This window comes from Oscillibacter sp. MSJ-31, from assembly GCF_018918025.1.
In the GTDB taxonomy this organism is placed as follows: domain Bacteria; phylum Bacillota; class Clostridia; order Oscillospirales; family Oscillospiraceae; genus Hominicoprocola.
Genome location: NZ_JAHLPT010000003.1, coordinates 1 through 112,915, shown reverse-complemented (window position 1 = coordinate 112,915; position 112,915 = coordinate 1). Strand labels below are relative to the sequence as shown.

Sequence of the window (112,915 nt, the reverse complement as noted above, 5' to 3'; positions counted from 1 at the left end):
TGCAATATCCTCCCGCAGTGCATTTTCGCGGTCTAAAACCGGGTGTGTTGGATGAATAAGCACATACTCTTCGACTTCGGCGTGATTCGCATAAATGCTCCTTCCGGTAAGTCCCTCGAAGTAACGCATTGCCTCAACTGGATCACACTCAGACAATACTTCCTGCCGATGATGACCGACAAACGATCCTTGAACAAAGCTTGCCGATCCCATTGAGCAGATGTGTGAAATACTCAGCATCAGTACGAAGACCGGCTATCGCATCCTGCGTGAAGGCAAAGTCTGTTGCCTCAAAGTCGGCAGAGCCTATCGTATTCCGAAGGCTCATCTTTTTACCTATCTCTGCATTGGCTGCGGGGAGACGGTCACAGCATAAAGCTTGGACTCAAATTGTTTACAAAAAATGTTCGGCAGAGGTCCTCCAATTCGAACCCGGTTCTGGTATAATAAGACCCCGGTATAAGGTAGGTGTCTCTGCTACGAAGAAGGAGGATAATTATGGTAGCAGGACATCTCCGCGAAAAAAGCGGATATTACTACGCCGTGTTGAACTACACTGACTCGCTTGGAAAGCGAAAGACCAAGTGGATTTCTACCGGACTTGCTGTCAAGGGAAACAAAAAACGCGCCGAGGCGATCCTGATGGACGCACGACGCAATTTCAATCCCGAAGAGCCGAAGGTCATGAACGGAGACATTCTGTTCGCGGACTATATGGAAAAGTGGCTCGACATCATCAAAAGCTCGGTTGCAGTCCCGACATTTGCCTCGTACTCGACCACGGTTAAGAAAATCGTATCGCCGTACTTCCGTGATAAAGAAGTGACACTCAAGAATCTGACCGCAAAGGATATTCAGGAGTTTTATCTGAGTGAGCTTGAGCGTGTCAGCGCTTCCTCGGTCATCCATTATCATGCCAACATTCATAAGGCACTCAAGTATGCCGTGAAGATTGACCTGATCGATGTAAACCCGGCTGATAAGGTTGAGCGTCCGAAGAAAGACCGCTATGTTGGCAGTTTTTATGATGCCGAAGAGGTCAATGCTCTTTTTGAAGCCGCAAAGGGAACCAAGCTCGAATTGCCGATCCTGTTTGGCGCATTCTACGGTCTGCGCCGGAGTGAGGCAATCGGTCTGAAATGGGATGCCATTGACTTTGAGCAGAACACCATCACGATCCGGCACACGGTTACTTCCTGTGATCTGGACGGCAAGCGCATTCTGGTCGCTTCGGACACCACCAAGACCAAATCGAGTATGAGAACACTGCCTCTTGTTCCGTTCATGAGAGAACGCCTTCTTGCTCTGAAAGAAGAGCAGCAGGAAAACCGCCGCCTGTGCGGACGCAGCTACATCAAGGACTACCTTGAGTATGTATGTGTCAACGAGATTGGCGATCTGATCAAGCCGCATTACGTCACAGAGAGCTTTCCGAAGCTTCTCAAGGCAAACGGCATGAGACAGATCAGGTATCACGATCTCCGGCATAGCTGTGCTTCGCTCCTTTTGGCAAACGGTGTGCCTATGAAGCAGATTCAGGAGTGGCTTGGTCATAGCGACTTTTCAACTACGGCAAACATCTACGCACATCTGGATTACAGCTCAAAGCTGACCTCTGCGGATGCAATGCTCAACGGCTTGGGCTTTGCGCAGAATTGAAAAAGAAAAGCCAGTAGCCGGAAAAACCGACTACTGGCGAGGTTTCTGGCGGAGCGGGTGGGATTCGAACCCACGGAACCTTGCGGTTCAACTGATTTCGAGTCAGTCCCGTTATGACCACTTCGATACCGCTCCGTATTTATCTCAACATCAGCACCTCGGAAAACGGGGAGAACTGATGGGGAGAACAAAGAAAAATATTAAGTTAAGGATACCCGAAAAACCCCGTAAAATCAAGGGATTCCGGTTGGGGAGCTACCGAGTAGCGACCACGATTTCGAGTCGTTCTCGTTATGACCTCTTCGATAGCCCTCCGTATATCTCAACTGTTTTCCGTGCGCTGAGAAAATGCAAGAAAAACACGCAAGAACAATATGAAATTTTGAAATTCGATCCGGCGAAAACCCTTATAAATCAAGGGTTTTCAGCGGAGAAAACGGCCAGAGCCAACGCGCATTTCGAGTCAGCCCCATTATGACCACTTCGATACCGCTGCATACTATGGTATGATACCATGACTTCCGCGCGGTTGCAAGCAATTTTTCATCGCGAATGCCGAAAAACGCATATTTTGCGATGCAAGTATAAAATTCCATCTTGACATTACGCCTCTTCCGTGCTATCATGCAAAAGCTGACAGGTTGCGGAGGGCTCTTGCAGGTGTAGCACAATGGCCAGGGCACCAGCCTTCCAAGCTGGGGATGCGGGTTCGATTCCCGTCACCTGCTCCATCCATTTGCGCCAGTAGCTCAGCAGGATAGAGCAACTGCCTTCTAAGCAGTAGGCCGGGGGTTCGAATCCCTTCTGGCGTACCATTTTCCCCAAAGTGGCCTGCGGCGAGGCTTCCCTTGTGATACCAGATATGTGGTGGGTGTAGCTCAGTTGGTTAGAGCACCGGATTGTGGTTCCGGGTGTCGAGGGTTCGAGTCCCTTTACCCACCCCACAAAAAGAGCGGGATCGGGAATAGAGTCCCGATCCCCTTTCTTTTCCCTTATAGGGGTGTAGCCAAGCGGTAAGGCAAGGGACTTTGACTCCCTCATTCGCTGGTTCAAATCCAGCCATCCCTGCCAGAGAATAACAGCGTTTTCCGCTGCCTTCATACCTTCGCTTCGTTAGCTCAGTCGGCAGAGCACCTGCCTTTTAAGCAGGGTGTCCGGGGTTCGAATCCCCGACGAGGCACCAAAAAGAAAAGCATCGCCTTGCGATGCTTTTCTTTTTGGGTTTCGCCGTCGCCGGCGGCGGCTCCACCCTCCGGTATTAAAACGCCCGGGGCAAATGAATTGCCCCTCTGCCAAGCTTTTGCTCCGCAGAACACTTGCGCGGCGCAGCTGCGCCGTCCGTCCTGCCGCCGCTAAGGCAGATCGCTCGCCGCGCAGCGCCTGCTCCGGACAAAAAAAGAGACACGCACCGCGTGTCTCTTTTTCGTTTGCAGTTATTCGGTGACGAAGGGCAGCAGAGCGATCTGACGGGCGCGCTTGATCGCCTCAGTCAGCTGACGCTGATGCATGGCACAGGTGCCGGTGGTCCTGCGGGGCAGGATCTTGGAGCGCTCGGAAATGAAGCGGCGCAGCTTGGCGGCATCCTTGTAGTCGATATATTCGCACTTGTCAACGCAGAACTGGCAGACCTTGCGGCGCTTGCGGTTCGCAGGAGCACCGGCGCGAGGGGCCTTGTTTTCGCGTTCCATAGCCATGGAAGTATCCTCCTTTATAGATTTTGTCAGAACGGGAGCTCCCCGTCCTCTTCGATCTCGGCGAAGCCGCCGCCCGCGGGGGCGGAGTAGGTGGAAGCGGGAGAGCCGTAGGCCGGGGGCGCATAATCGCCGCCGGAGGCTCCGTCGCGCTTGCTGTCGCCGAAATATACGTTGTCGGCAACCACTTCCGCGCTGCGGCGGTTGTTGCCGTCCTTATCTTTCCAGTCGCGGATCTGCAGCCGGCCCTCGACCACGGCCATGCGGCCCTTGGCGAAGTACTGGCAGACAAACTCGGCGGTCTGGCGCCAGGCAACGACATCAATGAAATCCGTTGCCTTTTCGCCGCTCTCGCGGCTCTTGAAGTCGCGGTCCACGGCGAGGGAGAAGGACGTCACGGCCGTCCCGGTCTGCGTGCGGCGCAGCTCGGGGTCACGGGTCAGACGGCCCATGATAACGACACGATTGAGTGACATATTCTTTCCTCCTTATTCGTCCTTGCAGACGATCATGGAACGGATGACGCCGTCGGTAATGCGAAGGATACGGTCCAGCTCCTTGGGGAACTCGGGCGCGCTGGTGAAGGAGATCAACACATAGTAGCCTTCGGTAATGTAGTTGATCGCGTAAGCGAGCTTGCGCTTGCCCCACTCCTCCACTTCCATCGCGGAGCTGTTCTGCTCCACCAGGGTCTTGAACTTCTCGGTCAGCGCGGCAACGCCTTCCTCACCCTGTGCGGGGTCGATGATGAAAACGACCTCATAGTTAGCGGAAATCTTAGCCAATTTCTTGCACCTCCTTTTGGACTGATGGCCCACACGTCCTTCGTGTGAGCAAGGATATGCCTATGGTGAAACCATAAGCTCTACTATTATACAAAAAAAGAGCGCAAAGTCAAGCCCTTCCCGCGCTTTTCCGAAATATTTTTGCCCGGAATATCCGTCCCGCCGGTCGCATAGGTTTGTCCCGAGGTGACGATCATGCAGAAGATACCACGGAAACCCAGGCTGCGCGGCGTCCCGCGCATCGCGTTCGCCGCGGCGCTCACGGCGCTGACGCTCTGGACGGTCGGCGTGGCCGCCACGGCGCACAGCCTGTCCGATGCCGCCGAACGGCTGCGGCAGGAGACTGCGCTCCCGCTCGCCCTGCTGCGCTACGAGATGGGCGGCGAGGAAGCGGACGAGCTCTCCCTCGGCGCATCGCTCGCGCTGAGTCTGACGCCCATCCTTGCCGACGCGCGCAGCGAGGTGACGCAGGCGTGGTCGAGCGAGCTGCAGCTCCCGCCCGACGAAACGAAGCCCGACACCGAGGATCACGAGGGCACAACGCTCTCCGACGCACAGACGGGGGAGACCGTTCCGCGCGGCGCGGACAACGGCGTGCCGTCCCGCACGCTCCGGGTCGGCGACCCGAGCGGCTATACGGTGCTGGGGAACGTCTGCATCAACAACGGCTCAAAGTGTACGCTGGACGCTTCGCAGCTCACGGGAGCGCCCACCGCAGCGGAATGTCCCGCCGACGGCCCGCAGGTGCTCATCGTCCACACGCACGGCACGGAGGCCTACACCATGCCGGCAGGGGAGGAGTACGAGGCGAGCGACGACCACCGCACGCTCGAAAAAGAAAAGAACATGATCCGCGTCGGCGACGAGATCGCCCGCGTCCTGACGGACGCCGGTCTCGGCGTGCTCCACGACCGCGAGCTCTACGACTACCCCAACTATTCCGGCGCGTACAACCGCTCGCTCGCCGCCATTGAGAAATACCGCGCGGAGTATCCCTCGCTCCTCTACATTTTAGACGTTCACCGCGACGCCGTAGCCGACAGCGAGGGCAACAACTACAAGCTCCTGTGCGCCGAGGAGCCGGGGGCCGCTCAGCTGGAATTTGTCATCGGCTCGTCCGGCGGCGGGCTGGAGCACCCCGACTGGCGCGAGAACCTCAAGCTCGCCTGCGCCGTGCAGGAGACGCTGTACGCAAAATACCCCACGCTCATGCGTCCCGTCACGGTGCGCAACTCGCGCTACAACCAGCAGGTCACAGCCGGCTCTCTGCTCATCGAGGTCGGCACGGCGGGCAACTCGCTCGATGAGGCGCTTGCCGCCGCGCGGCTCTTCGCCGCGGGCTTTGCCGAAACCGTGCTGGCATAGGAAAGAAGAGGTCCCGTTTCCGGGACCTCTTCGGCTGTCTTACGCTTATTCGTAGATGGGGTACTTCTTGGTCAGGGCGACGACGGCCTCCTGCGCGGCGGTCTTATTGCCCTCGAAGTCACGGGCGACCATGCCCATGATGCGGGCGATCTCCTTCATGTCCTCTTCCTTCAGGCCGCGGGTGGTGGCGGCGGGGGTGCCGACGCGGATGCCGGAGGTGACGAACGGCTTCTCGGGGTCGTTGGGGATGGCGTTCTTGTTGACGGTGATGAAGCACTCGTCGAGGCGGCGCTCGATCTCCTTGCCGGTGATGTTGAAGTTGCGGACGTCAACGAGCATCAGGTGGTTGTCCGTGCCGCCGGAGACGAGACGGAAGCCTTCCTTCATCAGGCCGTCGGCGAGGACGGCGGCGTTCTTCACGACCTGCTCGCCGTAGGCCTTGAACTCGGGCTTGAGGGCCTCGCCGAAGCAGATGGCCTTGGCGGCGATGATGTGCTCGAGCGGGCCGCCCTGCGTGCCGGGGAACACGGCGGAGTCGATCTTCTTGGCGAGGTTGATGGTCTCCATCTCGCCGGTCTCGATGTTCTTCTTGGTGATCTCGTTCTTGCAGAGGATCAGGCCGCCGCGGGGGCCGCGGAGGGTCTTATGCGTGGTGGAGGTGACCACGTCGGCATAGGGCACGGGGCTCATGTGGACGCCCGCAGCGACGAGGCCGGCGATGTGCGCCATATCGACCATGAGGTACGCACCGACGGAATCGGCGATCTCACGGAACTTGGCAAAGTCGATCTTGCGGGGATAGGCGGAGGCGCCCGCGAGGATCATCTTGGGCTTGCACTCCTGCGCGATGCGATAGAGCTCATCGTAGTCGATCTGCTCGGTCTCATCGTTGAGGGAGTAGGGGACCTGATGGAAATACTGACCGGAGATGTTGACCGGGCTGCCGTGGGACAGATGACCGCCGTGGGCGAGGTTCATGCCCATGTAGGTGTCGCCGGGCTGGAGCATTGCCTTGAAGGCCGCGAGGTTCGCGCTCGCGCCGGAGTGGGGCTGGACGTTTGCGTGCTCGGCGCCGAAGAGCTTGCAGGCGCGCTGACGGGCGATCTCCTCGGTCTCGTCGACGCAGTAGCAGCCGCCGTAGTAACGCTTGCCGGGATAGCCCTCGGCGTACTTGTTGGTCAGGCAGGTGCCCATCGCCAGCATAACGGCGGGGGAGACGATGTTCTCCGAGGCGATCAGCTCGATGTTGCGCTGCTCGCGGTGGTACTCGTTCTCAATGGTCGCGCCGACCTCGGGATCGTACTGGGACAGGTAAGCCATGGTTTCCTTGATCATGATGAAAGTTCCTCCTCTTTAATGATGACCGGAAATGTTGTGCAGACGGGCGGCGCGCGGGCCGGCCCATTTGTCGTCCTATTTTGTAGGATAGCAAAAAAAGCGCCGCGATGTCAAGAAAAAAGCCGCGCCGCATCCGCGTGTTTTGTAAGAAATAAACGCGCCCTCGCCTTAAAAAAGAAAATTCGCGGAAAAACCGCGCTTTCCCGTGTGAAATTGCTTGACGATGGGCGGAGAGTTTGCTATTCTATATGTGTATTTTTACACAAAAATACGCTTTGGCAGAGTAGGAAGTCATGTGTTTGCGCCCAACGGGCGCGTAGTGCCGTCGGGACGGGAAGTTGCCCGGCGGACGAAAAACCCTGGTTTGCAGTATGGCTTTCGCATTCCGCTCGCCACTCCAGAAGAGACATGAGACCTCTTTTCTGCGTGGCTCCTGCCGTAAGGGGAGGGGGGTCATCTGTGCCCTCTCCAAGCTGCCACGCTCCGCGCGGGATAATGAATGCCCGCGGCGGAAGCTCAAACTGTTTGAGGAGGAATCGTCTCATGTCGCCCACATCCATCGTTCTCTGCATGGCCGCCTGCTTTGTCGGGCTGGTCGCCGCGCTCATCGTCGTCAACCGCTTCGGCTCCATGTCCACGCGCAAGCTGGTGGTCATCGCCATGATGGTCGCCGTCTACGTCGTGCTCAATACCGTCGGCACGATCCGCCTCGGCTGGATCAACATTTCCGTTTCCGCCCTGCCCATCATCGTCGGCGCTCTGCTCTACGGTCCGGGCGGCGGGCTGATGGTCGGTCTGGTCGGCGCTTTTCTCGGCCAGCTGATGACCTACGGCGTCACCGCGACCACCGTGCTGTGGATCATCCCGCCCGCGGTGCGCGGTCTGCTCATCGGTCTGTACGCCAAGCGCTGCGGCTATGAACTCTCGCGCAGGCAGCTCGTCGGCGTGCTGATCGTCACCTCGCTCGTCGTCACGCTTCTCAATACCGGCGCGATCTACCTCGACAGCGTGATCTACGGCTACTACACCTACGCCTATGTGTTCGGCAAGGTCGGCATCCGCATCGTCTCCGGCGCGGTCACCGCGGTCGCCATGGCTTTCGTCACCCCGCCGGTGCTCGATATGCTCAAGCGCTCCCTGCGCGCCGCGCAGAGGGCTTGACCCTTTTCCCGCGCAGCCCCCAAATTCAGTTCTGTAAGGAGGACCTGTTATGTACGGAAGCAAGATGAAGTCGGAGGAGACCGATCATCTGTTTGAAGCCATTCTCTCGCTCAAGGACCTTGAGGAGTGCTACCGCTTCTTCGACGATCTGTGCACCTTCAGCGAGATCCAGGCCATGACCCAGCGCCTGCAGGTCGCCGAAATGCTGGAGGCGGGCAACACCTTCTCCCAGATCTCCAAGGAGATCGGCGTGTCCTCCGCCACCATCACGCGCGTCAACAAGTGCATCAGCTACGGCGCGGACGGCTACAAGATCGTCCTCAAGCGCATGAAGGAGAAGCACGCACACGAATAAGTCTTTCCCGGTCGGATCTGCCCCTGCCAAACGGCAGGGGCTTTCTTCGGTTTTGCCGCTTTCGCTAATTAGCAGAGCAGTAAAGCGCCTTAGTATCGTCAAAAGTTACAGAAAAAAGCAAAAATAATCCGGAAATTTATTGATTTTTTGTGAACGCCTATGATATAATACAAAAGCTGGTTCCGCAGAGCACGGTGATTTTGTCAAACCGGACGATGATCCCCGCGCAGAACGCCTGAGCGGGCGTCTGTGGGACCGAACCGGAACGAAAGCGCAACGCGGCAGGTGAGAAGCGCCGTTTGCCCAACGGCGGCCGCCGGCGCGGTTTCGTTTCCAACTCCGCATACGGGGCTCCCTCCCGGATACGGAGCGTCCACAGCTTGTTGCACTGATCTGTTATGCAGAAAGGAGGGCAATCGGAAGAGACCTTGTGTGTGGGGATGATCTCCGCCGTGCGGCGGCGGTTGTCTCAGGTATCGTTCGAGCTTACGCAACAAACTAAAATCTTATTTTTAAAGAGAGAGGTATCATTCATGGCAAACGAAAAGAAAACCGTTCGGGAACCCAGTTTTATTCTGGCGTTAGTTCCCATCGTGGCGATGATCGGGTTCATGCTTTACTGCTTCCACGGTCATTCCGAAACCGGCTATCATGACGCGCACCTGCCCCTGGTCATGTCCATCATCGTCGCCTGCATCGTCGGCGCGATCTGCGGCCACAGCTTCAAGGAAATGCTCGCCGGTATGATCGAGCGTCTGGCGGCCTCCATGGAAGCCGTTCTGATCCTCGCCACCGTCGGCTTCCTGGTCACCAGCTTCATGCTCTCCGGCGCGATCCCCACCATGATCGTCTACGGCCTTGACCTGCTGACCCCGAAGCTGTTCCTGCCCGTTGGCTGCATCCTCTGCGCCATCGTCGGCATGGCCTGCGGCTCCTCCTGGACCACCACCGCCACCATCGGCCTTGCCTTCCTCGGCATCGGTGCCGGCCTCGGCATCCCCGCCCCCATTACCGCCGGTATGATCATCTCCGGCGCGTATGTCGGCGACAAGTTCTCCCCTCTGTCCGACACCACCAACCTCGCCGCCGCCGTCGCGGAGACCGGCCTGTTCGATCACGTCACCGCGATGGTCTCCACCACCGGCCCGACCCTGCTGCTCTCCCTCATTCTCTACACGATCCTTGGCCTGAACGTTGACACCAGCGCGTATGACGCTACAGTCGCCGAAGGCATCCAGGAAGCGTTCCGCAGCGCCTTCACCATCAGCCCCATCCTGCTCCTCCCCATCATCGTCGTTATCGTGATGTGCATCCTGCGCGTGCCCGGCCTGGTCGGCATTGCCATCTCCGTCGCCACCGCGGTCGTCTTCATGCTCATCTTCCAGTCCACCGACATTTTCTACAGCTACTCCCTCGGCGACATCTTCGATGTTCTGCACTACGGCAACGCGGTCGAGACCGGCAACGCGGTCGCTGACTCCATCCTCGGCAAGGCCAAGGGCATGGACGGCATGATGTGGACCATCAACCTCATCCTCGTCGCGCTCGCCTACGGCGGCGCCCTCGAGCGCTGCGGCTGCATCGAGAAGCTCTTCGGCGGCCTCAAGCACAAGATCCACTCCGTTGGCAGCCTGATCCTCGCCACCCTGCTGACCTCCATCTTCTGCGACGCCACCATGTGCGACCAGTTCCTCGGCATTGGCGTTCCCGCCCCCATCTATGCTGACAAGTATGATGAGCTCGGCCTCGGCCGCAACATGCTCTCCCGTACGCTGGAAGACGCCGGTACCCTCTGGGCCGTTATGTTCCCCTGGACCGGCTGCGGCGCTTATCAGCAGGGCGTGCTCGGCATGAGCTCCTTCGTCTTCTTCCCCTATGCCTTCGTCAACCTGCTCAACCCCATCTATGCCTATGTCACCGCCATGCTCGGCCGCAACATCTTCTGGGCTGACGGTTCCTACACCAACCTGTTCGGCAAGACCAAGGCCGGCAAGCCCGCCGGTGCTCCCGAAGAGGCTCACGCCAAGGCCGTTGCGAACCTCGAGGCTCGTCGCGCTGCCGGCAAGGCCCCCAAGATCAACGCGTAATTTACTTCTTACATAAGGCGTGCGTCCCGCACGCACGCCTTACCCCGTTTTAGAAAGGAACTGCCGCCGTGAGACAAACGCTTCCCTGGGAATCCGTTCCGCCCCCGATCTACGTTTCGCGCCCGCCCAAGCCGCGGAAAAAGTGGGTCACCGTCGGCGGCTGGATACTGGTCGTCCTCCTGCTGCTGTTCGGCCTGATGTCCAAGCGGAGCAACCTTCCGCTCTCGGTCATCTCTCTCGGATTTGCAGTTTTGTATACGCTGACGCTTCTGACGAAGAAGGACGCCGTGGTCACCACCCGCGGACTTGAGATCTTCTATCAGATGCAGATCACGACCCAGTACGACTTCTTCCCCTGGGAGCAGATCAATTCCATCGTCACCGAGGACCGTAAGCACCCGGATCTGATCCGTCTGCACATCGGCTACAGCTCGATGGAAAAGGCGCTGTTCTTCACCCGCTCCGATGCGGAGGCCATCATCAAGCTGGCGAAGGGGAAAAACCCCGCCATCCGCGTACTGGACTATGAAGCCGCCCCGAAGCAGGCCTCCAAAAAACGGAAAAAGAAATAACGCACAAAGGACCGCCGGAACACCGGCGGTCCTTTTCCATGCTCCGCCCGCGCCGCAGCCCTCTCTTTTCTCCGCCGATTTTCGTTCGGTCTGTGATAGCACAGCAGCACAGCGCCGTAATATAGTGATGCCGCACAATATTACAGAAAAATTAACAGCAATTCCTATTGATTTTGCACAAAATTTGTGCTATCCTAAAGCCATCAACCAAACCACACCACCTTTGGCTGAGTCAACTCACCGGCAGGTGCGCCGGACGTCATGGGCAGACGTCTATCGAAGCACAGCCTCCGGAAAAAACTTCTCACATCACAGCATCGAGATCGTGCCATTCGGCAACTATTAAGAAAAGAGGCAACTACCATGATCATGAATCCCACCGCGATCAAGCACGTTGTGGTCGACGGCCACAGCCTGACGCTTGAATCCTTTGTCGCCATCGCGCGCTACAACGCCACGGTCGAGCTGGCCCCTTCCGCTCTCGAAGCGATGCAGAAGTCCCGTGCGCTCGCCGAGAAGATCGCCGCCGAGGGCCGCGTGGCCTACGGCATCACCACCGGCTTCGGTGAGTTCCAGAAGGTCGCCGTCCCCAAGGAGATGAGCAACCAGCTCTCCACCAACCTGATCCTCAGCCACTGCACCGCCGCCGGCGAGCCTTATGCCGACGAGATCGTGCGCGGCATGATGCTCCTGCGCGCCAACGCCCTGTGCGGCGGCGTGAGCGGCGTGCGCCCCCTCCTCGTTGAGATGCTTCTCGAGATGCTCAACAAGGGCGTTACCCCCATCGTTCCCCAGAAGGGCTCCCTCGGCTCCTCCGGCGACCTCGCGCCTCTCGCCCACATGACGCTGCCCATGCTCGGCAAGGGTGAGGCCATGTATGAGGGCGTGAAGATGACCGGCGCGGAGGCGATGGCCAAGGCCGGCATTGCCACCCTCGACACGCTCGTGTCCAAGGAAGGCCTCGGCATGACCAACGGCACCTGTGCGATGACCTCCGTCGGCGCGCTGGCCCTGTACGATTCCATCTGCGCCGCCCAGCTCGGCGACGTGATCGCGTCCCTGTCCATGGAGGGTCTGACCGGCCTTCGCAACGCCTTCGATCCCCGCATCCATCAGGTGCGCGGCCAGAAGGGCCAGATGCTCGTCGCCGCGAATATGCGCAAGCTGCTCGCCGGCTCCGAGATCCTCGACAACTGCCAGTCCGACCGCGTGCAGGACGCTTATGCCCTGCGCTGCATCCCGCAGCTGCACGGCGCCTGCCGCGACGCGCTCGAGTACGTCCGTGAGAAGGTCGAGATCGAGCTCAACGCCGTCACCGACAACCCGCTGATGTTCCTCGACGACGAGGCCGTTATCTCCGGCGGCAACTTCCACGGCGAGCCCATGGCTCTCCCGTTCGACTTCCTCGGCATCGCCGCCAGCGAGATCGCCGACGCGTCCGAGCGCCGCACCGAGCGCATGGTCAACCCCGCGCTCAGCAACGGCCTGACCGCCTTCCTCACCACGCAGGCGGGCGTCAACTCCGGCTTCATGATCGTCCAGTACGCCGCGGCCTCCATGGTCAGCGAGAACAAGGTCTACGCGCATCCCGCCTCCGTGGACTCCATCCCCTCCTCCGCCAACCAGGAGGACATCGTCTCCATGGGCACCACCGCCGCCCGTAAGGCCAAGATGATCCTGCAGAACACGCAGGACGTCCTCGCCGACGAGCTGCTGACCGCCTGCCAGGCCATCGACATCCGCCGCCGCCTGAACACCCACGGTCAGGGCCTCACCCCGCTGCACGAAGCCATCTACCAGCACGTCCGCAAGGAAGTCGCGTTCTACGAAGTGGACCGCGAGATCTGGCCCGACATCCGCGCGGTGGAGAAGATGATCCGCTCCGGCGAGCTGCTCGACATCGTCAAGGAGTATATCCCCGACTTTGAGTAATTTTCCGAGTTGACACATTCCCCGAGAAGGTGTAAAGTCATTCCAAGACTTTACACCTTCTTTTTTTAAGCGGCATACGAAAAAAGCAAGGAGGCATCTCTATGAAGCTCAACGTCCTGCGCGCCGATCCCGCCGGAAACATCACGCTTTTTGTCCTCGACCCCATCGAAAGGGAGCGCCGCGCGGCGCTCGCCGCCGAGCTGATGCGCCGGCTGCCCGATATGAAGATCGATCAGGTCGGCTTTGCCTGCCCCGCGGACGCGGACACCGACGGCCGCATGGAGATGATGGGCGGCGAGTTCTGCGGCAACGCCACCCGCGCCTATGCGATGTACGTCGCGCGGCAGCGGGGCGGTCTCTCCGAAGTAAGTCTCCGCGTCAGCGGCTGCGATCACGTCGTCACCGCCGCGGTCGATCTTGCGCGGGGCGCCGCCCGCGCCGAAATGCCGCTCCCGCGCGCCGTGCGCGCGGCGGAGGTCGAGGGCCATGCGGGCACGCTGGTCGACCTCGCCGGCATCGCCCACCTCGTGATCGAGGGCGTCGCGCCGAGCGAGGACTTCTTCCGCGCCGCCGAGCCGCTGTTTTCCGCCATTGAGGGGCTGGACGCCTACGGCGTCATTTTCCTCGACCGCACGAGCCACCGCATGACGCCGCTCGTCAAGGTCGTGGACACCGGCACCCTCATCTGGGAGGGGAGCTGCGGCAGCGGCACCATCGCCTGCGCCGTCGCCGAGAGTACAGGGCTCGCGGACGGTCTCTTTGAGCAGGACTATTTCCAGCCCGCGGGCGTCGTCCGCGCGAGCATCGAGCGCCGCGGCGGCGCGGTCGTTTCCGCCGCCATCGGCGGCCCCGTCACCCTCGACGAGCCCATGTGCATCACGCTGTAAGCCCTCGCCGACCGAACGCTTAAAATTTTTAACCGATACCGAAAAAGTGGCTCGTGAAAGTTGTTTACCTTCCTCCTGCATTTTGGTACAATACTCACAAGTTATCCGACCGGGAAAACCGCACTTTTTAACATATTGTATCAGGAGGTACCTTCACATGACCGATATTGAGATCGCCCAGGCGCACGAAATGAAGCCCATCACTGAGATCGCCGCTGCCGCCGGCATCGACGAGCAGCACCTCGAGCTTTACGGCAAGTACAAGGCCAAGCTCGACCTTACCGAGATCCGCAAGCTGCCCCGCAAGGCGAAGCTGATCCTCGTCACCGCCATCAGCCCCACGCCCGCAGGTGAGGGCAAGACCACCACCTCCGTCGGCCTGGCCGACGCGCTCAACAAAATCGGCAAGAAGACCATGGTCTGCCTGCGTGAGCCCTCCCTCGGCCCCGTGTTCGGCGTCAAGGGCGGCGCGGCGGGCGGCGGCTACGCCCAGGTCGTCCCGATGGAGGACATCAACCTCCACTTCACCGGCGACTTCCACGCCATCGGCGCAGCGAACAACCTGCTCGCCGCCATGCTCGACAACCACATCCAGCAGGGCAACGCCCTGAACATCGACCCCCGCCGCATCGTCTGGAAGCGCGCGGTCGATATGAATGACCGTCAGCTCCGCCACATCATCGACGGTCTCGGCGGCAAGGCCAGCGGCGTGCCGCGCGAGGACGGCTTTGAGATCACCGTCGCCAGCGAGATCATGGCGGTGCTGTGCCTGTCCTCCGACCTCGCCGACCTCAAGGCGCGCCTTGCCAAGATGGTCGTCGCCTACACCTATGACGATCAGCCCGTCACCGCGCACGACCTCAAGGCCGAGGGCGCGATGGCCGCGCTCTTGAAGGACGCCATCAAGCCCAACCTTGTTCAGACCCTCGAGGGCACGCCCGCCTTCATCCACGGCGGCCCGTTCGCCAACATTGCCCACGGCTGCAACTCCCTGCAAGCCACGGAAACGGCCATGCGCCTGAGCGACTACACCGTCACCGAGGCAGGCTTCGCCGCCGACCTCGGCGCCGAGAAGTTCCTCGACATCAAGTGCCGCGCCGCCGGCTTCCATCCCAACGCCGTCGTCATCGTCGCCACCGTCCGCGCCCTGAAGTACCACGGCGGCGTGCCCAAGGCCGAGCTGAACAATGAGAACCTCGAAGCCCTTGAAAAGGGTCTGCCGAACCTCCTCCAGCACGTTGACAACGTCAAGAACGTCTATGGCCTGCCCTGCGTCGTCGCCGTCAACGCCTTCCCGACCGACACCGCCGCCGAGCTTGCGCTCGTCGAGAGCAAGTGCCGCGAGCTGGGCGTCAACGTCCGTTTGAGCGAGGTCTGGGCCAAGGGCGGCGAGGGCGGCAAGGCGCTCGCCGAGGAGGTCGTCCGCCTCTGCGAGGAGCCCGACCACTTCCAGTACGTCTACGACGTGAACGACAGCATCGAGGCCAAGCTCAACGCCATCGCCACCAAGGTCTATCACGCTGACGGCGTCATCATCTCCGCCCCCGCGAAGAAGCAGCTCAAGCAGCTCACCGACCTCGGCTTTGATAATCTGCCCATCTGCATGGCCAAGACCCAGTTCTCCTTCTCCGACGACGCGGGCAAGCTCGGCGCGCCCCGCGGCTTCAAGATCACCGTGCGCGACCTCAAGGTCAACGCCGGCGCGGGCTTCCTTGTCGCCAAGACCGGCGACATTATGACCATGCCGGGTCTGCCCAAGGTCCCGTCCGCCGAGAAGATCGACGTGGACGAAAACGGCAGGATCACGGGCCTGTTCTAAAATTTACACGCCCCTAAGGAGGGTCTTTCCATGAAAATTGCGGATATGAAGGTCACAGAGCTCATCAACGCGGTCGGCTCCGACGCGCCCGCCCCCGGCGGCGGCGCGGTCGCGGGTCTGGCGGGCGGCATCGGCGTCGCGCTGACCATGATGGTCAACGGCCTCACGCTCTCCAAAAAGGGCTTTGAGGACGACCGTGAGCGCATTCTCGACGCCATCGCCAAGGGCAACGAGTTGAAGGAGCGCTTTGTGGACGTGATGAACCGCGACAGCGAGGTGTTCGACGTGCTCATCGAATCCCTCGCCCTGCCCAAGGAGAATGACGCCCAGAAGGCCATTCGCCGCGGCGCGGTGCAGGCGAGCTTCCGCAACTGCACGGAGGTCCCCCTGACGATGATGGAGGTCTGTCTGGAATCCATCGACCTGCTCGCAACGCTCGTCGGCACGACCAATCCGAATGTCGTGAGCGACCTCGGCATTGCGGCGCTGACGCTCAAGACTGCCATGCAGAGCGCGTGGCTCAACGTCCTCATCAACCTCTCATCCCTCAAGGACAAGGAGTACGCGGACGAGTGCTGCCACAAGGGCGAGGCCATGCTGGCCCACGCCATCCCGCTCGCCGAGGAGTGCTACGAAAAGGTCCTCAAGGTCATCGAAAAGAAATAAGGCAGAAGGGCGCAGCCAAATGGCCGCGCCCTTCCTCCGTAAAAGGGAAAAGGGGCTTCGACCAGCCGGTCGAAGCCCCCTTTGCTCTCTGTTCAGTTGATCTGCTTGCGGCGGCTCAGGTTCATCGTGCCGTCCTTCATCTCGCCGACGCTTTCGAGACTCTTGCCCGTGCCCTCGGCAACGCACTGAATGGCATTCTCCGCCACGACCGTGTGGATGCCCGTGCGCGCCGTGACCAGCTTATCAAAGCCGCGGATCAGGCTGCCGCCGCCGGTCATCACGATACCGTTGCTGGAAATGTCAGCCACCAGCTCGGGCGGCGTGCGTTCGAGGACCTGATGCACCGCCTCCATGATGCGCTCGACCGGCTCCTCAAAGGCGTCCATCATCTCGGTGGAGGTCACGGTGATGAGCTTGGGCAGGCCCGTGAGCAGGCAGCGGCCCTTGATCTCCATCGTCATTTCCTCCTCGGGCGGGAAGACGCAGCCGATGCTCATCTTCATTTCCTCCGCCGTGCGCTCGCCGATGAGCAGGTTGTGCTTGCGGCGCATATACTTTACGACCGCCTCGTTGAACTGGTCGCCCGCGACCTTGATGGACGCGCTCTCGACCACGCCGGAGAGGGAGATGACCGCAATATCGCTCGTGCCGCCGCCGATGTCGATGATGAAGTGACCGTCGGGCTGGGTGATGTCGATGCCCGCGCCGATGGCCGCCGCGACCGGCTCCTCAATGAGGTACACGCGGCGCGCGCCCGCCTGAATGCCCGCGTCGATGACCGCGCGCTCCTCGACCTCGGTGATGCCGGAGGGCACGCAGATGATGATGCGCGGCTTGAAGAACTGGAAGCCCATGACCTTGTGGATGAACTCCTTGAGCATCCGCTCGGTCACCTCGTAGTCGGAGATAACGCCCTCGCGCAGGGGGCGGATCGCGACGATGTTGCCGGGCGTGCGGCCCAGCATGGCCTGCGCGTCCGCGCCGACCTTCAGCAGCTTGCCCGTATCCTTATCAATGGCCACCACGCTCGGCTCGTTGAGCACGATGCCCTTGTCCTTTACATAGATCAGAACCGACGCGGTACCGAGGTCGATACCGATGTCCTTTGCCAGTGAACACATAATGCTACCTCTCTCATTTTCCTTTGTATTCCGGCGGAAATATCCGCATTTTTTCTCGCTTGCTTTTCTATTATAGCGGCTGAAAAACGGTTTTGCAATAGCATTGTGTGTGATTTTGCCGCATCTATGTGCCGCAGGGCGTGTGCCAAATCACACCGGTGTCCCGCGCCTTGCGCCGTCCTTTTCCTTTTCCGTCACGGCGCGGGCGAGCGTCGCGCACACCACATCCGCCGCGCCGGCCTCCCTGAGCACGCGCACACATTCGCTCAGCGTCGCTCCGGTGGTCAGAATATCGTCGATGAGCAGAATTTTTGCGCCGCGGATCTTGTCAATATTTTCCGCCGTGTAAACGCCCAGCACATTGCCCCGCCGCTCGGCGGCAGAGGACAGCCCGGACTGCGCGGCGTTGTTTCTCGTTTTCCGCAGCAGCCGCACCGGCTCGATACCCCAATGCCTTGCCGTTTCCTTCGCCAGCAGGTACGCCTGATCGTAGCCGCGCTCGTGTTCGCGCTTTTTACTCACCGGCACCCACGTCACCGTGTCGAACTGGCCGCCCAGCTCCTCTGCCGCGCAGCGGGCGAGCAGCTCGCCGTAGCCCTCGGCGGCGCTCTGCGCGCCGTGGAACTTGAAGAGCAGCAGGCTCTCGCGCACCGCATCCTCATAGAGCAGGGGAGAGGCGCACCTCCCGAAGCCCGCGCCCTCGCACAGCTGCACCTTCGCGTAGGGGAGCGTCCTCTCGCAGTCCGCGCACACGCCATGCACGCCCGTCCGGCGGCAGAACGCGCACCGCGGCGGGAAAAACAGGTCGAGCAGCTTTTCTTTCAGGCTCATACCGTCCCTCCGTTCCCGAGCCGCCAGCGCAGACCGCTGTAGCGGCGCGTGCGGCGGTCGTTCGCCGCCATTTTCCCAAGGCTCACGTCGTCCCCGACGAGGATCAGCAGCTCCCGCGCTCGCGTGATGGCGGTGTAGAGCACCCCGCGCACCATCAGCCCCGGCGCCGCCGGCGCGCTGACGAAGATCACCGCGCGGTACTCGCTGCCCTGCGCCTTATGTACGGTCATGGCGTAGGCCATGTCCAGCTCCGCGAGCATATCCGCCGTGTAGGTCGCCACGCGGTCGTCAAAGGCGATGGAGATCAGCTCGCCGCTCGGGTCGATCTGCAAGATCTTTCCCACGTCGCCGTTGAAGATGCCCGCGCCCGCCGTGCCGTCCTCGCGCTCCCATAAAACATCATAGTCGTTGCGTGTCTGCATCACGCGGTCGCCCTCGCGGAACACAAGGTCGCCGAAGCGCTTTTCGCGCCGTCCCATACCCGCGGGATTCAGCGCCGCCTGCAGGGCGCGGTTGAGCGCCGCCGTGCCGGTGTCGCCCTTGCGCGTCGCCGTGAGCACCTGAATGCTCTCGGCGGGAATGTGCATCTTTTCGGGCAGCCTCGTTCTGCACAGCTCCACCACTGTGTCCACCAGACGCGCGCTGTCGCGGCGGGGGAGGAAGAAGAAATCGCTCGCGGCGGTATTCTGCAGCTCCGGCAGCCGCCCCTCGTTCACCAGATGCGCGCTGCGCACGATAGCGCTGCGCTCCGCCTGACGGAAAATATCCTTGAGCGCTACGGTCGCAACGCGCTCCGAGCGGATGAGATCGCCGAACACGTTCCCCGCGCCGACGCTCGGCAGCTGGTCGGGGTCGCCCACCAGCACCAGCCGGCAGCCGGGCCGCAGCGCCGCGAGCAGCGCGCGCATCAGCGCCAGATCGACCATCGAGGTCTCGTCCACGATCACCGCGTCCGCCTCCAAAGGCTCCTTTTCGTTTTTTGTAAAGGTCACATCGCCCGTCTGCTCGTTCCAGCTCATGCCAAGCAGGCGGTGGATGGTCTGCGCCTCCTTGCCGCACAGCTCGCCCATGCGCTTGGCGGCGCGCCCCGTCGGCGCGCAGAGCAGCACATCCAGCCCCATGCGCTCAAAGAGCGCCACGATGCCGCGCACGCTTGTCGTCTTGCCCGTGCCCGGCCCGCCGGTCAGGATCAGCAGCTCCTCCTGCGCAGCCAGCTCCACGGCCTGCCGCTGCAATGGCGCATACTCGATGCCCTGTCCGCGCTCGATCTCGTCGATGATCTTCTTCGCGCCGCGCAGCTTGTCCGGCTTGTCGGCAAGCATGGCGCGCACGCGCGTACACACATAGGTCTCCGCCTCGTGGCAGCGCCGCAGATAGCAGCCCTCTACGTTCGCGACCTGCTCCTGCACGACGCTTCCGCGTTCGAGCAGATCGTCGAGCGCCTTTTCCACCGTATCCGTATCCCCATCGAGCAGCTGCGCCGTCGCCGCGACCAGCTTTTCCCGCGGCAGAAACACGTGTCCGCCGCTCTGCTCGTTGTGGCTCAGCTCAAAGAGCACCCCCGCCTCCGTGCGGCAGGAGGAATCGCCCGAAAAGCCCATCGACAGCGCGATCTCGTCCGACACGGAAAAATCCACGCCGAACGCCTCGCCGCTGAGGAGATACGGGTTGCGCCGCAGCGCGTCCATCGCGTCCGCGCCGTAGCGCCGGAAAAGCTGCATCGCAAGCCCCACCGGCAGGTCGTACTTCGTCAGGAAGTCCAGCACGCGCCGCAGACCCGCAAGCTCGTGCCAGCTCTCCGCGATCTCCCGTGCGCGCTTGTCGGTGATGCCCTTGATGGTCTTGAGCTTCTCCGGCTCGCCGTCGAGCACGTCGAGCGTGTCCGCGCCGAAGCGATCCACCAGCTTCTGCGCCGTCGCCGGTCCGATGCCGCGCACCACGCCGGAGGCGAGATAGTTCAGGATCTCCGTCTCGCCCGTCGGCATATGCCGCTCCACCTCATCGGCGGCGAACTGCTCGCCGTGCTGCGGATGCGTCGTGTAGCGTCCGGTCAGGATCAGCTCCTCGCCGGGCGCGGCGCAGGGGATGCAGCCCACCACCGTCACCGGCTCGCCGTCGTCCGTGACGATGCGCGCGACCGTATAGCCGTTCTCCTCATTCTGGAAAACGACCGCGAGGATCGTACCGATGACCGTCGTGCGCTCTCCCATGTCCCTCTCTCCATTCTCTTTCGTTCAGTCGAATTGCCGCGCGAGATCGCCCTGTGGGCAGACCGTCACATCGAAGCTCTCGCGGCACAGTAGCTGCGCCACGCGCTGCGCGTCCTCGTCCATGCCGCAGTCCGCGATGATGATGCGCGAAAAGTCACCCGAGGCGTAGCGCTCGCTCTCGAGCGTCCGCACCGTGTGCTCCAGCGCCTCCGCCGCGCCCCGCGCGGGCACGATCACCGCCGTCTCGCTGCGCACCCGCTCGCGCGGATGCGTCAGCGCCGTAACGGTGAACCATACGATCGTCGCCAGCCCCACCGCGGCAAGCGCCGCGATCACGCCGTCCTGCAAAAGCTGCATTTCTCCACCCCTCTCGCGCCAGCTTATGAAAAACCGCCGAAAAGGGTGCGAAACTGCTTATAAGACCTTCTTTAAATACTGCCCCGTGTAGGACGCCTCACACGCCGCGACCTCCTCGGGCGTGCCGCAGGCGACAAGCGTGCCGCCGCCGCTGCCGCCCTCGGGGCCGAGGTCGATGAGATAGTCCGCCGATTTGATGACGTCCAGATTGTGCTCGATGACGAGCACCGTGTTGCCCGCGTCGGTCAGCTTCTGCAAGACCTCTAAGAGCTTTCGCACATCGTCCGTGTGCAGGCCGGTGGTCGGCTCGTCGAGGATATAGATGGTGCGTCCCGTCGCGCGCTTTGATAGCTCGGTCGCGAGCTTCACGCGCTGCGCCTCGCCGCCTGAGAGCGTGGTGGAGGACTGTCCGAGCTTGATATACCCCAGTCCCACGTCGCGCAGCGTCTCGAGCTTGTTCGCCAGCTTCGGCAGGTCGCGGAAAAACTCCAGCGCCTCCTCCACCGTCATCTCCAGCACATCCGCGATGCTCCTGCCCTTATAGTGGACCTCCAGCGTCTCGCGGTTGTAGCGTTTGCCCTTGCACACCTCGCAGGGCACATAGATGTCCGGCAGGAAGTGCATCTCGATCTTAAGCTGACCGTCGCCGCCGCAGGCCTCGCAGCGTCCGCCGCGCACGTTGAAGCTGAAGCGCCCCGCGTTGTAGCCCCTCGCCTTCGCGTCCGGCGTGGAGGCGAACAGGTCGCGGATATCGTTGAACAAATTCGTGTACGTCGCGGGGTTCGAGCGCGGCGTGCGCCCGATGGGACTCTGGTCGATGCAGATGACCTTGTCCAGATTCTCCTCGCCCTCGATGGCACGATGCTTTCCCGCGTGCGCCTTCATGCGGTTGAGGTCCGCGCCCAGCTTTTTGTAGATGATCTCGTTGACGAGCGAGCTTTTGCCGCTGCCGGAGACGCCTGTCACGCAGGTAAACGTCCCGAGCGGAACGCTCGCGTCGATGTTCTTGAGGTTATTTTCCTGCGCCCCGCGCACGGTGAGGAGCTTACCGTTCCCCGCGCGCCGCGTTTTCGGCGTTTCGATCTTCTTTTTCCCGCTCAGATACTGACCGGTCAGGCTCGCTTCGTTCGCCATGACCTCCGCCGGCGTGCCCGCCGCGACGACGCGCCCGCCATGGACGCCCGCCCCCGGGCCGATGTCCACGATATAGTCCGCCGCGCGCATCGTGTCCTCGTCGTGCTCGACCACGATCAGCGTATTGCCAAGGTCGCGCAGACGCTTGAGCGTCGCAAGCAGCTTGTCGTTGTCGCGCTGGTGCAGTCCGATGGACGGCTCGTCGAGGATATACAGCACCCCCATCAGGCTGCTGCCGATCTGTGTGGCAAGCCGGATGCGCTGGCTCTCGCCGCCGGAGAGCGTCGCGCTCGCGCGCGAAAGCGTCAGGTAGTCCAGACCGACCGACTGCAAAAAGCCGAGGCGGTTTTTGATCTCCTTCAAAATGCGCTCGCCGATGCGCAGCTGCTGCTCGGTAAGCGCGAGGGAATCGACAAACGCGATCTCCTCCGTCACGCTCATGCGCGTGAACGTGTCAATGTCCATGCCGCCGACCGTCACCGCCAGCGATTCGCGCCGCAGCCTGCGGCCCTGACACGCGGGGCAGGGGCACTCGCTCATGCACTCCTCCAGCTCCGCGCGCACACTCTCGCTCTGCGTCTCCTGATAGCGGCGTTCGAGGTTATTGACGATGCCCTCAAACGGCTGGTAGAGCACGCCCTTGCCGCGCGGCTGATCGTAGTGCAGCTCCAGCTTTTCGCCCTTCGTGCCGTAGAGGATCACGTCCATGACCTCCGGCGAGAGCTTTTCCACCGGCTCGCGCAGCGAGAAATGATACTTTTTCGACAGCGCGTCGAAGTACATCCTCGAGATGCCGTCGCCGCGCACATTGTTCCACCCCGACGCGCAGATAGCCCCATCGAGGATGGAGAGCGTCTTATTCGGAATGACCAGCTCCGGATCGACCTTGAGCTGGCTGCCGAGGCCCGTACAGGCCGGGCACGCGCCGAAGGGATTGTTGAACGAGAACATCCGCGGCGTCAGCTCCTCGATGGACACGCCGCAGTCCTCGCAGGCGTAGTTCTGCGAGAACAGAATATCCTGCTCGGGATTGAGCACGTTGATGAGCACCAGTCCGCCCGAGAGCGCCGCGGCAGTCTCCGCCGAGTCGCTCAGGCGATGCACCACATCGGGCTTTAGAATGAGGCGGTCCACCACGACCTCGATGCTGTGCTTGATGTTCTTTTCGAGCTTGATCTCCTCGCTCAGATCGTACATACTCCCGTCCACACGCACGCGGACGTAGCCGGACTTCCTTGCGTCCTCGAAAATTTTGGCGTACTCCCCCTTCTTTCCGCGGATGACCGGCGCCATCACCTGAATGCGCGTGCCCTCGCCCAGCGCCATCACCTGATCCACGATCTGGTCGATGGTCTGCTGCTTGATCTCTTTTCCGCAGTTCGGGCAGTGCGGCGTGCCGACCCGCGCCCAGAGAAGGCGCAGATAGTCGTAGATCTCCGTCACCGTGCCCACCGTCGAGCGCGGGTTCTGCGAGGTCGTTTTCTGATCGATGGAGATAGCGGGGGAGAGGCCGTCGATGTAGTCCACGTCGGGCTTTTCCTTCTGCCCGAGAAACATCCGCGCGTAGGACGACAGGCTTTCCACATACCGCCGCTGTCCCTCGGCATAAATGGTGTCAAACGCCAGCGAGCTTTTTCCGCTGCCGGACAGTCCCGTGATGACGGTCAGCTTGTCGCGCGGGATGCTCACATCAATGTTCTTGAGGTTGTTCTCCCGCGCGCCCTTGACAATGATATTTTCCTGCATAGTTTACCTTTTGCTCCTGTTTATTTGTGTCGAGGCCGGTTTTCGGTCATAGCATACACAAATCATTTTTTAATGTCAATCCTTGTATAAATCGGCAAAAATTTTGTTTTTCCCAAACTTTTTCGTTTCTTACTCCACAATGATGTCCGCCGTCTCCGCGCGCACCAGTCCCATCAGGTCGGCGGGCTTGACCTCCACCTGATAACCAATCTTCCCCGCGGACACGATGACCGTCGGCAGGTTTTCCACCGAGCTGTGGAAAACCGTCGGAAACAGCTTCTTCATGCCCACCGGCGAGCAGCCGCCGTGAACATAGCCCGTGAGCGGCAGCAGCTCCTTTTGATGCAGCATCTCGATGCTCTTTTCGCCCACGGCGCGCGCCGCCTTCTTGAGATCAAGGCTCTCCGCCACCGGCACATCAAATACATAGTATTGTCCGCTCGCGCCCCGCGCCACCAGCGTCTTAAAGACCTGCGCGGGATCAAAGCCCATGCTTTTCGCGACGGTCACGCCGTCCACCGCCACACCCTCCTCGTGCGGATAGCTGTGCGCGGTATAAGCGATCTTCTTCTGCTCGAGCGCGCGCATCACATTCGTCTTTTCTTCCTTATTCTTTGCCATCTTCGTTCACCTCAATACATACACGCAGGCGAGGATGCACCCCAGCCCTAAAAATACCATCAAGCTCACCGGCTCGCCGAAGGCGAGAATGCCCACGAACGACGCGACCACCGGCTCCAGACTCGCCAGAATGCTCGCCTTGCCGCTCTCGACTCTGGCAAGGCCGTTCGTATACAGCAGATACGGCAGCACCGTCGAAATGACGATCAGCCCCAGCGCGACGAGGACCATTCTCCCGTCCGCGAACACCGTGCGCATCTCGCCCGCGTCGAGCAGGAAGAGTGAGCCGAGCCCGCCGAACACGAACGTCCAGTACACCACGGTGAACGGCGTATAGTGCCGCAGGCCGAACGGCGCGAAGATGGAGTAGAGCGCGTAAAGGAAGCCCGCGCCCAGTCCGAACAGCACGCCCGCCGCCGTCACGCTCGCGTCCCCGCTCCATACGCCCGTCACAAACGAGCAGCCGAGCAGCGCCAGCGCGAGCGCCAGAATCTTCTTCCTTGTGATCCTTTCGCGGAACACCGCCGCGCTCATCAGCACGACCATCGCCGGCGCGGTGTAGAGCAGAATGGCGCTCACCGCCAGCGAGCACAGCTCCTGACACTTGAAGTAGCACAGCGTAAAAAAGACCATGCTCACCACACCCGTGCCGAAAAAGATGGGCAGGTGCTTCGCTTTCACATGGAATACGCTCCGCTCGCGCAGCGCGAAAATGAGCGTCAGCAGCACAAGTCCGCCGAAATTGCGGATGACGACGATGTTCGCCGCGCCCATGCCCGCGCGCATCAGAAAGCGGTTAAACAGCCCGATGCAGCCCCAACAGGCCGCCGCACCGAGGATATTCAGATAGGGAAGGTATTTTTTCATGGCTTTTTCTCTTTTTATTTTTGTTCCTTGCGCAGCTCGATGATGCGGTCGCGCAGCACGGCGGCATACTCGAACTCCAACATCCGGCTTGCCTCCTGCATCTGCTTTTCAAGCTTGCGGATCTCCTCGTCCCGCTCGCGCTCCGAGAGCTTGCGCTTGCCGCGCCGGCGCGCGCCGTCCTCGTCCTTCTTGGAGATCTCAAGGATCTCGCGCACGTCCTTGCGGATGGTCTGCGGCACGATACCGTGCTCCTTGTTGTATTTGTCCTGAATGGCGCGGCGGCGCTCCGTCTCGTCCATGGCGCGCTTCATCGACGGCGTGACCGTATCGGCGTAGAGAATGACCAGACCATCCGCGTTTCGCGCGGCGCGGCCGATGGTCTGCACAAGGCTCGTCTCGCTGCGCAGGAAGCCCTCCTTGTCCGCGTCGAGGATGGCGACGAGCGACACCTCCGGCAGGTCGAGGCCCTCGCGCAGCAGGTTGATGCCGACGAGCACATCGAACTCGCCCAGCCGCAGGTCGCGGATGAGCTCCATGCGCTCGATGGTCTCCACGTCCGCGTGCATATAGCGCACACGCACGCCCACCGTGCGCAGATATTCCGTCAGATCCTCCGCCATCTTCTTCGTCAGCGTCGTCACCAGCACGCGCTCATTGCGCGCGGCGCGGGCGTTGATCTCGCCCACAAGGTCGTCGATCTGTCCCGTGACGGGCCGCACCTCCACGCGCGGATCGAGCAGACCAGTCGGACGGATGACCTGCTCCACGATCTGCCCCGCGCGCTCGCGCTCATAGTCGCCCGGCGTCGCGGAAACATAGATGCGCTGATGTACACGCTGTTCAAATTCCTCAAACCTGAGCGGGCGGTTATCATAAGCGCAGGGCAGGCGGAAGCCGTACTGCACCAGCGCGTCCTTGCGCGCGCGGTCGCCGTTGTACATCGCCCGCACCTGCGGCAGCGTGACATGGCTCTCGTCCACAAAGAGCAGAAAGTCCTTGGGGAAGTAGTCGAGCAGCGTCATGGGCGCAGACCCCTCAGGCCGCGCGGAAATGACGCGCGAATAGTTCTCGATGCCCGTGCAGTAGCCCAGCTCGCGCATCATCTCGATGTCGTACTTCGTCCGCTGGTGGATGCGCTGCGCCTCCACCGCCTGTCCGTTGTCGGTGAAGAATTTCTCCCGCACCTCCAGCTCGCGCTCGATCTCCTCGATGGCGCGCTCCATCTTGTCCTTCGTCGTCACATAGTGCGACGCGGGATAGATGACCGTGTGCTGCAGGGTCTTCGTCACCACGCCGGTCACAGGCTGGAACTCGCGGATGGCGTCGATCTCGTCGCCGAAGAACTCCACGCGCACCGCGCGGTCGCGCCAGTAGGCAGGGTAAATGTCCACCGCGTCGCCGCGCACGCGGAAGCGGTTGCGCTCAAAGGCGACGTCGTTGCGCTCGTAGCGGTCCTCCACCAAACGGCGCAGCAGCTCGTCGCGCTCCATCGTCTGTCCCGGGCGCAGCGAGATCATCAGCTTGGCGAAGTCGTCCGGCTCGCCGAGGCCGTAGATGCAGCTCACGGACGAGACCACGATCACGTCCCGCCGTTCGAGCAGCGCGCAGGTCGCGCTCAGCCGCAGGCGGTCGATCTCCTCGTTCGTCGAGGCGTCCTTGGCGATGTAGGTGTCCGTATGCGGGATATACGCCTCGGGCTGATAGTAGTCGTAGTAGCTGACGAAGTATTCCACCGCGTTCTCGGGAAAAAACTCCTTGAACTCCGCGCACAGCTGCGCGGCGAGCGTCTTGTTGTGCGCCAGCACCAGCGTGGGGCGCTGGACCTTTTCGATCACGCTCGCCATCGTGAAGGTCTTGCCCGAGCCGGTCACGCCGAGCAGCACCTGCTCGTCCAGTCCCAATTCGACACCGCGCGCAAGCGCGGCAATGGCCTCCGGCTGGTCGCCGGTCGCCTGAAACGGCGCATGGAGCTTGAATTCCATGGTCTGCCTCCTCAATCCAAAAGTCCGTTGTCGCGCAGGCACACAAAGTCCCCGTCCGCGACGATCACATGATCCACCAGCTGCACGCCGATGTCCGCAAGCGCCCGCTTGATCTGTAAGGTCGTTTGGTTGTCCTCCTTGCTCGGCAGCGCCACGCCGCTCGGATGGTTGTGCGACAGCACCACCAGGCTCGCGTTGGCGTTGAGCGCGTTTTCCACCACACGGCGCATATTGATCGTCACCTGATCCGGGCTGCCCTCCGCCAATCGGTAGCAGGCGAGCAGCTTGCCCTTCGCGTCCAGACAGGCCTCGTAAAAGACCTCCCGCCGCTCGCCGAGGAACAGCTCGATGAAATACGCGCCGATGTTCTCGCGCGTGTTGAAAATGACCTCATGCCTTCCGCCGCTCGTGCGCACACGGCGGCAGAGCGGAAAAAGCAGCCGGATGAGCGTCGCGGCGTTCTCACCCACGCCCTCGACCTTCTGCAGCTCGCAGGCCGGCGCGGAAAACACGCCCTCGAGCGAGCCGAAGCGCTCGATCAGACGGTGCGCGATGGGGTTCGTGTCCTGCCGCGGAATGGCGTAATAGAGCAGCAGCTCCAACGCCTCATGGTCGGCAAAGGCGTCCAGCCCATGCTCGCGGAACTGCTCCTTTTTTCTCTGTCGGTGCCCCTCGTGTACGCTCATGCGCTCACCCTCTCCGCGTCGTTTTTTGAAGTATATTATTGTACCACATTCCGCCGCGTAGTACAAGCACTTTTTCAAACAGATGTTCGCTCTGCTTCAAAATTCGACAACGTCACAAAAGGCGAACGCCCATGGGCGTCCGCCTTTTCCGTTCATTCCAGCTCCAGCATCACGGGGCAGTGGTCGCTACCCATGATCTCGCTCCAGATCTCCGCCTTTTTGATGTGCCCGCGCAGCCGTTCGGACACGATGAAATAGTCGATCCTCCACCCCACGTTCCGCGCCCGCGACGCCGCGCGGTAGCTCCACCACGAATAGGCGTCGGCGCGGTCCGGCCAGAGCGCGCGGAACGAATCCACAAAGCCCGCCGCGAGCAGCTCAGTCATCTTCCCGCGCTCCTCGTCGGAAAAGCCGGGGTTGAAGCGGTTCGTCTTGGGGTTCTTCAGGTCGATCTCCTCGTGCGCCACATTCAGGTCGCCGCAGTACACCACGGGCTTCGTCTGATCCAGCCCGCAGAGGTATTCCCGCAGATCGTCCTCCCACCGCATCCGATAGGGGAGACGCCTCAGCTCGTCCTGCGAGTTCGGCGTATAGCAGCACACAAGGTAGAAATCCTCGTACTCCGCCGTGATGACGCGCCCCTCGTGCCGGTGCTCGTCGTCGCCGAAATCGTAGGTGACGTTCAGCGGCTCCTTTCTTGTGAGCACCGCCGTGCCGGAGTAGCCGGCCTTGTCCGCGCTGTTGAAATACATCCGGTAGCCCGGCAGCTCGAAGCTCACCTGATGCGGCTGCAGCTTCGTCTCCTGCAGGCAGATCACATCCGCGTCCGCGAGCGCCACAAAATCCAGAAAGCCTTTGTTCAGGCAGGCCCGCAGGCCGTTCACGTTCCACGATACCAGCTTCATGAGGGTCATCCTCCCGTTTCATTTCTCCGCTCCATCATAGCAGAGCTTCGCCCCTGAAAAAAAGAAAGATGCCGTATGGCATCTTTCTTTTTCGCTGCTTTTTACTGCTTTGTGCGGTCGTAGGAGACCACCACGCGGCGGTTCGGCTCCGTGCCGATGGAGAAGGTCGTGATGTACTGCGTGTCCTGCAGCGCCGTGTGGATCACATGGCGCTCGTAGGCGTTCATCGGCTCGAGCGTCACGTTGCGGCGGTACTTGACCACCTTGCCCGCGACCTTCTGCGCCAGACGCTCCAGACTCTCCTCGCGCTTTTCGCGGTAGTTCTCGGCGTCGATCTGCACGCGGGCGCGCTTGCTCTCGCCGCCGCGGTTGATGGAATAGTTCGTCAGCTGCTGAATGGCGTCGAGCGTTTCGCCGCGGCGGCCGATGAGCGCGCCGAGCTTTTCACCCTCTAAAATGACCTTGTAGCGGTTCTTCTCGACCTCATAGACCTTGACCTCGGCCTTGGCGTCCATGTGCTCGAGCAGACCGGAGAGGAACGTGCGGATCTGCTCGCTCTTCTCGTCACGGACCTCCTCGCCGAGCACGGCCGGCTCGCGCGGAGCCTTCTCGGCCTTCGGCTCGGCCCTGCGCTCGCCGCGCTTGGCCTCGCGTTCCTGCTTTTCCCTGGCGCGCACTTCCTTCTGCAGCACCTCGGCGCAGTAAACGGGCTTCTTCTCCGCCTTGGGCGCGGCGCTCTTGGGCTCGGTCTTGCCCGGCTCCGGCTCCGGCTTCGGCTCCGGCTGACCGTCGTCATAGCTGACGCGGACCGTTGCGGGCGAGCCGCCGATGCCGAGGAAGCCGGACTTCGCGCGCTCGAGGATCTCGACGGAAACATCGTCGCGCTCCAGACCGAGCTGCTCCAATGCGCGGCGGATGGCCTCGTCCTCGGTCTTGCCCGTCATATCAATAAACTTGATCATCTAAGACAAGCTCCTTTTCGTTATTCGCCGTAGTGGTCGGCGTTGAACGAACGGCCTCTCGCGTACGGACGGTCTCCGATGCGGCCGTTCTCGGTGGTGGCCTTCCTGGCCTTTTCGGCCTTGGCAGCCTTGGCGGCCTGCGCGGCCTTCTGCTTTTCCTTCAGGCTCTTCTTCTCGGCCTCGCGCTGCTGCTGGGCGACGCGGGCCTCCTCCATGCGGCGGAGACGGTCCTCCATGCGGGCCTTCTCACGCGCCTCGTCCTCCGCAGCCATGCTCTTCTTGAAATACTTGTTGAGCACCTTCTCCTGCACGAGCATCAGAACGCTGTTCGCGATCCAGTACACGCCGAGGGAGGCGGGCAGGGTAAAGCCGATCCAGAGGGACATGATGGGCATCATCCACATCATCATGCGGCTCGAGCGCGCGGTGGGGTCGTTGGGGTCCGCGGCCGAGGGATTGCCGGCCATGGAGACCTTGGACTGCCAGAAGCTCAGCGCGCCGGAAACGATGGGAATGAGCAGCACGCCGATAACAGCCCAGCCGCCGGTCCCGATCTGACCGATGACGTCACTGGGGATCATGGTGAGGTCCATGCCGAGGAAGCTGAAGTCCATGTGGATCCAGCCCTCGGGCAGGGCGACGCCCAGCTCCTGCGCGGCCTTCACGAGCGTGATCTGGCCGTAGGGCTGCAGCTGCGTCAGACCGTCCTTCACGGTCACGGCGCCGTCGTTCGCCGTCATGGCGATGGCGGCGAGGTCAAAGCCCGCCGCGCTCACCGCGTCGATCACGCCCTGCATGGCCGTGGTCGTGAGCATCATGAAGCGCGTGATGGGCTGACGGATGATGGAATACAGGGCAATGAGGATGGGGAAGGGCAGGAAACTCCACAGGCAGCCGCTCATGGGGTTGACGCCTTCCTCTGCGTAGAGCCTCTGCAGCTCCTCGTTCATCTTGACCTGATTGTTCTTATAGCGGGTCTGGATCTCTTTGATCATGGGCTGGAAGCGGCTCATGCGCATCATGCTCTTCTTCGATTTCATCTGGAAGGGCAGCATGATCAGCTTGATGACCACGGTAAAGAGCACCAGCGCCCAGCCGTAAGAGCTTGTCAGCTCATAGAGCGCGCGGAGCAGCCATGCGAAGGGGATACAGATATAGTATCCGATCGTTGCAAACATTTTTGTGTCCTCCGTGTTTTTTGGTGTTCCCCCTCAGGGAACGGGGTCATAGATCTTTCCGCCCCGATAGAACGGATGGCACCGCATAATTCGTTTGAACGCCAGCCAGCCCCCCTTGAGCGCGCCGTACTTCTCGATGGCCTCGAGCGCGTACTGCGAGCAGGTGGGAATGAAGCGGCAGCAGGGGGGACGCAGGGGAGAGATGCTTTTCCGGTAAAAGCGCACGAGCGCGAGAAGAAATCGCTTCACGGCTTCTTCTCCCGCAGTCCGAGCTTTCCGCACACGTTCAAAAACGCGCGCTCCAGCTCGCGGTATTCCGCCCCCACCGCGCGCGTGCGCGCGACGAGGATCATATCATACCCCTGCGCAAGCCCGACTTGATTGAGCCGGAAAATTTCCCGCAGACGGCGGCGGACGCGGTTGCGAACCACGGCGTGTCCGAGCTTTGTGCTCACCGTCACGCCGAGGCGGTTACGCCCCCGCCGGTTCGGGCGGACGTAGACCACAAGGTACGGCGAAACGCCGGACCGCCCCTTGGCGTAGATCCGGCGGAACTCATAATTCTCCTTAACGGTCATCGTTCGCTTCATTGCTTCTCTCCTGCATCCGTCCTTTTCCGCCGTTCCGGCGTTTTCGGACGATAGCCTCTAAGGGACGGCGATTTTTCCCATCGTCCGTCCCTCGGTCTATCTATATGCGATGCGCCTTTGGCTCCCTCAATGGGTCAGACGGGCGCGGCCTCTTGCGCGGCGGCGGGCCAGGACCTTGCGGCCGTTGGCGGTTGCCATTCTCTTGCGGAAGCCGTGTTCCTTGGAGCGCTGAAGCTTCTTGGGCTGATAGGTACGAGAAGTAGCCATTGCGTTACACCTCCTGAAAAAATTTGCCGGCGGCCATCGGCCGCTCTTACTCGACGGCGGCGGTCTCCCGCCCCCGCAGTAGCCTTTTTCCTGCGCCGCATTCAACGCAACGCAGAGGATATTATATAAGATGCGGCCCACCCTGTCAAGCCACAAAATCTTGTGGTCTCCCGCTTTTCCGACCGCAAATCGCTCGTTTCACGGCTCATCTTACCTTATCTAAATATAAAATACGGTTGCTTTTTTCCTCCGTCTCTGGTATAATAAAGAGGTGATATTATGCGCTGCTCCACAGCGGGCCGCGCCTTCATTTCCGCCCACGAAAGGAGCGTTTTCTTTGAACTCTGTAGCTGACGTCTGGCAGGTCGTGCTCGAACGCCTGCGCGCCGGCGGTTTGGCCGAAACGGCCATCTCCACCTGGTTCGACGAGGTGGAGGCGGTCGCCATCCGCGATATGACCTTTTACCTCTGCTGTCCCAACGATTTCAAGCGCGGGACGATCGAATCCCTCTTCCTGCCGAACCTCAAGGCGGCGTTGAAGGAGATCTTCTCCGCCGATTTCGACGTGAAGCTCCTCTCCGCCGCCGAGCGCAGCGCCCTCGGGCAGGAGAAGCCCAAAAAGCCGACTTCTCTTTTGGAGTCCGGCGAATTTACCTTCGATACCTTCGTTGTGGGCGACAGCAACAAGCTCGCCTACGCCGCAGCCCGCGCGGTCGCGGACGCGCCGGCAGAACACTACAATCCGCTTTTCATCTACGGCGACTCCGGCCTCGGCAAGACGCACCTGATCTACGCCATCGCGCACGAGATCCGCACCAAAACGCCCAACGCCAAGATCGTCTACATCAAGGGCGACGATTTCACCAACGAGCTGGTCGAGGCCATTCGCACCGGCAAGAACGTCGAGTTCCGCAGCAAGTACCGCGACGCGGACCTTCTGCTGATGGACGACGTACAGTTCATCGCCGGCCGCAAGCAGACGCAGGAGGAGTTTTTCCATACCTTCAACACCCTCTACGAGTCCAAGCGCCAGATCGTCCTCACCTCCGACCGCTCTCCCAAGGAGATGCAGCTGCTCGACGACCGTCTTCAGACCCGCTTCGAGTGGGGCCTGCTCGTCGACGTCCAGCCGCCCGATTTTGAAACGCGCCTTGCCATCGTCAAAAACAAGGCAGCCCAATGGGGCAGCGTCATCGACGACGACATTGCCAAGTACATCGCCGAGAACGTCTCCAGCAACGTCCGCCAGCTTGAGGGCGCGATGAATAAGATCCTCGCCTACCGCGACCTGATCGGCAAGGAAATGGACGAGGAGAGCGCCAACCGCGCCGTGCGCGATATGCTTCGCAAATCCAACGAGTACATTCCCACCGCCGCCTCCATCATCGACGAAGTCTCGCGCTTTTTCGGCATCGACGAGGCTGTGGTCAAGGGACCCTCCCGCAGCCGCGAGGCCGTCACCGCCCGCCAGGCCGCCATGTACCTCGTTCGCCGCATGACGAATCTCTCCACGCCCGACATCGGCCGCGAGTTCGGCGGACGCGATCACACCACCGTTCTCCACGCGCTCGAGCAGGTCGAAACGAAGCTCCAGAACGACCCGGGCTTCGCCCAGACCATCAAGGACATCACCATCAACATCAACTCCAAGAAGTGACGTTTTCCCCTGAATTAACACGTTTCCAACTGCGCCTTCTGTGGATAACCTCAGCTTTCCACAAAGACCGATTCTTTCCAAATTCTTTCCCCATCGTTTTTCACAGCCGAAAACCCTTATTTTTCTAAGCCTCCCTCCCCTTTTCCACAATTTCTCTCCTCTACTACGATAACGACGAAATAATCTATTCTTTTTTCAAGAAAGGGATCGCAATATGAAATTTTCCTGCGAAAAGCTCCTTCTTCAAAACGCCGTCAACACCACCTCCCGCGCGGTCGCCGCGAAAAGCTCCATTCCCGCGCTCGAGGGTCTCCTGCTCCAGTGCGGCGACGGCGTGCTGACCGTCTCCGGCTACAATATGCAGACCGGCATCCGCACCCGCTTTCCCGTTGAGGAGCAGGAGGGCGGTGAGCTGGTCCTCTCCGCGCGCCTGTTCGGCGACATCATCCGCCGTATGCCCGACGATATGATCACCTTCTCGTCCGATGAAAAGCTCATGGTCCATCTTTCCTGCGGCGATGCCGACTTCGACATTCTCGCCCTCTCCGCCGCCGACTTTCCGGAGCTGCCGGAGGTCGAGGAGAAGTATTCCGTCTCCCTGCCGGAAAAGACGCTGCGCTCCATGATCCAGCAGACCTCCTTCGCCGTCTCCACGAACGAGGCCCGTCCCGTTCACATGGGCGAGCTCTTCGAGATCGGCGACAACGGTCTGACCGTCGTCGCGGTCGACGGCTTCCGTCTGGCGCTTCGCCGTGAACCGCTCGAGCGGATCGAGGGCGGCGCGTTCTCCTTCGTCGCGCCCGGCGCTGCGCTCAACGAGGTCGAGAAGATCTGCGAGGACATCGACGCTTTCGCGACCATTACCCTCGGCCAGCGCCACATTCTCTTTGAAATGGGCGAGACCGAGCTGATCTGCCGCCGCCTCGAGGGCGAATTTCTCGACTACAAAAACGCCATTCCGCGCCGCAACCCCATCTCCGTCACCGTGGATACCAAGGCGATGCTCGAGAGTCTTGACCGCGTGAGCGTCGTCATCTCCGAAAAGCTCAAGAGCCCCGTGCGCTGTATCTTCGAGCAGGACCGCGTGCTCCTCTCCGCCAAGACCGCCAACGGCGACGCCAAGGACGTCTGCCGCATCGACGGCGACGGGCAGGGCCTCGAGATCGGCTTCAACAACCGCTACCTCATGGACGCGCTGCGCTTCGCGCCCGCCGATGAGCTCAAGCTCGAGCTGAACACCGGCATTTCTCCCGCCATCCTCGTCCCGACCGACGGCGAAGAAAGCTTCCTTTATATGGTCCTTCCCGTCCGTCTCAAGGCACAATAAAAGAAAAGAGGTCCCCTTATGACCGTTCTTCCCATCACCACCGAGTATATCAAGCTGCAGGACCTGATGAAGCTCGCCGATCTCGTCTCCACCGGCGGCGAGGCCAAGCTGCGCATTCTGAATGAAGAGGTCACCGTCAACGGCGAGGTCTGCACCAGGCGAGGCAAAAAGCTCCGCCCGGGCGACGTGGTTTCCTTCGCGGGCCGGGAGCTCACCGTCGAATATGCGACTTGACGCCATTACGCTGGAGCATTTCCGCAACTACGCGCACCAGAGCGTGACCTTCGATCCCTCGGTCAACGTCATCGTCGGCGAGAACGCGCAGGGCAAGACGAACCTGCTCGAGGCCGCCGTCTACCTCTCCTGCGCCAAGTCGCCCCGCGCCCGCACGGAGAAGGAGATGATCTCCTTTGACGCCGACACGGCAAGGCTCACCGGCAGCGTCTTTTCCCGCGGCCGCGACTTTACCGTGGAGATCGAGCTGTCCCGCGGCAAGCGCCGGAAAATGAGCGTCAATCAGGTCCCCTGCAAGCGCGCGGGCGATCTCTCGGGTGTGCTGAACACCGTCTATTTCTGCCCCGACGATCTCCTGCTCATCCGCGACGGCGCCGCGGCAAGGCGGCGCTTCATGGACCTCTCGCTCTCCCAGCTCCGCCCGCGCTACGACGCGGCGCTGAGCGAGTATAACCGCCTCTACGACCACAAGACGCGCATCCTGCGCGACGCGGAGGAGCACCCCTCGCTGCTCGACGCGCTCCCCGATTTCAACCTCCGCATGGCGCAGTGCGGCGCGGTGCTCATCTATTACCGCGCCCGCTTCTGTAAGCTCCTCGCGGACTATGCCGCGAGCGCCCACCGCGAATGCTCCGGCGGGCGGGAGGAGCTGACGCTCGCGTACAGGACCGTCAGCACCGTCGCCGATCCGATGGCGCCGCAGGAGACGGTCTTTGAGCAGCTCATGGCGCACCAGCGCGACCATTACCATGCCGAGCTTGCCTCGCGTCTTTGTCTCTCCGGACCCCATAAGGACGACATCGAGGTCTCCATCGGCGGCGCCGCCGCCCGCGCTTTTTCCTCGCAGGGCCAGACCCGCACCGCGGCGCTCTCCCTCAAACTCGCCGAGCGCGACATTTTCCGCGAGCTGACGGGCTTTTCGCCCGTCCTCCTGCTCGACGATGTGCTCTCCGAGCTGGACCCCCGCCGGCAGGAATTTGTCCTCAACCGCATCTCCGGCGGTCAGGTCTTCATCACCTGCTGCGAGGAGGACCGGCTGGAAACGCTTCTCGGCGGCAAGGTCCTCCACGTTGAAAACGGAAAGGTGGTCTGAAATGTACCTGCACATCGGCCGCAATCAGATGCTCGCCGAGCGGCGCATCATCGGCATCTTTGATCTTGAGATCACCTCGCAGTCCAAAACGACCCGCGCCTTTCTGGACCGCGCACAGCAGGAGGGCACGGTGCTCGAGGTCTGCGACGACCTCCCCAAATCCTTCCTCGTCTGCGATCACCCCTACCACCCCCAGATCGTCTATCTCTCCGAGCTGAGCACTGCCACGCTCAAAAGCCGCGCAGAAAGCCGAAAGCTCGTCGATTAAAAAGAACAAAGCAACCATCAAGCAAGGTGCGAAGAAACGCGTCGGAAGCCGTTCCGGCCCGGTTCTTCGTACCCTGTACCGAAAGGAGAACCCCATGGCAGACAACGAACTTCTGCAGTCCACGGCGGTCGACGCCAACAACGATTACAACGCCTCGGAAATTCAGGTCCTCGAGGGACTGGAAGCGGTGCGCAAGCGCCCGGGCATGTACATCGGCTCGACCTCCACGAGCGGTCTGCACCACCTCGTCTATGAGATCGTCGATAACTCCATCGACGAAGCCCTCGCAGGCTACTGCACGGACATCACCGTGCAGATCAATCCCGACAACACCATCACCGTCGTCGATAACGGCCGCGGCATCCCCGTGGACATTCAGGCGCAGACCGGACGTCCCGCGCTCGAGGTCGTCTTTACCGTCCTGCACGCGGGCGGCAAGTTCGGCGGCGGGGGCTATAAGGTCTCCGGCGGCCTGCACGGCGTCGGCGCGAGCGTCGTCAACGCGCTGTCCGAATGGCTGACCGTGCAGGTGCATAAGGACGGCAAGATCCACGAGATGAAATTCTCCCGCGGTCACATCACGCAGGAGATGACCATTGTCGGCACCACCGACCACACCGGCACCACCGTCACCTTCAAGCCTGACCCCGAAATGTTCGAGGATACGGTCTACTCCTACGATATCCTCCACACCCGTATGCGCGAGGAGGCGTTTTTGAACGCGGGCCTGCGCATCCGCACCATCGACCTGCGCGAGGGGCAGGAGCAGAGCGACGAGATGTGCTACGAGGGCGGCATCCGCGAGTTCGTCACCTTCCTCAATAAGTCCAAGGACGCGCTGCACTCCGGCGTCATTTACATGAGCGGCACCAAGGGCGACTCCTACGCCGAGGTCGCCCTGCAATATAACGACGGCTATCAGGAAAACATCCTCTCCTTTGCCAACAACGTCCACACGCCCGAGGGCGGTATGCACGAGACCGGCTTCAAGGCCGCGCTCACGCGCGTGCTCAACGCCTACGGCCTCAAGGTCGGCCTGATCAAAGAGGGCGACAAGGTCTCCGGCGAGGACTGCCGCGAGGGTCTTACCGCCGTCATCTCCGTCAAGCTCACCGACGCGCAGTTCGAGGGCCAGACCAAGGCGAAGCTCGGCAACGCCTCCATGCGTACCCTCGTGGACGCCATCGTCTCGGATAAGCTCATGCAGTTCCTTGACGAGAACCCCGTCGTCGCCCGCACCATTCTGGATAAGGCGATGATGGCCAACCGCGCGCGCGAGGCCGCGCGCAAGGCGCGCGAATCCATCCGCCGCAAGAGCGCCCTCGGCGGCGCGGCGATGCCGGATAAGCTGCGCGACTGCAACGAGAATAACCCCGAGCTGACCGAAATTTACATCGTCGAGGGCGACAGCGCGGGCGGCTCCGCCACGCAGGGCCGCGACTCCCGCTTCCAGGCGATCCTGCCGCTTTGGGGCAAGATGCTCAACGTCGAAAAGGTCCGCGCCGATAAGATCTACGGCAACGACAAGCTCCAGCCCGTCATCGTCGCGCTCGGCGCGGGACTGGGCGAGGATTTCGACGTCAACAAGCTCCGCTACCACAAGGTCATCATCATGGCGGATGCCGATGTGGACGGCTCCCACATCCGCACCCTTCTGCTGACCTTCTTCTTCCGCTATATGCGTCCCCTCATCGAAAACGGCTACGTCTACGCCGCCGTGCCGCCGCTGTTCAAGCTCGTGCGCGGCAAGACGACGCGTCTCGCCTTCTCGGAGGAGGAGCGCGACAAATACTCCGCCGAGCTGCGCGGCGACAATCCCAACGCCAAGGTCGATATCTCCCGCTTCAAGGGCCTCGGCGAGATGGACGCTCACGAGCTGTGGGAGACCACCATGGACCCCGAAAAGCGCACCCTGCGCCGCATCACGCTCGAGGACGCCATCCTCGCCGACGAGACCTTCACCGTCCTCATGGGCGAAAAGGTCGAGCCGCGCAAGGAGTTTATCGAGAAGAACGCGCAGTACGCCGTCAATCTTGACTTCTGAGAAAGGAGGACATCTTCAAAATGGCTCACAAAAACACAGATTACAAGCCCGAGGACATTCGCTTCCCCGAGCAGAAGATCGTCACGAGCGAGCTCGTGCATGAAATGACGTCCTCCTACATCGAGTACGCCATGTCCGTCATCGTCGGCCGCGCTCTGCCCGACGTGCGCGACGGTCTCAAGCCCGTCCACCGCCGCATCCTCTACGCCATGTATGAGGACGGTCTGACGAACGACAAGCCCTTCAAAAAATCCGCCACCTGCGTCGGCGACGTGCTCGGTCGCTACCATCCCCACGGCGACGCGTCGGTCTACGACGCCCTCGTCCGTCTCGCGCAGGACTTCTCCATGCGCTATATGCTCGTCGACGGCCACGGCAACTTCGGCTCGGTCGATGGCGACCCCCCGGCGGCCTACCGTTACACCGAGGCGCGTATGTCCAAGCTCGCCAACGAGATGCTGCGCGACATTGATAAGGACACCGTCGATTGGGACCCCAACTTCGACGAGTCCCGCAAGGAGCCGCGCGTGCTCCCCAGCCGCTTCCCGAACCTGCTCGTCAACGGCTCCTCGGGCATCGCCGTCGGCATGGCGACCAATATCCCGCCCCACAACCTCACCGAGGTCATCAACGCCTGCATCTGCGTGCTCGACGATCCTGAGGCTACGCTCTCGGACCTCATGCAGCACGTCACCGGCCCCGACTTCCCGACGAAGGGCATCATCATGGGCCGCGCGGGCATCCGCGCCGCCTACGCCACCGGACGCGGCAAGATCGTGCTCCGCGCCCGCACGGAGTTTGAGGACTTCGGCAAGGACCGTGTGCGCATCATCGTCACGGAGCTTCCCTATCAGGTCAACAAGCGTATGCTCATCAAGAGCATGGCCGATCAGGTCAACGAAAAGAAGCTGGAGGGCATCTCCGACATCCGCGACGAAACCGACCGCACCGGTATGCGCATCGTCATCGAGCTCAAGCGCGACGCGAACCCGCAGGTCGTTTTGAACCGCCTGTTCACGCAGACGCAGCTCCAGACCAGCTTCGCCATCAATATGCTCGCGCTGGTCAATAACCAGAAGCAGCCGAAGATCCTCTCCCTGCGCCACATTCTCGATGAATACCTCGCCTATCAGGAGCAGGTCATCACCCGCCGCACGCAGTACGACCTCAAGAAGGCGCGCGAGCGCGAGCACCTGCTGCAAGGACTCCTCATCGCGCAGGACAACATCGACGAGGTCATCCACATCATCCGCACCAGCTACGACGACGCCAAGGAAAAGCTCATGGCGCGCTTCGACCTGTCCGACATTCAGGCGCAGGCCATTCTTGAAATGCGCCTCAAGGCCCTGCAGGGCCTCGACCGCGAAAAGCTCCAGAACGAGTATGACGAGCTGGAAAAGAAGATCGCCTACTTCGTTGAGCTTCTTTCCAACGAAACGATGCTCAAGGGCGTCCTCAAGGACGAGCTGACCGAAATTCGCGACAAGTACGGCGACGAGCGTAAGACCGAGATTCAGGACGTTGAGGATGAGATCGACATTGAGGACCTCATTGAGGAGGAGCAGTGCGTCTTCACCCTCACGCAGAACGGCTACATCAAGCGCACCGGCGTGAGCGAGTATGCCGCGCAGGGCAAGGGCGGCATGGGCAAGAAGGGCATCACCACCCGCGAGGAGGACACCGTCGTGGACGTGTTCACCGCCTCCACGCACGACTATATCCTCTTCTTCACCGATACCGGCAAGGTCTACCGCAAGAAGGGCTATCAGATCCCCGAGAGCGGTAAGGCCGCCAAGGGCACGAACATCGTCAACATCATCCAGGTCGAGACCGGCGAGCGCGTGCAGGCCATGCTCCACTTCCGCGAAAAGGGCGACGAAAAGCTCTACCTCACCATGGTCACACGCAACGGCACGGTCAAGCGCCTGCCCGTTGAAACGCTCAAGAACCTGCGCAGCAACGGCATCCGCGCCCTGAGCCTTGACGAGGGCGACGAGCTGGTGGCGGTCCGCGAGACGGACGGCAGCCAGCGCATCCTCATCGCCACGCACGACGGCATGGCCTGCGTCTTTGACGAGACCGACGTCCGCGCCATGGGCCGCACCGCCGTCGGTGTGCGCGGCATCCGTCTGCGCGAGGGCGACTACGTCGTCGGCGCCGCCCGCGCACAGGCGGGCAAGCAGGTCCTTTCCATCACCGAGAACGGCTTCGGCAAGAAGACGCCGGTCGAGGAATACCGCATCACCAACCGCGGCGGCCTCGGCATCAAGAACTATATGGTCACCGAAAAGACCGGCGGCGTCGTGGGCGTCAAGGTCGTGGACGGCAGCGAGGACCTGCTCCTCGTCACCCGTGCCGGCATTTTGATCCGCACCCCCGTCGCGGACATCCGCTCCACGGGCCGCTCCACGCAGGGCGTCATCGTTATGCGCTTTAAGGAGGAGGGCGATCGGGTCATCTCCATGGCGCTCGCCGAGCACGAGGACGTTCCCGCGCCGGAGACGGCGGAGGCCCCCACCCCTGTGGAAAACGCAGACGAATAAGCCCCATGTAAAAGCAAAGTTGCGTCGGAATGCTCCGGCGCAACTTTATTGTTGTAGACTTTTTTCCGGTTTTATGCGATACTGTGGATAGAAAAGAACAAAACCCCGTCAGACGCAGAAAGGAGAAAACACCATGAAGTACCTTCTGATCGCCATCCTGCTTCTCGCCTTCGCCGCCTTCGGCAAGCTCATCGGCAGCGGCGTAGGCCCCGCGGAGGACGAGCGCCGCGCGAAGTGGCAGGGCAAGCGCAAGCCGGCGCTCGATGAAGACCCCGACATTCAGGGCAGTATGCACGCTGCGTCTGAGGAACCGACTGAGGAGGCATGAGATGAGAAGACGGCGCATCACCCGTAAACCCACAAAGGGCGAGAGCATTTTCGGCGGCATCGTCTGCTTTGCGATGGGCTGCTTCGGCCTGTTTGCCCTTCCGTCGGGCTTCGACCCGGTCTTTGCAGGCTTCAAGGCCATCTGGTGTCTGCTGGCCTTCGGCATGGGGGTTTATAATTTTCTGATCGCCGCGGGCAAGGTCAAAATGGGCGGCTACGAGATCTCGGACGACGAGCCGGACGACCGCCGCGCCGCTCCGCGCTCCGACGCGGAAGCGCGCCTGACCGAGCTGCGCAGCCTCTACGACCGCGGCCTCATCACCGAGGAGGAGTACGAGGCCAAGCGCCGCGACATTTTAAGCGACCTGTAAGGAGGAGAGCAGAATGGATTTTTTAATAATGATCGTTGCCGCTGTCATCTTCTTTGGCAAGCTCGCTGCAAAAAGTGAGGGGGATGGCAAGAAGAAGCGCACACAGAACGTCGGCCCCACCGCGGAGGAGTGGGCGGAAAAGCTCCGCCAGTCTGCCGCCGGCGGTGAGGTGTCCGACAAGCTCAACAGCGCCGTCAATGCCCTCAAAAAGAGTCCGCGTCGCCCGAGCGGCCGCGATATCGAAGCGGAGCAGGCGCGCCGCAACGCCGCCGAACGCCATCACAGCGAGAAGCGCTGGGCGGAGGCCCGCCGCCAGCAGGCGGACTCCCTGCGCGTCCACGCTGCCGGCGTCGACAGCTGCGAGGGCCGTCTCGAGAGCCTGAAGGTCCTCTACGACGCCGGCATCCTCGACCGCGACGAATACCTCCAGCGTGTCGCGCGCGTCAAGGCGCAGCACAGCCACAGGTGAAGAGAACATAATAAAGGGGGTATTCTCTACCGTAGAGAATACCCCCTTTGAAACCCCAAGAGAGCGCAAGGGGCAAGCCCCTTGACCTCCGAACTGCTCAGATTAAATTACACCTTCAGTAACCGTATGAGAGTGCGGCGGCGCGGCCACTGCCGCTCTGCGGTGGGGTTACGGGGATGGACTATGGTTCCGCAGCGGAGCCACAGGCATTATTCCTTAAACTCAAAGAGCTTGCAGAGTGGAATGTTCAAGGCCTTGGCGATGTCGATGAGCAGGTCTACGCTGCATCCCGCGGTCGCGTTCTCCACGCGCTGAATGTGGTTGCGGCTGACTCCCTCGCCGCACATTTCGGCAAGCTGCTCCTGCGTCAGCCGTTGTTCCTTGCGATAGTGCAATATATTCAGACCGATCTGTACCCAATCGTTATAGTGTCGAATATCCATCAGGGTTCACCTCACGAATATTCTACCCATGATTTTTACGCTTGTTGACAACTTACAATATGGTAAATACAACCTTTGAGATTGCATTTTAGCTTTTATCATGTCATAATACCACTTGAGAGGTGGTATTATGAAAATTTTGCTTGCGATTCTGACCGCTCCGATTTATCTTGATATTATATGTCACATGGTGCAGTTCAGCTTTCGATTATTCTGTTACGGACCATCCTCGGCGCGAAATTATCCGAATTATCGTTCGCTGTTTGAAATTTTTACCCGGCTTTGGCACAGATTAAATCGCTGTAGGGAGAGGCACAAACGGAGGAACAGCATGAAGAACGTCACCATTTATACCGACGGCGCGTGCAGCGGCAACCCCGGTCCCGGAGGCTGGGGCGCGGTGCTCAAATACGGGGCGCACGAGCGCGAACTCTCCGGCGGCGAGGCGCAGACCACCAACAACCGCATGGAGCTTACCGCCGTCATCGAGGCTCTGCGCCTTTTGAAGGAGCCGTGCGAGGTCGAGCTGTACTCGGATTCCAAGTACGTCATCGACGCGCTCAGCAAGGGCTGGGTGTACGGCTGGCAGAAAAAGGGCTGGGTCAAGAGCGACAAGAAGCCCGCGCTGAACGTGGACCTTTGGGAGCGGCTGCTGCCGCTCATCGCGACGCACGACGTCCGCTACCACTGGGTCAAGGGGCACGCGGAGAACGAATACAACAACCGCTGCGACGAGCTCGCCGTGGCCGAGAGCCGGAAATACAAATAAAGCCGCGCGGCAAAAAGAGGGTATTCTCTACGGCAGAGAATACCCCCCTTTGTTATGTGCGCCGCAAAGTGCGGCAGGATGATCTCAGAACGCGCACTTCTCGCGCAGATACGCCTTGACCTCGCTGATGGGCATACGCACCTGCTGCATCGTGTCGCGCTCGCGCACGGTCACGCAGTGGTCGGCGGGCGTGTTCTCGTCGCCGACGGTCTCGAAGTCAAAGGTGATGCAGAACGGCGTGCCGATCTCGTCCTCGCGGCGATAGCGCTTGCCGATGGAGCCGGTCTCGTCGTAATCGACCATGAACTCCTTGGAAAGCTCGGCGTACAGCTCCTGCGCGGGGCCGGTGAGGACCTCCTTCTTGCTCAGCGGCAGGATGGCGGCCTTGAAGGGCGCCAGCGCGGGATGGAAGTGCAGCACAACGCGCACATCGTCCTTGCCGTTCTTGTCCTGCCCCACGACCTCCTCGTCGTAGGCGTCGCACAGCACGGCCAGCACGCTGCGCTCCACGCCGAGGCTCGGCTCGATGACATAGGGGATATACTCCACCATGTCCTTGCCCTCGCCCTCGCGGTAGACCAGCTTCTCGCCGCTCGTGTTGGAATGCTGCGTCAGGTCGTAGTCCGTGCGGTCGGCGACGCCCCAAAGCTCGCCCCAGCCGAAGGGGAACAGGAACTCGAAGTCCGTCGTTGCCTTGGAGTAGAAGCACAGCTCCTCGGGATCGTGGTCACGCAGGCGCAGATTCTCGTCCTTCAGACCGATGGACAGCAGCCAGTTGTGGCAGAACGTGCGCCAATACTGGAACCACTCGAGGTCGGTGCCGGGCTTGCAGAAGAACTCCAGCTCCATCTGCTCGAACTCGCGCACGCGGAAGATGAAGTTGCCCGGGGTGATCTCGTTGCGGAAGCTCTTGCCGATCTGGCCGATGCCGAACGGCAGCTTTTTGCGCGTCGTGCGCTGGACGTTGTTGAAGTTGACGAAAATGCCCTGCGCCGTCTCGGGACGCAGATACACGGTGTTCTTCGCGTCCTCGGTCACGCCCTGGAACGTCTTGAACATCAGGTTGAACTGACGGATGTCGGTAAAGTTGTGCTTGCCGCAGGTGGGGCAGGGGATGTTATGCTCCTCAACAAAGTCCTTCATCTCGCTCTGGGAGAAGGCGTCGATGGGCTTACTCAGCTCGAAGCCGTTCTCCGCGCACCAGTCCTCGATGAGCTTATCCGCGCGGAAGCGCTCGTGGCACTCGCGGCAGTCCATCAGAGGATCGGAGAAGCCGCTCAGATGGCCGCTCGCCACCCAGGTCTGGGGATTCATCAGGATCGCCGCGTCGAGGCCGACGTTGTAGGGATTCTCCTGCACGAACTTCTTCCACCAGGCGTTCTTGATGTTCTTCTTCAGCTCTGCGCCGAGCGGGCCATAGTCCCAGGTGTTGGCAAGGCCGCCGTAGATCTCGCTGCCGGGGAACACAAAGCCGCGGTTTTTGCACAGGGCAACAATCTTGTCCATCGTCTTTTCGGTGTTTTTCATGGTGAATTTCTCCTTTCGATATTTGGCTCAGGAGATAAAAAACGCCCTGAGCCTATTTCAGTAGGCTCAGGGCGAACAAAGCATTGTCCGTGGTTCCACCTGAATTCCCCGTTGGAGGCGGGGCACTTCATTCCCGATAACGGCGGGGACCGGCGCGGCATTTCCGCCGCGCGGCTCAAAAGCGCCGCCCTTTCCCTGCCGCGAGGACTCGCACCGACCGTCCTCTCTCTGCTGCGCCGAAGGGAAAAGGCTTCTTTCTCACAGCCTTTTGTTGTGCGTAGCATAGCACGCCGCCGCGCGCTTGTCAAGTCACTTTTCCGCAAAGAAGGCCTCGATGGCGCCGCGCTCCGCGCCGACGCTGCCCTGCACGAACTCCGGCTTGCCGCCGCCGCGCCCCGAGAGCGCCGCGTTCAGCTCCTTTGTCAGCGCGCGCAGATCGCCGCCGCGCTGTCCGATGGCGTATTTCCACGCGCTGCCCGCGCCCGCGAACACCGCGCAGCGCCCGCCGCAGGTCTCCGCCACCGCGTCGCAGAGCCTGCGCACGCTGTCGCCGCTCATCTCGTCCTCGAAAAGCAGCACGTCGCCGCTGCCCGCATACCGCGCTGCGATGCCCGCAAACACGCTCTCCTCTAATTTCGCGCAGCGCTGCCTGAGCGCGCCGAGCTCGCCCAGCACCCGTTCGACCGCCGCAGCGGCAGCCGTCGGCTTGACGGAGAGCGCCTGCGCGGCCGCCACGTCCTGCGCCCAACAGGCGGAGAGATAGCGGTATGCCCGCCCGCCGCACAGCAGCTCGATGCGCACGCCCTCGCGGAACTTCTGCACGGAGAGAAACTTCACGATGCCGACCTGCCCGCTCCGCATGACGTGCGTGCCGCAGCACGCGCAGCAGTCCGCGCCGGGGAAGGTCACGATGCGCACGTCGCCCTCGAGCGGCTTTTTGCTGCGGTAGTCGATCGCGTCCAGCTCCGCACCGCGGTGGAGCTGGATGTCGATGGCGTGATCCTCATAGATATATCGGTTCGCCGCCGCCTCGAGCTCCAACAGCTCCTCCCACGGAATGTCGGCGTTGAAGTCGATGGTCACGCTCTCCGCGCCCATGTGGAAGCCCACATTGTCGCAGCCGTAGCGCGCGCAGATCAGCCCCGAGCAGATGTGCTCGCCGGAGTGCTGCTGCATATGGTCGAAGCGCCGCGCCCAGTCGATCTTCCCGTGTACGGCCGCGCCGACGGGCAGGGGAGAGGCGCATTTGTGCGTGATGACGCCCGCCTTTTCGTGCACGTCCAGCACCTCGGCGCCGCCGAGCACGCCGGTGTCATACGGCTGCCCGCCGCCCTCGGGATAGAACGCCGTGCGGTCGAGCACCACGGCGAAGCCGTCCTTGACCGCCTCGCACGCGAGCACCTTCGCGTCAAACTCCGTCAGAAAGGGGTCGGCATAGTATAGCTTTTCGGTCTCCATGCAAAAAATTCCTTTCGTTCCCGCGCCTGCGTTCGGCGCGCATAATCGCTTTTAAGAGATGCTCACGATGAACCGCCACAGCGGGTCGATGAGCAGCAGCCCCACCGTCGCGGAGCACACATTTGCGACGATGGCATAGCCCACCGCGCGCTCCCAGCTCCGCTCCGTCAGCAGCCGGCGGTAGAGCAGGCTCTCGACCACCGTGATGATCAGCTCAATGGGGAGATAGAAGAGCAGCGACCAGCCGCTCACGCCGTGGTTGAGCACCGTCACGGCAAGGTAGAGCGCGAAGCCGCCCTGCGTCACAAGATTGACGAGCAGAAATACCAGCCAGCTCCGACGGCTCCGATAGCCGAAGGCGAGCAGCAGCACGCCCTCGATGAGCAGGGTAGGGAGGAGAGTGCAGAAAAATTGCAGCAGATAGGCGGTCGCCGCGCTCGGCGCGCTCGCGGTCCTTTTCGCCCAGTCCACCCTCACGCTCGATTGCAGCGTATCGGACACCCAGCTTTCGCCGCTTTTTGTCACGAGAATGATCCGATACGTATCCGGTACGCCATGGTAGCGGAAGGAGTGGAGCCGCACCCCGCCTGCGTCGCTGCCGATCAGGTCGCCCCACATCGGCGCGCCGTTCGTCCCCTGTGCGGTGCAGGCGTGCCAGCCCTCCGGCACAGCGGCGCGCAGCGCGTCCAGCAAACCGTCATCCAGCGCGGCGCGCTCCTCGTCGGAGTAGCTCCATTGCAAGCCGTCGAAAGCGGAGTCCCCCTTGTGCTCAAATTCTCCCTCAGCCAGAAGGTCAAGGTAGTACGGCTCGCTCGGCGCGTTTTCGACCTTCACTGTCAGCTGGGCCTTCGGCCCCGAGTCGGCAAGGGCCGATACCGTCAGCAGCATCGCCGTCAGCAGCAAGAGAATACTGTTTCGCAGAGACTTTTTCATTTCTTTCGCTCCTTTCTGTTTCCGTCCTGCCTCTTCCAAAAGCAGGACCTTTGCATCTTTTGACGCAAAACCGCGTCGTTTTGTTCCGGAATTCCAAAAAATCCTATTCGATCCACCCCTGCGCCTGCTTATAGCGCAGAATGCGAAGCACGTGCGCGTCGATGTCGCTCTCCGCGATGCGCCCGTCCGCCACCGCCGCGAGGACGGCGGGAATGTCGTTTTGGTAGTCACTCGTGATGAGCATATCGTTTCCTGCGAGCACCGCCAGCACCGCGGCCTCACCGTTCGCGTACTGCTTCACCGCGTCCATCGCCAGATCGTCCGTGATCACGATGCCGTCGAAGCCCAGCGTCTCCCGCAGCACCTCATGCACGGCGGGGGAGAGCGACGCCGGCAGCGCAGCGTCCATGCACTCCACCACGTTGTGGCTCACGAGCACGAACGGCGCGCCCGCTCCCATGCCCGCCCGGAACGGCAGGAAGTCGCTCTGCTCAAACGTCTCATACGGCCGCTTGTCGATGGCGACGCCCGTGTGCGTGTCGGTGTTGTTCCCGTAGCCGGGGAAGTGCTTGAGGACCGCCGCCACCCCCGCGTCCCGGATCGCGCCGACCGCCGCCGTCACAAATTCGCTCGTCGCTGCGGCGTCTCTGCCGAACGAGCGCGCGTAGATGAAGTCGCCCGCGTCGGTGGATACGTCGCACACCGGCGCAAGATTCACGTTGATGCCGAGCGCCAGAAGCTGCTTGTTATAGTCCAGCGTCTTCGCGGCAAGACCGTCCATGCCGCGCGCGGCATACAGCTCCTGCGGCGAGGGCAGCGGCTGCGCGAAGAGCTTCGGGTCGCGGCTCGCTCGCGTCACCGTGCCGCCCTCCTCGTCGCTGCCGATGAAGAGCGGAATGTCCGCCGCGGCCTGATAGCTCTCGAGCTTCGCCGTCAGCTCCTCCGCACTCAGCCAGCCGCCGTCCGCGTCCTTGTAGTCCCGCCCGAAGAGCAGCAGCCCCCCGAGGTGGTAGGCAGCTACATCCTCCGTCGCGCCCATTTCGGGACAGCGGACAAAGAACATCTGCCCGACCTTTTCCTCGATCGACATCCCCGCGATGCGCTCGCGCAGCCGCGCCTCAGCCTGCTCGGCCTCGCTCGGCTCCGTCGGTGTGACCGGCGTCGGGTCGACCGTCGGCGGCGCGGGGTCAACGACCGGCGCGACCGGCTCCGTTTTGCCCGCGCAGCCCGCGAGCAGGCACAGCGCCGCAAGCAGCGCAAAAATTTTCTGTTTCATGCTGTTTTTCTCCTTTGTGCATTGCTGTCGTGTACTCCTGTTGCCGCACCCAGCGGCCTTTCCTGATTTTACCATGCCGCGCGCGCAAACGCAACCCGCGTTCCTGCTCTGCCGCGCGTCGGAGCTCCTGCCCCCGATAAGACACCAAAAGCCCCCGTCCTTCGACGGGGGCTTTTGGCTGTGTGTTGTGTGTATTTTTAGGAGGGAGAAAATCACATCGGGGATCACGTAACACCTTTGCAAGTATTAAGATACCAGCGATTTATGGCTAAAACTTGAAAACCGTGTGAACAAATTGTAAATAAGCGGCTCCAAAAGCAGTCTTTTGATCGGCAGACAAAAAAGAGACGTCCTCGCGGACGTCTCTCGCTGTTTGGTTCGATCAGCCAATGCTGTTGAGCTTGGTGGTCATAGCGCTCTTCTTGTGAGCAGCGTTGTTCTTGTGCAGCAGACCCTTCGCGGCAGACTTGTCCACGATCTTCACTGCGACCTTGTAAGCACCCTCGGCCTCGGTGCGATTGCCTTCAGCGGCAGCCGCCTCGAACTTCTTGAGTGCGGTCTTCAGTGCGGACTTGTCAGCCTTGTTGCGGGCGTTACGCACCTCAGCGAGCTGGACGCGCTTCTTGGCAGACTTAATATTCGGCAAACCAAACACCTCCTCCGGTTGGGATTTGACGGCGAACATAAAAAATCCACCGTGCAGAATGGTATTTTAACAAAGTTTTCGAGGAATTGCAAGCACTTTTTTCAGATTTTCTCCACTTTTTTGTATGCTTCAAAATTTAGGGGACATAATGAGAGCGATATACAAGATTTAGTGGAAGGCAGGCGGTTTTATGAACGCACGGCGGACGGACCTGGCGCTGGAGGCGCACGCGCTGTTCCGCGCGGCGCAAAAGGACGACGCCATCGACGGCCTCACGCTCACCGAGCGGACGCGCCGCGGCTGCGCCGTGACCACGGTGACGGTGGAGAGCAAGGCGGCCTCGCGCGCCCTCGGCAAGCCGCGCGGGACCTACGTCACGCTCGACCTGCGCGCGCTTTCTCCCGAGGACCCCGCGTACACGGAGCGCGCGGCGCTCGCGCTCCGCGACGAGCTGCGCGCTCTCCTCGAAGGAACGGTCGATACCGCCCTCGTGGTCGGACTCGGCAACCGCGCCATGACGCCCGACGTCATCGGTCCCCGCGCCGCCGATCATGTGCCCGCCACGCGCCACCTGAAGGGCTGCGCCGCCTTCGGTGCGCTCGCGGATGTCAGCGTGCTGACGCCCGGCGTCCTCGGCACAACGGGATTGGAGGCCGCCGAGCTCGTGCGCGGCGCGGTGGAGACCGTGCGCCCCGACCTTGTCGTTGCCGTCGACGCGCTGGCGTCGCAGAGCCTCGGGCGCGTCTGCACCACCGTCCAGCTCACGGATGCCGGCATCGTCCCCGGCTCGGGCGTCGGCAACCACCGCCGCGCCCTCACGCGCGAGACGCTCGGCGTTCCCGTTCTCGCCGTCGGCGTCCCCACCGTGGTGGACGCCGCCACGCTCGCGCTCGACCTTTTAGATGAGGCCGGGGCGGACCTCCCCGATCCCACCGCCCTGCGCGGACAGGGGAGCGTCATGGTCACGCCGCGCGACATCGACGCGCGCGCCGAGCAGCTTGCCCGCGTTGTCGGCTTTGGCGTCGGCCTTGCTCTCCAGCCTTCGCTCTCGCTCGACGAGCTGCGCGCCCTGATCGACTGATTTTGTCACATCCGTGCGCGGAAAAGACCGATGAAATGAGAATTTCTGCGCTCCTTCCATTGCAATCCGCGCTTTTTTGCGCTACAATGACAGCAAATTTCAAAAAAGGAGCGCAAGCTATGTACGATCTCAAGGATTTCAAGGCCGCGGACCACATTCCCGCCCTGCTCGACTGGATGCGCGCGCAGATGAAAGGCTGCGGCGGTAAAACCGCCGTCGTCGGGATCTCCGGCGGCAAGGACAGCTCGGTGATCGCCGCGCTGTGCGTCGAGGCGTATGGCCGCGAGAACGTGGTCGGCGTCCTCATGCCCGACGGCGTCCAGCCCGACATCGACTACTCCAACGGCATCGTGGACTTCCTCGGCATCAAGCACTACACCTTCAACATCCACGGCGGCACGAGCGGCATTCTGGGCGAGATGGCGCGTCTCGGTATCGAGGCCAGCCGCCAGACCACCGTCAACCTCCCCTCCCGCATCCGCATGGCGACGCTGTACGCCATCGCCCAGAGCGTAGATGCGGGCATCGTGGTCAACACCTCCAACCTCTCCGAGGACTGGGTCGGCTACTGCACCATCTACGGCGACAGCGCGGGCGCGTTCTCGCCCATCGGGATGTACACCACCGAGGAGGTCATCGCCATCGGCCGCGCGCTGGGTCTGCCCGAGCGCTTCCTCATCAAGCCCCCGTCCGACGGCCTGACCGGCAAGACCGACGAGGACAACCTCGGCTTTTCCTACCACGCGGTGAACGAATACGTCCGCAAGGGCGTCGCCGATCCCGCCATTAAAGAGCAGATCGACCATAAGCACCGCGTCAGCCGCTTCAAGTTCGAGACCATCCCCGTCTACCACAACGGCCTGCCCATCGTCATTGAGGACGGCACGGATTTCTACAAGTAAAAAGCCAAAAGGAAAGAGCGCCCGAACGGGCGCTCTTTCTTATGCCGCTGTATGGGTCTTACACCACCGCGAAGAACTTGATGACGAAGAGGATGGAGATGACATAGGTCAGAACGCTGACGTCCTTGGCCTTGCCGGAGAAGACCTTGACCACGGTGTAGGAGATCAGGCCCAGACCGATGGCGTGGCCGATGGAGCCGGACACGGGCATACCGATGAGCATGATGGACACCGGCAGCATCTGATCCATATCGTCGAAGTTGACGTTCTTGAGGCCCTGGAGCATCAGCACGCCGACGTAGATGAGCGCGGCGGAGGTCGCAGCGCCGGGGATGATGGCGGCGATGGGGGCGAGGAACATGCAGGCGAGGAAGAGAACGGCGGTGGTCAGCGCGGTCAGACCGGTGCGGCCGCCGGCCTCAACGCCGGAAGCGGACTCGATGAAGGTGGTGACGGTGGAGGTACCGGTGGCAGCGCCCGTGATGGTGCCGATGGCATCGGAGAGCAGGGCTTCCTTCATCTTGGGCATATTGCCGTCCTTGTCGACCATGCCGGCGCGGGAGGCCGTGCCGACGAGGGTGCCGATGGTGTCGAACATATCGATCATGCAGAAGGTGATGATCAGGGTGATGGCGGTGAACCAGCCGATGTTCACAAAGCCGGCGAAGTCAAACTTGAAGAGAGTGGTGGAGACCATGTCGGCGAAGGGGGGCACGAAGCTCGCGGTCTCAAGGCTGGCGAACGGATTCACGCCCAGGAACAGGAAGCTGCCGGCCCAGTAGAGCACGGAGGAGAAGAGCATACCGAGCAGAACGGAGGCCTTGATGCCCTTCTTGGCCAGAACGACCATCATGAACACGCCGAGGAAGGCGGTGATGGCGGTGAGGACCATGGTGTGATAGCCGATGTCGCCCATGCTGCCCTTGATGATGCTGGGGGTCAGGGCGCCGAAGAAGTCGCGCATGATGTAGAAGGGGCTGGTGAAGCCGTTGCCCTCGGCATAGATGCCGACGTTGGAGCCGAGACCGATGTTCATCAGCATCAGGCCGATGGCGGGGGCGATGCCGTAGCGCACACCGAGAGGAATGGCCTCGACGATCTTCTCACGGACCTTCAGGAGGGTGAGGACGAGGAACACGATGCCCTCGACGAGGATGATGACCAGACCAGCCTGGAACGCGGACTCATACTCGCAGTTGTTGATGACGGCGATGTTGGCCACGACCACGGCAAAGAAGCTGTTCAGACCCATGCCGGGAGCCATAACGAAGGGCTTGTTGGCCATGAAGGCCATGCAGATGGTGCCGATGGCGGAGGCAATGCAGGTTGCCAGGAACACACCGTTCCACAGCGGGGTGCCGACCGCGAAGTTGGTCAGCAGGTTGGGGTTCAGGGCGATGATGTAAGCCATCGTCATGAACGTCGTGAGACCGGCAAGCAGCTCGGTTTTTACCGTGGTGCCGTTCTCCTGGAGCTTAAAGAGCTTTTCCATGATATTCTCCCTTTCTTTTGTTTCGTCATAACACCTAAAATATTTTCAGGCCGCATGACGAAGATTTAGTATAATTATAAAGGCTTTGCCAGGAAAATGCAATACCCTCACCCCCGTTTCACCGTCCTTTTTTCTCACATTGAGCGGGATTTGGCGGAATGGTGGGAAATGGCGGTTGTTTTTGCCGAAAAATCTGTTATAATCCTGTTATTCTTTTTGAAGGGGAACCCGATTTGAAGCTTTCTCGCCTTGTTTTTCCGCCCGACGGCGCGAGCCGCGGGACGCTCCGCGCCCACCGCGCCTACCTCGCCGTGCTGCTCACGCTCCTCGGCGTCGGCATCGGCTTTCTCGGCCTGTGGCTCACGGCCTGCGCGGATGCCGCCCTCCCGCAGGCGGAGCTGTACCGGTCCTATCTCGATCATCCGCTGCTGCTGGCGCTGAACCTTTTCCCGCCGCTGCTGCTCGCATGGCTGGGCTATTTTCTGTCCGGACGCTGCTGGTGCGGCGTGCTGCTCAGCGGCCTTTTCGGTGTGGGCCTCCCGCTCATCAACTATTATAAGGTCATGCTGCGCGGCGATCCGATGCGCGCGAGCGATATCCTGCTCCTGCGCACGGCGGGCGGCATCATGAGTCAATACGAATTTGAACGGACCGCCGAGGTCAACACGGCGGTCGCGCTCCTCGGCGCGATGCTGGCCTTTGCCGTGCTCCTCATGCCGCGCGGCGATAAGCGCCGGCGCATCCGCGCGCTGGGCGCGGCGGCCTGCGTGCTGCTGGGCGTCGGCGCGTACCTCGGCGCTTACACCGACGAAGCCGTCTACGAAAGGACGGCGAACGACTCGCTCATCAATATCTGGTCGGACAACGAGGTCTATCTTTCCCGCGGCTTTGCGCTTTCCTTCCTGCACTCGGTGCCGGAGCTGTTCCCCGAAAAGCCGGAGGACTACGATGCCCGCGCGGCGCAGGCGCTGCTTGAGTCCTTCCCCGATGAAGACATTCCGGAGGGGGAGAAGGTCGCCGTCATGGGTGTGATGCTCGAGGCGTTCTGCGACCTGACCGACTTCGACGCCCTCGCTGGCTTCGACACGGTGCAGGAGGTCTATGCCCCCTGGCACGCGCTCGAGGAGCAGAGCCTCTCCGGCCGCCTGCTCACGAACATCTTCGCGGGCGGCACCGTGGATACCGAGTGGGGCTTCCTCACCGGCGCGAGCGAGCACGACGAATACCGCGGCGCGGTCGGCTCCTACGTCCGCTACTTCACGGCGCAGGGCTATGCGGCGCACTACGCGCACCCCGGCTACAGCTGGTTCTACGACCGCGAGCGCGTGAACGACTATCTCGGCTTTGACCGGAGCGTTTTCACGGAAAACGGCTTCGGCGAGCTGGTCGACCCCTACGTCGCCATGTGGCATTCCGACCAACAGCTTGCGGACTACCTGCTCGCCGACCTCGACGCGGCGGACGGCTCGCCCCTGTTCTCCTTCGCGGTGAGCTATCAGAATCACGGCCCCTACGCCGAAACGGAGAGCGCCGTTCCCTATGTTTCGCCCGAAGCAAGCGGCTGGTCGCAGGAGAGCTGTAATATTCTCAACAACTACCTCTTCGGCGTGAATGAAACGGTCCGCGAATATGTCCGCCTGACGCAGGAGCTGGACGCGCGCGATACCCCCGTGGTGCTCGTGCTCTTCGGCGACCACAAGCCGTGGATGGGCAACGGCGGCTCGGTCTATGAGGAGATGGGCATTGATTTTGACACGTCCACGCTTGCCGGCTTCCGGAACTATTACGCCACGCCCTATCTCATCTGGGCGAACCGCGCGGCGAAGGAGGTCCTCGGCGCGGACTTCACCGGCGACGGCGGCGACTTTTCGCCCTGCTTCCTGATGACGCGGCTGTTCGACGCGTGCGGTTGGGTCGGCCCCGGCTATATGCAGCTCTCCCGCGCCATGCGGGACATCTCGCCGCTGCTGCACACGAACGGGCTCTTCCTGCACGACGGTGTCCTGACCTCCGTCCTCAGCGACACCGACCGCAGCTTCTACCGCAGCTGGCTCGCTGTGCAGTATTACCGCGAGCACGTCGCGGCGTATTCATAGCGCTTGCATCAAAAAACCGCCGCGCATCGCGCGGCACACATATCAAAGGGGGTATTCTCTACCGTAGAGAATACCCCCTTTGGAACCCCCAGAGAGCGCAAGGACTGCGTCCTTGACCTGCCATTGGAGGTTTTTCTATAGAACAACTGCACGCGCTGCGCAAAGGAGCGCGTGCGGCTTCTTTATCGGCTTTCGATTTGGTCTGCGCCTATGTCCGCTCAGCCGCTGCTGCGGCGGGGTTACGGACAATTATTTTGCGGCGGCGTTCAAAGCCGTCAGGATTTCCTCGCGCATTTTTTTCCGTTCCCCCTGCTCCAGATAGGCGAGCGCGGCAGCCGCGCCCGCGGCCAGTGCCGCAATGGGAGCGCGATAGGGAGATCGCGCAAAGCTTTTGCCTGCCATCGCCTTGCGGGCCGCGTCCATCACATCAGACAACGCCTTTAGCAGTGTTTCCTTCTCCTTATCCTCCGTATGTCCGGCCAAAAACAGCATACCGCTGTGCATTTTCAAATAGCAAAGCTGATAGATCCCCATATCCTGTTACCTCCAATATCTGATGTAAACATTATCTAATGCATTAGTCTATATGTCAAGAGGAATGCTTCCTTAGAATAGCACTAATTCATTAGCTAATGGGAGCATGAGATATGGTAACATTAAATGCACTGGCACTTTTGGAACGCAAAGGGAAAACAAAGTATTGGTTATATCAGCAGCTCGGTATGAGCTACCAGAACTTCAGCAAAATGGTAAACAACCAGACAAAGTCGATTCGATACGAAAATATCGAGGTCCTTTGTCAGCTTCTTGATTGTACACCAAACGAGCTTTTTACCTTCACGGACGAGCAATAGTAGCCTCGTAACCCCGCCGCAGAGCGGCAGCGGCCGCAAGGAGCAGACCAAATCGAAAGCCGATAAAGAAGCCGCACGCACTCCTTTGCGCAGCGCGTGCAGTTGTTCTATAGAAAAACCTCCAATGGCAGGTCAAGGGCGTAGCCCTTGCGCTCTCCTGGGGTTCCAAAGGGGCCATTCTCTACGGTAGAGAATGGCCCCTTTGATATGTGCGCCGCGCATCGCGCGGCCGGTATTAAGATTACTCGTCCTCGTGCGCTGTCACGGCGATGTGCAGCTCGTCGAGCTGCTTCTGCGTGACCTCGCTCGGCGCGTACCTCCCAAAACGGACGCCGCCGTTTTGGGAGCCCTGACGCATCACAATGCTCGGCGGAAATAAATTCCGCCTCCGCCAAGGTTTTGCTGCGCAAAACGCTTGTACGCCGCTTTCGCGGCGGCTCGCTTGCGCTCGCTGGGCGCGCGTATTACTCGTCCTCGTGCGCTGTCACGGCGATGTGCAGCTCGTCGAGCTGCTTCTGCGTGACCTCGCTCGGCGCGCCCATCATGATGTCCTGCGCGTTCTTGTTCATCGGGAACGGAATGATCTCACGGATGGAATCCTCGCCCGCGAGCAGCATCACCATGCGGTCCACGCCCGGAGCGATGCCGGCGTGCGGGGGCGCGCCGTAGCAGAAGGCGTTGTACATCGCGGGGAACTTGGCCTTCACGTCGTCCTCGCCGAGCCGCACCAGCTCAAACGCCTTGATCATGATCTCGGGATCGTGGTTGCGCACCGCGCCGGAGCTGAGCTCCACGCCGTTGCAGACCAGGTCGTACTGGTCGGCGGTGATGCTCAGCGGGTCGAGCTCGCCGCGCTCGGCGGCCAGCATCGTCTCCATGCCGCCCTTGGGCATCGAGAACGGGTTGTGGCAGAACTCCAGCTCGCCGCTCTCCTCGCCGATCTCGTACATCGGGAAATCGACGATCCAGCAGAACTCGTAGCGCTCCTTGTCCATGTGCCCCTCGCAGGCGGGGCCGAAGGTCTTGATGGCGACGCCCACGGCCTTGGTCGCGAGCTTGCCCGCGCACACGATGACCAGCGTATCGGGCTTGAGCCCCAGCTTCTCGGTCAGCTCGGTCTTGATGGGGGCGACGAACTTGCCGATGCCGCCGGCGAGCTCGCCGTGCTCATCGACCTTGAACCAATAGCTCTTCGTGCCGCTCTGCACCTCGCAGTCGCCGAGCAGCTTGTCGATCTGCTTGCGCGTCAGCTTGCAGTCCGTGATGGGCACGGCCTTGACCGTCTGACCGCGCAGCGCCTCAAATTCGTTCTCGGCGAACAGCTCCGTCACGTCGGTCGCAGTCAGGTCGATGCGCAGATCGGGCTTGTCGCTGCCGTAGACCGCCAGCGCGTCGTTGTACGCGATGCGGCGGAACGGCGGCTGGGATGCAATATCATAGGTGCCGAACTTCGCGAAGATGGGGGGCAGCACGTCCTCGCAGATAGCGAACACGTCCTCCTGCGTCGCGAACGACATCTCCATATCCAACTGATAGAACTCGCCGGGGGAGCGGTCGCCGCGCGCGTCCTCATCACGGAAGCAGGGCGCGATCTGGAAGTAGCGGTCGAAGCCGCTCGTCATCAGCAGCTGCTTGAACTGCTGCGGCGCCTGCGGCAGCGCGTAGAACTTGCCCGGGTGCTTGCGCGCGGGCACGAGATAGTCGCGCGCGCCCTCGGGGGAGGAGGCGGTCAGAATCGGCGTCGTGATCTCCAGGAAGTCGTGCGCCATCATCGCCTGACGCAGCGCGGCGATCACCTGGCAGCGCAGGATGATGTTCTTCTTCACCGCGGGATTGCGCAGGTCGAGGTAGCGGTACTTCAGGCGCTGCGTTTCGTCGGCCTCGCGGCTGCGGTTGATCTCAAAGGGCAGGGAATTGTAGCGGCAGCGGCCGAGCACCTCGATCTTCTCGGGCACGACCTCGATCTCGCCGGTGGCCTGCTTGCTGTTCTTGCTCGCGCGCTCGCGCACGGTGCCCTCGACGGAGATGGTGCTCTCCTTGTTGATCCCCTTGATGACCTTCAGGTCGGCCTCGTCCTCGACGACGACCTGCGTCGTGCCGTAGAAATCGCGCAGCACGACGAACGCCAGATTGCCGCCGACCTCGCGGACGTTTTCCATCCAGCCGACGAGCTTGACCTTCTCGCCCACATTCTCGATGCGAAGCTGGTTACAGTTGTGTGTACGGGACTGCATCATAAGACAATAACAACTCCTATCTGTAATTTCAAGCTGAAATAATACGGTTTGTATTCAAAATAACGCCGTAAACGGCTTGGTTTTCGGGTTCACGATGTCGCGCCAGTCGAGGTCGCCGCGGCTGAGGCCGAGGACGAGCATTTCCGCCGTCGCCACATTGCTGGCAAAGGGAATGTTATTCTGGTCGCACAGGCGGGAAATATAGCTCACGCTCTCGCAGGACTTTTCATCGCGCGGGTCGTTGAAGAAGAGCACCATGTCGATCTCGTTGTAGGCGATGCGCGCGCCGATCTGCTCCGCGCCGCCGTGTACGCGCGCGAGGAAGAGGTGGATGGGCAGACCCGTCGCCTCGGCGACCATCTTGCCGGTAATGTTGGTCGCGCAGATGGTGTGCTTGGAGAGGATGCCTGCATAGGCTGTGCAGAACTGCACCATCAGGTCTTTTTTGTTGTCGTGTGCCATGAGAGCGATATTCATATAACCGCGCCCCTTTCTATCGTAAATTTATGATTTTCTGTTTTATCGCCGTGGCAGCTTCATCAGCGGCACGTGCTCGCCGGTGAGACGGCGCGCGATGTTGCGGCAGGCGATCTCGGCGCTGCTCTCGCGGGAGAATACGGTCAGGGCATTGCGCCCCAGCGCGATGGGGATGCCCTCGTCCTCGGGGATCACGCCCAGCAGCGGCAGGCCCGCCGCGTCGATGGCGTCGTCGATGTTGCTGCTCAGCGCCTTGAGCAGTTTGCGACGCACGCGGTTGACCACCAGGTGCAGCCTTCCGTTCGGGTAATCGCGCAGCTCCATCACGGTCCGCTGCGCGTCGCGCAGGCTCGTGGGATCGGTCGTCGCGACCACCACCGCGCGGTCCGCCGCGCAGGTCGCGAGCCGGAAGGCGTCGCCCAGCCCCGCGCCGGAGTCAATGAGACAATAGTCGAACTTGCTCCGCACCTCGTCGAGCAGCCTTTTCATCTCGCTCGTGCGGATATCCTCGTGCAGCCCGACCGGCGCGGTCAGCAGATACAGCCGGTCGCAGCGCGGGTGCCGCACCGCAGCCTGCTCGAGCGTCGCGCGCGCGAGAATGACGTCGGTGAAGTCCATCAGCGCGCTGTCACTCATGCCGAGCGCCAGGTCCAGATTCCGCAGACCCACATCGCAGTCGAGGCACAGCGTCCGGTGTCCCATCTCGGCGAGCGCCGACCCGACGAGCGCGGTGAATGAAGTTTTTCCCGTGCCGCCCTTTCCGGACACCACGGCGATGACCTGTCCCATAGAAAACTCCCGTCAGCCGCTCACAGCGGCTGCTTTTTGATCTTTGCGAACGCCCTCGGATACCTCGGCGGGGTAGGGGAGACCTTCTCGATCGCCACCACGCGGTGCGTGACCCCGCTCGTCGGGATGGTGTAATCCTCGACCTTGACGATTTTTCCGCCGAGCGTTTTGATCGCGCCCTTTGCCGCGGCGATCTCCTCCTCGGTGTCCACGCTCTTCATCGCGAGGAATTGCCCGCCGACCTTCACAAGCGGCAGCGCCAGCTCGCAGAGCACATTGAGCTGCGCGACGGCGCGCGACACCGCAAGGTCATAGCTTTCCCGATGTCCGGCGGCAAATTCCTCCGCCCGCGCGTGAACGCATTCCACGCGCTTCAGCCCCAGCGTACCGCAGACCTCGTCGAGCCATGCGATGCGCTTGCCGAGGCTGTCGAGCAGCGTCAGATCGAAGTCGTCCTTGAGAATACGCAGCGGCATCCCCGGGAAGCCCGCGCCCGTGCCGACGTCCACCACCGTTTTCCCCGAGAGGTCAACGAACCGTGTCAGCGCCGCGCTGTCGAGCAGATGCAGCTGCGCGACGGCCTCCGGCTCCGTGATGGCGGTGAGGTTCATCACCTCGTTCTTTTCTAGCAGCAGCGCGGCGAAGCGCTCAAGCGTCTCCGCCCGGCTCTCGTCCAGCCCCAGCTCCCGCAGTCCCTCGCGCAGCAGCGCGGTCATTTGCTCTGCTCCTTCAAAAGGTCGCGGATCTCGGCGAGCAGCAGCTCCTCCTTCGTCGGCTCCGGATCTTCCTCAGCCTCCGGTTCGGCCTCCGGCTCGGGCTTGGAGAGCTTGTCGTGCATCTTGTTGATGGCCTTGACCATGCAGAACACAGCGAATGCGATGATGATGAAGTCCAGAATGACGGAGATCAGATTGCCGAAGTTGACGGCGATCTCGGGGTCAACGACCTCGCTGCCCTCCATCACGGCCTCCTTGAGCACCCATTTCCACGCGGAGAAGTCCACGCCGCCGGTGAGAATGGAGACGAGCGGCATGATAATATCGTTCACCAGCGAGGTCGTGATCTTGCCGAACGCGCCGCCGATGACGACGCCGACGGCCATATCCAGCACGTTGCCGCGCATGGCAAACGCCTTGAATTCTTCCATAAACTTCTTCATAAGAAGTCTCCTTTGCCTGTTTTGAAAACGAATAGTATTTTATTATTGAAATACTACGAATTGTTATCAAAAATCAATGCTTCGGCACCAGCTTGTCCTTGCCGCCCATGTAGGGGCGCAGGACCTCGGGAATGAGCACGCTGCCGTCGGCCTGCAAATTGTTCTCCAGGAACGCGATGAGCATACGCGGCGGCGCGACCACGGTGTTGTTGAGCGTGTGGGGCAGATACATCCTGCCGTCCGCGCCCTTGACGCGGATCCTGAGCCGCCGCGCCTGCGCGTCGCCGAGGTTGGAGCAGGAGCACACCTCGAAATACTTCTGCTGGCGCGGGCTCCACGCCTCGATGTCGCAGCTCTTGACCTTCAGATCGGCGAGGTCGCCGGAGCAGCACTCGAGCTGGCGCACGGGAATGTCCATGCTGCGGAACAGCTCCACGCTCCACTTCCACATCTGCTCGTACCACTTCATGCTGTCCTCGGGCTTGCAGACCACGATCATTTCCTGCTTTTCAAACTGGTGGATGCGGTACACGCCGCGCTCCTCGATGCCGTGGGAGCCCTTCTCCTTGCGGAAACAGGGGGAGTAGGAGGTCAGCGTCTGCGGCAGGCTCTCCTCGGGCAGGATCTCGCCGATGAAGCGGCCGACCATCGAGTGCTCGCTCGTGCCGATCAGATAGAGGTCCTCGCCCTCGATCTTGTACATCATCGCGTCCATGTCGGTTTGGCTCATCACGCCCTCGACCACGTTGCCGTGGATCATGAACGGCGGGATGCAGAACGTAAAGCCCTTGTCGATCATAAAGTCGCGCGCGTAGGCGAGCACGCCCTCGTGCAGCCGCGCGATGTCGCCGAGCAGGTAGTAGAAGCCCGCGCCGGACACGCGGCCCGCGGCGTCCATGTCCACGCCGTCAAAGCGCTCCATGATCTCCGTGTGGTAGGGAATTTCAAAATCCGGCGTCTTCGGCTCGCCGAAGCGCTGCACCTCGACGTTATAGCTGTCGTCGGGGCCGATGGGCACGCTGGGGTCGATGATGTTCGGGATCTGCAGCATATCCTGGTGCAGCTTCTCCTCGTACTCGACCTCTAACTTTTCCAGCTCCGCCAAACGCTCCGCCTGCGCCTTGACCTTGGCCTTGATGGCCTCGGCCTCCTCGAGCTTGCTCGGGTCCTTCTTGGCCTGTCCCATCAGCATACCGACCTGCTTGCTCAGCGTGTTGCGCTGGGCGCGCAGCTCGCTCGCCTCGGTGATGGCGGCGCGCTTCTTCTCGTCCAGCTCCAGTACCTCGTCCACGAGGGGGAGCTTGGCGTCCTGAAACTTTTTCTTGATGTTTTCCCGCACAAGCTCGGGGTTTTCACGAATAAATCGAATATCCAGCATGATTTTCTACCTCGCTATCATAATATCGTATGAAAGGGCGCGTATACCGGTGAAGCGCGGCTTGCCGTCAGGGCGTTCCGCTTTCCTCGCCGGCAAGCTCCTCGTAGAGCGCACGGTACTTTTCCGTCTCTTCCTGCGCCGCGCTCAGCGCGTCTTCGGTTTCGGCGAGCGTCTGCTCCAGCTCCACGACCTGCGTTTCCAGCGCCTTGACCTCGGCCTCCAGCTTGGCGTTCTGTTCGAGCGTAGACTGCATCATGCTCGTGCTGCCCTTGAGCTGGTCGATGACCTGCTGGTTCGAGCGGTGGTTCGCTAAAAACGACCACAGGATAAGGATGAAGGCGACGGTGAACAGCACGGCAATGTAAGCGTAAACGCGCTTCTGCCGCTCCTTTTCACTGGTCGGCTTTTCGGGAGCCGCCGGCTTCGGGTTCTCCGGCGGCGGTGCTTCGTGAATGAAATCGGTCACTTTTTGGTTCCTCCGTTTTTGCGCTGCTGCAGGGTGCCGAGCGCGTCGAGCAGATCGTTCAGGTCGTCCATGTCGTAATAGTCCAGCTCGATGCGGCCCTTCTTGCGGCCTGCCACGATCTTCACGCCGCGGCCGAGCGACTGGGCCAGCTCCTCCTCCGCGATGTGGGCGTGCAGCTTGTGTGTGATCTCCTCGATGGACGGCTCGCGCTCCTTCTTTTCCGTCGTCAGGCGCTTGACGAGCGCCTCAGTCTGGCGGACGCTCAGTCCCTGCGCTGCAATGGTCTCCGCGGCCTCGCGCTGCCTGGCGGCAGGGAGGGGGAGCAGTGCGCGGGCGTGGCCCGCGGACAGCCTGCCGTCCTTCACCGCCTCGCGCACGCTTTCGTCCAGCGTGAGCAGGCGCATGGCGTTGGCGACGGCGGGGCGCGACTTGCCGACCGTCGCGGCGGCGTCCTCCTGCGTCATGTGATAGGTCTCAATGAGCGTTTTGTAGCCCTCAGCCTCTTCGATGGGGTTCAGATCCTCGCGCTGCAGGTTTTCAATGAGCGCCAGCTCCATCGCCTTGCGGTCGTCCGCCTCGATGACGATGGCGGGCACCTGCGTCAGACCGGCGAGCCTCGCAGCCCGCCAGCGGCGTTCGCCGGCAATGATCTGATAGTAGCCCGAGGCGAGCTTGCGCACGGTCAGGGGCTGAATGATGCCGTGTTCGCGGATGGAGTCCGCCAAATCGGCGAGCGCGGCGTCGTCAAAATGCTTGCGCGGCTGACCGGCGCAGCTCTCCACCTGCGAAATGGGGAGGTAGAGGCTGTCGGCGCTTTCGGTCTGCAAGGCGGCGTCGCCGAGCAGCGCGCCAAGCCCACGGCCGAGGCCGCGGTTTGCGTTTGCCATGAAAATTCTCCTTTCTGTCGGGGTGCGATGATCGGAACAGCCCGGGCGTCCCGCCCACGGCTGTCTTTTTAATAAGGTTGGGCTGCTGCGAAGCGGAGCCGTATCCGACTGCTTTTGCCCGTGCCGCCGCTCAGCCGTTCTTCTTCAGGAACTCGTCGGCGAAGGCGCCGTAGGCCTCCGCGCCGCGGGAGGTGCGGTCGTAGGCGTTGATGGGCTTACCGTGGCTCGGCGCCTCGGAAAGGCGCACGTTGCGCGGAATGACCGTCGCATACACCTTGCCGGGGAAGTAGCGCTTGACCTCCTCGGCGACCTGCATGGCGAGGTTGGTGCGCCCGTCGAACATCGTCAGCAGCACGCCCTCCAGCTCCAGCCGCGGGTTCATGCTGCGGCGCACGATGCGCACGGTGTTCATCAGATCGGAAAGGCCCTCGAGCGCGTAATACTCGCCCTGCACGGGCACGAGCAGGGAGTCCGCCGCGCACAGCGCGTTGAGCGTCAGCAGCTCGAGTGAGGGCGGGCAGTCGATGAGAATGTAGTCGTAGTCGGGGGCGAGAACGTCGAGCGCCTGCTTGAGCCGGAACTGGCGGTCCGGCAGGTCGATCATCTCAATGCCCGCGCCGGCCAGCGCCTTGGAGGAGGGCAGCACGTCGCCGTAGCGCGTGGCGACGACGGCGGACTTCACATCCGCGCCGTTGATGAGTACGTCGTAGACGCCCTGCGACACGGTCTTGTCCACGCCCATGCCGGAGGTGGAGTTCGCCTGCGGGTCAAAGTCGCACAGCAGCACGCGCTTGCCGCGCTCGCGCAGCACGGCGGTCAGATTGACGCAGGTGGTCGTCTTGCCGACACCGCCCTTTTGATTGACGATCGCTATGATTTTTGCCAAAAACGACACCCGCCTTCTGCCGGAACGGCTTGATCCCGGCCCTTCAAGTATAGTAGAAAACAGTATAGCACAAATCAGACTGATTTCAACCGGAAAGAGAAAAAATTTTGCACGAAATTTCTGCGCGATATGCAAAAACGGGGAGTGATGTTTCACGTGAAACATCACTCCTCGTAAAATGAGGGCAATGACCAAAGTGTAAAGCGAGGCAAAATGTTTCACGTGAAACATTTTGAGACTGCGCCGCGCAATTCAGCGGAAAAGAATCGGCAGAGCGCAAATAAGCGGCAGCACGGAGAACCGAACGGGAGAAGGCGAGCTACTCCGTCAGCAGCAGAGCGTCGTAGGGGGCGAGGGTGATATGCAGCCGACCGCCTTCGGCCAAAAACGACTGGCCGCTGAGCGCGTCGTGCGCAAGCGGCGCTGCCCACGGCAGGTCGACCGAGGCGCTTTCCGCGCCGGCGTTGACGGCGCAGAGGGAGACCTCATCGCCCGCGCGGCGGGCAAAGCAGAGCACGCGGCCCGCAGCAAGGGGATAGGTGATGTCGCCGCTTTGCAGCGACTCCCGTTCGGCGCGGAGCCTGCCGAGCGTGCGGAACCAATCGAGCAGCGTGGTATCCTCATGCCCCCATGGGTAGGTGCGGCGGTTGAACGGGTCCTCAAAGCCCTCCATGCCGGCCTCGTCGCCGTAGTAGACCGTGGGCGAGCCGGGGAAGGCGTAAAGCACCAGCGCGGCGAGCTTGAGCAGCGCCGTGCCGCGCTCGCGCTCGGCGGGGGAGAGGCGGTAGTGCGCGCGCGCATCGCGGTCCGCCGGCGTCTGCTCACAGCCGAGAAGCGTCAGCAGGCGCGGCGTGTCGTGCGTGGAGAGAAAGTTCATCGCGCCGTAGAAGGCGGGGGAGGGGTAGTTCTCACGGATGGCCTCCATCGCGTCGCGGAAGTCCTCCGCGCCGGACGTGCCGGCAAGATAGGACAGCAGCGCGGTGCGGAAGGGATAGTTCATCAGGCCGTGCAGTCCGCCGCCGAGCAGGTAGCGGCGACGCTTGGAGTAGGCGACCTTGGTGGTGCCGTCCTCCCACACCTCGCCGAGAAGGTAGGCGTCGGGGAAGTCCTGCTGCATGACGGCGCGGATGGCGAAGATAAATTCGTCGGGCAGCTCGTCGGCGACGTCGAGCCGCCACGCGCTCGCGCCCGCGCGGAGCCAGCGGCGGACGATGGAGTTCTCACCGGTGATGATGTAGTTGACATAACTTTCGTTCCGCTCGTTCACAGCGGGCAGATTCTTGATGCCCCACCAGGCATCGTAGTCCGTGGGGAAGGGGTGGAAGCTGTACCACGAATAGTAGGGGGAGACGGGGCCCTGCGCCGCGCCGGGCGCGGGGTAGAAGCCGTCGGCGTTGAAGTAGCGGCTTTTTGCGCCGGTGTGGTTGAATACGCCGTCGAGCATGACGCGGATGCCGCGCTTTTCTGCCTCCGTGCAGAGGGTGCGGAAGTCCTGCTCGTCGCCGAGGAGCGGGTCGACCGTTTCGTAGTCGGCGGTATCGTAGCGATGGTTGGAGGCGGCCTCGAAGATCGGGTTGAGGTAGAGCGTGGTGACGTGGAGCGAGGCGAGGTAGTCGAGCTTTTCCGTGATGCCGGCGAGGTCGCCGCCGAAGAAGTCCTCGCAGTAGTCGCCGCGCTCGTTGGGGCCGCAGAGCGGCGTTTCGTCCCAGCGCTCGTGAAGCGTGCGGCAGCCGATCAGACCGTCCACGCTGCGCGTCCTTGCGCGGTAAAAGCGGTCGGGAAAAATTTGATAGGTGACGCCGCGGCCGAACCAGCCGGGCGTTTTGGCGCGGCCATCGTAGACGGTCAGCTGCCAGGGTGTTACCTTATCCCAGCTTTGGAAGCCGTCCTTGCCATAGCAGCTCTCGCCGCCGTCCGCCCAGCGCAGGCGGAAGTGATACCAGATCAGCTCCGGCTGCGAGGGAGCGAAGAAGGTGCCGGAAAAGGCGGGGGCGCCATCCTCGTCCGTGGTGGGGAGGAGCTCGGTCTCCGTCCAGCGGTCGGAGAACTCGTGGTGGGCGAGCAGCGTGCAGCCGGTGACGGCGTACCCGCGCGGGTAGAAGGTGAAGTCCACCGCGGCGAAGGTCGTGACCGCGCCGAAGGGGGACTTGCAGCGCGCGTCGCGGGGATCAAAGAGAATGGACATGGTGTTGCTCCTTTTTTGCCGCCGAGGGCGGCGGAACTCGCCGCACTTTGTGCGGCACATTTCGCAAGGGCGATTCTCTTTCCGAAAGAGAACCGCCCCTGCGCGACCCCAAGAGAACGCAAGGGGCTGTCGCCCCTTGCCCCCCGAACTGCGGCGGTCAAATTACCGTTCAGCAGCCGTATGTGAGTGTATCGGCGCGGCACAGCCGCGCTTTCTGCCGCTTTCGATCTGGCGTGCGTCTATGTCCGCTCAGCCGCTGCTGCGGCGGGGGTTCGGTGGGATGTGCAGGGATCATTCCTCCGTGTTGATCTTGCCGTGCTGCTGCTCGTAGGCGTCAATGCACTCCTGCGTCAGATGCTCGAGCTGGGCGTTGAGGGAACGGTGGTTCTTTTTCGCGATGTAGGTGATCTTCTTGAGCATCTCTTCGTGAAAGCGTATGCCGGTCTGGATCTTGTCCGTTGCCATGATAACACTCCTTTAGCATGATGCAAACATTTTAACGAAAGAAAGGTTGACTTTCCACAAACGAAGTGTTATTGTAACGATAACACTTATGGAAAAACGGAGAAACGTGCATGGACTGTGGGGACTGCAAATTTTTTCGGCAGCACTATGTGATATCGTCGGGGCGGTATATGGCACTTGATTATGGGCATTGTGTTGCGCGGTGCAGAAAGAAAATGTATGCCGCGGATACGACAGCCTGTGAGCGGTATGAGCAGTCGACCGGCGAGACGCTGCCGCCGGAGAGCGAATTTTATATAACCGTGCAGGTTTACCCAAAAGCGACGGAATAAAACGTCTCCGTAACCCCGCCGCAGCAGCGGCTGAGCGGACATAGGCGCAGACCAGATCGAAAGCGGCAACAGGAAACCGCGGGCAGTTCTTTGCGCAGCGCGTGCAGTGATTCCTTGCAGGGACAGACAATGCGGGGTCGAGGGGTGTCCCCTCGTTGTCTCTGGGGGTTCCAAAGGGGGTATTCTCTTGGTTGAAGAGAATACCCCCTTTGACAAGCGCCGCGCTTCGTGCGGCAAGCCCCTGCCGCCCTCGGCGGCAAAAATTGTAAATTTTTAAAATCCCTCTTTTATCCCAATACACTTTGTGTTATATTAAAAACTGTATTATTACGTCTGCTCCCGGGGAAGAGAAAGGAGATCATAACGATGGAAAACCGCGTTACCGTCAGCATCTGCGGCGAGGAGTATACCTTTGTCGCCGAGGAGGCCCCCTCTTATATGCAGAAGGTCGGCGCTTACGTCGGCACGAAGATGGACGAAATGCTCACCGGCGCGAAGGTGGGACGCACCGACGCCGCCGTGCTCGCCGCGGCGAACATTGCCGACGAGCTCTTCAAGGAGCGCGAGGCCAGCGAGGCGCTGCGCCGCCAGCTCAAGCAGTACATCGACGACGCCGCGCAGGCGAAGAACGAGGTCAGCGAGCTCAAGCGCGAGCTGTTCAAATTGCAGAACAGGAAATAATGACGGAGCTGCTCTCTCCCGCGGGCGGACGCGAGGCGCTGGTCGCCGCCGTGCAGAACGGCGCGGACGCCGTGTATATGGGCTTTGGCAGCTTCAACGCGCGCCGCAGCGCCAGAAACTTCAGCGATGAGGAATTTCTGGCGGCGGTGCGTTATTGCCATTTGCGGGGCGTGAAGGTCTATCTGACACTCAACACGCTCGTGACCGACCGCGAGCTGCCCGCGCTCGCCGAGACGGCGCGGCGGGCGAGCGAATACGGCGTGGACGCGATATTGGTGCAGGACTGGGGCGTTTACGAGACGCTGTGCGCGGTGATCCCCGATGTGCCGCTGCACGCGAGCACACAGATGGCGCTGCACACGCTCTCGGGTGTGGAGGAGGCGGCGCGGCTCGGCATGACGCGCGCAGTGCTGGCGCGGGAGCTGTCGGGCGAGGAGATCCGCGAGATCGCGGAGCGCGCGCCGATCGAGATCGAGACCTTTGCGCACGGGGCGCTTTGTATGTGCTATTCGGGAATGTGCGAGATGTCCGCGGTGATCGGCGGGCGGAGCGGCAACCGCGGCGCGTGCGCGCAGCCCTGCCGCTTGCGCTATGGCTGGCACGGGAGGGCGGACGCGAATCCGCTGTCGCTCAAGGACGCGAACCTCGCGGCGTATGCCGGCGAGATGGCGGAGATGGGCGTGGCTTGCCTGAAGCTCGAAGGGCGCATGAAGCGGCCCGAGTATGTGGCGGCGGTGACGGGCATCTATGCCGCGCTGCTGCGCGAGCACCGCGCACCGACGGCGGACGAGCAGAAAAAGCTCGCGCTGGCGTTCTCGCGCGACGGGTTCACGGACGGCTATTACCGCGGCCGGCGCGGGAAGGAAATGTTTGGCGTTCGCCCGGAAACTGCGCGGTGGCCGGAGGAATGGTTCGGCACGCTGCGGGCGGCCTATGAAAAAGAGGATATGCGGCTCGTGCCGGTGCGCTTCCGCGCGGCGCTTCGCTTGGGCGAGCCGATGGTGCTGACCGCCGGGGACGGCGACGGGCATTGCGTCACGGTCACGGGAGTCGCGCCGGAGGTGGCGCGAAGCCGCGCGGTGACAGCCGAGGAGGTCGAGGCCCGTCTGCGCAAGACCGGCGGGACGGCGTTCACGGTGCCGGACTGTGCGGTGACAGCGGAGGACGGGTTGTCCGTTCCGGCGAGCGCGCTCAACGCGCTGCGGCGCGACGCGCTCGCGGCGCTGGAGGCGATGCGGACGGAGATACCCGAGCGGCGCGAGGGGACGTTTGTCCCGGCTGAGAGGATCAAAAACCCGACGGAGCCGCCGCGCTTTACGGTGTCCGTCTATCGCGCTGAGCAGCTTACCGATGCGCTGGTGAACGAGGGCGTGGAAACGGTGTATGTGCCGCTGGAGCTGCTGCCGTCGGTCGAGGTGGAGAAATACCGTGGGCGGACGAAATTTGCCGCCGTGCTGCCGCGCGTGTGGCGGACGGCGGACGAGGAAGGTCTGCGCGAACAGCTTCGCACGGCGAAGGAGCGTGGCGCGGAGTGCGCGGTGCTGGGGAATCTGGGACATTTCGCGCTCGTGCGCGGGCTGGATATGGAGCTGCGCGGGGACTTCGGGCTGAATGTGTTCAACTCCGCGGCGCTGCGGTTTTTGAAGGAGCAGGGGCTATCGGGCGCGACGCTGTCGTTCGAGCTGCGGCACGAGCAGCTGCGGGACATCAGCAAGTGCATCCCCTGCGAGGCCATCGTCTACGGGCGGCTGCCGCTGATGATCACGGAAAACTGCATCGTGGCGAACGAGTTCGGCTGCCGGCGCTTTAAGGGGCGCTGCGGCACCGTCTGCGCGGACAGCGCGTGCGCCGGAGCGCCGGAGCTGACCGACCGCGTGGGTGAGCGGTTCCCGGTGCTGCACGCCTACGGCTGCCGGAGTGAGCTCCAGAACGGCAAGACGCTGTGGCTGGCAGACAAGCCGGAGTACCGGAAAATCGGTTTGACCTACGCGCGGCTGCGCTTTACGACCGAGTCGGCGGAGGAGTGCGTGCGCGTGCTGCGGGCCTACAAGGGGCGGGAGGAATACACGCCCAAGGACATCACGCGCGGGCTTTTCTACCGCGGCGTGGAGTAAAAATGAAAACGAAACGTAGTTTTTCTGCGTGATATTACGATTTGTATTGAAAAGAGGACTGAGATCATGCCGCATATCGTGCTGGCTTCCAAGTCGCCGCGCCGCCATGAGCTGCTGCGGCGCATGGGCATCACCGATTTTTCCGTGGTCGTTCCCGACGTGGAGGAGACCTATCCCGAGGGGCTTGCGCCGCAGGAGATCGTCGCACACATCGCGCGCCTGAAATCCGATGCGGCGGCGCCGCTGGTCGGGCCGGAGGATATTCTCATCACGGCGGACACGATGGTGTTTTTGGAGAATGACCGGCTCGGCAAGCCGCGCGACGAGGCGGACGCGCTGCGGATGCTCACGGAGCTGGCGGGAAACCGCCACACGGTCTGCACGGGCGTGACGGTGCGGCAGGGCGGCAAGGCGGAAGCCTTTACGGTATCGACGGACGTGTACTTCCGACCCTGCACGGAGGAGGAGCTGCGCGCCTACATCGCCACCGGCGAGCCGATGGACAAGGCGGGCGCTTACGGCGTGCAGAGCCTGGGCGCGCTGCTCGTCGAGCGCATCGACGGCGACTTCTACAACGTCATGGGACTGCCGGTGGAGAAGCTGGGGCAATGCCTGACGAAGCATTTCGGCGTGCGCTTCTTCTAAAATAACGACCCCCGAAGGGAGGGCTGCGCTTTGCGCGAATTTCTGGAAAAATACGGCCTGCGGCTGCTCATTATTACGACCGTCTGCGCGGTGCTCATCAGCGTGCTGAGCTTTGTGAGCGCGACGTCGGGCTTTTTGCAGAATGCGGTGGGCGTGCTGACCTATCCGTTCCGCTCGGCGGTCACGGCGGTGGCGACGTGGGCGGAGGACAAGCAGCGCTATTATAAGGACTACTCAGACCTCATAGCGGAAAACGAGGCGCTGCGTGAGCGCGTGGCGGAGCTGGAGCGCGACGCGCGGCAGGCCGAGGCCGACCGCGAGGAGAACGCGCTGCTGCGCGAGCTGCTGGAGCTGCGGGAGCAGCGGCGTGACCTGACCTTCGAGTCCGCGGCGGTCATCGACCGCGAGAGCACGAACTGGACGAGCGCGCTGACGCTCAACCGCGGCACGGCGCACGGCGTGGAGAAAAACGACTGCGTGGTGTCCGCCGAGGGCGACCTGGTGGGCGTGGTGTCCGCGGTGGGCTACAACTGGTGCACGGTGCTGACGGTGATCGACACCGACACGGAGCTGGGCGCGCGGGTGTTCCGCACGCAGGAGGTCGCGGTCGCGGAGGGCGATCTGGCGCTGATGGGCGAGGGAAAGCTCAAGCTGAGCTATCTTTCCGCCGACGCGCAGCTGCTCTCGGGCGATGTGGTGACGACCTCGGGCCTCGGTGGGTTCTACCCGGGCGGGCTGGTCATCGGGACGGTGGAGTCTGTGCGGACGGGCGACGACGGACTGGCGCAGTACGCGGTGCTTGCGCCTGCGGCGCGGCTCGGCGAGCTGAGCGAGGTATTCATCATCAAGGATTTTGACATCGTCGACTGACGGTGAAGCATTTTTCGGAAGGGAGGCGCTGCCATGTCGCCGTCGACCACGCGTGATACGGCGGTCAAATGGACCGCTTACGCGCTTGCGTGTCTGCTGCTGCTCTTTGGGCATGAGCTGACGCTTGCCCACCTGCGCGTGTGGGGCATCGCGCCCTTTCTGCCGCCTCTGCTGCCGGCGGTGCTCGCGTCGATGGAGGACCGGCTGGAGGGCTTTGTGTTCGCGCTGGCGTTCGGCGTGCTGTGCGACCTGGCGCTGACCGCCCCGCTGCCGTGCCTGTACACGATCGCGTTCCCGCTCACGGCGCTGCTCGCGGCGCTCATCGCGAGGAGCGTGCTGCAGCCGGGCATCCTGTGCTCGCTGGCGGTGAGCACGGCGGCATTCGTGCTCGTGGACCTCATCACGGCGGTCACGCTGCTCGCCGGCGGACGCTCGGAGCTGTCTGCCATCGCGCTGCGCGCGGTGCAGGAGCTGGCGCTCTCGCTGCCGCTGCTGATCGTATGCCACCCGGTGCTGGCGTTCCTGCATCGGAAATTTACCCTGTAACAACGGCAAAGAACCGCGAAGGGAGGGCCTGCCGTGGACGACAAAAAGCAATTCAGCCGACGCCTGCTCGCGATCGGCGTGCTCTTCTCGCTGGTGCTGGCGGCGTATTTCGTGACGCTCTTTGACGCGCAGATCGTACACGGCGCGGAGTACCGCGCGCGGTCCATCCGCGCGAACACGAAGAGCGAGACGGTGGTGACCTCGCGCGGCATCCTGACCGACCGGAACGGCAAGGCGCTGGTGACGAACCGGAGCGTGTATACGCTCGAGCTGGACGCTTCGCTCGTGCCGTCGGACGACGCGGCGCTCAACAAGGAGCTGCTGCGGCTCATCGAGCTGCTGGAAAACCGGGGGATCGTCTGGGAGGACACGCTGCCGCTGACGGCGGGCGCGCCGTTCGCCTATGATTTTTCCGTCTCCGGCTCGCACACGACGCTCAACAGCTACCTTGTGAGCAAGAAGTGGGCGGACGAGGACGCGCTGACGACCGACACCGACCCGCCGCTGAGCCCCGAGGCGCTGCTCTCGCGGCTGCGCACGGAGTTCAAGGCGGATGAGGATCTGACCGACACGGAGGCACGCAAGCTCGTCGGCCTGCGCTACTGCCTCGCGGTGACGAAGCTCAACCAGCTCTCGACGGCGGCCATCGCGTCGGACATTTCCGTGGAGCTGATCGCGGAGCTGAAGGACGGCGCGTATGCGCCCATCCACATCGGCACCTCGTCCGTGCGCGAGTACCAGACCGACGCGGCGGCGCACATTCTCGGCCGCGTCACGAAGATCCCGCGCGAGAAGTGGAACGAATACAAGGAAAAGGGCTACGCGATGAACGCCTACGTCGGCTACGACGGCGTGGAGCTGGCCTTCGAGGACTATCTGCGCGGCAGGAACGGGCGGCGCATCGTGGAGACCAATACGGCGGGCAAGGTGACGGGGGAGATCTACTCCGTCGAGCCGGAACCGGGCAATACGGTCGCGCTGACGCTGGACATCGACTTTCAGGAGGATGTGGAGCGCATTCTCGCCGAGACAGTGGAGAGCATGACGGCGGAGGACGACACCGACCGCGGCGCGGCCGCGGCGGTGGTGCAGGTCGGCACGGGCGAGGTGCTCTCGCTCGCGTCGTACCCGACCTTCTCGCTCAAGACCTTCAACGAGGATTACACGGAGAACAACACCGATCCGCTCCAGCCGTTCTGGAACCGCGCGACGCAGGGCACCTACGCGCCCGGCTCGACCTTCAAGCCGGTGACGGCCATCGCGGCGCTGGAGACCGGCATCATCACGCCGAAGTCCACCATTCTGACGAAGGGCGTGTATCACTACGGCGACTGGGCTTACAAATGCTGGCTCTACAACCAGAACGGCGGCACGCACGGGCGCATCGACGTGACCGAGGCCATCAAGGTGTCGTGCAACTATTTCTTCTATGACATCGGACGCAGGACGGGCATCTCCACGATCGCGCGCTATGCCTCGGCCTTCGGTCTCGGTGAGCCGACGGGCATCGAGATCCCGGAGAAGATCGGCGTGATGACCACGCCGGACTACGTCAACTCGCTCGACGGACATTACTGGACGGACGGTCAGACGCTGACCGCCGCCATCGGCCAGTCGTACTCGCTCTTCACGCCTTTGCAGCTTGCGAACTACGTTGCGACGCTCGCGGGCGGCGGGACGCGGTACAACGCGCATCTGCTCAAGGAGGTGCGGACCTACGACAGCGCCGAGCTCGTCGACGTGTACGACGAGCCGCCGGCGGAGATCATCGACATCGAGCCGGAGAATTTGCAGGCGGTCTTGCAGGGAATGCGCGACCTGGTCGTGTCGGGCAGCGTGGCGTATTATTTCAAGGACTGCGTGGTGGACGCCGCCGCCAAGACCGGCACGGCGCAGACCGGCGGCAAGGTCAGCAACGGCGTGTTCGTGGCGTTCGCGCCCTACGACGATCCGCAGATCGCGCTGGCGGTGGTGATCGAAAAGGGCGGCAGCGGCGGCGCGCTGGCCTCGACCGCGGTGCAGATCCTCAACGCCTACTTCACCTCGGTGGACGAGGCGAAGGCGGTCGTGGGCGAAAATATGCTCATCCAGTAAAAGACGGAAGCGGTCTCCCGCAGGGGAGGCCGCTTCTTTGCGTGTGCTTTACTTTTTCTGCTTGCGGATATCGTCGCCGAAGAAGGGGAGGATGCGGTAGGCGCCCTCGATGCGCGAGAGGATGTTCGCGCCGTAGCGGCGCGAGAGCTCGGCGGGGGAGAGGTTGGTGGAGATGATGGTCTTTTTGTTCGTCATCAGACGCGTGTTGACGATCTGGTAGAAGGCGCTGCGGACGAACTCGGTGGTCAGCTCGGTGCCGAGATCGTCGATGATGAGCAGGTCGCAGCGGAGAAGGCGGGAGACGTCCTCGTCCGCGCCGCCGGTCTCGTCGCGGGAGAATTTCTGCGCCTCGAAGCGCTCGAAGATGTGGGCGGCGGTGTCGTAGACAACGGAGTGGCCCGTTTCGCTCACGACGCGTGCAATGCAGGCGGAGAGGAAGGTCTTGCCCAGCCCGGGATCGCCCGAGAGCAGAAGATTGCCGCTGCGGGGGGAAAATTCGTAGGCATAGTCGCGGCAGGCGTCGTAGATGCGTTCCATGTTCGAGCGGGGGGAAATGTCCTGATCAAGGGGGGCGTAGGGGGAGTAGACGTCAAAGGAGAAGGTCTCGAAGCTCTGCGTGCCGAGGTCGAGGAGCCGGGAGAGCTCCTCGAGCTGGACGCGGGCATAGTAGTCGTTCAGGCAGGAGCAGACCTCGCTGCCGCGCCAGCCGGTGTCGCCGCAGAGGGGACAGTTGGGCTTATCCTCGAGGTAGTCGGCGGGATAGCCGTGGGCGACGAGCAGCTCGGCGCGCTCGCGCTGGAGGGCGAGGTTTTCCTCCTTGAGCGCCTCGATGGCGGGACGGGGGTCCGTGCCGCGGCGCAGGGCGGAGGAAATGAGCTTGGACATGGTCTCGCGCAGGGCGGCGTCGATCTCCGCGATGCGGGGGACGGCGGCATAGACCGCGCGCTCGCGCGCGTGCAGTGCGTCGGCGCGGCGCTGCTTCGCCTCCTCAAAGCGGACCATCGCGCGGCGCATGAGCTTTCCGTCGTAGGACATGAGATCCCCTCCCTTACAGGTATTGCTTCATCCAGTCGTTCTTGCCGCCGGACGGTTTTTCTTCTTTTTTCGGCGCGGCGTTTTCCGCCGCGGTCTCCGCGGGGGTGTGGAGCCCCTTTTCGTGCCAGCGCTTCAGGATGCCGTTGCAGTACGCCCACTTGAATTCATGGCAGCGCAGGACGGTCTTATCATACGCGAGGGCGACGGTCTCGGCGGGGAAGCCCATGTCCACCCAAGCGGCGAGGTATTTCTCCTCGCTCGGGGAGGGCTTGCGTTCGCCGAGCTGAAGGACTGCCATGTAGGCGGGGTACTTCTGCTCGCGCGCGTGGAGGGCGTTGAGGTAGTCGTTTGCGCTGGTCGAGGAAAGGAGGCCCTTTCTCGCCCAGACGTAGCCCTCCTGCTCGATCCGGCGCATGGTGGGCAGCCGCCCCGCGCCGTACTGCGCGGCGTGGCGGGCGATGCAGTGGTTGACGAGGAGAAAGAGCACGTCGGCGGGCAGGCCGAGGTCCTCGTAAAGCCCGAGGAGCTTGCCGACGGACGGTGTGGAGAGCGGGCCGAGCTTGCGCTCGACCTCGCGCAGAAGCGCGGAAAAGCTCGCATCCTGCTCTAACTTGCGGGCGACGTCCTCGCGCGAATAGGCGGGGCGCTCGGCAGAGGGCGCGGGGACGGGCGAGGGAGTGGGCTCCTCCGGCTTCGGGGCGCTGACGAGTCCCATGCGGGCAAGGGCGGCCTCGGCGCGCGAGCGGCGCGCCTCGTCCCATTTGAGCTCGGCGCGGAGCGTTTCGGGGGAGGCGCTGCCGCGGTTTTTGAGCAGGCACAGGTAGAGCAGGGCGGCGTCGCCGTCCCCGCCGTCGATCAGGCGGCGCGTCACGGCGGCGGACAGGGTGATATTCTCCTGCTCGCTCAGGTGCAGAACATAGCCGGCCATAGCGCGCCTCCCTTCGTTCGATCATAAGTCCTTTTATTTTACACGAAGCGGAGCGATTCGTAAATAGGAAGATCGGGGAAATGAAAATTTTCCCGATTCCCTGACAAAATTCGTGCGGCTTTGCGTGCCGCCGCTTTTAGAATGGGGACAAGGATGCGGGGGAGACCGCGATAGGAGGGGACGCCATGGAGATCATGCACAAGGGAATGTGGACGGGCCGGCGCGTGCTGTATCTGAGCGTGGACGAGATCCGCGCGAATCCCGATCAGCCGCGGAAATACTTTGAGCCGGAGGCGCTGCGCGAGCTGGCGGAGAGCATCGGGCGCTACGGCATTTTGCAGCCGCTGACCGTGCGGCGCGGGGAGGACGGCTACGAGCTGATCGCAGGAGAGCGGCGGCTGCGGGCGGCGAAGCTCGCGGGTCTGCGGGAGGTGCCGTGCCTCGCGGTGCGGTCGGACGAGGAGCAGTCGGCGCTGCTCTCGCTGATCGAAAATTTGCAGCGGCAGGACCTGCACTACATGGAGGAGGCTGCTGCCATCGCAAAGCTCATCGCGGTCTACGGCCTGTCGCAGGAGCAGGCGGCGGAGAGGCTGGGCAAGTCGCAGAGCGCGGTGGCGAACAAGCTGAGGCTGCTGCGCCTCTCGCCCGCGTGCGTGGCGCTGCTGCGCGAGGGGGGGCTTTCCGAGCGGCACGCGCGCGCCCTGCTGCGATTGAGCGACGAGAACGAGCGTCTGGCGGCGCTGCGCGTCATCGTGGAGCGGGGCTGCAATGTGGCGCAGGCGGAGGCGTACATCGAGTCGGTTTTGCAGCGCGCGGCGGTCACGCCGCCGCGGCGGAGGCCGACGTTCATCGTGAAGGATGTGCGGCTGTTTCTCAACACCATCCGGCGGAGCATGGGCATCATGCAGCGCGCGGGGGTGGACGCGGCGTACGAGCGGGAGGACACGGACGAGGAGATCCGGCTGACCATCCGCATCCCACGCACGGGGGCTGCCAAAACGGCGTAAAAATTGTAACCAAATCGTTACTCTTTTTCGCAAAATCTATGCTATACTGCAATAGACTGGCTGTGGTATACACAGCGGGATATTGATTCAGAACAGCAGGAGGGTGCCGGAATGGAAGAAAACCTGGGTGCCTTTGAGGAAAAGAGAAACGAGGCCGCGGAGACAGCGGAGAGCGCCGGCAAGGGCGGCAAGCATTTGGCGAAGGGCGGCAAAAGAGGATGGGCCATTGCCGGTATCGCGCTCGGCGTGCTGGCTGTGGCGTATCTGGGGCTGTGCGCCTACGCGACGCTGAGCGGGACCATCTATCCCAACACGACGGTCGGCGGCGTGGACTACGGCGGCATGACCGAGGAACAGGCGGCGGCGGAGCTGACGCGGCGGGTCATTGACGCGCAGAGCGCGCGGCTCGACTTTGCCGTGATGGAGGGAGACAGCTGCGAGGTGATCGCGGGTGTGGCGCTGGGCGATATTCCGGCGGACATCGACTGCCGGAAGGCCGCGGATACGCTGGCGTGGGTGCACAGCGCGAAGGGCGACGGCTTTTTCAAGAGCGGCGCGGGCTTCCTTTTCTCGCTTTTTAGCGAGCCTGAGGAGAGCATCGTATCCGAGGAGCCGTTTTGCTCGGCGGTGGAGCCGGTGCTGGATGCGCTGGAGTGCGAGCCGGTGGAGTTTGCCATCGCTCTGACGACCGAGAGTGCGATCAGCGTGACCAAAAGCAGGGACGGCCGCCATATCCCGGATCGGGAGCAGGCGCGGCGTGTGATCGGCGACGCGCTGCGCGGCGCATACCTTGGCGGCGGCTGCCCGCTCCAGGTGACGCTGTACGGCGACCGGGACGAGGAGGCGGTCTACGAGACCGTGCCCGCGCAGGCGGTCGATCTGGCGGCGGAGCGGGAAAAGCTCGTGGGCGAGAAGGTCAACGCGAGCTACGACATAGAAAATGAGAAGATCATCCCGAGCCATGCGGGGGTGAGCTTTACGCTTGCCGACTTGCAGAGCGCTTACGACGCGGCGGCGCCGGGGGAGACCTTCACCGTCCGGGCGACGGTCGAGCGGCCGGAGGTCACGACCGAGCAGCTGGAGGCGGGACTGTTCCGCGACGAGCTGAGCAGCTACACCACGCGCGTCGGCGGCGCACCGGGACGGCACAAGAACGTGAAGCTGACGGCAGAGCGCATCACGGGCTACATCCTCAACGCGGGCGACACGATGAAGTACGGCCCGCTGGTGACGCCGTTCACGGCGGAAAACGGCTATTCGCCCGCGCCGGGCTATCTCAACGGCAAGACCGTGGACATGATCGGCGGCGGCGCGTGTCAGGCAAGCTCGACGCTCTACGCGGCGGTGCTGTACGCGAACCTTGAGATCGTGCAGCGCGTGAATCACGGCTATGCCTCGGACTACATCGGCCTCGGGCTGGACGCGACGGTGGCGAGCGGCGGACCGGAGTTTGAGTTCCGCAACAACACGCTCTACCCCATCAAGGTGCAGGCGGACTTTTTTACGAAGGATAAAAAGGACTACATCAAGATCACCCTTCTCGGCACCAAGACCGACGACCATTATGTGAAGATCGTGACGGAGCTCATCAGCACGACGCCCTTTGAGGAGGTGACCGTCGAGACCGACACGCTCGCGCCGGGCGAGCAGAAGGTGGAGCAGACGCCGTACACCGGCTATGTGGTCAAGACCTACCGCAATGTGTACGCGGGCGACGGGACGCTGCTCTCTTCGACTTATGAGGCGACGAGCCGCTACAAGAGCCGCAACCGCATCATTCTCGTCGGCAAGGCGGCGGATCCGACGGTCGACCCGAATGTGCCGGCAATGGATCCGACGGTGCCGGGGAGCGACCCGGGCGTGCCGACGACGGACCCGGGCGCAACGATGACGGACCCGGGCGTGCCGGATGTCGATCCGACGCAGACGCCGGCGATACCGGAGACGCCGCAGATGTCCGAGACGGCGCCGGCGGCATAAGAGAAAAAGAAAGGAGTCCTCCGCTGCCGCGGAGGACTCCTTTTGATAAAATGCACAAGTTTTCCGAGAGAACTTGTGCATTTTTGTAAATGTGTTCAATTTTGTGAAAGCGTGTTTTCAAAATTAGTGGTAAGACGCAAAGAAAATGCATAAATTCCTGCAAAAAATCGGCAAATGGCTTGCTTTTATGAAAGAGCGGGTGTACAATGAACGAACTGACAGAAGATCGGGAGATCGGGAAATAAAATCAACAATTATAATATTTTGAGAGGGGTTTTTTATCATGGCTAAGTTCAAGGTTTATTACACCATCGAGCTCAATGAGATCGCGACGCATATCTTCGAGTCCAACGACTTCGAGGTGAAGCTGTGCAGCCACAACGACGAGGAGACCTACGTCAAGGAGCTCGCCGCGTTCCAGCCCGACGCCATCATGTGCCGCACCGAGCCCATCACCGCCAAGATGATGGATACCTGCACCAATCTCAAGGTCATCGGCAAGCAGGGCGCCGGCCTCGACAACATCGACATGGATCATGCCCACGCCAAGGACATTACCGTCGTCTACGCGCCCGCCGGCAACGCCAACGCCGTCGCCGAGCACGCCGTGATGCTGATGCTCATGTGCGCCAAGCGCTTCACCTATGTTGACCGCCAGTTCCGCGGCGGCAACTTCCTCGTCCGCATGGACATGGAGCACACCTACGAGCTGGGCGGCAAGACCCTCGGCATGATCGGCTGCGGCCGCATCTCCCAGCTTGCCATGAAAAAGTGCAAGTACGGCTTCGGCATGAAGGTCATCGGCTACGACCCGTACATGACGCAGGAGAAGATCGGCGACCTGTGCGAGCTGAAGGAGACCGCGAAGGAGGTCTGGGAGCAGGCTGATTTCGTGTCCGTGCATCTGCCCGTCGTTCCCTCCACCGAGCACTCCATCGGCCGTGAGCAGTTCAGCTGGATGAAGCCCACCGCTTCCTTCATCAACTGCGCGCGCGGCGCCCTCATCAAGGAAGATGAGCTGGTCGCCTGCCTGCAGGACGGCACCCTGTTCCAGGCCGGTCTGGATGTCTTTGAGCATGAGCCCATTCAGGAGTCCAGCCGTGCGCTGTTCGATCTCGACAACGTGATCATGACCCCGCACATGGCCGCCACCACCGAGCAGAGCGTGCTCAACTGCTGCACCAGCGTCGCCAACGACATCGTTGCCGTCTGCAACGGTCAGGAGCCGCAGGTCAAGGCCCAGAAGCCCAAGTTCTAAGCGGTCGCGCTTTTGCGCGGCATTGAGAATCGTACATAAGGAAGCAGGTGGCCCAATCGGGCTGCCTGCTTCCTTTGCTGTGCCGCCTGTTCCCGATTGGGCAAAAGGGCAAGAAAACAGACGTTTTTCTGCCGTTTTGCTGAATTTGCGGAAAAAGTGCCGTAGGGACTGGAATGTACCAAATGTTTGTGATACAATCGGCACCAATAGGACAAAACGGGATGACCCGATTTGTGTCCGGGGAGGCAGAAATGGAAGAAAATCCGATTTTGAAGGCATCGCTCTCGATGGCGAGCGATATTCCGCTGTACGCGCAGCTGACCGGCATCATCAAGAATACCATCACGTCCGGTACGCTGCGGGTGGGCGATCTGCTGCCGAGCGAGGCGGAGCTTTGCGATAAATTCGAGATCAGCCGCAACACCGTGCGGCAGGCCATCGGCTCGCTGGAGGAGGCCGGCTTCGTCGTGCGCAAGCGCGGCAAGGGCACCTTCGTCGCCGATCCGAGCACGCGGCGCAAGGGCGTGCAGTATTCGTTCACGACGGAGATCTCGTCGATGGGCAAGCACCCCTCGTCCACACTGGTGAGCTTTGATATCATCGACCCCGCGCCGAAGATCAAGCGTCTGATGGCGCTGGAGGACGGCGTGAAGGTCTACTGCTTCACGCGCGTGCGCAACGTGGACAACGAGCCGCTGATTTTGGAGACCTCGTACTATCCGCAGCACATCTATCCGAACCTGACGCGCGAGATGCTGGAAACGCACAGCTTTTACAGCCTGCTCTACCACGTCGGCGTGGTGCCATTCGCGGCGGAGGACAGCTATGAGGCGGTGACGCTCGGCGAGTACGAGGCGAAGCTGCTCGGCTGCGTGCCAGGAGCGGCGGCCTTCCACCACCAGCGGCGCACGACGATGGAGAACGGTCTGGTGTACGAGTGTACGTCGAGCTATATGCGCGGCGACCGCGTGCGGCTGGACGTGTGCTTCCAGAAGAGCGGCACGAGCTTCACGAGAGTGGTGGACTGAGAAGTGAAAAAAAGAAAGCGGCGGGGGACTGCCGCTTTCTTTTCTGCCGGTCGGGCGGTAGCAAACGTATGGAATATTTCAAATTCCTTGTACTATCCATTCGTGAAAAGGCTGTGAAAAGCGGAAAAAATGCAACTTTTTTTCGTCATGCGTTTTGTGCAAAAGGGGGTACACAAAGCTTCCGGCCTGTGTTACGATAGGCTTACGAGCGGGGCGGCGCGCCGCCGGAATACCCGAACGGGGATATTAGGAGGAAACTCAGCTATGGCGATCAAAGTCGGCATCAACGGCTTCGGCCGAATCGGACGTGTCGTCCTGCGCATCATGATGGAGCGTCCGGAGACGTTTGACATCTGCGGCATCAATCTCCGCAAGGCGGATGTGGATTACATGGTCTATATGATCAAGTACGATTCCGTGTTCCGTCAGTTCACCGGCACGGTGGAGCGTGAGGATCAGAACCTCATCGTTAACGGCCACAGGATCCGCGTGTTCAGCGAGGCGGACGCCGCCATGATCCCCTGGGAGAGCTGCGGCGCGGAATACGTCATCGAATCCACCGGCGCGTACAACAACACCGAGAAGGCGTCCCGCCACTTCAAGGGCGGCGCGAAGAAGGTCATCATCACCGCGCCCGCCAAGGACGAGGCGACCCCGACCTTCGTCATGGGCGTGAACAACATGCTCTACCGCAGCGATATGCGCGTGGTGTCCAACGCGAGCTGCACCACCAACTGCCTCGCGCCGCTCGCCAAGGTCGTGCATGAGGAGTTCGGCATAGAGCAGAGCCTGATGTCCACCATCCATGCTGCGACGAGCAAGCAGAAGCCCGTCGATTCCCGCGGCGGCAGCGACTGGCGCACGGGCCGCAGCGTGTTCAACAACATCATTCCCTCTTCCACCGGCGCGGCGAAGGCCGTCGGCCGCGTGATCCCTGCGCTCAAGGGCAAGATGACCGGCATGAGCTTCCGCGTGCCGACCTCCGACGTGTCCGTGGTCGACCTGACCGCGCACCTCAAGACCAGCACGACCTATGCCGATATCTGCTACGCCATCCGTCACGCGAGCGAGACCTACATGAAGGGCATCATCGGCTACACCGCCGATCAGGTGGTCTCCGCCGACCTGATCGCCAATCCCTGCCCCTGCATCTTCGACGAGACCGCGGGCATCATGCTCGACGACGACTTCGTCAAGCTCATCGCGTGGTACGACAACGAGTACGGCTACTCCAACATGGTCGTGCGTCTGCTTGAGCACATGGTCGCCGTGGACAGCGGTCTGATCGTGCCCGAAAAGCGCGAGGTGCCGCAGGACGCGCCGAGCGGCAAGTAAGCGGCGCTCCGATAAAGGAATAGAAAAAGCTCCGTATGGCTTTCGCCATACGGAGCTTTTGCGTAAGAGCGGTCGTGCGCGGGTCAAAGGGGCATGACGCCGTAAAACATCAGGTACAGCTCGGCGGCGCCGAGAAGGATCATGCAGAGGATGCCCTTGAGGCCCGGCTTGGGGACGCGCAGCGGCGTGATGAAAAGGAAGGCGAGGAGGGTGAGGCCGACGGCATAGATCACGGTCGACGCAGAGCCGAGGCGCAGCGGCAGCGCCCAGAAAAACGGCATGACAAAGGAGGCGGCGGTGACGGGGACGCCAAGGTAGTAATGCCGGTGCTCATTCGTGGCGCTCTGGCGCTCCTCCTCCGTGACGTTGAAGTAGGCAAGGCGGATGAGCGCGGCGAGAATATAGAAAAGGACGCTCGCGCGCAGCCACCACTCGCCGCCGCCGAGGGAGGCGCCGATGACGCCGGGGAGCACGCCGAAGCAGACCACGTCGTTGAGCGAGTCGATCTGGATGCCGAAGCGCTTTTCCTGCTCGGTGCGGTTTTTCTTCGTGCGGGCGATGCGGCCGTCGAAGGCGTCCAGCAGGCCCGAGACCATCAGGCACAGCAGGGCGGAATAGGGGCTGCCGTTCATGGCCGCGAGAATGCCGCTGACGCCGAAGGCCAGCGAGAGGTAGGTCGCAAGAACGGTATAGTCGTAAACTCCGATCATGGGCGTTCCTTCATTTCTGAAAAAATTGATGGAATCATTATAGCAAAGGAACGGGGGCTTTGCAAGAAAAGTTAGAGGGGGCTTTGTTAAGCATCTGCAAAGATGTGACGCATGGGGCGGCTCAGGCGCGCAGCCGCTCGAGCACGCGGCGGAAGCGCGCCTGATCGTACACGACGGGGACAGGGTAGATGGGGTTGGCCTCGGCGGCGGCCCAGGCCGCCATGCGGGGGAGGTCCTCACCGCGGATGCCGTCGAAGCGGTCGGGGATGCCGAGGGAGGCGTTGAGCGCGCGGATCGCGGCGAGGAGGCCGACGGCGCGCTCCCGCTCCGTACCGGTGAGGCCGATGAGGGAGCCGAGGCGGGCAAGGCGGGGATGGACGGCTGCGCCGTAGTCCTCGAGCACGACCGGAAGCGTCACGGCGCAGGCAAGGCCGTGGGGAATGCCGTAAAGCCCGCCGAGGGTGTGGGCGATGGCGTGGACGTTGCCGACGCTTGCGCGTGTGAAGGCGCAGCCGGCGTCGAAGGAGGCACGGAGCATCCGCTCGCGCGCGGTGAGGGACTGTCCGTCGCGGCAGGCGACGGGGAGATAACGGAAAATGTCGCGCACGGCGGACTCCGCGAGCGCACGGGTCTCGCGCGTGTTGTAGTAAAGGCTCAGGTAGGCCTCGACCGCGTGGGTGAGGGCGTCCATGCCTGTCTGCGCGGTGACGGCGGGCGGGAGCGAGAGCGTGAGCGTGGGGTCGAGGACGGCATAGCGGGGGATCAGGCAGAGGTCGCTGACGGCGTATTTACGGTGCTCCTCTCCGGTGACGACGGCGGCGATGGTGGCCTCTGAGCCGGTTCCGGCGGTGGTGGGAACGGCGATAAAGAGCGGGAGCGGGCGGCGAACCTTCAAGAGTCCGCCGAGCTGGGCGACGGTCTTATCGGGGCGGACGATGCGGGCCGCGGCGACCTTTGCCGCGTCGATGGGCGAGCCGCCGCCGAGGACGAGGAAGCTGTCGCAGCCGTCGGCGCGGTACTGCGCGGCGAGCTTCTCAACGGCGGCGACGCTCGGGTCGGGCTCAACGCCGGAAAAGACGGATGGGCGGACACCGCGCCCCTCGAGCGCGGCGCACAGGGCGAGGAAGCGCTCGTCCGCGCATTGGCGGCGGCTGGCGACGACGAGGGGGCGCGAGGCGCCCTCGCGCGAAAAGACGTCGGGGAGCTTCAACAGGCTGCCCGCGCCGCTAAGGACGGTGGGCGTGCGCCACGGCAGGAGCCGCGCGCCGAGGGCGAAGCCGCGCTGGAAGGCGCGGCAGGGGAGAGTCTGGAGCGGCATGGGCCGACCTCACTTTCGTAGGAGATGGATCTATCATAAAGGGGGCTGACCGAATGGTCAACCCCCTGCGGTTTAAGTTTGTATTAAGCCTGTTCGCTGGTCTCGATGATGCCGTAGCCGCCGCTGTTGCGCGTGTAGACGACGCAGATGGCGTTGTCATCGTCCGTGTTGCGGAAGACGAAGAAGCTGTGGCCCAGAAGGTTCATCTGCAAAATGGCCTCCTCAGGGCTCATGGGCTTGACGGCAAAGCGCTTGGTGCGCACGATGTCGAACTCGCGCTCCTCGTGGATGTCGAACTCCTCGGGGACCTCGGGCACGATGGCATCGCTGCGCAGGTTCTTGGCAAGGCGGGTCTTGTTCTTGCGGATCTTGCGGTCGATCTGGCTCACCGCCTCGTCGATCGCGCCGCGCATATCGCCGTCGGCGTCCTCACAGACCGCACGGAACAGTGTGCCGTTGGCACCGCGGAGCATCACCTCGACAATGCAGCGATTCTTCTTCTCCACGGCGAAGGTCACAGTTGCTTCGGGTTCCTCCTTAAAATACTTCTCCAGCTTGCCGATCTTCTTCTCGGCATAGGCCTTGACGGAGTCGTTCAGGGAGATCTTCTTGCAGGTAAATGTGAACTTCATAACGGTTCGCTCCTTTCAATTTCTGCGAGTAGGGAAAGCAAAAAGGAAGTCTCAGCCGACTCCCTCTTCACTTTTACTGATTATAGCATGAAAAGGGAAAATAGCCAATAGGTCAATTTGTAAATTTTCCGTTTTGTCTATTTTGACGAAAATGAACGCCGCGACACGCTTCGACCGCGTGCGGCGGCGTTCGACAAAAGCTCCTGTTGCGAAAGGTGGACAAGGGTGGTAGTATAGTCCATGGAAGCTTTCCAATATCCCACCCGCTTGGGCCGCTGTCGAGAGACGGCGGCTCCTTTTTATGCCTCGAGCAGCTCCTCGTCGAGCAGGGCGAGGATGGCGCGGTCGGCGCTGTGGTAGTAGGCGTTCTCGCCGACGAGGACGGTGACGCCCGCGCGGTCGAAGTAGGAGCGGACGTCCTCGGCCACGCCGCAGAAGGCGATGGTGTGGCCCTTGGCGAGCAGGCGCTGGCAGAGCTCGAGCACGGCCTGCGCGCCGGAGACGTCCACGCTCGGCATCCCGCGCAGGGAGAGGATCAGATGGTCCTCCTCGGGAATGTCCTGCAGACGGTGGTTGAATTCGTCCACCGCGCCAAAGAAGAGGGAGCCGGTGACGTAGACCACGCCGGCGGAGTCGAGAATGGGAGATTTGCCGACGTCATAGCGCAGGCGGTTGCCGTCGATGGTGGAGAAGGCGACGTGGATGCGGCTGCTCCGGGCGACGTAGAGAATGGCGGAGTAGATGACGCCGAGGATGATGGCGACGGTGAGATCGAAAACGACGGTCGCGAGCATCGTGACGAGGAACTGGCTGATGGCGGACTTGAAGCGGTGGGCGAAGATGTAGCGGATGCCTGCCCAGTCGTTCATGCGCCAGGCGGTGACCATCAGGACGCCCGCGAGCGCGGAGAGCGGCAGGCGCGCCATGACGCCGCCGAGCAGGAACATGGAGGCGAGCAGAAAGACGGAGTGGAACACGCTCGTCAGGCGCGTCTGCTGACCGGATTTGATGGCGACGCTGGTGCGGGCGATGGCTGCGGTGGCGGGCACGCCGCCGAAGAAGGGCAGAAGGATGTTGCCGACGCCCTGCGCGATGAGCTCCTGATCGGCGTGGAAGGACTCGCTTTTCATGCGGGCGGCGGACGCGCCGCACAGCAGGCTCTCGATCATGCCGAGGGCGGCGATGGTGACGATGGGGGAGATGAGGTCCGAGAGCATATCGAGGCTCAGACTGCCGAGGCGCAGGCGGTCGGAGAGGAGAAGCGTGCGGGGAATGTCGCCGACGACGGCAAGCTCGTCCAGCCCGAGCGCGGCGGCGAGGGCGGTGGCGGCAATGATGCCGATGAGCGAGCCGGGGACCTTCGCGCCCCATTTCTTCGGCCAGACGAGCATGACGGCGACGACCAGCGCGCCGATGAGGACGGCCTGGAGGTTCGGGTGGAAGCCGAGGCGGGCGTAGGAGGCGAGCTTTTCGAGGTTGGAGCTGCCCTCTGAGACGGTGCCGAAGAAGTTATCGACCTGCCCGAGCGCGATGATGATGGCGATGCCGGAGGTGAAGCCCATGATGACGGGCATCGGAATGAAGCCGATGAGGCGGCCGAGCTTCAAAAGTCCTGCGGCGAGCAGCAGTACGCCGGCGGCAAAGCAGGCGAAGAAGACGCCCTGCAGCCCGTACTGCGCGACGATGCCGATGAGCACGGCGCTCATCGCGCCGGTGGGACCGGAGACCTGATAGGACGCACCGCCGAGAATGGCGATGACGACGCCCGCGAGGATGGCGGTGACGAGGCCCGCGGCGGCGGACGCGCCGGAGCTGACGCCGAACGCCAGCGCGAGCGGCAGCGCCACGGCGCAGACGGTCAGGCCCGCCATGACGTCCTTGAGGAGCTTGTCGGCGTTATAGCCGGCAAATTCGGTGCGAAGATCGCGGAAAAAGGCAGAAAACATACACATTCCCCCCGGGCAATACCGCAGCATGGAGCAAAAGCGGTTTGCGCAAAGCGCCGCGGCTTTCATTGTGCGGTGCTGCCCTAAAATTCTGCACCCACTATAACACGCGGAAAAGGGAGGGGCAAGAAGGGAAGAGGGCGACGTTAAAAAAACGTTAAAAAAACGAAAACGGCGGCAATGCGCCGTCGTTTTCTGTGCAACCGGATACGGGAAAAAGAAGAAGGGGTGGCGCACTCGCGCCGCCCCTTCGGGAGCTTTAGTTGCTGACGTCGTAAAAGACCTTTTCACCGGGGGAGACCATGTCGAGCTGCTCGCGGGCAAGCTCCTGCAGGTACTCGGGATTGTCGGCCTTTTCGAGCGCGGAGGAGAGGGAATCGTTCTCGCGCTGCTGCTGCTCGAGCTGCGCGGAAAGGGTCTGCTTTTCGGCCTCAGCGCGGCTGATCTCCTGCCGGAGGTTCAGAAGGTGCGCGCCGATGAGAAGCAGCAGAGCGAGAAGCAGCAGCTTCGGGAGCGTCCCGCCGCCCTGCTTTTTGCGCGCGGTCTTTTCCTCTGCCATACTGCACACCTCCCCTTCGTTCCGCGGCGCGGCGGGAACGCCGCGCCGACCGTTTGTAATTTTCTATTATAAGGGTGCGGCGCGAAAAAAGAAAGAGCTTTTTGGCAAATTTGTGCAGTTTACCATAATATTTTTTTACCAGCAGAAGCGGCGCGCGCAGAAGACGGGCGAAGGCAAAGAGACAGTCGGCCCAGAAGTCCCAAAGCGGGCGGAGGAGCGGCGAGAGGAGCGCGAAGCTCAGGTATGCGCCAAGGGCGATGAAGGCGAGCATATAGAGCCGCAGCTCGCCCTGGCCGATGCGCAGCGTAAAGGCGAGAAGGGCGGCGGCGAGGAAGAGACAGTAGAGCGCGTCGAGCAGGTCCGTCAGGGCGCGGCGGGTGCGGCGGCGCAGGCGGAGCGCGCGCAGGCCGTCATAGAGCAGGGCGAACGCCGCGCCGAGGAAAAGGGCGCGCCAGAGGGCGTCGAGCTGTGCGCCGATCTCGATGCCCATGGCTCAGCCTCCGAACAGGCGGCTGAGCAGCCCGCCGGAGGGGCGGTCGGCGTCCTCGTAGAGGAGCGAGTCGATGCGGCCGTCGACGTGGAGCTCGCCGCCGTCCAGACTGAGCTTGCCGATGTGCAGGCTCTCGCCCGTGACGATGAGCGTGCCGGCGGAGGTGGTCATGACGATCTCGTTTTCGTCGAAGCGGTCGACGTCGTCCACGCCGGAGACGATCAGGCGCTCGCGCCCGTCGAGCTCGACACGGTGGGCGGCAGCGGGGGGAAGGGTATCGTAAGGCATAGCGGAACCTCCTGAAAAAATGATCTCCCATACACCAGAGTGTATGGGAGGCGTGTCCGGGTTATGCCTGCTTTGCGTCAGTTGTTCGGCAGCTCGCGGTAGAGCGCGGCGGCGTCCGCCTTGCCGACGTTGTCCGCCACGGAGAGGACCTCGACCGCGAGGGTGCGCTCGCCGAAGTGGATGGCAATGCGGTCGCCGACCTTGACGTCGTAGGACGCGCGGGCGACGCGGTCGTTGACCGTGATGCGGCCGAGGTCGCAGGCCTCGTTCGCCACGGTGCGGCGCTTGATGAGGCGCGAGACCTTGAGGTATTTATCGAGACGCATGGGGAAATGCTCCTTTCGCGGAAATGCCTGCGGCAAAAAGCAAAGGAGCGGGGTGACCCGCTCCTTTGAAGGTGTGTCAGCCAACGATGTCCTTGAGCGCCTTGCCGGCCTTGAAGGTCGGGACCTTGGAAGCGGCGATCTTGATCTCAGCGCCGGTGGCGGGGTTGCGGCCGATGCGCTCGGCGCGGGTCTTGACCTCAAAAGAGCCAAAGCCGACGAGCTGGACCTTCTCGCCTTCCTTGAGGGACGCGGCGATGGCGTCGAAAGCGGCGGTGACGACGGCTTCGGCTTCCTTCTTGGAAACGCCGGCCTTTTCAGCGGCAGCAGCAATGAGTTCGGTCTTATTCATGGTAAATAGCCTCCTGTTTGTAGTTGTATTGCCGCGAACGGTCCGCGGCGGGGGGTATAAACAAAAAACGACAAGGCGTTTTTCATTCCGTGGGGTGCTTGGCCTCGTTCCAGAGGCGGGTGAGCTCGTCGAGCGGGAGCGAGGACATCTCCGCGCCGCGTGCGGCGCAGGCCTCCTCCACGCGGCGGAAGCGGGCGATGAATTTCTCGCAGGTGGCGTTCAGCGCGTCCTCGGGGTCGACGTTCAGAAAGCGGCCGGCCTTGACGGCGGCAAAGAGCACGTCGCCGAGCTCCTCGGAGAAGTTTGTGCCGCGCTCGGCGGCCTCGCGCAGCTCGCGCGTTTCCTCGTCGAGCTTGTCCAGCGCGCCGGAGACGTCGGCAAATTCAAAGCCGGCCTTGGCGGCCTTGCTCTGGAGCTTGTCCGCGCGCCAGAGGGCGGGCAGCGAGCGGGCGACGGCGTCCATCGCGTCGGCGGTGGTCTGCTGGCCCTTTTCCTGCCGCTTGAGCGCCTCCCAGTTCACGAGGACCTCTTCGCTGGTGTCAGCGGCAGCGGTTCCGAAAACATGGGGGTGGCGGAAGATGAGCTTTTTGCAGATGTGATCGGTCACATCGTCGGTGGTGAAGCGGCCCGCGTCCTCCTCAATGTGGATGTTGAAGAGGACCTGCATGAGCATATCGCCCAGCTCCTCGCACATGAGGGCGGGATCGTCGCGGTCGAACGCCTCGGCGGCCTCGTAGGCCTCCTCTAAAAAATTGCGGCGGTCGGAAAGATGGGTCTGCGCGCGATCCCATGGGCAGCCGCCCGGTGCGCGCAGGATACGCAGGATCTCGATGAGGTCCTGTAGGGAGTATGTCTCTTTCCTTTCAAAATTTACCATATCTTATGTCCTATTGCAAGATTTTTCTGTGATTTTTCAAGGGGTTTCGGGCTTTTTTAAGAAATGTGGAGGAGACGGGCGAGCTTATCGCCCTTGGGCAGCAGCTCGAGGTCGCTGCGGCGGATGCAATGCAGGGCGAGCACGAGCACACCGTAGATCACCACAGCGACGCCGATGGCGATGCCGACGCACAAGAGCAGCGTGAGACGGCCGGCCTCCTCGACGGAGGGGATGAGGAAATGCGCGGCGAGGGCGTAGACGCCGCGGGCGGCGAACGCCATGACGAGCGAGGCGAAGAGCGGGCGCAGGAAATAGCCGGGGTAGTTGAGCCGGAAGGGAGCGATGCGCGCGACGGCGATGAGGTTCAAAAGCGCGGTGAGCGCGAAGCACACGAGCGTGCCGATGGGCGCGCCGTGGATATTGACGGAGGGAAGGGCGACGAGGTTGTAGTTCAGGACGATCTTTACGCCGCCGCCGATGAGCATGGTGACGATGGGAACGCTGACGCGGCCGTACGCCTGCAGGATCGAATTGGTGATGAGCATGAGGCAGACGAAGATGCTGGCGATGCCGAGCACCGCGAGCAGCGAGCCGCCGAGCTCGGCGTTGTAGCTGCGGTAGAAAAGGCGGAAGAGCGGATCGCTCAGCGCCCAGAGGCCGAGGCCCATCGGGAAGGCGAGCAGCGCCGTGACGCGCAGGGACGAGCGCACGATGCGGGCGGACTGCCGGCGGTCGCGCTGCGTGACGGCGGCGGAGACGGCGGGAATGACCGAGGCGGTGAGCGCGACCATGAGCGAGGAGGGCAGGTTGTAAAGGTCCATGCAGGCGGAGTAGTTGCCGTAGGCGGCGCGCATCTGGTCGAGCGTGTAGCCGAGGGCGTCCTGCAGTCTGCCCTGGACGAGCTTGGTGTCGATGAGGGTGATGAGGGAGACCATCGAGGACGAGAGGGTGATGGGAATGGCGAGGGCGAGGAGGCGGCGAAGGATCGCGCGGTCCGGCGCGCAGGACTCGCCGCGGCGCAGCGCGGGGCGGTGGCGCAGGTAGTCGATCGCCATGTAGACGAGCGAGAGGATGGTGCCGGCGGTGACGCCGGCAATGGCGCCTGCGGCGGCGATGTAGTCCGGCTGACCGATGCGCAGAAGCCACATCGAGAGCGCGAGACCGAGCACGAGCTTGCAGAGGGCCTCGATGATCTGCGAGACGGCGGTGGGCGTCATGTACTGTCGGCCCTGCGCGTAGCCGCGGAAGGCGGACAGGCAGCCCACGCACACGACGGCGGGCGCGAGAGCGCGGATGCCGTAGGCGGCGCGGGGATTGTTCAGAAAGCCCGCGAGCAGGTCGCTGCCCCACCACATGAGCGCGAACGAGGCGACGCCCAGCACGAGAAAGACCGAGAGCGAAACGCGGAAGGTGCGGTGCGCCTGCCGGGTGCGGCCGAGGGCGTAGGACTCGCTCACGAGCTTGGAGAGCGCGACGGGAAGGCCCGCGGTCGAGATGGTCAGGAGCGTGGCGTAGATGTTATAGGCGTTGGAGAAGTCTGCGCTGCCGCCTTCGCCGAGGATGTTGCGCAGCGGGATCTTGAAGACCGCGCCGATGATCTTGACCGCGACGATGCCGAAGGCGAGCACGGCGGCGCCGCCGAGGAAGGATTGCTTTTTTTCAGTAGCCATAGAAAGGCCCTTTCCCGATCAGAGAGATTCCAGACAGGACAGAAGAAATTCCGAAAACACAGGGGCTGCCGCCTCGGCGGCCTCGTTGACCTCCGCGCCGGAGAGCGGCTGCGGGAGGACGCCCGCAGCCATGTTGGCGAGCAGCGTCACGCCCATGACCTCCATGCCGCAGTGGGCGGCGACGATGGTCTCGGGCACGGTGGACATACCGACCGCGTCGGCGCCGAGCACGCGCGCGGCGCGGACCTCGGCGGGCGTTTCAAACTGCGGGCCGGGGAAATACATATAAACGCCCTCACGCAGAGGAATGTTGTGCGCCTTTGCCGCTTCATGGGCGAGGGCGCGCAGGCGCGGGGTGTAGACGGAGGACATATCGGGGAAGCGGGTGCCGAACTCCTCAAGGTTGGGGCCGCGGAGGGGACCGAAGTCGAAGAGCTTGATGTGATCGGAGAGGAGCATCAGCTCACCCACGTTCCAGTCGGTGTTGACGCAGCCGGCGGCGTTGGTGACGAAGAGCGTCCTTGCGCCGAGCAGGCGCACGACGCGCACGGCGTAAGCCGCCTCGGCCATGGTGTAGCCCTCGTAGCAGTGCATCCGGCCCTGCATGACCGCGACGCGCCTGCCGCGGAGCGTGCCGAACACGAAGCGGCCCTTATGACCGGGGGCGGTGGATGGACGGAAATGGGGAATCTCGCCGTAATCGACGAAAACCGGGTCTTCCACGGCGTCGCCGAGGAAGCCGAGCCCGCTGCCGAGGATCAGCAGCGCCTCGGGCGTGAAGCCGTTGAGGCGGGTGCGGAGAAAATCCGCGCTTTCGCAGTAGCTTGAGTAGGTCATGTATGTTCCTCCGGTTCGCGATAGAAGTCCGCAAAGGCGGCAAGGTTGGCGCTGCGCTTCTCCGCGAGGTCAATGTACTCGCGGGGGTATTTGGCGTTGAAGGCACGGCGGATCAGCCCGCTGCCGACCATCTTGGTCGAGCCGCCCGCGCCGAGGGAGAGAATGGAGTGCAGCTCCTCCATGATGTAGATGTTGTAAAGGCCCTCGCCGCCGGGGCGCGTCCAGCCGACGTTTTCAAAGCTGCCGGACATATACTTCTGGCGGTAGAGGTAGTAGGGCTCAAAGCCATGTTTACGCAGCGTGGGGTCGGCATAGTCCAGCATTTCGGCAACTTCATCTGCGGACGGGATGCGGCTGCCCTCAAGCGTGATGCGGCTGCCTTTTTTGAGGGACAGCGTGTGGACGGTGATGTTGTCCGCGCCCATGGAGAGCACCTCGTCAAGACTGCGGCGGAAGCCCTCGGGCGTGTCCTCGGGAAGACCGGCGATAAGGTCCATGTTGACGTGGGGGAAGCCTGCCGCCATCACCTCGCGCATGGCGCGGCGGATGTCGTCCGCCGTGTGGCGGCGGCCGATGGCGGCGAGGACGCGGTCCTCCATCGTCTGGGGGTTGACGGAAACGCGGGTGACGCCGTGTGCGCGGAGGACGGCGAGCTTTTCGGGGTCGATGGTGTCGGGGCGGCCCGCCTCGATGGTGGACTCCGCAAGGGAGGTGAAATCGAAGCTCCGCTCGAGCCTTGTGAGCAGGCGGTCCATCTGCTCCGCCGTGAGTGTGGTCGGCGTGCCGCCGCCCATGTAGAAGGACTTGATATGCAGGCCGAGGGAGCGGACCATCGCGCCCGCCTGCTCGATCTCGTCGAAAAGGGCGGCGAGGTAGGGCTCGACGAGGGCGAAGGACTTCTCCACGCTCTGCGCGACGAAGCTGCAGTAGGCGCAGCGGGTCGGGCAGAACGGGATGCCGACATAGAGCGAGATGTCGTTCGGCTTGAGGTCGTTCTGCACGCGAAGTCCCGTTTCAGCGGCCTCAAGCGCGAGGCGGGCGCGCTGCGGCGTGACGGAGTAGACCTCCTCAAGCTCGGTGAGGACGGCGGCGGGAGCCTTTCCCTCGCGCAGGAGCGAGACGGCGACCTTGCTCGGGCGCACGCCGGTGAGGCTGCCCCATGCGGGGGTGACGCCAAGGACCTCCTTCGCCGCGCGGAAGAAGCTCAGACCCAGCGCGTGACGGCGCTGCCCTTCCTTTTCGTAGTCCGTGCCGGAGAGGGGATAGCTGTAGCAGTCGGCGGCGGCTTTGCCGCCGCAGCGCAGCTCGGTGGTGACGCAGACGCTGTCCGCGTCCTCGGTCAGCGTGATGCGCGCCGCGCTCGCGTCCTCGTCCGTGATGGGGCCGTAGACGGGCCGCTCGTCGGGAAAGAGGGTGAGCAGGCTCTGCTCGACCGCGTATTTTTCATCATGCCCAATGAGCTCGAGCTTCATAAGGGTGTGCGCTCCTTTTTATCGTAATGCCTGACGGATAAAGGGATTATACTGCTTCTCGCGCGCGAGGGTGGTGGAGTCCATGTGGCCGGGGTAAACGGTGTAGTCGCCCTCCATCCGGCCGAGGCGGCGCAGGGAGGCAAGCATTTCCATCGGGTCGCCGCCGGGAAGATCGGTGCGGCCGCAGGAGCCGGCAAAGAGCGTGTCGCCGACAAAGAGAGCATCGCCGACCTTGAGCGTGACGCTGCCGGCGGTGTGGCCGGGGGTGTAGAGGACGGAGATCGTCAGCGAGCCGAGGGGGAGCGTATCGCCCTCGTCGTAATAGTTCAGGCTGTCGATGACGCCCTCGAGCGGGTAGTGATAGATGCCGGAGCCGTTCGCATCAAGGCGGTGGATATAGACCGCGGCCGCGGGATAGCGCTTGTGCATGGCGGGTGCGGCGAGCGTGTGGTCGCGATGGCCGTGGGTGAGGAGGATATAGCGCAGCGTGACACACTCGCGCTCGATGAGGGCGGAGAGCTCGTCGGGGGAATCGGCGGGGTCGATGAGCGCGGCCTCGCGCGTGGCTTCGTCGATGAGCAGGTAGCAGTTGGTGCCGAGCTCGCCGACGACGGTGGTGATGACTTTCATAAAATTGACCTCCGTTCGGTTACTTGGGGGCTTCCAGATCCTTCGTGTCCACGATGAGGGTGAAGGGGCCGTCGTTGACGGAATCGACCGCCATATAGGCGCCGAACTCGCCGGTCTCAACATGATAGCCCTTGGCGCGGACGAGGGAGACGAATTTTTCGTAGAGGGGGATCGCGGTCTCGGGGCGGGCGGCGTTCAGAAACTCGGGGCGGCGGCCCTTGCGGCAGTTGCCGTAGAGCGTGAACTGCGAAACGATCATGATCTCGCCGCCGACCTCGTCGAGCGTGAGGTTGATCTTGCCGTCGGCGTCTTCAAAAAGACGGAGCGAGCAGAGCTTGTCGGCGAGCTTGACGGCCTGGGCCTCGGTATCGTCGTGTGTGACGGCGAGGAGGATGAGAAAGCCCCTGCCGATGGAGCGCGTTTCCCGCTCGTCGATGGTGACGCTGGCGCGCCGGACGCGCATGAGGACTGCTTTCATGGCGGTTCTCCTTATCGCTTATTTGCTGAGCTTGGCGCGCAGGGCCTCGCCGGCCTCCTCGTAGCCGGGCTTGCCGAGCAGCGCGAACATATTCTTCTTGTAGGCCTCGACGCCGGGCTGATCGAAGGGATTGACGCCGAGCAGATAGCCGGACAGGCCGCAGGAGAACTCAAAGAAGTAAATGAGCTCGCCGAGGGTGCGGGCATTGCGCTCGCCGGCGGAGACGATGAGGTTGGGGACGCCGCCCTCGACGTGGGCGAGGAGCGTGCCGTCCATCGCCTGACGGTTGATGAAGTCCATCGTTTTGCCCTCGAGGAAGTTCAGGCCGTCGCCGTTGACGTCGTCGTGCGGGACGGTGAGCTGGTCGGGATCGGCGGCGAAGCGGACGACGGTCTCCAGCAGTGTGCGCTCGCCCTGCTGGATATACTGGCCCATGGAGTGCAGGTCGGCGGTGAAATCGACGCTGGCGGGGAAGAGCCCCTTGCCCTCCTTGCCCTCGCTCTCGCCGTAGAGCTGCTTCCACCACTCCGCCATGAAGCGGAACGACGGCTCGAAGCAGGCGAGCAGTTCGATCTTTTTACCGGAGCGGTAGAGCTCGTGGCGCATGGCGGCGTACTGCCACGCGGGGTTGGTGTAGTCCGCGATCTCGCAGAGCGCCTCCATCTCCCGCGCGCCGGCGAGCAGGGCGTCGGTGTCCACGCCCGCGACGGCGATGGGGAGCAGGCCGACCGCGGTGAGGACGCTGTAGCGTCCGCCGACGTTGTCGGGCACGACGAACTCCTCGTAGCCCTCGGCGTCCGCGAGGGACTTGAGAGCGCCCTTGTGCGCGTCGGTGGTGGCGTAAATGCGCTGCGCCGCGCCCGCCTTGCCGCACTTTTGCTCAAGCCTTTCGCGGAAGAAGCGGAAGGCGACGGCGGGCTCGGTGGTCGTGCCGGACTTGGAAATGACGTTGACGGAGAAGTCATCATCGCCGATGAGCTCCATCACCTCGCGCAGCGCGGCGGAGGACAGACCGTTGCCGATGAAGTAGACGTTGGGGGTGTCCTTTTTCTTCAGGTTGTAGTTGGGCGAGCACAGACACTCGATCACGCCGCGCGCGCCGAGGTAGCTGCCGCCGATGCCGATGACGACAAGGGCCTTGGAGTCGCCTTGGATCTTTTTCGCGGCGGCGAGAATGCGCGCATATTCCGCGCGGTCGTACTGCGCGGGCAGGCGGACCCAGCCGATGAAATCGTCGCCCTTGCCGCCGCCGTTGAGGAGCTCGCGCTGCGCGCGCTCGAGACGGGGGCGGAGGACTTCTTCATAGGGATAGGAAAGGAAGGACTTTGCGTGGGAAACGTTGATGGAAAGCATGATAGAATTCCTCCTTATAAAATTCAGAGCGTCAGCCGGCGGGGCGGTCGACCTTCATCACGCCGCTGATCTGATGGAGGCGGCGCATGACGGCGGAGAGCTGCTCGCTGTCGGCGACGAAGATCTCGAGATGGATGAGGGCGAAGCCGTCCGCGGTGGTCTTGGCGTTGAGGCCCGCGACGCGGGTCTGCGTGGACGAGAGGACGGCGGAGACGTCGAGCACGAGGTCGATGCGGTCCTTGGCGTAGATGTCGAGCGAGGTCTGGTAGGACTGCTTGACGTCCTTGCCCCAGCTGACCTTGACCCAGCGGCCGGCCTCCTCGGGACGGCGGCGCTCGGGCGCGGCGTTGGGACAGTCGGCGCGGTGGACGGACACGCCGTAGCCGCGGGTGATGAAGCCGACGATGTCATCGCCCGGAACGGGCGTGCAGCACTTGGAGAACTTGACGAGGCAGTTGGAAAGCCCCTGCACCACGATGCCGTCCTCGCTCTTTTCACGCATGGGAACGGCGGGGCGGGTCTTGCCCGGCTCGCCGGGGATGGGCACGGTGGCGTCGCGCTCGGCCTGCTGCTGCTTGTTGAGCGCCTTGAGCTCGTCGCGGATGCGGTTGACGGCCTTCTGCGCCGAGAAGCCGCCGTAGCCGATGGCGGCATACATATCGTCGAGGTTGCCGAAGCCGGTCTTTTTGAGCAGCGTGGGGCGCAGCTCGTCCCCGGTGACGGCGGCGACGGAGATGCCGTAGTGCTTGAGCTCGGATTCAAAGGCGGCGCGGCCGTTGACGATGTTCTCCTCGCGCTTTTCCTTCTTGAACCACTGGCGGATCTTGCCGCGCGCCTCGTTGGACTTGGCGATCTGAAGCCAGTCGCGGCTGGGGCCATGGGCGGATTTGCTCGTGAGGATCTCGACCACGTCGCCATTTTTGAGCTGGTAGTCGAGCGGGACGATGCGCCCGTTGACCTTGGCGCCGACCATGGAGTTGCCGACGGCGGAGTGGACGGAGTAGGCGAAGTCGATGGGCGTCGCGCCGGTGGGGAGGTTCGTCACGTCGCCGCGCGGGGTGAAGACGAACACCTCGTCGGCGAACATGTCGACCTTGAGGGTGTGGATAAATTCCTCGGCGTCCGTATTCTCCTGATTTTCGAGGAGACGGCGGACCCATTCGTAGTTCTGCTCGTTGGCGCTGCCGGAGATGCCCTGCTTGTACTTCCAATGGGCGGCGATGCCGTATTCGGCGATGTCGTGCATCTCCTGCGTGCGGATCTGCACCTCGAACATCACGCCGTCGGGGCCCATGACCGTGGTGTGGAGTGACTGATAGCCGTTGGGCTTGGGCGTGCCGATATAGTCCTTGAAGCGGCCGAGCACGGGCCGGTAAAGGTCGTGGATGACGCCGAGAACATTGTAGCAGTCCGCGACGGTATCGACGATGACGCGGAAGGCGAAGAGGTCGAATACCTCGTCCATGGTCTTGCTCTGGGCATACATCTTGCGGTAGATGCTGTAGGGGTGCTTCATGCGGCCGTAGACGCGGCGGAAGGGAATATGGTCCTCGGTGAGCTTGCCCTCGATCTGCTTCTGGATGCGCTCCATGAACGAGCCGTATTCCTTGGACTTCTCCTCGAGGGAGTGGGTGATCTCGTTGAAGGCGGTGGGGTCGAGGTATTTGAGGGAAAGATCCTCCAGCTCCCACTTCATGCGCTGCATACCGAGCCGGTGGGCGATGGGGGCGTAGATCTCCATCGTCTCGAGCGACTTCTGACGCTGCTTGTCGGTGGACTGATACTCCATCGTGCGCATATTGTGCGTGCGGTCGGCGATCTTGATGAGGATGACGCGGATGTCCTTGGCCATGGCCATGAGCATCTTGCGCAGATTTTCCATCTGCTCCTCTTCCTTGCTTGTGTAGTGGACGCGCGTGAGCTTGGAAACGCCCTCGACCAGATCGGCGACGGTGGGGGAGAAGCGCTTGGCGATGTCGTCGTAGGTCGCGTCGGTGTCCTCGATGCAGTCGTGCAGGAGGGCGGCGATGATGGATTCGCTGTCAAGATGCAGCTCCTCGGCTACGATCTGCGCGACGGCGATGGGGTGGGTGACGAAGGGCGAGCCGTCCTTGCGCTTCTGGGTGCCGTGGTGCGCGGCGGCGTAGCGGAAGGCAGCGTCGATCTGGGCGAAGTCCGCGCCGGGGTTGTAGGCGCGGATGGTCTCGACCAGATGATTGTACTGCTTCTGCACCACCTCGGGGATGGGCTGGGGGGTCTGCTCAATGGGAGCCTGCTCGATCGTTTTTACGTCGCTCATACGCTGCTGCCTCCTTTCGTTCCGTCCAGTCCCTCGCGCAGGGCGCAGAGATAGGGGCTGGCATCAAGATCCACACGCTTGCCGCCGGTGAGACGGAGCGTGATGTATTTGTCGTGGCGCTCGACGGTCACGAGCCCGCGCTCGGCAAAGACCGCGAGACACATGACCGTGCGCGGAAAGCTCTCCGCGCCAAGGGCCTCGGCGGAGAGCCGCCGCAGGAAGGGCAGCTCCGGAGAGGTGAGCGTTCCGTCCACCTCGCGCTCGAGCGCACGCCAGACGCGCACGAACTGCTCGCGCGAGGGCAGGAGCTTCGCGGCGTCCTTCGCGCTCACGCCGCCGCCGCGGATCAGCGTGCGGCACAGCTCAAGCTGCTCGGCCTCGCGGGCGCCGGGGTCGTGCGCGCTGCGCAGATCGACGAGCTGGAGCTGCAGGGAGCGGCTGCCGCGGAACTCATTGACCTGAAGGTAGAAGGCGGCGTCCACGCGCTCGCCGACGGTCAGACCGCATTCCGCGGGGGTGACGGAGAAGAAGATGCCGTCGAAGCTCGTGTGGCCCTTCTGGAGCCGGAGCTTGAGATGCTTATTCTGTCCTACGCTCTGCATGGACTCCAGCCGCGCGCCGCGCAGGCAGAAAACAGGGCGGTTGTTGCCCGCGCCGTAGGGCTCGAGACGGGAAAGCTCCTCGACCTCCTGAAGCGTGATGAGGCTCGGGCGGGTGAGGGCGGCGTCGATCTCCAGCGAGGAGACGGGGGCCGAGTCGCCGCAGTGGGTGCGGACGTATTGATTGATGCGCTTGCGGAAGGCGGGGATATTCTCCTCCTTGATGGTGAAGCCCGCGGCGAGCTCGTGCCCGCCGAAGCCGACGAGCAGGTCGCTGCACGCCTCGAGCGCGGCAAAGAGGTTGAAGCCGCCATAGCTGCGGCAGGAGCCCTTGCCCATGCCGCCGGCGAGGTGGATCATGAAGCTGGGACAGGAGAATTTTTCGGAAAGACGCGAGGCGACGATGCCGACCACGCCCTGATGCCATTCCTCGCTCGAGAGCACGAGCGCGTTGCGCTCGGTGGGGGCGAGGGTGTCCATCTGCTCGATGGCACAGCGGAAGATATCCTGCTCGACGCTCTGGCGCTCGCGGTTGAGGTCGCACAGCTCGCGGGCGAGCCGCTCGGCCTTGGCGGGGTCCTGCGTGAGCAGGAGCTCGGCGGCCAGCTCTGCACGGCCCATGCGTCCGGCGGCGTTGATGCGGGGAGCGAGGACGAAGCCGATCTGCACGGAGGAGACCGGACGTCCGGTCAGGCCGGCCTCGCGCAGCAGCGCGTGAAGGCCCGTGAAGTCGCTGCGGTCGATGCCCTCAAGACCGCATTGGACGATGGTGCGGTTTTCGCCCTCCATGCGCATGACGTCGGCAATGGTGCCGATGGCGGCAAGGGTGCAGTAGCGGGAGAAGAGCGCGTTTTCGCGCTCGGCGCCGCCGAGGGCGAGAACCAGCTCGAGCGCGACGCCGACGCCGGCAAGATGCTTGAACGGGAAGCCGCAGTCCGGGCGGTGAGGGTCGACCACGGCGCAGGCGGCGGGCAGCTCGTCCTTACATTCGTGGTGATCGGTGATGACGAGGTCGACGCCGAGGGTGGCGGCGAACGCCGTTTCCTCCACGCCGGTGATGCCGCAGTCCACGGTGACGATGAGCGTGACGCCCTGCTCGGCAAGCGCGCGGATCGCGTCGCAGCCGAGGCCGTAGCCCTCCTCGACGCGGCGGGGAATGTGCATGAGCACCGCCGCGCCGCGGGAGCGGAGATAATCGGTCAAAAGGCAGGTGGAGGTGATGCCGTCCACGTCGTAATCGCCGAACACGGCGATGGTCTCGCCGCCGGCAAGCGCGCGGTCGATGCGCGCCACGGCCTTGTCCATGTCGCGCATGAGGAAGGGGGAGTAGACCAGCGAGCGTTCGCGGTCAAGATGCGCGGCGGCCTGCTCGGGCGTGACGACACCGCGCGAGGCCAGTACGGTCGATACCAAATAGGGATAGCCTGCGTCCATTAGAGCTTCGACCGCGGCGTCATCCGTTTCCGGGATGAGCCAGCGTTCGTATTTCATGCAGAGACCTCCGATCTGTACGGCAAAGGTGCCGCGGATACTAATTCAATCTAATATTATAGCAAAGATGCGCGGAAAGGTAAAGAGAAAATATAAGGCGCGCTGTGCCGCATTTTTTGATTTTTTACGAGAAAGCTATTGACAAACGGACCTTCTCCCTGTTATACTGTCCCTTGTCCTGTCGGGCAGAATATGGCGGCATAGCTCAGTTGGCCAGAGCATTCGGTTCATACCCGAAGTGTCCCCGGTTCGAATCCAGGTGCCGCTACCAAAGAGCACGGGATGCGAGAGCATCCCGTGCGTTATATGGCCCGTTGGTCAAGTGGTTAAGACACGGCCCTTTCACGGCTGTAACATGGGTTCGAATCCCGTACGGGTCACCATTTGCGGGCTTAGCTCAGCTGGTTAGAGCGCATGCTTCACACGCATGAGGTCACTGGTTCGAGTCCAGTAGTCCGCACCATGAAATACCCCGAAATCGGAAGATTTCGGGGTATTTTTCTAACTTTTTTACCCGAAATATTTTTTGCTCTAAGACGTCAGGTTGCACAATGGTTGCTTAAACTGGCTATCACTTGATACCGTAGGTTGCGAAAAGTTGCATTTGGTTGCGTCGAGCGGATAATATTATGTCAACCGGAATTATCCGCCTATTGGAAACGGGTGCTGTCAAGCGGGAACAACGAAGTTCCCTTTTTTACATTTTCATGACCCTGCCTCCTCTCGTCGATCGCCGTGGCTGCAAAAATCATCTGGCGCAGTCTCCATATCGCTGATGTCGCAGATGAGAAAACCGTTACCGTCCCGTCGGATACAGCCGCGCCCTCGTTTTCTGCAACACAGCAATCTGTGCATACGCTCTCTCCGTTTGGCAAGCCGTAGCACTTTTCGCCCGTTTCGATGCGCTTTCCGCAGAATGCGCACAAATCCCATAGCCGTCCCATCACATCGCCTCCACATAGCACCAGCTCTGCGGCGCGCGCTTGATGTCAAATGGCGCTGCGCCGAACCTCGTATCGCGTAGACCGGTAAACTCGCTCAGTTCGCGCGGCGTATCATAAATGCGCAAGTCGGAGATATGCCAGCCGTAGCCCTGGTAATGTCCAAGATAGCCGTGCAACTCATCGTCTGTCATAGCCACACACAGGCCACACTTTTCTTCGGCAGCTTGCTTGTAAACGGATAGTCCCCCGGCCTTAAAAAGAAAATCCGTACTATCCTTGTCAATCTTGTAAATCCGGTCACAAATAAACTCCCCAATGACCTTGCCCCATGAGCCGCGCAATCTGCGTGCGTCGTCGCCCTGCGTGCAGTAGATGTAGCATTTGAGCGGCGTGTCCAGCTTCGGTCTGGTTTTTCGCACCTCAATAGTCTTTTCGCCGCTGGCGATCTTTTCGCACCACTTCGGGCGGATGCTCAGCATAACAGCCTTACTCATTCTTCATCGCCTCCAATGCTCTTATATCCGCCTCTGTCAATGTGCGGTTGCTTGCAATATATGCCACAGCCTCACTTCTGTTTTGACAGGCTACACACTCACACCTATTGCAACTACTTGACGTGTTTTCTCGAAAAGGGCATGAATAATTAAAGCAATCCACTATTTCATCGCCTCCAATACTTTCTCCGCCTCTTCGCGGGTGAGAAACCAGCTTACTCCATACTGGCCCGACGGTAGCCCGACATCGGTATACCTCCCACGGGCAATGGCGTGCCCCTCAATGGCCGTGACCTTGTGGGGCTGAAGGCCAAGGTCTACCTTCCCGTTGCAGTCGTAGGTCCTGAAATATACCGTATCACCCACCTTGCACGGCAGCACCACCAGCCGACCGGCCTTATCGGCCTCGGCCAGCTCGCGTAGGCGGGTATCGTCGTCCGTCTGGTGGAGCAGCTTGTCAAGCCGCTCAATGATATTGTCGGCGTGCTTGTTGATGGCGTATTCTGCTTCCGGCGATATTTCCCGAACACTCGCCAAATCGTTAATTTCCTCCGGCGTCCGCCCCGTGTCTAAATACTGACGCAGTAACGGACAGTGCGCCGCCGGGACAGCCGTGCAGAACCCGCCGACCGCAGTACAGTTCCCGTTGTCCTCATGCCTAAAGCGACAGCGCAGGCAATTAACATTTTCCATCATTCCATCGCCTCCTCGCTGAGATAATTAAGCGCGGCGTGGACCTTCTCGCGGGTCTCTCCGGCTCGCTGCTTCTGACGGTAGTGGGTGTAGACCCGCATCGTCATCTCTGGCTTGGAGTGACCGGCGAGATACTGCACCTGCTTGATGTCGAGGCCCGCCTCGAAGAGCTGGGTGATGTAGGTATGGCGGAGAAGATGGGGATGCACGTCAAAGTCGAGTGAGACTTCCATGCCGCCGTACTTCTTCCCAAGGTCGCGGGGTACACGGCCCTTGCCGACCGTGCGGCGATCCACAGCCTTCCACATGGATCGGAAGGCGCTCTTGGAGAGGCTTTCACCGTTCCCCATTGAGAGAACGAATGGGGAGGTCGAGGAAACGCGCAGCTTTTGAAGGTGCTCCGTGAGAACCTGGCCCATTGGCAGCTTCCTGCGCGCGGCCTCTGTCTTCAGAAGCTCGGTCACAGGGGCATCCGTCTCATTCATCACGAAGGACTTATTGTGCGAGACGTGAATGAGACCACCCTCGAAGTCGATATCGCCCCACATGAGACCAAGTATCTCGCCCCGGCGCATCCCGGTGGAAAGCGCGATCAGGCAAAAGGTGTAGGCACGGGTGCCTTCGAGAGCGAGCAGGAGCGCTCTTGCCTGCTCATTGGTGAGCGGTTCTTCCTCCGGAGGATTGGCCGCGTTGACGCGATCCTCCTTGCGGACGGGACTGCGGGCGATGAGCCCGTTATCCGCAGCGGACTGAAAGATACCGCGGACGAGCAGCAGGCACTTGGTCTGCAAGCTCTTGCTGTAATCGGACAGACTGCGGATGAGGAGCTGAATGTGCAGCGGCTTGACGTCTCTGAGCTTCATGTCGCTGAAATAGGGAAGCACATGAGTGTTGAGGTTCGTCTCCAGGATCGCATAGCTGCTCGGACGGACCTTGCCCTCCTTGTACGCCTTGAGCCAGGTCTTTGCATAGTCAGCGAAGGGGATGTCCTGCGAGATGTTTACTCCGGCGCGGAGCTCCATCCGCGCCTGCAATACCTTTTCTTCCAATTCCTCCTTCGTTTTTGCCCGCAGATACACGCGCTCCCCGGTGGGAGTGGTGATGTGCGTGGCAAAGGTTTTCGGGGTAGCCTTTTTCTTTGCCATTTGAAATTTCCTCCTTGAAATTCTCTACTGTCTCGGGTAGAATGGAGGAGCAAACTAAGCTCCTTTCAGACGTGGGTGTGTGAAACATGATTGGTTTGCGTGACCGCCTTGGTGTTAGCAGCGCCGAGGCGGTCTTTTTTTTATGCTTTATGTCGGTTGAGTTCTCTGATTTGGCAGACGGCACAGCTCATTGCCATCTTCACACCGTCAAGCGTCATCCCGTGCAGGATGCAGCCCGCGGCTTCCGCGTGACCTCCGCCGGCGAAAACCTTGCAGAGCTCGGCGGCGTTGAGCCATTCCGTCGTGCGGACACTTACTTTCCAGTCTTCGCCGTTCTCCTGCTGGCGGAGCGTGATGGCACAGTCTACGCCCTCGATCTGTGAGCCAAGCGCGGCTACGTTATCCAGGTCGTCCTCGTCCAGATGGAGGCGGTCGATCATGGACCGCGAGATCGTGAGGAACACGACGTGGTCGTCATTGAAGAAGTCAAGCCCCGACAAGAGCTCTCCCTCCATCGCGATGCGCCGCTTCGACTTGGTTCGGAAGTGGCGCTTATTCGCACCTCGGTAGTCAATGCCGGTGGCAATCAGCTCCGCTGCGACGCGGTGGGTCTCCTCCGTCGTGTTGGAGAAGGCGAAGCAGCCGGTGTCCGTAGCGACGGCCACATAGAGCGGGAGTGCGACTTCCGGCGTAAGCTGCCCGAGGGCGACCGCGATCTCGTAAACGATCTCGCCGCAGGCCGCGCGCTCGGGGTAAACGCAGCGGCGCGGGCCGAACAGACCACCGTCGATATGATGGTCGATGGCGAGGTCCACGCGGTCCCGATAGGGCTCGGCGTTGTCGGTGAACATACTCGGCGCAGAGAGGTCCACCGTCACGACGGTGTCCGGCTCATAGCCGTCCTCGGCCCACAGGCCCGTCATGTAGCGCGCATAGCCCGCAGAGGTCCGGTCGTTCGGGAGAATAGCCGCAGTCTTTCCAAGGCCGCGCAGGACACGGCACAGGGCTGCGGCGCAGCCGAGCGTATCTCCGTCCGGGCGAATGTGCGTGAGGATCAGGAAATTGTCGTGGGTACGCAGGAAGGCCGCTGCCTCCTGCGGCGTGAGCCCATCCTGCGGAATGTCCGGCATCCAGTCCACGACGGGGAGCTGAGTAAGGATGGAGCGCAAGCTCGGCTCCAAGCGACCGACGACCGCGCCGCGATACTTCGTCGGTACACCGTAGAACGCCTCGGCAATGGCACCGGAAATGGCGGCGAGAGTATCGCTGTCACCGCCGATGGAGATGGTGTTGCGGATGCAGTCCTCGAAGTCGGTGCTTTCGAGGAAGGCTTCGACCGCATAGGGGACCGTCCCGGCACAGGTGGCAGCGAAGTGATCGAAGACGTAGTCCGGCCTGATCTCGTCAAGGGTGAAGCTAATCTTGTAATACTTCTCAACGTATGCCTTGATCTCGTCCTTCGTGGCTCCGTGCAACGCAAGGTACACCGCTCCCGCCGTGGCCTGAGCACCGGCAATGCCATCGGGGTGATTGTGCGAGGGCTCGGCGGTCAGGCAGGCCAGGCGCTCACACTCTTCGAGAGAGCGGGCAAACCAAGCCACGGGCGAGACGCGCATCGCGCTTCCGTTGCCACAGCTGTTGTAGGGCTGCGGGTCATCGGAGTACATCCACTTGCGGAACCGGTTGCCGTAGCCGCAGAGCGGATATGGGCGTCCGACGTCCTGCATGGACTGCTTGAAGAGCTCACGCCATTCGTCGTCCGTTGCGCTGTCAAACTTGTTGCACCGAACCATATCCACGAGGGCCTGCAAAATGGCAAGCGTCATAATGCTGTCATCCGTGGCGAAACTCTGCCGCTGGAACATGGGGAAGTCTTTGGTTTTGATGTTGGCGAACTCATAGATCGAGCCTACGATGTCACCAACGATTGCACCGTAAAATTCTTTCACTCGCATCAGCCTCCTCAAATCGTTTGGTGAGCCTCATTATACGAACCACAGGCATCTTGTCAAACTTTCATTCTTTCTTATTTAATTCTTTCTTCCTTTGTAGTTTCTTTCTTTTTTTTTTCCGGTCACAGCATCGACGGTCATACCGGATAACTCCCGAGAATGCGGCCGAAGGTGTAGAGGTAATCGCCCTCGTGAACCTCGATGTCATCGTAATTCGGATTCAGCGAGTGCAGGCGAACCTCGTGACGCGCATCATCGACTATGAGTTGCTTAATGTAAGGTGCGCCGTTCAGGGAGAACAGGCCGACATCCCCGTTTTCTACCCGCGGCGCGGATTGGACGAACACCGTCGCACCATTCTTGAACTTTGGCTCCATACTGTTGCCCGCGATGGGTACGGCGAAGGTCGTTCCCTGCGGGATAAGCTCCAGCGGGTATTGTTCAATGTGGCTGCGCGGCGCGTCGAAATAGGAGCTTGGGCCGGCAGCGGGGAGCTGATCCTCGTAGACCGTGATCTCGCCAAAACCATCCTTACGGCGCTTTACCTTCGGATACGCACAATCTCGCACGGGCGCAGACACCTTTTTAATAGGTATCACCCGTGCGGGGATCGTGCCGTCATCGTAAGGCTCCAGCACGGTGTCAACGAGCTTCTGGTCTCTTGCATCTGCGCGATCGTATAAAAGGCCCGCGCGAGCAGCGCGGTCGGACAGATCAGGCGCGGGATCGGTGTTGACTGTGTCTTCGTCGTCATCGCAACCCATCAAATACGCGGTTGTAGTTTCGAGAGCTCGCGCGAAGGCGAGAACCTTTGACTGCGGAATATCATTGATACCCATTTCAATTTTATTGATGGAGGATTTAGATTTGTAACCCATGCGCGCGGCAAGTTCCTCTTGCGACAAACCAAGTTGTTCGCGTCGGATGCGTATGCGCGTATAGATGTCTGACATTGTTCTCACATCCTTTCATACTGTGCATCATAGCACGGCGTTCACTCAAAATCAACTATTTTTGAAAAATTTTTCATTTTTAGTTGACAAATGATCTACGCCGTGGTAGTATACGGGGCGTAGATTAAAAATCAACCGCGCAGGAAAGGAGGGACGACACATGACGGACACTGCTAAACTGCGCCAGCGCATCAGAGATGCGGGCTACCGACTCGGCTATGTGGCCGAGGTGCTTGGGATTAGTCAGTATACGCTTCAGAAAAAGCTGGATAATGACTCCGAGTTCAAAATCAGCGAGGTAGACGCGCTGGCGAAGCTCCTCGGTCTGACGCCGACCGAAAAAAATGCACTTTTTTTTGCTGTTTGAGTAGATTGAAAATCTACCGCAAACATAAGGAGGAAAGCAAAATGTACTGTAGCAAATGCGGTGCGCTGCTTCACGAAGGCAAGTTCTGCCCCGTGTGTAAGGAGAAGGTCCGGTCGCAAGCGGAACTTTTCCGCATGGAGGAGAGGAGACGAAGGAACCGCTTCTGCAAGAACCACACTGACAATCACCGCAACCTCCGTCCGCATCGGCGAGTGCCGCTTCTCCTACGCCTACGTCTTCTCTCCGCGCAAGAATGAAGACGGCACGGACGGCAAGTATTCCGTTCAGCTCCTGATCCCCAAGACCGACGCTGTCGCCAAGAAGCTCATCGACGCCGCCATTGAGGCTGCGAAGCAGGCCGGCATCAGCAGCAAGTGGAACGGCAAGCTGCCCCCGGCGAGCAAGCTGCACCTTCCTCTGCGCGACGGCGACGAAGAGTACCCCGATGACCCCACCTACGAGGGTATGTGGTTCATGAACACCGGCTCCGTGCAGAAGCCCGGCATCCGCGTGCTGGAAAACGGCCAGATGAGCGAAGCGCTCGACGGCGACGACTTCTACTCCGGCTGCTGGGGCGCGGCGGTCGTCAACTTCTTCGCCTACGCCAACAGCGGCAACGTGGGCGTTTCCGCCGGCCTGAACAACGTCATCAAGACGCGCGACGACGAGCGTCTGAGCGGTGGCCGCAGCGCTGAGACCGACTTCGGCGATATGGTCGGCGGTGACTGCCTCGACTGATCTCACACTCACACATCCCCAATGGCGGGCGTTCCGCCATTGGGGAAATTCATCGGAGGTGAAAAAAGTGAAACTCTTGATCGGCGGAAGCCCTTGCACGCATTGGTCGATCGCGCAGACCAAGAACCGCGAGACCGAGGCCAGCGGCATCGGCTGGGAGCTGTTCCGCAACTATGTGATCGCCCGCGACAAATACAAACCGGACTATTTTCTCTACGAGAATAACAAATCCATGTCGCCCGCTATCCGGACGCAGATCACGGCGGAGCTGGGCGTGGCACCCGTGCTTATCAACTCCGCGCTGGTAAGCGCACAGAACCGCCAGCGTCTGTATTGGGCGGGCAAACGGAACCAGGACGGCGCATACAGCCAAGTCCGCGTGGAGCAGCCGGAGGACAGGGGTATTCTGCTGCGGGATATACTTCTCCATATCTATCACAAGTTGGTCATATTCGTCGGTTTGTAGAGCGTTAATAAAATTGATGGTTTCATCAAAATCAACATTAGCGAAAGAACAACGGACTTTTACAAAATCATACATAATCAGCGCGCGGTCATATAAATCAACTATTTCTTTAGCACAAAACCATTCTTCGTCATGTGTGCTGGGATAATTGGGAATACTCTCATTTAAGGTCAGAATTTTTGCCTTGCTCGCGCCGATTACATACGGTAGTTTGGGCAGATTGAAGAATTCGCGGTGTTCATTTTCCAACCGAGAAAAATTGTCCATAGAATCGCCCTCCTCTATTGCCATATTACAACGCCCGTAAGTTGTTGTCAACAACTAATAAATAGTGTTTTATCAAACGCCTCAATGTTGTTACTCTGTAACAGAGAGGTGAGAGCAATGCTAAAAAATCTTCGTCTTTTGCGGGAAGAAAAGGGAATGTCGCAAAAGCAGTTGGCAGATTGCATTGGTGTGAGCCAGCAGTCTATCAATAAATACGAAAACCACAATATTGAGCCGGATATAGGTGCGCTTATTCGGATTGCTGATTGCTTTTCTACCTCTGTAGATTATATAATTGGACATACCGACGAGAGACACCCGATTGCGCCGCCGTCAACATACGGCATGGATAATGAAGAATTTGTGCTGCTGCAAAAATACCGAAAACTGTCGGAAAAGCAGAAGAAGTGCGTAAATCTGTTGATTGAAACCTACAACGAATAGTTGTGATGGGGGGACGTTGCTATGCCGAAAAAAGTAGATGCCAACGGCTTTGAAATATTTGAGGGCGGCTCTGGACGGAAAGAGGGGCAGAAGCTCAAGCCGTACTTGGTGATGCAATACCTCCTGAAAAAGACAGACGATAGCCACACAGTTACATCGGAGGAAATCGTTGGTTATCTTCAAGAGACTTGCGGCATTACCGCCGAGCGTCGTTCTATCTATCGGGATATCAAAGAAATCAACAAGGCTTATCTTATGCTTGAGGAAGACATTGATATCTACGAAGCAGCAGAGGCTTTAGAAAAAGACAAGACCAGGAGACTTATTATCTACGATACAATTAAAAAAGGGTTCCGTGTCAATCCTCGTTACCGCGATTCCAGACTCAAGGAAATCCGGCTTTTGGCGGAGTGTGTGTATTCCGCAAAGTTCATCAAAAAAGAGGAAACAGACCGGTTAGTGGACATTGTTGTGGATTTCGTCAGCGAAGCTCAAGCTGATATGATTCGCCACGAAGCAGATTTGACAGACAGAGTAAAAACCAACAACGAACAGGTTTTTGATAATCTGGACAGTATCAACGCTGCTATGAGCAAGACCAAGAGCGACAAGGAACACACTCCTGAAAAAATCAGCTTCAAATATTTGAAGTACACTATTCAAAATATCAACAAACCCATTGAACGCCACAATGGTGAACGCTATATCGTCAGCCCATATCGTTTACTTATCAGCGATGGAAACTATTATCTGTTAGGCTTTGACGATACCAAACAGGCAATGCGCACCTACCGCGTAGACCGTATGAAAGACGTAAGGTGTATAGGCGCGCCGCGCGAGGGCAAAGAGGCCGCCGATGCAATCGAAATTAGCAAGTATTCACAGCAATGTTTCTCCATGTTCGGCGGAGAGACAACAAGGATAAGAGTACAGTTTGAAAATGAGTTGTTAGACACAATGATTGACCGCTTTGGAAAGTCCGGCGCGCAGTATGCACCTGTTGATGATGAGCACTTTGAAATTACTGCGCAAGTAAGAGTCAGCGATATGTTTTTCTCATGGGTGTGCGGCTTTGGCAAGCGTGCGAAAATTGTCTATCCAGAACATATCATAGATGAATTTGCCGCGTTTCTTGACGGTATAAAAAGTGTTTATTAACCTGATTCAAACTTGTAAAAAGATGTATCAAAGTAAAAAGAGAGTCACAAGAAAGTTGAATCCCTCTTGTGACTCTTTGTAGCTTCATTGCCCTTTTCGTGTGTACTTTGTTGCACCTTTGACGGTGTAATATGCCAAAAAAGTGAGGCGTATTGTTCGGCATCTTTGTGCTGTTTTGCTCTATTTGTTTTATGGTGCTGGTTCGCCGCAAATTGGCGATGTTCTCCGATGCTTTTTGCAGTTTGATGGATGATATGTTGTCCGGGAATATGCAGCCGAAACAAACTGTGGAAGAAGAAAGTCTTTTCTATAAAATTGAATATCGGTTGAACCGTTTGTATGAAGTCATGCAGGAAAACAAGAACAGCATTGCACACGAGCGGGCTGACTTGCAAGAACTGATTTCCGATATTTCCCATCAGGTCAAGACCCCGATTGCGAACTTGAAAATGATTAACAGCACCCTGCTTGAAAATGAAGTCCCTGTGCAAAAGCAAAAAGAGTTTCTTACAGCACAGGCCACCCAACTTGATAAACTGGATTTTCTCATGCAGGCTATGATTAAAACCTCGCGTCTGGAAACAGGTGTCATTTCTCTGGAAAAGAAAAGCCAGCCGCTTTATGACACGCTTGCCGCCGCATTGGGAGGTATCCTTCTGAACGCCGAGAAAAAACAGATCAATGTTCAAGTGGACTGCCCGGAGAGCTTGATCGTTTCTCATGACAGAAAATGGACAGGTGAAGCGCTGTTCAACATTTTGGATAATGCGGTGAAATATACGCCGGAGGGCGGTCAAATCCGGGTTTCGGTTGAAAGTTGGGAAATGTATGTGAAAATTGACATTGCTGATACAGGCATTGGCATCTCAGAACAGCATCAGGGGGCAATTTTCATGCGGTTCTATCGGGAGGACATCGTACATGATGTAGATGGAATTGGTATTGGTCTGTATCTGGCTCGTGAGATCGTAACCTTGCAAGGCGGTTATATTCGGGTAACATCCGAGGTTGGGAAGGGGTCAACCTTTTCTGTTTTCCTGCTTCGAGAACAGAGTAAGTACGCCGAAGAATAAATGTCACAGGCTTATGACATTTAGAACCGAATTGTCCAGAAATAATTTATAGCTCGTGACATTCCTGTGAGGTTTGGTCGTTACAATGGGCTTAACGAAAGAAAGGATGGTGTTCTTTATGAGCATTTTACAAACGACTGAACTAAAAAAATATTATGCTCGGCATTTTGAAATGCGTCCTGGCATACTTCTCCGGCGAGTATCATCTCCGGTGATGGGTATTCAGTTGTCGAGGTGCAGAGACGACCGAATTTTTCTCTTGACTTTATCGCCCATACAGGTTAGACTTATTTTTGAAATAAAGAATATTCGGTCTATGTACTTAGACTAACAGAAATGAAAAAATCTGTCAAGACTGATAAATGAACAGATTGTAAATAAGTCTAAAACGGGAGAGTGAAAATGATCTCTTTTCAATTCGAAACCTACATTGCGGATGGTGCGGAGCATTATAGCTATGGCGCGGACTACGGAAAGGGCATGGTGCAGACATCGAAGACCGTGTCGTTTCCCGAGAGCTTGCTGTCACTCGTTGACATGAACATCGACGAGATCGAGCCGGCGATCCGGCAGCTCAACGAGGTACTCTGGCAGCTTACGACAACACGGGAGAAACAGTATGCCGAGGAAGTAAACGCACTGTTGGATGAGCTCGAACTGCGGCACATCTATTTTCAGCAGCTTGCGCTGGACTGGAGGTATCGGCTGTCACGGGCGGTGATCTTCGAACAGTACACGGAGGATATGCTGCCGCGCAAATATCTCTATGCGCTGCCGAACACCTTGCGGCGGATGCAGGGACAGATCGTGGAGCTGTTTGAAAATGTGCTGGATGCGGACAACAGCGACGAGCCGACCTCGAAGCGAATGGTCGACTATTATCAGCGCAGCGGCGAGACGGCATTTCGATTCTATCCGCAGCCGATTGGGTTTAAGTTGATCGGTGAAGTGTTTACCGAGGTTCTGACGCCAAATAACATCTACGATATCCTCGACTTCCAGCTCCGCGCCTGTGTGAAGCAGGAAATTAAGATGCGTCGCTGCAAAAACTGCGGCAGGTACTTTGCGGTGATGCGGCATGGCGCGACGGAGTACTGCGGTCGCGTGGCCGACGAGCGCGGGCGCACCTGTCGGGAGGTCGGGGCCATCAATACCTGGACGCGCAGCAAGCAGGACGATGAGGTATTCAAGGTCTACCGCCGAGAGTACAAAAAGCGCTTTGCCCGCATGAAGGCGGACAAGCTCCCGCCGGAGGATTTCTATGCGTGGAGTGAAAAAGCCAGAGAAGAAAAAAAGAAATGTGACCTTGGAGAGATCTCTCGGGACAAGTTTTATGCATGGCTCAATAAGGACCGAGGATAGAAAAACCCAAGTCCCATCTGATTGTGAACAGGTGGGACTTGGGTTTTATTGTTTGGTACAAAATAAGCATAGCACCCGAAGCGTATAGGAAGCCTCGGAAGCTATGCTTATTTTTGTTATAATGGGAGGGCAATGGATGGACGGTTTCTTTGGTGAGCCAAGCGCTCGA

Annotated in this window: 110 protein-coding genes, 9 tRNA genes and 1 riboswitch (1 of these 120 cut by a window edge); of the genes, 54 read left to right on the top strand and 65 right to left on the bottom strand. The window is 61.4% G+C overall.

Annotated elements, in window-relative coordinates:
* Positions 1–240: the 5' end (the start) of a restriction endonuclease PLD domain-containing protein gene (locus tag KQI17_RS03780; protein WP_216494885.1), read on the bottom strand. 411 nt of this gene lie to the left of the window's left edge; the window shows 240 of its 651 coding nt (coding positions 1–240); it begins with the start codon at positions 238–240; its stop codon lies beyond the left edge, outside the window.
* On the opposite strand from KQI17_RS03780, the gene KQI17_RS03775 reads away from it, so the two are divergent.
* Complete coding sequence (locus KQI17_RS03775) at positions 221–376, top strand: helix-turn-helix domain-containing protein (RefSeq protein WP_216494884.1); 156 nt, start codon at positions 221–223, stop codon at positions 374–376. The two genes, KQI17_RS03780 and KQI17_RS03775, sit on opposite strands and share 20 nt — an antisense overlap.
* Positions 377–498: 122 nt before the next feature.
* Complete coding sequence (locus KQI17_RS03770) at positions 499–1,659, top strand: site-specific integrase (RefSeq protein WP_216494883.1); 1,161 nt, start codon at positions 499–501, stop codon at positions 1,657–1,659.
* Between the two features lie 46 nt (positions 1,660–1,705).
* On the opposite strand, the gene KQI17_RS03765 is transcribed toward KQI17_RS03770, so the two are convergent.
* Positions 1,706–1,794: transfer RNA gene (locus KQI17_RS03765), tRNA-Ser, on the bottom strand.
* A gap of 43 nt (positions 1,795–1,837) precedes the next feature.
* Between KQI17_RS03765 and KQI17_RS03760 the strand changes: the two genes are divergently transcribed.
* The 6 genes from KQI17_RS03760 to KQI17_RS03735 all read left to right on the top strand — a co-directional run bounded on the left by KQI17_RS03760 (position 1,838) and on the right by KQI17_RS03735 (position 2,842).
* Complete coding sequence (locus KQI17_RS03760; RefSeq protein WP_216494882.1) at positions 1,838–2,137, top strand: hypothetical protein; 300 nt, start codon at positions 1,838–1,840, stop codon at positions 2,135–2,137.
* Positions 2,138–2,315: 178 nt separating this feature from the next.
* Positions 2,316–2,390: transfer RNA gene (locus tag KQI17_RS03755), tRNA-Gly, on the top strand.
* A gap of 7 nt (positions 2,391–2,397) precedes the next feature.
* A tRNA-Arg gene (locus tag KQI17_RS03750) sits at positions 2,398–2,474 on the top strand.
* Positions 2,475–2,526: 52 nt separating this feature from the next.
* Positions 2,527–2,603, top strand: a tRNA-His gene (locus tag KQI17_RS03745).
* A 52-nt stretch (positions 2,604–2,655) separates the two neighbouring features.
* Positions 2,656–2,730, top strand: a tRNA-Gln gene (locus KQI17_RS03740).
* 36 nt (positions 2,731–2,766) lie between these two features.
* Positions 2,767–2,842 (top strand) — tRNA-Lys (locus KQI17_RS03735).
* A 250-nt stretch (positions 2,843–3,092) separates the two neighbouring features.
* Here the strand turns inward: KQI17_RS03735 and rpsR are convergent.
* Genes rpsR through rpsF form a run of 3 tightly spaced genes read right to left on the bottom strand, consistent with a single transcriptional unit; the run spans position 3,093 to position 4,135 of the window.
* Positions 3,093–3,353, bottom strand: a complete 261-nt coding sequence (rpsR, locus tag KQI17_RS03730) for a 30S ribosomal protein S18 (protein ID WP_022018022.1) — start codon at positions 3,351–3,353, stop codon at positions 3,093–3,095.
* 26 nt (positions 3,354–3,379) lie between these two features.
* Positions 3,380–3,826, bottom strand: a complete 447-nt coding sequence (locus KQI17_RS03725) for a single-stranded DNA-binding protein (protein WP_022018021.1) — start codon at positions 3,824–3,826, stop codon at positions 3,380–3,382.
* A gap of 12 nt (positions 3,827–3,838) precedes the next feature.
* Entirely contained in the window at positions 3,839–4,135 is a 297-nt protein-coding gene (rpsF, locus tag KQI17_RS03720) for a 30S ribosomal protein S6 (RefSeq protein WP_022018020.1), read from the bottom strand.
* Positions 4,136–4,330: 195 nt separating this feature from the next.
* On the opposite strand from rpsF, the gene spoIIP reads away from it, so the two are divergent.
* On the top strand, positions 4,331–5,500 hold the full coding sequence (spoIIP, locus tag KQI17_RS03715) for a stage II sporulation protein P (protein WP_216494881.1): 1,170 nt from the start codon (positions 4,331–4,333) through the stop codon (positions 5,498–5,500).
* Positions 5,501–5,545: 45 nt separating this feature from the next.
* On the opposite strand, the gene glyA is transcribed toward spoIIP, so the two are convergent.
* Positions 5,546–6,835: a serine hydroxymethyltransferase gene (gene glyA / locus KQI17_RS03710; RefSeq protein WP_022017837.1), complete on the bottom strand. Its 1,290-nt coding sequence runs from the start codon at positions 6,833–6,835 to the stop codon at positions 5,546–5,548.
* 280 nt (positions 6,836–7,115) lie between these two features.
* Positions 7,116–7,232, top strand: a riboswitch (THF riboswitch).
* 149 nt (positions 7,233–7,381) lie between these two features.
* Between glyA and KQI17_RS03705 the strand changes: the two genes are divergently transcribed.
* The 9 genes from KQI17_RS03705 to KQI17_RS03665 all read left to right on the top strand — a co-directional run bounded on the left by KQI17_RS03705 (position 7,382) and on the right by KQI17_RS03665 (position 16,317).
* The gene (locus tag KQI17_RS03705) at positions 7,382–7,999 is read left to right on the top strand and encodes a folate family ECF transporter S component (protein ID WP_216494880.1); all 618 of its coding nucleotides are present in this window, start codon (positions 7,382–7,384) and stop codon (positions 7,997–7,999) included.
* 49 nt (positions 8,000–8,048) lie between these two features.
* Positions 8,049–8,354 carry a YerC/YecD family TrpR-related protein gene (locus KQI17_RS03700; protein ID WP_216494879.1) on the top strand — a complete coding sequence of 102 codons (306 nt, stop codon included), beginning with the start codon at positions 8,049–8,051 and terminating at the stop codon, positions 8,352–8,354.
* Between the two features lie 533 nt (positions 8,355–8,887).
* Positions 8,888–10,441: a Na+/H+ antiporter NhaC family protein gene (locus KQI17_RS03695; protein WP_216494878.1), complete on the top strand. Its 1,554-nt coding sequence runs from the start codon at positions 8,888–8,890 to the stop codon at positions 10,439–10,441.
* Between the two features lie 68 nt (positions 10,442–10,509).
* Positions 10,510–11,013, top strand: coding sequence for a hypothetical protein (locus tag KQI17_RS03690; RefSeq protein ID WP_216494877.1), 504 nt, complete (start codon positions 10,510–10,512; stop codon positions 11,011–11,013).
* Complete coding sequence (locus tag KQI17_RS03685) at positions 10,967–11,359, top strand: hypothetical protein (protein ID WP_216494995.1); 393 nt, start codon at positions 10,967–10,969, stop codon at positions 11,357–11,359. The genes KQI17_RS03690 and KQI17_RS03685 overlap by 47 nt, the downstream gene beginning before the upstream one ends.
* 17 nt (positions 11,360–11,376) lie before the next feature.
* Positions 11,377–12,945: a histidine ammonia-lyase gene (gene hutH / locus KQI17_RS03680; RefSeq protein ID WP_216494876.1), complete on the top strand. Its 1,569-nt coding sequence runs from the start codon at positions 11,377–11,379 to the stop codon at positions 12,943–12,945.
* 101 nt (positions 12,946–13,046) lie between these two features.
* Positions 13,047–13,832: a hypothetical protein gene (locus KQI17_RS03675; protein ID WP_216494875.1), complete on the top strand. Its 786-nt coding sequence runs from the start codon at positions 13,047–13,049 to the stop codon at positions 13,830–13,832.
* Between the two features lie 157 nt (positions 13,833–13,989).
* On the top strand, positions 13,990–15,651 hold the full coding sequence (locus KQI17_RS03670) for a formate--tetrahydrofolate ligase (protein ID WP_022017830.1): 1,662 nt from the start codon (positions 13,990–13,992) through the stop codon (positions 15,649–15,651).
* A 30-nt stretch (positions 15,652–15,681) separates the two neighbouring features.
* The gene (locus KQI17_RS03665) at positions 15,682–16,317 is read left to right on the top strand and encodes a cyclodeaminase/cyclohydrolase family protein (protein ID WP_022017829.1); all 636 of its coding nucleotides are present in this window, start codon (positions 15,682–15,684) and stop codon (positions 16,315–16,317) included.
* Between the two features lie 92 nt (positions 16,318–16,409).
* Here the strand turns inward: KQI17_RS03665 and KQI17_RS03660 are convergent, their stop codons facing one another.
* The 15 genes from KQI17_RS03660 to rpmH form a co-directional block, all read right to left on the bottom strand.
* Entirely contained in the window at positions 16,410–17,438 is a 1,029-nt protein-coding gene (locus KQI17_RS03660; RefSeq protein WP_216494874.1) for a rod shape-determining protein, read from the bottom strand.
* Between the two features lie 150 nt (positions 17,439–17,588).
* Complete coding sequence (locus tag KQI17_RS03655; RefSeq protein WP_216494873.1) at positions 17,589–18,269, bottom strand: ComF family protein; 681 nt, start codon at positions 18,267–18,269, stop codon at positions 17,589–17,591.
* Positions 18,266–20,479, bottom strand: coding sequence for an ATP-dependent RecD-like DNA helicase (locus KQI17_RS03650; RefSeq protein ID WP_216494872.1), 2,214 nt, complete (start codon positions 20,477–20,479; stop codon positions 18,266–18,268). Before KQI17_RS03650 ends, KQI17_RS03655 begins: the two co-directional genes overlap by 4 nt.
* Positions 20,480–20,503: 24 nt before the next feature.
* Positions 20,504–20,836 carry a hypothetical protein gene (locus KQI17_RS03645; protein ID WP_216494871.1) on the bottom strand — a complete coding sequence of 111 codons (333 nt, stop codon included), beginning with the start codon at positions 20,834–20,836 and terminating at the stop codon, positions 20,504–20,506.
* Positions 20,837–20,893: 57 nt separating this feature from the next.
* A complete protein-coding gene (gene uvrA, locus KQI17_RS03640; protein WP_216494870.1) occupies positions 20,894–23,716 on the bottom strand; it encodes an excinuclease ABC subunit UvrA in 2,823 nt (940 codons plus the stop codon).
* Between the two features lie 129 nt (positions 23,717–23,845).
* Positions 23,846–24,337 carry a Cys-tRNA(Pro) deacylase gene (ybaK, locus tag KQI17_RS03635; protein ID WP_216494869.1) on the bottom strand — a complete coding sequence of 164 codons (492 nt, stop codon included), beginning with the start codon at positions 24,335–24,337 and terminating at the stop codon, positions 23,846–23,848.
* A 6-nt stretch (positions 24,338–24,343) separates the two neighbouring features.
* Entirely contained in the window at positions 24,344–25,204 is an 861-nt protein-coding gene (locus KQI17_RS03630; protein ID WP_216494868.1) for a DMT family transporter, read from the bottom strand.
* 14 nt (positions 25,205–25,218) lie between these two features.
* A complete protein-coding gene (gene uvrB / locus KQI17_RS03625; protein ID WP_216494867.1) occupies positions 25,219–27,186 on the bottom strand; it encodes an excinuclease ABC subunit UvrB in 1,968 nt (655 codons plus the stop codon).
* Between the two features lie 11 nt (positions 27,187–27,197).
* The gene (locus KQI17_RS03620) at positions 27,198–27,950 is read right to left on the bottom strand and encodes a RadC family protein (RefSeq protein ID WP_253285668.1); all 753 of its coding nucleotides are present in this window, start codon (positions 27,948–27,950) and stop codon (positions 27,198–27,200) included.
* A gap of 74 nt (positions 27,951–28,024) precedes the next feature.
* Positions 28,025–28,777, bottom strand: a complete 753-nt coding sequence (locus tag KQI17_RS03615; RefSeq protein ID WP_216494866.1) for an exodeoxyribonuclease III — start codon at positions 28,775–28,777, stop codon at positions 28,025–28,027.
* A 101-nt stretch (positions 28,778–28,878) separates the two neighbouring features.
* Positions 28,879–29,739 carry an RNA-binding cell elongation regulator Jag/EloR gene (jag, locus tag KQI17_RS03610; protein ID WP_216494865.1) on the bottom strand — a complete coding sequence of 287 codons (861 nt, stop codon included), beginning with the start codon at positions 29,737–29,739 and terminating at the stop codon, positions 28,879–28,881.
* 20 nt (positions 29,740–29,759) lie between these two features.
* On the bottom strand, positions 29,760–30,917 hold the full coding sequence (locus KQI17_RS03605) for a YidC/Oxa1 family membrane protein insertase (protein WP_216494864.1): 1,158 nt from the start codon (positions 30,915–30,917) through the stop codon (positions 29,760–29,762).
* Between the two features lie 33 nt (positions 30,918–30,950).
* Positions 30,951–31,166 (bottom strand): membrane protein insertion efficiency factor YidD, encoded by a 216-nt coding sequence (gene yidD, locus KQI17_RS03600; protein ID WP_022017815.1) that lies wholly within the window; start codon positions 31,164–31,166, stop codon positions 30,951–30,953.
* A complete protein-coding gene (gene rnpA, locus KQI17_RS03595) occupies positions 31,163–31,507 on the bottom strand; it encodes a ribonuclease P protein component (RefSeq protein WP_216494863.1) in 345 nt (114 codons plus the stop codon). The genes yidD and rnpA overlap by 4 nt, the downstream gene beginning before the upstream one ends.
* 126 nt (positions 31,508–31,633) lie before the next feature.
* Positions 31,634–31,774: a 50S ribosomal protein L34 gene (gene rpmH / locus KQI17_RS03590; RefSeq protein WP_022017813.1), complete on the bottom strand. Its 141-nt coding sequence runs from the start codon at positions 31,772–31,774 to the stop codon at positions 31,634–31,636.
* Positions 31,775–32,111: 337 nt separating this feature from the next.
* On the opposite strand from rpmH, the gene dnaA reads away from it, so the two are divergent.
* From dnaA to KQI17_RS03540, 10 genes are all read left to right on the top strand, one after another.
* On the top strand, positions 32,112–33,431 hold the full coding sequence (gene dnaA / locus KQI17_RS03585) for a chromosomal replication initiator protein DnaA (protein ID WP_216494862.1): 1,320 nt from the start codon (positions 32,112–32,114) through the stop codon (positions 33,429–33,431).
* A 214-nt stretch (positions 33,432–33,645) separates the two neighbouring features.
* The gene (gene dnaN, locus KQI17_RS03580; protein ID WP_216494861.1) at positions 33,646–34,758 is read left to right on the top strand and encodes a DNA polymerase III subunit beta; all 1,113 of its coding nucleotides are present in this window, start codon (positions 33,646–33,648) and stop codon (positions 34,756–34,758) included.
* Positions 34,759–34,776: 18 nt separating this feature from the next.
* Positions 34,777–34,992, top strand: a complete 216-nt coding sequence (locus tag KQI17_RS03575; protein WP_216494860.1) for an RNA-binding S4 domain-containing protein — start codon at positions 34,777–34,779, stop codon at positions 34,990–34,992.
* The gene (gene recF / locus KQI17_RS03570) at positions 34,982–36,085 is read left to right on the top strand and encodes a DNA replication/repair protein RecF (RefSeq protein ID WP_216494859.1); all 1,104 of its coding nucleotides are present in this window, start codon (positions 34,982–34,984) and stop codon (positions 36,083–36,085) included. Before KQI17_RS03575 ends, recF begins: the two co-directional genes overlap by 11 nt.
* A 1-nt stretch (position 36,086) precedes the next feature.
* On the top strand, positions 36,087–36,353 hold the full coding sequence (gene remB, locus KQI17_RS03565) for an extracellular matrix regulator RemB (protein WP_216494858.1): 267 nt from the start codon (positions 36,087–36,089) through the stop codon (positions 36,351–36,353).
* Between the two features lie 94 nt (positions 36,354–36,447).
* Positions 36,448–38,397 carry a DNA topoisomerase (ATP-hydrolyzing) subunit B gene (gene gyrB, locus KQI17_RS03560; RefSeq protein WP_216494857.1) on the top strand — a complete coding sequence of 650 codons (1,950 nt, stop codon included), beginning with the start codon at positions 36,448–36,450 and terminating at the stop codon, positions 38,395–38,397.
* A gap of 20 nt (positions 38,398–38,417) precedes the next feature.
* The gene (gene gyrA / locus KQI17_RS03555; RefSeq protein WP_216494856.1) at positions 38,418–40,940 is read left to right on the top strand and encodes a DNA gyrase subunit A; all 2,523 of its coding nucleotides are present in this window, start codon (positions 38,418–38,420) and stop codon (positions 40,938–40,940) included.
* Between the two features lie 133 nt (positions 40,941–41,073).
* Complete coding sequence (locus KQI17_RS03550) at positions 41,074–41,268, top strand: hypothetical protein (protein ID WP_216494855.1); 195 nt, start codon at positions 41,074–41,076, stop codon at positions 41,266–41,268.
* 1 nt (position 41,269) lies between these two features.
* A complete protein-coding gene (locus tag KQI17_RS03545) occupies positions 41,270–41,638 on the top strand; it encodes an SHOCT domain-containing protein (protein WP_216494854.1) in 369 nt (122 codons plus the stop codon).
* A 13-nt stretch (positions 41,639–41,651) separates the two neighbouring features.
* Positions 41,652–42,107 carry a hypothetical protein gene (locus KQI17_RS03540; RefSeq protein ID WP_216494853.1) on the top strand — a complete coding sequence of 152 codons (456 nt, stop codon included), beginning with the start codon at positions 41,652–41,654 and terminating at the stop codon, positions 42,105–42,107.
* Positions 42,108–42,316: 209 nt separating this feature from the next.
* Here the strand turns inward: KQI17_RS03540 and KQI17_RS03535 are convergent, their stop codons facing one another.
* Positions 42,317–42,550, bottom strand: coding sequence for a helix-turn-helix domain-containing protein (locus tag KQI17_RS03535; RefSeq protein WP_216494852.1), 234 nt, complete (start codon positions 42,548–42,550; stop codon positions 42,317–42,319).
* Positions 42,551–42,881: 331 nt separating this feature from the next.
* Between KQI17_RS03535 and rnhA the strand changes: the two genes are divergently transcribed.
* Positions 42,882–43,319, top strand: coding sequence for a ribonuclease HI (rnhA, locus tag KQI17_RS03530; RefSeq protein ID WP_216494851.1), 438 nt, complete (start codon positions 42,882–42,884; stop codon positions 43,317–43,319).
* Between the two features lie 84 nt (positions 43,320–43,403).
* On the opposite strand, the gene KQI17_RS03525 is transcribed toward rnhA, so the two are convergent.
* From KQI17_RS03525 to rpsT, 5 genes are all read right to left on the bottom strand, one after another.
* A complete protein-coding gene (locus tag KQI17_RS03525; protein WP_216494850.1) occupies positions 43,404–44,846 on the bottom strand; it encodes a glycine--tRNA ligase in 1,443 nt (480 codons plus the stop codon).
* A 309-nt stretch (positions 44,847–45,155) separates the two neighbouring features.
* Positions 45,156–46,304 carry an alanine--tRNA ligase-related protein gene (locus tag KQI17_RS03520; protein WP_216494849.1) on the bottom strand — a complete coding sequence of 383 codons (1,149 nt, stop codon included), beginning with the start codon at positions 46,302–46,304 and terminating at the stop codon, positions 45,156–45,158.
* 51 nt (positions 46,305–46,355) lie between these two features.
* A complete protein-coding gene (locus KQI17_RS03515; protein WP_216494848.1) occupies positions 46,356–47,237 on the bottom strand; it encodes a hypothetical protein in 882 nt (293 codons plus the stop codon).
* A 103-nt stretch (positions 47,238–47,340) separates the two neighbouring features.
* Positions 47,341–48,513 (bottom strand): glycoside hydrolase family 3 protein, encoded by a 1,173-nt coding sequence (locus tag KQI17_RS03510; RefSeq protein ID WP_216494847.1) that lies wholly within the window; start codon positions 48,511–48,513, stop codon positions 47,341–47,343.
* Positions 48,514–48,895: 382 nt separating this feature from the next.
* Positions 48,896–49,159 carry a 30S ribosomal protein S20 gene (gene rpsT / locus KQI17_RS03505; protein ID WP_216494846.1) on the bottom strand — a complete coding sequence of 88 codons (264 nt, stop codon included), beginning with the start codon at positions 49,157–49,159 and terminating at the stop codon, positions 48,896–48,898.
* 190 nt (positions 49,160–49,349) lie between these two features.
* Here rpsT and gpr point away from each other — a divergent pair, with 190 nt between their 5' ends.
* Entirely contained in the window at positions 49,350–50,240 is an 891-nt protein-coding gene (gpr, locus tag KQI17_RS03500; protein WP_216494845.1) for a GPR endopeptidase, read from the top strand.
* Between the two features lie 119 nt (positions 50,241–50,359).
* Positions 50,360–51,142, top strand: coding sequence for an NAD(+) synthase (gene nadE, locus KQI17_RS03495; RefSeq protein WP_216494844.1), 783 nt, complete (start codon positions 50,360–50,362; stop codon positions 51,140–51,142).
* A gap of 58 nt (positions 51,143–51,200) precedes the next feature.
* Here nadE and KQI17_RS03490 read toward each other — a convergent pair whose 3' ends face one another.
* Complete coding sequence (locus KQI17_RS03490) at positions 51,201–52,634, bottom strand: NCS2 family permease (RefSeq protein WP_216494843.1); 1,434 nt, start codon at positions 52,632–52,634, stop codon at positions 51,201–51,203.
* Positions 52,635–52,867: 233 nt separating this feature from the next.
* On the opposite strand from KQI17_RS03490, the gene KQI17_RS03485 reads away from it, so the two are divergent.
* On the top strand, positions 52,868–54,730 hold the full coding sequence (locus KQI17_RS03485; protein WP_216494842.1) for an LTA synthase family protein: 1,863 nt from the start codon (positions 52,868–52,870) through the stop codon (positions 54,728–54,730).
* A gap of 249 nt (positions 54,731–54,979) precedes the next feature.
* Here the strand turns inward: KQI17_RS03485 and KQI17_RS03480 are convergent, their stop codons facing one another.
* Positions 54,980–55,264 carry a hypothetical protein gene (locus tag KQI17_RS03480; protein WP_216494841.1) on the bottom strand — a complete coding sequence of 95 codons (285 nt, stop codon included), beginning with the start codon at positions 55,262–55,264 and terminating at the stop codon, positions 54,980–54,982.
* A gap of 113 nt (positions 55,265–55,377) precedes the next feature.
* On the opposite strand from KQI17_RS03480, the gene KQI17_RS13760 reads away from it, so the two are divergent.
* Positions 55,378–55,584 (top strand): helix-turn-helix transcriptional regulator, encoded by a 207-nt coding sequence (locus KQI17_RS13760; protein WP_022018811.1) that lies wholly within the window; start codon positions 55,378–55,380, stop codon positions 55,582–55,584.
* A 464-nt stretch (positions 55,585–56,048) separates the two neighbouring features.
* On the opposite strand, the gene aspS is transcribed toward KQI17_RS13760, so the two are convergent.
* The 11 genes from aspS to KQI17_RS03420 form a co-directional block, all read right to left on the bottom strand.
* The gene (gene aspS, locus KQI17_RS03470) at positions 56,049–57,821 is read right to left on the bottom strand and encodes an aspartate--tRNA ligase (RefSeq protein ID WP_216494840.1); all 1,773 of its coding nucleotides are present in this window, start codon (positions 57,819–57,821) and stop codon (positions 56,049–56,051) included.
* A 54-nt stretch (positions 57,822–57,875) separates the two neighbouring features.
* A complete protein-coding gene (locus tag KQI17_RS03465) occupies positions 57,876–58,298 on the bottom strand; it encodes a methylglyoxal synthase (RefSeq protein ID WP_216494839.1) in 423 nt (140 codons plus the stop codon).
* A gap of 42 nt (positions 58,299–58,340) precedes the next feature.
* Complete coding sequence (locus KQI17_RS03460; protein ID WP_216494838.1) at positions 58,341–59,087, bottom strand: AAA family ATPase; 747 nt, start codon at positions 59,085–59,087, stop codon at positions 58,341–58,343.
* A gap of 20 nt (positions 59,088–59,107) precedes the next feature.
* Complete coding sequence (rsmG, locus tag KQI17_RS03455) at positions 59,108–59,803, bottom strand: 16S rRNA (guanine(527)-N(7))-methyltransferase RsmG (RefSeq protein ID WP_216494837.1); 696 nt, start codon at positions 59,801–59,803, stop codon at positions 59,108–59,110.
* A complete protein-coding gene (mscL, locus tag KQI17_RS03450; RefSeq protein WP_216494836.1) occupies positions 59,800–60,246 on the bottom strand; it encodes a large-conductance mechanosensitive channel protein MscL in 447 nt (148 codons plus the stop codon). The genes rsmG and mscL overlap by 4 nt, the downstream gene beginning before the upstream one ends.
* 73 nt (positions 60,247–60,319) lie before the next feature.
* Positions 60,320–61,624, bottom strand: a complete 1,305-nt coding sequence (gene serS, locus KQI17_RS03445) for a serine--tRNA ligase (RefSeq protein WP_216494835.1) — start codon at positions 61,622–61,624, stop codon at positions 60,320–60,322.
* 67 nt (positions 61,625–61,691) lie between these two features.
* Complete coding sequence (locus KQI17_RS03440) at positions 61,692–62,090, bottom strand: hypothetical protein (RefSeq protein WP_216494834.1); 399 nt, start codon at positions 62,088–62,090, stop codon at positions 61,692–61,694.
* The gene (locus tag KQI17_RS03435; RefSeq protein WP_022018637.1) at positions 62,087–62,977 is read right to left on the bottom strand and encodes a ParB/RepB/Spo0J family partition protein; all 891 of its coding nucleotides are present in this window, start codon (positions 62,975–62,977) and stop codon (positions 62,087–62,089) included. The genes KQI17_RS03440 and KQI17_RS03435 overlap by 4 nt, the downstream gene beginning before the upstream one ends.
* Before the next feature lie 130 nt (positions 62,978–63,107).
* Positions 63,108–63,863, bottom strand: a complete 756-nt coding sequence (locus KQI17_RS03430; RefSeq protein ID WP_216494833.1) for a ParA family protein — start codon at positions 63,861–63,863, stop codon at positions 63,108–63,110.
* 319 nt (positions 63,864–64,182) lie between these two features.
* Positions 64,183–66,048 (bottom strand): glycoside hydrolase family 13 protein, encoded by a 1,866-nt coding sequence (locus KQI17_RS03425; protein WP_216494832.1) that lies wholly within the window; start codon positions 66,046–66,048, stop codon positions 64,183–64,185.
* A 291-nt stretch (positions 66,049–66,339) separates the two neighbouring features.
* Complete coding sequence (locus tag KQI17_RS03420; protein WP_022019129.1) at positions 66,340–66,513, bottom strand: Arc family DNA-binding protein; 174 nt, start codon at positions 66,511–66,513, stop codon at positions 66,340–66,342.
* 698 nt (positions 66,514–67,211) lie between these two features.
* On the opposite strand from KQI17_RS03420, the gene zapA reads away from it, so the two are divergent.
* The 6 genes from zapA (at position 67,212) to KQI17_RS03390 (ending at position 73,795) form a co-directional block, all read left to right on the top strand.
* On the top strand, positions 67,212–67,526 hold the full coding sequence (gene zapA / locus KQI17_RS03415) for a cell division protein ZapA (protein WP_022019183.1): 315 nt from the start codon (positions 67,212–67,214) through the stop codon (positions 67,524–67,526).
* Entirely contained in the window at positions 67,526–69,640 is a 2,115-nt protein-coding gene (locus tag KQI17_RS03410) for a U32 family peptidase (RefSeq protein WP_216494831.1), read from the top strand. Before zapA ends, KQI17_RS03410 begins: the two co-directional genes overlap by 1 nt.
* A gap of 66 nt (positions 69,641–69,706) precedes the next feature.
* On the top strand, positions 69,707–70,285 hold the full coding sequence (locus KQI17_RS03405) for a nucleoside triphosphate pyrophosphatase (RefSeq protein ID WP_216494830.1): 579 nt from the start codon (positions 69,707–69,709) through the stop codon (positions 70,283–70,285).
* 30 nt (positions 70,286–70,315) lie between these two features.
* Positions 70,316–71,155: a rod shape-determining protein MreC gene (mreC, locus tag KQI17_RS03400; RefSeq protein WP_216494829.1), complete on the top strand. Its 840-nt coding sequence runs from the start codon at positions 70,316–70,318 to the stop codon at positions 71,153–71,155.
* A 33-nt stretch (positions 71,156–71,188) separates the two neighbouring features.
* Entirely contained in the window at positions 71,189–71,701 is a 513-nt protein-coding gene (locus KQI17_RS03395) for a hypothetical protein (RefSeq protein ID WP_216494828.1), read from the top strand.
* A 33-nt stretch (positions 71,702–71,734) separates the two neighbouring features.
* Positions 71,735–73,795, top strand: coding sequence for a penicillin-binding transpeptidase domain-containing protein (locus KQI17_RS03390; protein ID WP_216494827.1), 2,061 nt, complete (start codon positions 71,735–71,737; stop codon positions 73,793–73,795).
* Positions 73,796–73,843: 48 nt separating this feature from the next.
* Here KQI17_RS03390 and KQI17_RS03385 read toward each other — a convergent pair whose 3' ends face one another.
* Positions 73,844–74,830, bottom strand: coding sequence for an ATP-binding protein (locus tag KQI17_RS03385; RefSeq protein WP_216494826.1), 987 nt, complete (start codon positions 74,828–74,830; stop codon positions 73,844–73,846).
* A gap of 13 nt (positions 74,831–74,843) precedes the next feature.
* Entirely contained in the window at positions 74,844–75,758 is a 915-nt protein-coding gene (locus KQI17_RS03380) for a DnaD domain-containing protein (RefSeq protein WP_022019176.1), read from the bottom strand.
* A 185-nt stretch (positions 75,759–75,943) separates the two neighbouring features.
* On the opposite strand from KQI17_RS03380, the gene KQI17_RS03375 reads away from it, so the two are divergent.
* From KQI17_RS03375 to gap, 5 genes are all read left to right on the top strand, one after another.
* Entirely contained in the window at positions 75,944–76,765 is an 822-nt protein-coding gene (locus KQI17_RS03375) for a ParB/RepB/Spo0J family partition protein (protein ID WP_216494825.1), read from the top strand.
* 111 nt (positions 76,766–76,876) lie between these two features.
* The gene (locus KQI17_RS03370; RefSeq protein WP_216494824.1) at positions 76,877–78,745 is read left to right on the top strand and encodes a VanW family protein; all 1,869 of its coding nucleotides are present in this window, start codon (positions 76,877–76,879) and stop codon (positions 78,743–78,745) included.
* A gap of 283 nt (positions 78,746–79,028) precedes the next feature.
* Positions 79,029–80,003 carry a hydroxyacid dehydrogenase gene (locus KQI17_RS03365; RefSeq protein WP_216494823.1) on the top strand — a complete coding sequence of 325 codons (975 nt, stop codon included), beginning with the start codon at positions 79,029–79,031 and terminating at the stop codon, positions 80,001–80,003.
* Positions 80,004–80,254: 251 nt separating this feature from the next.
* The gene (locus KQI17_RS03360; RefSeq protein ID WP_022019172.1) at positions 80,255–81,031 is read left to right on the top strand and encodes a GntR family transcriptional regulator; all 777 of its coding nucleotides are present in this window, start codon (positions 80,255–80,257) and stop codon (positions 81,029–81,031) included.
* Between the two features lie 264 nt (positions 81,032–81,295).
* Complete coding sequence (gene gap / locus KQI17_RS03355) at positions 81,296–82,366, top strand: type I glyceraldehyde-3-phosphate dehydrogenase (protein ID WP_216494822.1); 1,071 nt, start codon at positions 81,296–81,298, stop codon at positions 82,364–82,366.
* Between the two features lie 83 nt (positions 82,367–82,449).
* Here the strand turns inward: gap and KQI17_RS03350 are convergent, their stop codons facing one another.
* The 18 genes from KQI17_RS03350 to recJ form a co-directional block, all read right to left on the bottom strand.
* Positions 82,450–83,076, bottom strand: coding sequence for a phosphatidylcholine/phosphatidylserine synthase (locus KQI17_RS03350; RefSeq protein ID WP_216494821.1), 627 nt, complete (start codon positions 83,074–83,076; stop codon positions 82,450–82,452).
* A gap of 121 nt (positions 83,077–83,197) precedes the next feature.
* Positions 83,198–84,394: an iron-containing alcohol dehydrogenase gene (locus KQI17_RS03345; RefSeq protein ID WP_216494820.1), complete on the bottom strand. Its 1,197-nt coding sequence runs from the start codon at positions 84,392–84,394 to the stop codon at positions 83,198–83,200.
* Between the two features lie 83 nt (positions 84,395–84,477).
* A complete protein-coding gene (hpf, locus tag KQI17_RS03340; protein WP_022019167.1) occupies positions 84,478–85,026 on the bottom strand; it encodes a ribosome hibernation-promoting factor, HPF/YfiA family in 549 nt (182 codons plus the stop codon).
* Between the two features lie 299 nt (positions 85,027–85,325).
* Positions 85,326–86,972 carry a SulP family inorganic anion transporter gene (locus KQI17_RS03335; protein WP_216494819.1) on the bottom strand — a complete coding sequence of 549 codons (1,647 nt, stop codon included), beginning with the start codon at positions 86,970–86,972 and terminating at the stop codon, positions 85,326–85,328.
* Positions 86,973–87,231: 259 nt separating this feature from the next.
* Positions 87,232–87,417, bottom strand: a complete 186-nt coding sequence (locus KQI17_RS13535; protein ID WP_371821948.1) for a septum formation initiator family protein — start codon at positions 87,415–87,417, stop codon at positions 87,232–87,234.
* A complete protein-coding gene (yabQ, locus tag KQI17_RS03330) occupies positions 87,404–88,021 on the bottom strand; it encodes a spore cortex biosynthesis protein YabQ (RefSeq protein ID WP_216494818.1) in 618 nt (205 codons plus the stop codon). The genes KQI17_RS13535 and yabQ overlap by 14 nt, the downstream gene beginning before the upstream one ends.
* 3 nt (positions 88,022–88,024) lie before the next feature.
* A complete protein-coding gene (locus KQI17_RS03325) occupies positions 88,025–88,309 on the bottom strand; it encodes a YabP/YqfC family sporulation protein (RefSeq protein WP_216494817.1) in 285 nt (94 codons plus the stop codon).
* 77 nt (positions 88,310–88,386) lie between these two features.
* Positions 88,387–88,635, bottom strand: coding sequence for an RNA-binding S4 domain-containing protein (locus KQI17_RS03320; RefSeq protein WP_216494816.1), 249 nt, complete (start codon positions 88,633–88,635; stop codon positions 88,387–88,389).
* A gap of 76 nt (positions 88,636–88,711) precedes the next feature.
* Positions 88,712–88,984, bottom strand: a complete 273-nt coding sequence (locus KQI17_RS03315; protein ID WP_022018426.1) for an HU family DNA-binding protein — start codon at positions 88,982–88,984, stop codon at positions 88,712–88,714.
* Between the two features lie 82 nt (positions 88,985–89,066).
* Positions 89,067–89,861, bottom strand: a complete 795-nt coding sequence (gene mazG / locus KQI17_RS03310; RefSeq protein ID WP_216494815.1) for a nucleoside triphosphate pyrophosphohydrolase — start codon at positions 89,859–89,861, stop codon at positions 89,067–89,069.
* A 56-nt stretch (positions 89,862–89,917) separates the two neighbouring features.
* Positions 89,918–91,531, bottom strand: a complete 1,614-nt coding sequence (locus KQI17_RS03305) for a polysaccharide biosynthesis protein (protein ID WP_216494814.1) — start codon at positions 91,529–91,531, stop codon at positions 89,918–89,920.
* Positions 91,532–91,549: 18 nt separating this feature from the next.
* Positions 91,550–92,368 (bottom strand): purine-nucleoside phosphorylase, encoded by an 819-nt coding sequence (locus tag KQI17_RS03300; RefSeq protein WP_216494813.1) that lies wholly within the window; start codon positions 92,366–92,368, stop codon positions 91,550–91,552.
* On the bottom strand, positions 92,365–93,840 hold the full coding sequence (gene hemZ, locus KQI17_RS03295) for a coproporphyrinogen dehydrogenase HemZ (RefSeq protein WP_216494812.1): 1,476 nt from the start codon (positions 93,838–93,840) through the stop codon (positions 92,365–92,367). The genes KQI17_RS03300 and hemZ overlap by 4 nt, the downstream gene beginning before the upstream one ends.
* An 18-nt stretch (positions 93,841–93,858) precedes the next feature.
* Complete coding sequence (locus KQI17_RS03290) at positions 93,859–94,470, bottom strand: MBL fold metallo-hydrolase (protein ID WP_216494811.1); 612 nt, start codon at positions 94,468–94,470, stop codon at positions 93,859–93,861.
* A gap of 19 nt (positions 94,471–94,489) precedes the next feature.
* Positions 94,490–94,948 carry a D-aminoacyl-tRNA deacylase gene (dtd, locus tag KQI17_RS03285; RefSeq protein ID WP_216494810.1) on the bottom strand — a complete coding sequence of 153 codons (459 nt, stop codon included), beginning with the start codon at positions 94,946–94,948 and terminating at the stop codon, positions 94,490–94,492.
* Positions 94,949–94,966: 18 nt separating this feature from the next.
* Positions 94,967–96,301, bottom strand: coding sequence for a glucose-6-phosphate isomerase (locus KQI17_RS03280; RefSeq protein ID WP_216494809.1), 1,335 nt, complete (start codon positions 96,299–96,301; stop codon positions 94,967–94,969).
* Between the two features lie 31 nt (positions 96,302–96,332).
* Positions 96,333–98,600 carry a bifunctional (p)ppGpp synthetase/guanosine-3',5'-bis(diphosphate) 3'-pyrophosphohydrolase gene (locus KQI17_RS03275; protein ID WP_216494808.1) on the bottom strand — a complete coding sequence of 756 codons (2,268 nt, stop codon included), beginning with the start codon at positions 98,598–98,600 and terminating at the stop codon, positions 96,333–96,335.
* A complete protein-coding gene (gene recJ / locus KQI17_RS03270) occupies positions 98,597–100,690 on the bottom strand; it encodes a single-stranded-DNA-specific exonuclease RecJ (protein ID WP_216494807.1) in 2,094 nt (697 codons plus the stop codon). The genes KQI17_RS03275 and recJ overlap by 4 nt, the downstream gene beginning before the upstream one ends.
* Positions 100,691–100,884: 194 nt before the next feature.
* Between recJ and KQI17_RS03265 the strand changes: the two genes are divergently transcribed.
* The 3 genes from KQI17_RS03265 (at position 100,885) to KQI17_RS03255 (ending at position 101,153) form a co-directional block, all read left to right on the top strand.
* Positions 100,885–100,961 (top strand) — tRNA-Met (locus KQI17_RS03265).
* Between the two features lie 37 nt (positions 100,962–100,998).
* Positions 100,999–101,073 (top strand) — tRNA-Glu (locus KQI17_RS03260).
* A 3-nt stretch (positions 101,074–101,076) separates the two neighbouring features.
* A tRNA-Val gene (locus tag KQI17_RS03255) sits at positions 101,077–101,153 on the top strand.
* A 480-nt stretch (positions 101,154–101,633) separates the two neighbouring features.
* On the opposite strand, the gene KQI17_RS03250 is transcribed toward KQI17_RS03255, so the two are convergent.
* The 5 genes from KQI17_RS03250 to KQI17_RS03230 all read right to left on the bottom strand — a co-directional run bounded on the left by KQI17_RS03250 (position 101,634) and on the right by KQI17_RS03230 (position 106,871).
* Positions 101,634–102,128 (bottom strand): hypothetical protein, encoded by a 495-nt coding sequence (locus KQI17_RS03250; RefSeq protein WP_216494806.1) that lies wholly within the window; start codon positions 102,126–102,128, stop codon positions 101,634–101,636.
* Between the two features lie 162 nt (positions 102,129–102,290).
* On the bottom strand, positions 102,291–102,824 hold the full coding sequence (locus KQI17_RS03245; RefSeq protein ID WP_216494805.1) for a hypothetical protein: 534 nt from the start codon (positions 102,822–102,824) through the stop codon (positions 102,291–102,293).
* Positions 102,821–103,966, bottom strand: coding sequence for a site-specific integrase (locus KQI17_RS03240; RefSeq protein WP_216494804.1), 1,146 nt, complete (start codon positions 103,964–103,966; stop codon positions 102,821–102,823). The genes KQI17_RS03245 and KQI17_RS03240 overlap by 4 nt, the downstream gene beginning before the upstream one ends.
* Before the next feature lie 140 nt (positions 103,967–104,106).
* Positions 104,107–105,915, bottom strand: coding sequence for an ADP-ribosylglycohydrolase family protein (locus tag KQI17_RS03235; RefSeq protein WP_371821944.1), 1,809 nt, complete (start codon positions 105,913–105,915; stop codon positions 104,107–104,109).
* A 140-nt stretch (positions 105,916–106,055) separates the two neighbouring features.
* Positions 106,056–106,871, bottom strand: coding sequence for a LexA family transcriptional regulator (locus tag KQI17_RS03230; protein ID WP_216494802.1), 816 nt, complete (start codon positions 106,869–106,871; stop codon positions 106,056–106,058).
* 160 nt (positions 106,872–107,031) lie between these two features.
* On the opposite strand from KQI17_RS03230, the gene KQI17_RS03225 reads away from it, so the two are divergent.
* The 7 genes from KQI17_RS03225 (at position 107,032) to KQI17_RS03195 (ending at position 112,746) form a co-directional block, all read left to right on the top strand.
* On the top strand, positions 107,032–107,238 hold the full coding sequence (locus tag KQI17_RS03225) for a helix-turn-helix domain-containing protein (protein ID WP_216494801.1): 207 nt from the start codon (positions 107,032–107,034) through the stop codon (positions 107,236–107,238).
* A 60-nt stretch (positions 107,239–107,298) separates the two neighbouring features.
* Positions 107,299–107,976: a DUF2815 family protein gene (locus KQI17_RS03220; RefSeq protein ID WP_216494800.1), complete on the top strand. Its 678-nt coding sequence runs from the start codon at positions 107,299–107,301 to the stop codon at positions 107,974–107,976.
* A gap of 67 nt (positions 107,977–108,043) precedes the next feature.
* Entirely contained in the window at positions 108,044–108,442 is a 399-nt protein-coding gene (locus tag KQI17_RS03215; RefSeq protein WP_371821943.1) for a DNA cytosine methyltransferase, read from the top strand.
* Positions 108,443–108,826: 384 nt separating this feature from the next.
* Positions 108,827–109,153, top strand: coding sequence for a helix-turn-helix domain-containing protein (locus tag KQI17_RS03210; RefSeq protein WP_216494798.1), 327 nt, complete (start codon positions 108,827–108,829; stop codon positions 109,151–109,153).
* A gap of 21 nt (positions 109,154–109,174) precedes the next feature.
* Positions 109,175–110,311 carry a YafY family protein gene (locus KQI17_RS03205; RefSeq protein WP_216494797.1) on the top strand — a complete coding sequence of 379 codons (1,137 nt, stop codon included), beginning with the start codon at positions 109,175–109,177 and terminating at the stop codon, positions 110,309–110,311.
* 152 nt (positions 110,312–110,463) lie between these two features.
* Entirely contained in the window at positions 110,464–111,384 is a 921-nt protein-coding gene (locus tag KQI17_RS03200; RefSeq protein WP_216494796.1) for a HAMP domain-containing sensor histidine kinase, read from the top strand.
* A 402-nt stretch (positions 111,385–111,786) separates the two neighbouring features.
* Positions 111,787–112,746 (top strand): DUF6076 domain-containing protein, encoded by a 960-nt coding sequence (locus KQI17_RS03195; RefSeq protein ID WP_216494795.1) that lies wholly within the window; start codon positions 111,787–111,789, stop codon positions 112,744–112,746.
* The last annotated feature ends 169 nt before the right edge of the window (positions 112,747–112,915 follow it).

Excerpts from the sequence above, each read along its gene's own strand:
- hutH (WP_216494876.1), top strand. The coding sequence starts at position 11,377 with ATGATCATGAATCCCACCGCGATCAAGCACGTTGTGGTCGACGGCCAC.
- KQI17_RS03290 (WP_216494811.1), bottom strand. The coding sequence starts at position 94,470 with ATGAAAGTCATCACCACCGTCGTCGGCGAGCTCGGCACCAACTGCTAC.
- ybaK (WP_216494869.1), bottom strand. The coding sequence starts at position 24,337 with ATGGCAAAGAATAAGGAAGAAAAGACGAATGTGATGCGCGCGCTCGAG.
- KQI17_RS03245 (WP_216494805.1), bottom strand. The coding sequence starts at position 102,824 with ATGATGGAAAATGTTAATTGCCTGCGCTGTCGCTTTAGGCATGAGGAC.
- KQI17_RS03345 (WP_216494820.1), bottom strand. The coding sequence starts at position 84,394 with ATGCCGCTCCAGACTCTCCCCTGCCGCGCCTTCCAGCGCGGCTTCGCC.
- KQI17_RS03760 (WP_216494882.1), top strand. The coding sequence starts at position 1,838 with ATGGGGAGAACAAAGAAAAATATTAAGTTAAGGATACCCGAAAAACCC.
- KQI17_RS03275 (WP_216494808.1), bottom strand. The coding sequence starts at position 98,600 with ATGAGCGACGTAAAAACGATCGAGCAGGCTCCCATTGAGCAGACCCCC.
- KQI17_RS03535 (WP_216494852.1), bottom strand. The coding sequence starts at position 42,550 with ATGGATATTCGACACTATAACGATTGGGTACAGATCGGTCTGAATATA.
- dtd (WP_216494810.1), bottom strand. The coding sequence starts at position 94,948 with ATGAAAGCAGTCCTCATGCGCGTCCGGCGCGCCAGCGTCACCATCGAC.
- KQI17_RS03515 (WP_216494848.1), bottom strand. The coding sequence starts at position 47,237 with ATGAAAAAGTCTCTGCGAAACAGTATTCTCTTGCTGCTGACGGCGATG.
- KQI17_RS03335 (WP_216494819.1), bottom strand. The coding sequence starts at position 86,972 with ATGTTTTCTGCCTTTTTCCGCGATCTTCGCACCGAATTTGCCGGCTAT.
- KQI17_RS03510 (WP_216494847.1), bottom strand. The coding sequence starts at position 48,513 with ATGAAACAGAAAATTTTTGCGCTGCTTGCGGCGCTGTGCCTGCTCGCG.
- gap (WP_216494822.1), top strand. The coding sequence starts at position 81,296 with ATGGCGATCAAAGTCGGCATCAACGGCTTCGGCCGAATCGGACGTGTC.
- rpsR (WP_022018022.1), bottom strand. The coding sequence starts at position 3,353 with ATGGCTATGGAACGCGAAAACAAGGCCCCTCGCGCCGGTGCTCCTGCG.
- KQI17_RS03770 (WP_216494883.1), top strand. The coding sequence starts at position 499 with ATGGTAGCAGGACATCTCCGCGAAAAAAGCGGATATTACTACGCCGTG.
- gpr (WP_216494845.1), top strand. The coding sequence starts at position 49,350 with ATGAACGCACGGCGGACGGACCTGGCGCTGGAGGCGCACGCGCTGTTC.
- gyrA (WP_216494856.1), top strand. The coding sequence starts at position 38,418 with ATGGCTCACAAAAACACAGATTACAAGCCCGAGGACATTCGCTTCCCC.
- KQI17_RS03305 (WP_216494814.1), bottom strand. The coding sequence starts at position 91,531 with ATGGCTACTGAAAAAAAGCAATCCTTCCTCGGCGGCGCCGCCGTGCTC.
- aspS (WP_216494840.1), bottom strand. The coding sequence starts at position 57,821 with ATGATGCAGTCCCGTACACACAACTGTAACCAGCTTCGCATCGAGAAT.
- KQI17_RS03280 (WP_216494809.1), bottom strand. The coding sequence starts at position 96,301 with ATGCTTTCCATCAACGTTTCCCACGCAAAGTCCTTCCTTTCCTATCCC.
- yabQ (WP_216494818.1), bottom strand. The coding sequence starts at position 88,021 with ATGGGCATCGAGATCGGCGCACAGCTCGACGCCCTCTGGCGCGCCCTT.
- KQI17_RS03655 (WP_216494873.1), bottom strand. The coding sequence starts at position 18,269 with ATGAGCCTGAAAGAAAAGCTGCTCGACCTGTTTTTCCCGCCGCGGTGC.
- KQI17_RS03425 (WP_216494832.1), bottom strand. The coding sequence starts at position 66,048 with ATGTCCATTCTCTTTGATCCCCGCGACGCGCGCTGCAAGTCCCCCTTC.
- KQI17_RS03300 (WP_216494813.1), bottom strand. The coding sequence starts at position 92,368 with ATGACCTACTCAAGCTACTGCGAAAGCGCGGATTTTCTCCGCACCCGC.
- KQI17_RS03550 (WP_216494855.1), top strand. The coding sequence starts at position 41,074 with ATGAAGTACCTTCTGATCGCCATCCTGCTTCTCGCCTTCGCCGCCTTC.
- KQI17_RS03465 (WP_216494839.1), bottom strand. The coding sequence starts at position 58,298 with ATGAATATCGCTCTCATGGCACACGACAACAAAAAAGACCTGATGGTG.
- dnaN (WP_216494861.1), top strand. The coding sequence starts at position 33,646 with ATGAAATTTTCCTGCGAAAAGCTCCTTCTTCAAAACGCCGTCAACACC.
- KQI17_RS03195 (WP_216494795.1), top strand. The coding sequence starts at position 111,787 with ATGATCTCTTTTCAATTCGAAACCTACATTGCGGATGGTGCGGAGCAT.
- KQI17_RS03385 (WP_216494826.1), bottom strand. The coding sequence starts at position 74,830 with ATGTCCTACGACGGAAAGCTCATGCGCCGCGCGATGGTCCGCTTTGAG.
- KQI17_RS03630 (WP_216494868.1), bottom strand. The coding sequence starts at position 25,204 with ATGAAAAAATACCTTCCCTATCTGAATATCCTCGGTGCGGCGGCCTGT.
- KQI17_RS03700 (WP_216494879.1), top strand. The coding sequence starts at position 8,049 with ATGTACGGAAGCAAGATGAAGTCGGAGGAGACCGATCATCTGTTTGAA.
- KQI17_RS03605 (WP_216494864.1), bottom strand. The coding sequence starts at position 30,917 with ATGTTTGCAACGATCGGATACTATATCTGTATCCCCTTCGCATGGCTG.
- KQI17_RS03775 (WP_216494884.1), top strand. The coding sequence starts at position 221 with ATGTGTGAAATACTCAGCATCAGTACGAAGACCGGCTATCGCATCCTG.
- KQI17_RS03705 (WP_216494880.1), top strand. The coding sequence starts at position 7,382 with ATGTCGCCCACATCCATCGTTCTCTGCATGGCCGCCTGCTTTGTCGGG.
- KQI17_RS03325 (WP_216494817.1), bottom strand. The coding sequence starts at position 88,309 with ATGCCTTACGATACCCTTCCCCCCGCTGCCGCCCACCGTGTCGAGCTC.
- KQI17_RS03250 (WP_216494806.1), bottom strand. The coding sequence starts at position 102,128 with ATGAGTAAGGCTGTTATGCTGAGCATCCGCCCGAAGTGGTGCGAAAAG.
- spoIIP (WP_216494881.1), top strand. The coding sequence starts at position 4,331 with ATGCAGAAGATACCACGGAAACCCAGGCTGCGCGGCGTCCCGCGCATC.
- KQI17_RS03725 (WP_022018021.1), bottom strand. The coding sequence starts at position 3,826 with ATGTCACTCAATCGTGTCGTTATCATGGGCCGTCTGACCCGTGACCCC.
- serS (WP_216494835.1), bottom strand. The coding sequence starts at position 61,624 with ATGCTGGATATTCGATTTATTCGTGAAAACCCCGAGCTTGTGCGGGAA.
- KQI17_RS03420 (WP_022019129.1), bottom strand. The coding sequence starts at position 66,513 with ATGGCAACGGACAAGATCCAGACCGGCATACGCTTTCACGAAGAGATG.
- KQI17_RS03350 (WP_216494821.1), bottom strand. The coding sequence starts at position 83,076 with ATGATCGGAGTTTACGACTATACCGTTCTTGCGACCTACCTCTCGCTG.
- KQI17_RS03410 (WP_216494831.1), top strand. The coding sequence starts at position 67,526 with ATGACGGAGCTGCTCTCTCCCGCGGGCGGACGCGAGGCGCTGGTCGCC.
- hpf (WP_022019167.1), bottom strand. The coding sequence starts at position 85,026 with ATGAAGTTCACATTTACCTGCAAGAAGATCTCCCTGAACGACTCCGTC.
- recJ (WP_216494807.1), bottom strand. The coding sequence starts at position 100,690 with ATGAAATACGAACGCTGGCTCATCCCGGAAACGGATGACGCCGCGGTC.
- KQI17_RS03650 (WP_216494872.1), bottom strand. The coding sequence starts at position 20,479 with ATGGGAGAGCGCACGACGGTCATCGGTACGATCCTCGCGGTCGTTTTC.
- KQI17_RS03240 (WP_216494804.1), bottom strand. The coding sequence starts at position 103,966 with ATGGCAAAGAAAAAGGCTACCCCGAAAACCTTTGCCACGCACATCACC.
- KQI17_RS03615 (WP_216494866.1), bottom strand. The coding sequence starts at position 28,777 with ATGAAGCTGGTATCGTGGAACGTGAACGGCCTGCGGGCCTGCCTGAAC.
- rpmH (WP_022017813.1), bottom strand. The coding sequence starts at position 31,774 with ATGGCTACTTCTCGTACCTATCAGCCCAAGAAGCTTCAGCGCTCCAAG.
- rnpA (WP_216494863.1), bottom strand. The coding sequence starts at position 31,507 with ATGAAGCGAACGATGACCGTTAAGGAGAATTATGAGTTCCGCCGGATC.
- KQI17_RS13760 (WP_022018811.1), top strand. The coding sequence starts at position 55,378 with ATGGTAACATTAAATGCACTGGCACTTTTGGAACGCAAAGGGAAAACA.
- KQI17_RS03360 (WP_022019172.1), top strand. The coding sequence starts at position 80,255 with ATGGAAGAAAATCCGATTTTGAAGGCATCGCTCTCGATGGCGAGCGAT.
- KQI17_RS03575 (WP_216494860.1), top strand. The coding sequence starts at position 34,777 with ATGACCGTTCTTCCCATCACCACCGAGTATATCAAGCTGCAGGACCTG.
- KQI17_RS03230 (WP_216494802.1), bottom strand. The coding sequence starts at position 106,871 with ATGTCAGACATCTATACGCGCATACGCATCCGACGCGAACAACTTGGT.
- KQI17_RS03405 (WP_216494830.1), top strand. The coding sequence starts at position 69,707 with ATGCCGCATATCGTGCTGGCTTCCAAGTCGCCGCGCCGCCATGAGCTG.
- hemZ (WP_216494812.1), bottom strand. The coding sequence starts at position 93,840 with ATGAAGCTCGAGCTCATTGGGCATGATGAAAAATACGCGGTCGAGCAG.
- KQI17_RS03670 (WP_022017830.1), top strand. The coding sequence starts at position 13,990 with ATGACCGATATTGAGATCGCCCAGGCGCACGAAATGAAGCCCATCACT.
- KQI17_RS03675 (WP_216494875.1), top strand. The coding sequence starts at position 13,047 with ATGAAGCTCAACGTCCTGCGCGCCGATCCCGCCGGAAACATCACGCTT.
- mscL (WP_216494836.1), bottom strand. The coding sequence starts at position 60,246 with ATGAAGAAGTTTATGGAAGAATTCAAGGCGTTTGCCATGCGCGGCAAC.
- KQI17_RS03490 (WP_216494843.1), bottom strand. The coding sequence starts at position 52,634 with ATGGAAAAGCTCTTTAAGCTCCAGGAGAACGGCACCACGGTAAAAACC.
- rsmG (WP_216494837.1), bottom strand. The coding sequence starts at position 59,803 with ATGACCGCGCTGCTGCGCGAGGGACTGCGGGAGCTGGGGCTGGACGAG.
- KQI17_RS03480 (WP_216494841.1), bottom strand. The coding sequence starts at position 55,264 with ATGGGGATCTATCAGCTTTGCTATTTGAAAATGCACAGCGGTATGCTG.
- KQI17_RS03380 (WP_022019176.1), bottom strand. The coding sequence starts at position 75,758 with ATGGCCGGCTATGTTCTGCACCTGAGCGAGCAGGAGAATATCACCCTG.
- KQI17_RS03320 (WP_216494816.1), bottom strand. The coding sequence starts at position 88,635 with ATGCGTCTCGATAAATACCTCAAGGTCTCGCGCCTCATCAAGCGCCGC.
- KQI17_RS03210 (WP_216494798.1), top strand. The coding sequence starts at position 108,827 with ATGCTAAAAAATCTTCGTCTTTTGCGGGAAGAAAAGGGAATGTCGCAA.
- nadE (WP_216494844.1), top strand. The coding sequence starts at position 50,360 with ATGTACGATCTCAAGGATTTCAAGGCCGCGGACCACATTCCCGCCCTG.
- KQI17_RS03520 (WP_216494849.1), bottom strand. The coding sequence starts at position 46,304 with ATGGAGACCGAAAAGCTATACTATGCCGACCCCTTTCTGACGGAGTTT.
- KQI17_RS03395 (WP_216494828.1), top strand. The coding sequence starts at position 71,189 with ATGTCGCCGTCGACCACGCGTGATACGGCGGTCAAATGGACCGCTTAC.
- recF (WP_216494859.1), top strand. The coding sequence starts at position 34,982 with ATGCGACTTGACGCCATTACGCTGGAGCATTTCCGCAACTACGCGCAC.
- remB (WP_216494858.1), top strand. The coding sequence starts at position 36,087 with ATGTACCTGCACATCGGCCGCAATCAGATGCTCGCCGAGCGGCGCATC.
- KQI17_RS03435 (WP_022018637.1), bottom strand. The coding sequence starts at position 62,977 with ATGGCAAACGCAAACCGCGGCCTCGGCCGTGGGCTTGGCGCGCTGCTC.
- KQI17_RS03525 (WP_216494850.1), bottom strand. The coding sequence starts at position 44,846 with ATGAAAAACACCGAAAAGACGATGGACAAGATTGTTGCCCTGTGCAAA.
- KQI17_RS03460 (WP_216494838.1), bottom strand. The coding sequence starts at position 59,087 with ATGGGACAGGTCATCGCCGTGGTGTCCGGAAAGGGCGGCACGGGAAAA.
- KQI17_RS03370 (WP_216494824.1), top strand. The coding sequence starts at position 76,877 with ATGGAAGAAAACCTGGGTGCCTTTGAGGAAAAGAGAAACGAGGCCGCG.
- KQI17_RS03545 (WP_216494854.1), top strand. The coding sequence starts at position 41,270 with ATGAGAAGACGGCGCATCACCCGTAAACCCACAAAGGGCGAGAGCATT.
- KQI17_RS03665 (WP_022017829.1), top strand. The coding sequence starts at position 15,682 with ATGAAAATTGCGGATATGAAGGTCACAGAGCTCATCAACGCGGTCGGC.
- KQI17_RS03205 (WP_216494797.1), top strand. The coding sequence starts at position 109,175 with ATGCCGAAAAAAGTAGATGCCAACGGCTTTGAAATATTTGAGGGCGGC.
- KQI17_RS03225 (WP_216494801.1), top strand. The coding sequence starts at position 107,032 with ATGACGGACACTGCTAAACTGCGCCAGCGCATCAGAGATGCGGGCTAC.
- gyrB (WP_216494857.1), top strand. The coding sequence starts at position 36,448 with ATGGCAGACAACGAACTTCTGCAGTCCACGGCGGTCGACGCCAACAAC.
- jag (WP_216494865.1), bottom strand. The coding sequence starts at position 29,739 with ATGATCAAGTTTATTGATATGACGGGCAAGACCGAGGACGAGGCCATC.
- KQI17_RS03695 (WP_216494878.1), top strand. The coding sequence starts at position 8,888 with ATGGCAAACGAAAAGAAAACCGTTCGGGAACCCAGTTTTATTCTGGCG.
- glyA (WP_022017837.1), bottom strand. The coding sequence starts at position 6,835 with ATGATCAAGGAAACCATGGCTTACCTGTCCCAGTACGATCCCGAGGTC.
- KQI17_RS03645 (WP_216494871.1), bottom strand. The coding sequence starts at position 20,836 with ATGCAGCTTTTGCAGGACGGCGTGATCGCGGCGCTTGCCGCGGTGGGG.
- KQI17_RS03685 (WP_216494995.1), top strand. The coding sequence starts at position 10,967 with ATGAAGCCGCCCCGAAGCAGGCCTCCAAAAAACGGAAAAAGAAATAAC.
- KQI17_RS03375 (WP_216494825.1), top strand. The coding sequence starts at position 75,944 with ATGGAGATCATGCACAAGGGAATGTGGACGGGCCGGCGCGTGCTGTAT.
- KQI17_RS03660 (WP_216494874.1), bottom strand. The coding sequence starts at position 17,438 with ATGTGTTCACTGGCAAAGGACATCGGTATCGACCTCGGTACCGCGTCG.
- uvrB (WP_216494867.1), bottom strand. The coding sequence starts at position 27,186 with ATGGAATTCAAGCTCCATGCGCCGTTTCAGGCGACCGGCGACCAGCCG.
- uvrA (WP_216494870.1), bottom strand. The coding sequence starts at position 23,716 with ATGCAGGAAAATATCATTGTCAAGGGCGCGCGGGAGAACAACCTCAAG.
- zapA (WP_022019183.1), top strand. The coding sequence starts at position 67,212 with ATGGAAAACCGCGTTACCGTCAGCATCTGCGGCGAGGAGTATACCTTT.
- KQI17_RS03365 (WP_216494823.1), top strand. The coding sequence starts at position 79,029 with ATGGCTAAGTTCAAGGTTTATTACACCATCGAGCTCAATGAGATCGCG.
- rnhA (WP_216494851.1), top strand. The coding sequence starts at position 42,882 with ATGAAGAACGTCACCATTTATACCGACGGCGCGTGCAGCGGCAACCCC.
- KQI17_RS03315 (WP_022018426.1), bottom strand. The coding sequence starts at position 88,984 with ATGAATAAGACCGAACTCATTGCTGCTGCCGCTGAAAAGGCCGGCGTT.
- mazG (WP_216494815.1), bottom strand. The coding sequence starts at position 89,861 with ATGGTAAATTTTGAAAGGAAAGAGACATACTCCCTACAGGACCTCATC.
- KQI17_RS03540 (WP_216494853.1), top strand. The coding sequence starts at position 41,652 with ATGGATTTTTTAATAATGATCGTTGCCGCTGTCATCTTCTTTGGCAAG.